Raw genomic sequence first — 82,112 nt, 5'->3', positions numbered from 1 at the left:
TGGCACCAGAGGAAAACAAGCAAGAGGAAGTACAAACTAAACCTCACTCGGGTAGCATCCAACGGGAAATGGCACCAGAGGAAAACAAGCAAGAGGAAGTACAAACTAAACCTCACTCGGGTAGCATCCAACGGGAAATGGCACCAGAGGAAAACAAGCAAGAGGAAGTACAAACTAAACCTCACTCGGGTAGCATTCAACGGGAAATGGCACCAGAGGAAAACAAACAAGAGGAAGTGCAGGCTAAATCTCTTCCAGGTAGCATTCAACGAGAAACTGCCCCAGAGGAAAACAAGGAAGAGGAAGTACAAACTAAACTGCACTCGGGTAGCATTCAACGAGAAACTGCCCCAGAGGAAAACAAACAAGAGGAAGTGCAAGCTAAATCTGTTCCAGGTATCATTCAAAGGGAAACTGCCCCAGACGAAAACAAGGAAGAGGAAGTACAAACTAAACCATCACCAGAGGGGAAGTCCCAGACAAGCAGCAATGTAGAGAGCCAACTGAGTGCCAGTAAGGGAGGTGGTAGCGCTTTATCGGATGAAGTGCGAGCCTTCATGGAACCCCGGTTTGGTGCTGATTTTAGCGGTGTGCGGGTGCATACCGACGGCGCTGCCGTGCAGATGAATAGGGAATTGGGCGCACAGGCGTTTGCTCATGGTAACGATATTTACTTTGGGGCAGGCAAGTCTCCGGGTAAGGATGAGTTGACGGCGCATGAGTTAACTCATGTGGTGCAGCAGACGGGTCAGAGCCGATTGAATGCAAAGCAAAATAACAAAGTCAATCGCAAATCCCAACAAATATTAAAAGGCAGAACTACAAGCGAATTACTACAAGCCGAAACCCGAATACAACGAGACACTAAAGTCTCAGGTACTAAGGCTGTTACTCCAGATGTTGCTGTTAAGGTTCTAGAAAATATGTCCAGAGGGGAGCCTCCCTTCAGACCGGATTTAAGCCTTGGGGGCTGCGAGTGGATGGTTTCAGAAGGTAATCCTTACGTTGGGGTTGGCTCTGAAAAAAGCGTCAATCTTCCCGTAGAGGCGATGAGACCTGCAAACCCGCTGATCTTTCAAGAAGCTGACCTGGTGGAAATATTTAACCAGAAACTAAATCAAATCACTGACGCAGTGGCAGAGGCGGAATATCGCAGAGCGGCTAACATCCCTGATGAGCAACAGCTGACTAGCAAACAGCGCCGAACCGTTCGCGGGAAGTTTAAAGAGCGGATGGCGGAAAAAGCTATGTGGGAAGAGGTGGGAAGGCGGGTGCGTTCCTCACAGGGGAAAGTCGGCGAGGTAATCCTGCAAAACAGCAGATTCTCCAAACAAGGAAATGGTAAGTTCCTAGTCGTAGCAGATAGAACAAAGATTAATGTTAAGGGCGGTATGTCCGCAGTTGTTGAAGCGCTGGAGAAAAGCGGTGCTTCTGCGGAACCCACTGTAGCAGAGGCAGCTAGGAGACTGATTAGCCAAAGAAATTTGGGTCGGGTAAAAGCAGTTTTTAGATACGGTGGGCGTATCCTGATTGTGGTTGCTGTTGCGGCAGAAGCCTACAAAATATATCATGCCCAAGATAAAGTTAAAGCAGTTGTGGAAAGTGCTGGTGGGTGGGCAGGTGCTTCAGCAGCCGCAGCTGCATTTGCCACTTGGTTTGCGCCAGCCGACGCAGCAGGTCCGTGGGCATGGGCGGCTCATGGCGTGGGGACTCTGATAGCTGGTGGTATTGGTTATTGGATTGGCTCAGAAACTACCCGCACGATCTACGAATTGGTACTGGAGGAATAACCGATGGACATGACGGTGCTTCGAGGCCAACTCCAGAAGTGGACGTTTCCTTTAGGACCAGAAGGCTCTATCGAAGAAGTGTATCGCGAGATGGAGAAGGAAGCTCACAACCTCGGCTCATCAGCTGCAACTGAATTGGTAGAAGCTTTGATTGCACTAGACGCTGAAGGCGACTCCTTACTAGAAGATTTGGGAGAGTTTCTGGAAATGTATTCTAGGTATTACCCCGATGCTCTTGCTGAAGCTCTACTTCAAAAGTTACGTCCTACGGGTCCGCCTTTAGTGGTTAGTCTCTTGGGTTGTACGGGCAATCCGAAGGCAGTCACGCAACTCAAGGAAGTTTTAGATTTGAACAATGCCAGCAATGACTTACTCGAAGCTTTAGCTGGTACTCTTGGAGACCTTGGAGGATCTGAAGCTCTGGAAATTTTGCACTTTTTGCAGAAAAAAGAAAATTTATCACAACAGGTGCAGGAGGAAATTAACATCGCGCTTTCTCAGATTGCCTCAAGGACAAAGTAAGCGGCAAAAGCATTTTTGGATAAAAGTTAAGTGAGGTGCGATCGCTCGGTTAGTGTTTTTTACGGGTGCGAGTGCGATCGCTCTATCTTGGCGAGATGCGATCGCTTGGTAATTTTTGCGATCGCACCCAAAGCTGAAGTAAAAATCCCTATATAACACTTTATCTGTCAAGTCAAGTAAAGATTTATTTTTTGTTGGGTGTGACTGGAAATGACTATGCCAAACTAAGGGAAAATACTGAAATTTAGGTGTAGGGGAAGCGGCATATGAGCAGGCAATGGGCGCAGAAAAAATCTGGATCGAATTCTTCAATGCCGGTGCAAAAAAGTTCATCAAAGCAGCGCCCATCCAGCGATCCAATTTACGATGCCCCAGCACCAAAGCAGACGCCTTCAGTACAGGGAAAACGCGCTTTTGACTGGAGTAGGGTAACAGTAGAAGCACCCAGTCGAGCAGGAGTACAGGCAAAGCTTTCATTTGGTGCTACTGGGGATAAGTACGAACCTGTTGCAGACGCGATCGCAACTAAAGTGATGACGATGCCTGCACCGGAAAATCAGGAGCCAGAAGGGCTGCAAACTGCACCAGAGGAAAAGAAAGAAGATCAAGTGCAAGCTGAACAAGAGGCAGATGCGATCGCGCCACTGGTGCAGAGGGATGTAACACCAGAGGAAGAGCAGCAAGAAGTACAAGCAAAATCGCTCGAAACAGCTAGCATTCAACGCGATGTCGCACCAGGGGAAGAGCAGGAAGATCAATTGCCAGTACAAGCAAAAGTTTCAGCAGCAGAAAGTTCTCAGACTAGCGACAATTTAGAGAATCAGTTGAATGCCAGTAAAGGGGGTGGAAGTCCATTAGCAGACGAAGTGCGTGCTTTCGCCGAACCCCGCTTTGGTGCCGATTTTAGCCATGTGCGAGTGCATACAGACGCAGCATCAGTGCAGATGAACAAGGAATTAGGCGCTCAAGCTTTCGCCCACGGTAGCGATATTTACTATGGTGCGGGCAAGTCGCCTGGTAAGGATGAATTGACGGCGCATGAGTTGACTCATGTGGTGCAGCAAACTGGTGCTGCCATCAAGCGCTACCAGTCCACGGCTATATCTACAGATCAAAATTCTGGCAAACTGCGCCGCTTTGGTGCTGGCAAGCATGGACACGGCGGCATTGAGGCGGAAGCGGCAAGTGGACAACCCGAACTCGCAGCTGGAGATCCTAAAAAACAAGGTGTCGCTGAGATATACAGCGGTAACTTCATGCGAGATATGAATCAGCTCAACGTTCCCAAGGTAATCGAGGCTCTCGAAGGCTTGCCGAAGGACGTGACGAGTCCGAAAGGAGCCAAGATTGGGGCTAAAGGAAGCCACGACATCACTACGGCAGTAATCCAGGCATTGGCTATTCTTGAATTTGGTCCCCAGGTAGCTGATACCTTGGTGACTGGTGGCGAGATAAATCCCAAGAGTGGCAAGAAAACTGCCGATAATATTGGAGCTTACCGTCCGGAAGAACACATCGACAACCCAATGGGGACTGGTGCTGCCGATATAGTTGTGGCAAATACCAATCCTAATGCCAAAGACAAAGAAGGAACCAAAATTGAAATCGGCGCACCGAGAGTGGCATTACCCGTAGTGGGACCAACAGACTGTCCGGTGGATAAAGACCGAGACCAGCAGTTACAAGGGTCAGCGATCAAAGGGTTACAGGTAGAAAATCCGGATCTTTATAAAGTCTCCGGCAGTGGACTGACCAACCATATTTATAATAGTGTCGAAGCAACCAAAAAACGCTGGCTCAAAGCGGCTGCCTTGGGTGCAACACCCCAGGGTCGTAGCGAATTTGGTGCTGGTTCCCATGCGGTCGAGGATTATTTTTCCCACTCAAATTTTGTTGAAGTTGCCCTCAATAGCTACATTACCAATGCACTTCAGCATAAAGGCAAGCAAGACGAGAACAGAACTGCTACTCAATTTGCCGAAAAAGTCATAGCTCAAAACAATAAACAAGGTGGCACAGACGGTAAAACGGCGCAAGGCTACTACGTTGACACTCTCTACGATGAGAAAAAAGCCGACCCCAAAAATAAAGGCAAACAACGTCAAGCAGTGACTACAGGAACTTTTGGCGGTGACGATACGATGGTATCGATTGCCCACATCCTGATGCCCCAGTTGCCCAAGCTGCAAGGTGCCCTTCTTTCTTGTGTTGATATGATGTTTGGAATTGCTCGCGAAGGAGGGGAGGGAGGCTGGTCAGCCATCAAAGCAGCATTATCGAGTGAGCCTGCGGGAGCTGCTGGAGCAAAAATTTTGGAAGGATTTTCTAATGCTGGGATGGTGGCACCTGTTCCAGATATTGAGTTGGAATGGAAAAGCATACCGATTAGTCCTGGATTAATCGGCAAACCCTGGACGGTCGAATTGCCTACCGGACTCAAGCATCTGACCAGTTCAGTACCCATTACGGATGCTGTCAGTACCTACGCTGGAATTTATAAAAAAGCCAACCAAATGATTGCTCTGGTTCAGAAGTATGCCGCTTACGCCAAGAAGTTGCTGCTCCCAATTGACTGGCTGATCGAAGCGATCAATGCCGAAGTGAAGAAAATTGAACAGGAGATCAAAAAAGCAATTAAAGCACAAGTGGTGGCTGGGTTGGTATCGATTATTGATAGTTTGTCAGGTCGTTCTCAAGCTGAAAAAGAAAAAGCGAAAAAAGAAGGCAAACCTCTCGATCCTAAAGATCCTAATGCGGAGTTTAACAAAGATTTGGGGGATGCCCTGCATTACTTCCACGAAAAAGTCGAAGAGATTGAAGAAAAAACTTCGATTGAGTCCCGCTTAAAAAATGGCGATCTTTCCAAGATGCCAAAAGCCCAGGTGGAATCTCTTGTTGGTTCAGTTGAAGAAGTTAAAGAAGAAGTGATAAATGCAAACGGCAAGCCGGGTGTTCGCAAGTATTATAAATCCCTGAAGCCACTGCCACCTTCACATTCTGAAATCAGCAAAGATCACGAACCCCACAGCGAACACGACAAAAAAGGGGGAGATGGAGATCTGAACCGCCATCATGACGAGGGAGAGGAACCCGGTCACGAAAAAGGATCGCCTTTCTTTGGCCTAGCCCGTTCACTGGCAGTAGAAGCGGTTAAACATAGCGAGGCTCAACTACAAGTGGTTTGGGCTAACCACCCTGGTGAGGGTGATAAGTCACTTTTTGGCGATGGTCAAATGTATCAGTACAAGAACAAAAGCGCTCCAGATCAAAGCAAGAAAATTCACGATCAATTACTGAGTGAGGCAGACAAACGCGCTAAAGAAGAAAAAGAACGCTCCGCTAAAGAAGGCACCTATTTGACCCAGCGCGATGCCCAGGGTCAGGAAGCTGAGACGATGAAGAGGCCAGGTGTTGGGCAGTTAATGAACATCGTTGATCTGTTTATCTCTCATCCCGATGATACGCAATGGTGGAAGCCTATTTTTGATGCTTATATCGCTACCGATGCGGAATCCGTCTACGAAAGTATTCTGCGGCGTAACAAGACCAGATCTAGCCGCAATCTCAAGTAGAAACGGAAGTTGCCCCCCAGGGGGCAACTTCCGTTGGCTGAAACCCTTTCCCCGTTTTACATATAGCCATTTGACCTGAAAATTGTGTAGTCATGTAAGGCTGGCGATCGCATAGCAAGTTGTTTGAAGAGATCAACATTTGGCTAAAGATTATAGTCTCATATGATGTCCGGCAAATCACCCCTAATAAAAATGCCTGAAACCATTGATTTTATAAGATTGCAATTATGGGCGATCGCTCGGACATGATATCAGTCAAACTAACAATGCGATCGCTTGGTAATTTTTGCGATATGCCTCCGGCACGCTGCGCGATCGCCACTCTGAAGTCAAAACCTAGATATAACACTTTCTCTGTCAAGTCAAGTAAAGATTTATTTTTTGTTGGGTGTGACTGGAAATGACTATGCCAAACTAAGGGAAAATACTGAGATATAGGCGTAGAGCTGAGGCGGCATATGAGCAGGCAATGGGCGCAGAAAAAATCTGGCTCGAATTCTTCGATGCCGGTGCAAAAAAGTTCATCAAAGCAGCGACCTTTCAGCGACCCAATTTACGATGCGCCAGCGCCAAAGCAGACGCCTTCAGTGCAGGCAAAACGCCCTTTTGACTGGAGTCGGGTAACGGTAGAAGCACCCAGTCGAGCGGGTGTACAGGCAAAGCTTTCAGTCGGCGCACCTGGAGATAAGTATGAGCCTGTTGCGGATGCGATCGCAAATAAAGTCATGACGATGCCTGCGCCGGAAAATGAGGAGCCAATTCAGCGGGAAGCAGCACCAGAGGAAAAGAAGGAAGACGAAGTACAAACAAAGCCTTTGGCAGCTGCGATCGCTCCACTGGTGCAACGAGAAACTACACCAGAGGAAAAGAAAGAAGAGGAAGTACAAACTAAACCTCACTCGGGTAGCATCCAACGGGAAATGGCATCAGAGGAAAAGAAAGAAGAGGAAGTACAAACTAAACCTCACTCGGGTAGCATCCAACGGGAAATGGCATCAGAGGAAAAGAAAGAAGAGGAAGTACAAACCAAACCTCACTCGGGTAGCATCCAAAGGGAAATGGCACCAGAGGAAAACTTTGAAGAGGAAGTGCAAGCTAAGTCTCACTCGGGTAGCATCCAAAGGGAAATGGCACCAGAGGAAAACTTTGAAGAGGAAGTGCAAACCAAACCTCACTCGGGTAGCATCCAAAGGGAAATGGCACCAGAGGAAAACTTTGAAGAGGAAGTGCAAGCTAAAGCTGCACCAGAGGGGAAGTCCCAGGCAAGCGGCAATGTAGAAAGCCAACTGAGTGCCAGTAAGGGGAGAGGTAGCCCTTTATCCGATGAAGTGCGAGGCTTCATGGAACCACGGTTTGGTGCTGATTTTAGCTCGGTGCGGGTGCATACGGACGGTGCTGCCGTTCAAATGAATAAGGAATTAGGCGCTCAAGCTTTCGCGCACGGTAGCGATATTTACTTTGGGTCGGGGAAGTCACCTGGTAAGGATGAGTTGACAGCACATGAGTTGACTCATGTGGTGCAGCAGACAGGTGGGGTTCAGACCTTCTCTAGGCCCAACTCTCGCCTTCAGAGCAAGCTGAAGCCTTCTTTAGTTAAGGCTGGTGGGTTTGAGCCGCAGCTAAAAACAGTAAGTTCTCCTACTATCCAGCGTTTTGAGTCGAACGAACACAAGGCTATGGGAGACAAGGCCACTCAAGAGATGGTGGAACTTGCTCCCGGCTTGAAGGTAACTTTTGGAGACCTAACTGCGATCGCCGATTTCTTCGGCTCCGTAGACCAAATCAAACAACTCGCATCCTCACCTCAAGGACTCGAAGAGATCAAGTACGTCATCTACGTCAAGATTCGGGGACAAAAGAACCGCGAGAGCGAATTTAGTGAGGATACGATCAAAAAAGTCACGGGAAGGTATTACAAGCTGGCTGGCAGTAACTACACCCACTTTACTAATCCGCAAGAGGGAGACCAAAATCGGGACTTTAAAGACAAGGTTAAGGATGAAGCCGTGGAAAAAGATGCACAGGGCAACCCCGTAATTGGCCCTGATGGCAAGCCGAAAAAAGTTCCTGTCAATAATGCGGGAAGCTACCGAAAAAATCACGAATTGGCTCTCAAGGCAGCTTTCGAGGCTGGAAAGAAAGGGCAACCGAAAGATGAAGCGATGCTCTACGAAGGATTTGCCAGCCACTTCCTGACTGATGCTTACGCAGCTGGACATATGCGTCCTGAGAGAATCTCCATCAAAGAACACTGGGACAAGAAAGTGCCGATGTTCTGGGTAAATCTGAAGTGGTGGATGGCTGAGTGTATTGCCAATCACCTGAACAATCAATCCGGTGTGGCTCAAATTTTTACAGAACAAGTCCTCTGGGAACAAGCGCGAAAAACTTTCAATGAGGTAGTCAGTGCAAAAGGAATTCCCGATCTCACCTTCGGTGACGCCATATCCGGTGCTGTTCACGACAACGACAACGAGGAAGGAGTTAATGCTCAGGTCGGTAACGAGGTCGTAAAGTTGGTTGGCGATGGTCAGGTACTCGACGAGAAAAATCGCGCGTTAGCCGCTGGCTCTGACACTATGGCTAAGGCAGTTGCAGGAGTCAAGGCTAGCCTACAAGAGGTTGAGGCAGCTTACAAAGGTCAAGAGCCAAGTTCGCTTCAAATAAATGGGATTTACCGCGCTGAACAGCTTTGGCCCAAGGCTTTGGATGACAGCGATCCTAAGCAAGAGAACAAGCGATTGAAGTGGAAGGTGGATTCAGTCGAAGAACTCATGGCAGATCCGAAAATGAAGGAAGCGATCGCGAAATTCGCCAACGAAAAGGCAGAGATCTTAGGGGCAGAAATCCAAATGGAAAAGCCACTCAGAGCGGAAAAAGAACTTGCCATGAGAGAAGGCGCTCTGGCTAGACTCAAGGGTAGTGCCGATAGCGTCGCCAATACATTTGTTCAAATCCTCAACTATACTCCTGGTTCGATTGCTTGGCTGGGCGGTGTGGGTGGTTATGATACCGACGACAACGCCGTTGAATACTATCAAGAGGCGATCAAGACGAAGGGTGGGATTGAGTCGCTTACGCACAAGCAAAGGGAAAAACTGATTCAGGACGTTCTCAAAGGTGCGACAATGGGCGATGAGCAAGCAATGGTTGTGGAGCTACTCAAAACAGCGACATCTGAGCAGGCTACCCAACTGATTGGCAAGATTGGTTGGCATAAACTGTGGAAGGAAATCGACGGTGATACTTGCCGAAAACTGATCCAAAGCGTCGGTCCTACCTACTGGGCAGCACAGAGTTACGAACATAAGCGGGCTGAAGTGGAGTTCCTGGCTAATGGTCGAACTAACGACTTAGCCCAGGAAACCATTATCATCATCCTGCGTACCTGCACACCAGAGGAAGTAAAACTGATGGACGATGAGGTGGGTGGGGTTATGGGACTCAGTTTTGATCTAGATGGGAAGTGGAATAAGGAGTTCAAGACTATGAAAGGCAAGTAGTGCGATCGCTCCCCCGTAGTGCGATCGCTCCCCCGTAGCCCGTAGGTTGGGTTGAAGCATGAAACCCAACATCGAGTGCGATCGCTCTCACCGTAGGTTGGGTTGAGGTAACGAAACCCAACACCTGCATGGGTAACGCTGGCGCTAACCCATCCTACAGTGCTACAGTGCGATCGCTGCCATTATCGAGAGTGGCGATTGGAATTGAACAGGAAAAGTGCGATCGCTACCAACTAATTACGGTTAACGAGGTTACCAAGAATAGCGGGACGATGAAAGCCCTGTCTCTTTAGAGCAGGGATGAAATCGGACGCGAGCAACTAAAGGTGCAGTCTTTCGTAACGTTTTATTTTGGGTAGTTGATAGATGACTAACCCAAAGTAAAATAATTATAGGTCGAAAAAAAACGCCATGATTGTCTACGAATTCAAAATCAAAGGAAGAATTGAACAATACCGTTCAATTGACGAAGCGATCCGAATATTTCAATTTATTCGCAACAAAACAATTAGATTTTGGATGGATAATCGTGGCGTTAAACTGTCTGAGTTTAGCAAGCAAAGCGCCATCTTAGCCAAAGAATTCGATTTCGCAGATAAACTTAATTCCCAAGCAAGGCAAGCAGCAACTGAGCGAGCATCGTTTTCGGTGCAGCGATTTTATGATAACTGTAAGTCTGGCAAGCCGGGGAAGAAAGGTTATCCCAAGTTTCAGAAACGCAACCGCTCTGTGGAATACAAAACCAGCGGATGGAAGCTATCAGACGACCGTAAGTACGTCAACTTTACCGATAAATGCGGTATTGGTAGGTTAAAACTGATAGGAACGCGAGATCTCCACTATTACCAGATCGAGCAGATTAAACGGGTAAGAATAGTGCGGCGTAGCGATGGCTATTACGCTCAGTTTGTCATTCAAGTCTTACGCAACATCAATAGCAAGCCTAGTGGTAAAGCCATAGGATTGGATGTTGGATTAGCTGCCTTTTATACTGATTCCGAAGGAAACAAGGTAGAGAATCCCCGCCACCTGCTAAAGAGTGAGAAGGCTTTAAAAAGGTTACAACGTCGCGTTTCTAAGAAGAAGAAAGGCTCTAATAATCGCCGAAAGGCAATTAAAAAGTTGGGGCGCAAGCATCTAAAAGTTTCCCGCCAGCGTAAAGACTTTGCCGTTAAGACGGCATTGTGCGCGGTGAAATCTAACGATTTCGTGGCGTTTGAGAAACTGCAAGTGAGGAACATGGTGAGAAATCACCATTTAGCCAAGTCGATTAGCGATGCTGCATGGGCGCAGTTCACCGAATGGTTGGAGTATTTGGGCAAGGTATATGGAAAAGTGGTGGTGGGAGTACCACCTCAATATACCAGCCAAAATTGTTCCGGCTGCGGTGAAACAGTGAAAAAGTCGCTGTCTATTCGCACCCATATTTGTCAATGCGGATGCGTTTTAGACCGCGACCATAATGCTGCAATAAATATCTTGGAAAAAGCGCTAAAGCAGACTGGCTATCAGTTAACAAGTACCGTGGGACACAGGTCAACTTCTAACGCTTGGGGAGAGATGATTCTCTACCCGGATTTGGCAACAAGTCTGGGCAAAATCGCTCGGTGAACCAAGAATCCCCCGCTCTTCAGACGGGGGAGTGTCAATTTTGCAAACTCTTGATCGGCAATCACCAAACTAGCTGAATTCTGCATTGCGATCGCCGCAATTACTGCATCGGGTAATTTCAATCGATATTGTTGACGGATTTCAATGATTTTTTCAATCAATGCTGTATCTTTTGCCGCTATACCAATAATTTCTATACGCTGAAGAAACTCCCGAAAAAGCTGGCGATCGGCTTCAGTCAGCCCAGAAAACACCAGAAATTCGCTCTGGCTAATCACCGAAATTCCAATCCAATCGGCATTTTGAAGCAGGTGAACGAGTTGAGTGTTTCCTTGCAATAGCGCCACAACTGCATTGGTGTCCAGCATGTAGCGATTACCACTCATCTCGTAACGCCCTTTGGACGGCGACTGCATCTCCTCGCCCGGTCAAACGCCCTGCTAGGTCAGAAAAATTATAGTTGAGTTTCTGAAATTCAGATGCCATTACGGGATTGAGAACCAACACAACGTTTACCTGTCCTGGTGGAAGTTGTGTAGGGATATCAAGACGTAAATGTCCCGATTCATCTACAGCCGTTGTAAGTTGAAGAACTTCCATTAGAATGCCATCTATTCAACGCTGACTTTATTCTAATGCGATCGCCCTTGCCGTAGGTTGGGTTGAGGCAATGAAACCCAACACCTGCATGGTTACACTGCCACCAACCCATCCTACAAATCAATCACCGATCTTGTAATGCGATCGCGGTTGAAGAGGAGGGTTCCACAACGGTTCTTAATTCTAGCGAATCAGGCTCAAAATCTTATAAGTAGGTGCAGGTAAATAAAGTGAAAATAGTTATGTAAGCATAGGGCGGGATCCAATGCCCACCCCACAAGAATTTCAGCTCTCTTGTGGGGTGGGCGGGACGCCCGCTTTGTGTTCAGTTTATGTATACTCACCTACTTAGTCGAATTAAAAAGATTAGAGTCTCAGTCAAACTAACAATGCGATCGCTTGGCAATTTTTGCGGGCGTGGGTGCTTTCGCGAGTGCGGAAGGGAGGCATATCGCTGCTTTGGTTAGGGGAGATAGTTGGGGATTTTGAACAAAGGACAACGAATGGAATCGTCCCAGGAATCAACAATAAGTTAAAATTATTAAAACCCTGCGGGTTTGGATTTAGAAACTTTCATAACTTTCAGGTTCGCGCCCTACTTTTTTTTGGCATTTTCCTAAAATTTTAGCACAGTAAGTACGGAAGAACCAAACTCTCCGCCAATTATTTCCAGTTTCCCTTTTGAACAGCTAGAACTTCGAGCTTCTATCCAATCAATGCTATCTCAACTCGAAGCCGAACTTCCTCAAAGGAAGGCGGCTGCATCTGAATTGATGGAATTTGGGTTAAAGCAATTAATATGATGTCCGCCTAATTACCCTTAATAAAAATCTCAGAGCGTCACCGTGTCACCGTTCTCCCAAGTCATTCCTAACTATGGGTGAAGAACCGGACATTATATAACTGGCATTGAATCATGTCAATGTCGCAAAGCTCGTATCCGGGGTTGTCGAGCCGGATTTGGTATCAAAGGAACGTTTCAGCCGATACTTAGGGCTGGGAGCCTTTGCCATGTGTACATTTCGGGTCTATGACCTTCCATTTTGACAGGAACGAATCGCACATGGCATTCTAGGGGAGCAACCCTGGTGATATATCATCAACGAAATGAAGGGTAGGCTCAAGCTTAACTCATTGCACTACTTGACTAGCGTTGAGAGCAGCTACTTGCCATGCCTTCGGCTTCTGAGCAAGGATGAAATTTATGGTAACAACATCGGAAAATTCTAGCAACTTTGACTATGTTATTGAATGCGGAACCGTTAATAGTACCGCTGCCAAACCTATTGGTGGCATTCTATTGATTGGCGGCGCAGAAGGGGAAAAATCTGGAGAAGATTCAGCCACTCGATGGTTCCTCAAACGAGCAAATCGGGGAGATTATTTAGTTCTTCGCTGCGGTGAGATTGGCTCTCAGGCTGCTTGGGTTTGCGATAATTATAGAGATTTTGTCAGTTCAGCCGCTGAACTTTCTATCGACAGCCGAGAAGCAGCCAACCATCCCAAAGTTATCCAATACATCCGCGATGCTGACGCCCTATTTATCGCTGGAGGGAATCAGAATCAGTATGAAGACTATTGGGAAGGCTCAGCCGTAGAAGACGCGATTAATTACTTAATTAATCACAAAAAAGTTCCGATTGCTGGAACCAGTGCTGGCATGGCTATTCTGGGAGACTATTATTATGCACCAGCCCATCAAGGTGTGCTGAGTTCAGAAATATTGAATAATCCCTTTCACCACAATACCAAAGATATTTATCGCAGCGACTTTATTCAAGTCCCCATTCTCAAAAATGTAATCACTGACACCCATTTAGACCGGATTGATGAGGAACATCCGGAAACAAGATATGGGAGACTTTTTGGTTTTCTGGCTAGAATCTTGCATGACAAAAACAATCAACTTCCGGTTTTTGGCATTGGGTTAGAAGAAGGTGCCTTTGTTGCGATTGATGAGAAAGGAATCGCTCAGGTGTTTGGCAATGGAACCACTCAAGGACAAGATGCCTATTTTCTGCAAACCAATGGTGCAGTCCCCGAACAAATTAAACAGGATTTGCCCTTAATTTGGCATCATAACGGACAAGCTGTTAAAGTCTATAAAATTTCAGGCACTCCAGCAGGAAGCGGACGCTTTGACCTCAATAATTGGTCAACTGCTTCTGGCGGCAGCTGGGAATACTGGTTTACCACTGGCGGAGAGTCCGGCTTTAAACGAAAACCAATCTCGTCTTAATCGGTGGTACAGTCAATTGAGAGCCTCTTCCTGGGTGGGTAATGCTTCTATCGCAGCAGTTGTCATATCAAATCCGGTTGCATCGGAATGATCGGCGTTTCTGGGTAATTGCTAATTGCTAATTGCTAATTGCAAGAAAAGCCCCTACAGGTCGTAATTCCGATGCCTAAGGAAACGATATCAGTCCTCTGCGCCCACCCTCTGCTAAATTCGGCAATCTTATTCCTGTATCGTAAAAGGTTTCCCCATATAAGTAGGTGAGTATAAATAAACTGAACACAGGGCAGGCGGGACGCCCACCCCACAAGAGATCTGAAATTCTTGTGGGGTGGGCATTCTGCCTGCCCTATGCTTAGATAACTATTTTCTCTTTATTTACCTGCACCTACTTACTGAGAATCCCATCTGCTTGCCAGCATGTTCTGCACAGGACTGACGCAGGTCGAGAAAAGAAACAAAGGTGAGACCTTGAGAAACCGGGTTTCTTTGCGTAAGTCCTGACCCATTAGAGTTTGTAACCAATCTTGCGTAAAAATTCCTGGCGTGCCTTCACATCATCAGCACTTTCCACACCTTTGGGCGAAAACCCATCTACAACTCCCAAAATGCCGCGTCCCTGTTCAGTTTCCGCCACAATTACCTGCACGGGATTGGCTGTCGCGCAATGAATTGTGCAAACTTCCGGACACTGCTTAATGCCATTCAAAAAGTTAATTGGGAATGCCTCTTTTAACAGAATCACAAAACTATGTCCGGCGGCAAGTGCTTGTGCATTTTTAGTCGCCACTGCTTGCAAAGTTTCATCATTTCCCACCACTCGAATCAAGCATGGCCCAGATGCTTCGCAAAAGGCAATGCCAAATTTTACCTGTGGCGAAGTCCCCACCATAATCTCGTACAAATCTTCAACTGTTTTAATAAAGTGGCTGTGACCAATAATAATGTTACTGCCTTCAGTAATTTCCATTGCCACTGACTTGAGTTCCATCTTGACCTCCAACTTAAACTTGCACGCCTAGTTATACTACCGACCAATTAGCAATTAGCAATTAGCAATTAGCCAATAACTAATTCACAATTTCGTCGCGAGATGTTTTAATTTTACTCTCGGATAATGGAGTTAACTCAGCAGGCGATGACGACACCCCTCCCCACTGTTGCACAAAACTTTTTAACAGCACCTCTTGTTCGGCGCGGAATCTCTCTAAGTCTCCGCCAGAATTGAGAATCGCAAACCAAACAATTCCTTGCTGCTGAGTTGGTAATGCTCCCGCTAAAGCACTCACCCGATTTAAACTCCCCGATTTAACCACCGATAGGGGCGGAATTTGACGCTGTTCTAAGATACCTTGATCTTGTCCTACAACGGCAAAAACATCGGCAATTGTCATGTTTTTAGTTGACAAATATTGCTGAATTGCTAAAAACATTGCTATGACGGCGCGGGGAGAAATTTTATTTTCTTCTCCCAATCCGGAACCATTAATTAGTTGAATTTCCTTTTGCGGGACTCCCGCTGCTTTGGCTGCTTTTTCTGCTACCACTTTTGCACCCCCGACCGAATCGGCTATCATCTGCGCCATCTTGTTGTTGCTGTACCGATTCATTTTTTTCAGCAGTTCGGTTAGCGGGTATGAATAATGACGCACTAGGGGCTTTACCTGACTGGGAGTGATGGGAGAAAGCTGCACCGAGCCATCAATTTTTACTTGGGGACGCGGTGTTCCGGGAGGTAAAGTTTGATACTGGGTTGCCACGGGTGCAGTCCAAAGACGAGAATTCAATGCTTGTTTGAGCAGATTACCCGATTTGAGGGCGCTTTGCTCGTAGTTCATGTAAAACTTGCCGACGATAACTAAGTTACCTGTAACCCGCTTGATTCCCCGCTGATTTAAAGTGTTACCTAGAGCGATCGCTTCCTCCCAAACAAAAAACGGATCTTCCGCCCCCTGAATCACCAAATCTCCCTGCAAGACGCCGTTTTGAATCGGCCCAGTTGCCCCAATTTCCGTGATAAATTGGCGATCGGCATCATAGGTAGAAAGCGCTGCTAGGCTGGTTGCCACCTTGGTCAGGGAAGCCGCAGGTAGGGGTACTGTGCCTTGGTGATTCGCTAAAAGCGTATTCCCCGATTGAATCCATATCCCTTGACCTTTCGCCGTAAATCCTTTAGCAGCTAGTTGTTTAACGTATTGTTGCGTTTTCTGTTGCATTGCTGGATCTGGATTGCTTGGCGGTTCGGTTACCAGTTTACTTGCTTGGGCTGCGGGTGATTCTGATTTCACTTCTTGTGTTTCTTTTTTTACTGGGCTAGCTTCAGGGGCCGAAGTGTTTTTTTCCGAATTTCCCGTACATCCAGCACCCATAGCAAGTAACATTACGGATAAGCTAGCAATTAAAGGTTTTATTTTTAGCATTAGGTTAATCGGGGAAGTTTTGCAGGAAAATCTCTTTTGATTTACAACAGTGGGGGCAACATAGTCAATAGCTTTGATTTGGGCATTAGAAACCCGGTTTTTTAGAAAAACCGGGTTTCTGGGGTTTTACGAGACGGTTTGCGATCGCTTATATCATCTCCGGTTCGCGCGGGGGGCGGGTTTAACTTGCATATTTCGTGATTCCACAGATTGGTTGGTAAAACCCGCCCCTACAACGGCATTAACCATACCAGTAGAGACGTTACATGTAACGTCTCTACTCGATATTAGGTGCGATCGCCAGCCTGTGCTGGACACAATTGCTCTGTCTGCATATCGAACACAACCTTCATCTGCACATTGGGCATGTTTCGCCGCAGAAACTGAAAGTGACCCTCTGCATCTGACCGACTGCGAAACCGAGCAATTATCATCCATTGCTGATTCGGCAATAGACGAGCAATAGCCCAACAATTCAAGCGTTCTCGATCAGTCATAATGGAATTTGTCTCCAAATTAATAACGGAGCCAGAGCCAGCCCCCACTTTCCACAGTTTCGGGCTGGCTTTTGACTTTTTATAGGTGTAATAATAACACACTATGACGTAAAATGACTTAAAAAAGCATGTTATGTAACATTTATAACTGTATCGACTCGCAGCAGCGTAAGATGGACTATGTTAAGAGATTTGGCTGTAAGAAGAATGGCTGCACGCGGGCGCGTAACTGCATACCTGCCAGAGGAAATTCAGAAAGCTTTGGAGGAATGGGCAGAGGAAGAAAGCAGATCGATCAGCAGTTTGGCAACTTATTTGCTAACCAAGGCTGTTAAAGAGCGCCAAGCGCAGAAAGCAAAGGATTCTGGGCGCGATAATTGAGTTGTTGAAATCAAACAATGGTTACAAATGCCACCACGCCTGCGAGTTACAGTTACCCTGACAGAAGATGTGTATCAAGTCTTGTCAGAGTGGGCAGAAAAAGAAGACCGCTCACTGGCAAACTTGCTCGCTCACTTGGCAGCAAAAGCTGTGAGGGAGCGTGTTGAAGAGAAAAAGAAACAAACTGGAAGCGATCGCGCTTAAACCATCGGCGCAGCGTAAGATAAACTGTGTTGATATATTTCGCTGTCAGACTAATGGCTGCAAAGGGGCGCGTTACTGCATACCTGCCAGAGGAGATTCAGAAAGCTTTGGAGGAATGGGCAGAAGAAGAAAGCAGATCGATCAGTAGTTTGGCAACTTATTTGTTAACCAAAGCTGTAAAAGAGCGCCAAGCGCAGAAAGCAAAGGATTCTGGGCGCGATAATTGATATCATGTCAGGCTTTTCACCCTTAATTAAAATTCTCCGCGTCTCCCCATCTGGTGTGTCCCCGCGTCAGTCCTAACTATGGGTATTCAACCGGACATGATATGATATCGTTTCCGGTTGCATCTAAATGATTAAATTGGTTGTAGGGGCACGGCGGCAAAAACCTTCTCGTTAGCGGCAAAGTTTATTGATGCCGTGCCCCTACAATAACCGCGTCGCTATGCGGCTGCGACTAAACTAGCGATATCCACCGAGTTTTCTACCTGAACAATAGCGGTTAAGCGATCGCGCGGGTCATTTTCCAGGCGCGTAATCGATACTTGTTGTCCCGGATACAGTTTCTCTGCTGCTGCTGCTAAATCGGGTTGGATGGCAGCAAACGCTTCCTCGGTATTGGGTGCATTCAAGCGATCGTTCGCCATGTAATAAAATTTACTGCCTTCCAAACTCAATTTTCCGGCAACGCGGTTATCCCCTTCCAGCAATGCCCCAAAAGTTGCAGTTGCCCTAGCCAAATCTAAAATGCGGTCTTGATGGGTTTCGCCTTCCCCTAACTTGCGTTGAGCTTGCAAACCAAACTCTCCATTGGCACGATCCATTGCATAGTTGATTTCATGGGTAATCAGCATGATGCCAGGGCCATTAGGCACGTGACTATAATCCGCTACATCAATCAACGTCCCCTGCAGTTTGCCTAAGCGAATCCATTCGTGAAAAACATCGATAAAAGTAGTTTCATCGATATTTGTTTCCGGACGAGCCAAGAATTTAATGCAAAAACGATCGAGATTCATCTGTGTTTGTTCCTTCAAATTATTTGCTGGCTAATTGCTAATTGCTAATTGCTAATTGCTAATTGCTAATTGCTAATTGCTAATTGCTAATTGCTAATTGCTAATTGCTAATTGCTAATTGCTAATTGCTAATTGCTAATTGCTAATTGCTAATTGCTAATAGCTAATTGCTAATAGGAAAAGGCCATTAACCATTAGCCATTAACCATTAGCCATTAACCATTAGCCATTAACCATTAGCCATTAGCCATTAGCCATTAGCCATTAGCCATTAGCCATTAACCATTAACCATTAACCATTAGCCAACTGCATTTCCCGTTCCATCAGCCACTTTTTGAAGCTACCAGGATTGGTAATACCAGCTTGCACCATGCGGGTATTGCATTCATGAGCGGCTTCGATAAACAGACGCGCTTCTTCAATTAATTGCTTGGCGCGGTCTAAATTGGTGTCATCGTTGCGGTGTTCGTAAGCATTGAACAGGTAGCTGGCAAACTTTCCTCTGGCGAACGGGTCAAAGAATAACTCCGTATCGTAGAAATATTTGCGGAACTCCTTAACGATCGCTTCCGGATTGTTGGGAATATCCACGTTTTGCACTTTCACCAGCGCTTGCGCGGCATTCAACATCGCTTCGAGTGCTTTGTCTGCTGCTTGCTTGACGTTCCCATTAGTTGAGTTCCCTTCCAGCAGTAAGGTGGCATCAAAGTAGATACTTTCCGCCGCTGCTACGCCGAAATCGGTGAGGGAAACAACTTCTCCCGCACATTCTCCAATCCCGATATCGCCGATGGTGTATTCCCGCGCATCACCCCAATCGACGTAGAAGGATTTGTCAACGGCGTAGAGTGGAACTTCAGTAAATGGTTGTATCCGATCTTTGATTTCTTTTTTGCCGATACGGTTGACAAATTGGGAAAATTTCTCTCCATTTTGCCGTTCTCGCAGGTACAAATCAACGAGGAATTCCACTACATCTGGCACGCGCTTGGAGGGAATTACACCGAGGGACTGTCCGTATTGAATCGCGTTGTTATCCCATTCGCCGCCCAAAACCAGATGGAAGTGGGGCACCCGGTGGCGATCGATGAGGCGATTTGCTCCATAGAAGCCAATTTCGGCTACCATGTGCTGACCGCAGGAGTTGAAACAACCGCTGATTTTGATGCGAATATCCTTGAGCGAGGTATCGTATTGCCAACCTTTTACGGCTAAGCGATCGCGTAATTCACCCGCCAATCCCCGCGAACTAGAAATACCCAACTTGCAAGTATCCGTACCGGGACAAGCGGTAATATCGACGATCGAATGTGCGCCGGCAGCGTGGAGATTGATGGCTTTCAGCGCTAAATAAAGCGCAGGCAAATCGGCTTCGTGAATCCAGCGCAGTAGGATATTTTGCTCGACCGTTGTGCGAATCGTATCGCGGGTAAAGCGGCGAGTGATGTCGGCTAAACCGCGCATTTGCTGGGAAGTCAGGTCACCTAAAGGGAGAGCGATCGCAACGCAAACAAAACCTGGTTGTCGCTGCTGATAAAGATTAGTAGACTTCCATTCCTCCAACGCTTCTGCGTCTGCACCTAAATCGATCGATTGTCCGGCAGAAACTGGCTGGGGCAATCCCGATTCTGCAAATTTAGACAAAGTTTGGAGAAATTCTGTCCATTTGGGGTCATGATCCAAAGCGGCGCGTTCTTCTTTCACCAAGCGACGGAATTCTTCAATTCCCAACTTGGAAACGAGAAACTTAATCCGCGCTTTGTTGCGGTTTTTCTTCTCACCCAATCGAGCATATACCCTGGCGACGGCTTGGGACAAAGGCAGGAGTTCTTCAGTTGGCACAAATTCATCCAACAGTTTAGCGAGATGAGGCACAGCGCCCAAACCGCCACCCACATACATTTCAAAACCTTGTTTCTCGACGCCATCGATAACCTTTGTCGTCGCAATCAACCCCATGTCGTGCATATAAGTCAAACCGCAGGGGTGCTGCGAACAACCGGAGAAGGCAATCTTAAACTTGCGACCAAAGTCCTGCACATCCCGGTGTCCCAAGAAATAACGAGTCATGCCATCGGCATATCCCGACACATCGAAAGCTTCATCGTGGCACACGCCAGCTAGGGGACAAGCAGTAACATTTCGCACCGAGTTGCCGCAGGCTTCGCGAGTAGTAATACCTACCGCAGCCAAACGGCGATGCATGTCGGGGGTATCCTCGATGGAAATAAAATGCAGCTGAAAATCCTGGCGCGTCGTGACGTGGAGAATCGAATCCGAATATTCCTCCGCCACATCAGCCAGCACTTCCATTTGTTCGGCAGTCATGCCCCCGTAGGGAATTTTAATCCGCTGCATACCAGGGGCTTCCCATTTAGTTTCCGGACCTTTGGTCAATGCTTTATGGGGGAAAGCAATTTCCTGGGTTTTTTCGCCATCGTAGCGGAAACCATTGTCATACCGTTGACCGTAGGCACCCCGCCGCAGGCGCAATTCCGCAAAAACTTTTTCGTCCAGCTTCCCCTGACAGCGTAAGGTCATTTGATTTTCAAACGTATCAATTTCCTCTGCCATCTGAGGAGGTATTTTGTCTGCTAAAGCGGCTTTCCAAGTTAAGTTTTGTTGATTGGTCATCGTCAGAGTCCAAAAGAAATTTAGTAGCTGCGGCTCGGTGGGCCAACAATGCGATCTACCATCTTCCTACAAAATTCTAAAATGTCTAGCGGAGTTTATATTTTGTCAAACTTTCACCGTTACTTAAGATCGGGCGCTTTGTGCGATCGCTTCCCCGTCTCTTAACAAAGGTGGCAATGCACAATAGACTTCTGCAAAAACTCCCCTCTTTGGCGGGCAAAATGCCCACCCCACAAGGAATATGGTCTAGGTTTAATGGATTGCGATATGCCAAGGGCTAGCTAGGCGAGCATCCTTGTGCAGGGGAAACACAGCAGAGGGGTTGGGTGTTGGGTTAGATGTGGCGGCAAATTTCCATATAGTTGAGTAAGCTATGTAGGGAAGGAGAGTAAGCTTATGGAGCTAATATCCAGTCAGACCAGTAATTCCAGCCTGAATAACAGCCAAAAAACTTGCTATTTTTGAGGTATATTTGAGTTTAAGGTAACTTAGTAATGCGATCGCTTACCAGAGAGACGATCGCATAGTTTTTTCAAGGCTGATGGCAAATTTTTATACTTGTCTGGTAGATTCTGATTTTTTAAAATTTCATATATTGTTTCTAAATCTGTCTTGAGACTATTTAAATAAGCTTTGTTTAACGAAAATTCCTGTAGCTCCAACAGCGCTTCTATGTTGCTCAAAATCATTGTGTTTGTAGGATTTGATTGCCCGTGTTCAAAAACATTAATGACATATCTGTAGATGCCACGAGATAATGCTTCATCATCATTCTCATACTTTTCTACGATGTCCAACGCTCTTATTAAAGTATATTGTGCTTCTTCATTTTCATACCAATCTACAATTTCCACACTTTTTACGCTTTCATTAATTATATCATGCTGATGATTGTTTTCCAAGATTTTAAGTGCTTTTTTCCACCAACTAATGACATCATTAATTATTTCATCTTTCTTTTCATATTCTGTTTCTTGGACTAAGTATCCCAATTGAATTAACCCAAAATTCCAGTAAAATATAGCCACATTACCATCAATATCAATGGCTTTATGCATTTCCTCTCTGGCATTCTCAAGCAATTTTATTTCCTGATTTTGGAATTTATAGTATTTATAAAAATAAGCCAAACCTAATCCACTATGAGGATGAGAAATTTTGTTCTTCCAGTTCCCAAAAATACGATCCATCTGGTAATCTTTTTTTAAAATAAAGCGAGCAATTTTAACCCATTTAAACCAACTAATTAAATGCGCTATTTTTAGCTTCATCGTACAATTGCTAATTCTTTGATGGCTGTCACACTCAATGGCTTTTCTAAATTCTTCAGCAGCTTTGTCATAGTATTTTGGATCGCTATTTAAGCAGTATAAGTAGGAAAGACCAAGATTGTTATATGGCTTCCATAATCTAAAATCTTGTTGAGAAGCTTTTCGGTAATTCTCTTCTAAGACATCTGGAGACTTTTCTAGTTCCGAATAGACGTTGCCAAGGCCATTATAAGGATTGACATTCTTAGGATATATTTTGATAAGACGCTCGCAACAATTCGCAAACTCTTCGTTTAACCGAATAGCATGGTGATATTGCTCAAGAGCATAATCAAATTTTCTTTGAGCATAATACACATTCCCTAGCCCATGATGAAAATTAGCCGTTTTAGAGCTTCTAGGATTGATTTGAATAGAGAACAGCAAAGCTTGCTCCGCCTTGTCACATTTTTTCTGTTCTAAATAGGCAATCCCAACTAGATATAATAAATCCGCAACGCTTTCATAGTGTTTTTCAGCTTTCATTGCTGCTTGACAATGGTTGTAAGCGCTGTCAAGATGTCCGAGTTTTCCATTTTGCCTATATTGACAGTACTCGTCAGTTGCCTCTGTCAACCACTTGAATGCTTCCCAGGTTTTAGCGGAAATACTATTGGTTGTTTGCAAAGACCAAGCAATTTTGAAGGCTAGCTCTCTTATCATCTCAGGTATTGATACGCTTGGCTGGTTTCGGTGAGTCACTTCTAAAGCACTAACTTTGGTGCTAGAACTTAATTTCGCGACTAAACGATTGTCAGAATTATAGGTTTGTAAGCTACCTGTGATGATTGTATTGATGCCTCCAAAAGGCCATACATGCCTGAGATATAAAAGGATAGGATCGAGGGTGAATCTGGTTCCACTAACTTCAACTGTACCGATCCCTTGGAGTTGCTCTAATGGATTTTCTTGAATCCGAGGCGGATCAAAATAAACTTTTCGGTCAAGACGAGGTGCTAGCTTGATGTCTTGGGTGTCTACATCCTTGAATAAGGCATGGATTTGGCGAATTCTCTCTAATTCCTCAATTAATGAATCAGTAATGGCTTTACCAATGTTCTCTGGGTATTGTCCTTTAGTGTCGTTCTCAAAGGGTCGAATTATGATACATTCTTTCTGGCTAGAAAGAGAATGTAGTATTAAAGCAAGAACTCCTAACACCAGGAGAATTCCAATCATCTGTAATAAACTAAAACTATGGGTTAAAAGTTCTGAAATATCGGATTTCGTTAAATTTTCTCTTGGAAAGATGGCGTCAATAAAGTTAGCGTAAAAAAAGATTAAGCTCGCTCTAATTACTAACGCAAAAATCATTAAAATAAGTAAAAATTGCAGTAATTTTCCAAAAATTTCAACGACAAAATTCCAATTTTTTACAAATACCACAATTAAAAAAATAAAGCCAACTATTATTATAATTAATAGGAATGAAGCCTGCGGCTGGGAGAAAAAATTTTTAATATTTTCTATCCATCCAACATGCTCAGTAATATGTTTCTTGTTTCTATATAAATCAATATTATTTTTGATTTTTAGCAGGTAGATATCTGCTAATTTTTCCTTGTTGTCAGGCATAACTTTTGCTGCGGTGATATCATCTTCTGTTAAGGTTACAATGACTCCTAGCGGCGAGACTATATTGGTTATTTTTACCTTCCAATTATCTACTCTAATAGAGTCGGTTTTGATTGAGGAATTATCAGCAATTTCTTTAATTCTTTGGGCTATTATTTTGACTCGTTCCTGTTGCTCGTAGCCTCTAACTTCATTTCGATTTTTATTTCTAATTTCGCTTCCAACTGCCTTTTTATTATGAATGAAGAAGAGGAAGTGATCGTCCAAACATACAGCATTAAATTTCTCTTTATTCTGACAATATTTTGTATCATTCTCAGTTTGATTAGGTAAAACTTGTGGCTGAGAATAAACTAATGGCATAGCTGTCACAAACAAAAATGCTGCCAAAGCCAAGGCGAACAATATCTGCCAACGTCTTTTCATAGTCTGACTGGATGCTCAATAATATTTAATATCAGTTACCAGTTGGTTGTCAGAAGAAAACCATAAAGGATGACAGGTGACTTGCTAACGGGTCACTGAAAAATTTGGTGTAGTAATTGTTGCTGTCAGGATATCGACACTTTCCTAATTTCAAATGTACAGCTAAATCGGTGTAATGAGACACTAATTTAATTTAACTTTACTTTTTGCCTATCTAACGCCCTTGCCTTCTCCGTATCATCCAAGAGCGCTGACAGATATCAAAGCAAGAGTTAGTTTTCAATACTATTTTTGATATTGACATTTCGCGATTGAGGGATGCAGTAGCATAGGCAACGACTCCATCTATAGCGGGTTGCAGTCGTATGAGGTACACCTTCGTTTGTGTAGCGGCACCCTTAAGGGTGCCGCTACACAAACGAAGCGATTTCGCTGTACCTCACTCACTTGCAATCCGCTGTATAGTTTTTTTTGGCATCAGGATTCCACCCACTATCCCCAAATATTAAGTAGCATTTTATACATTAATTTTACTATCAATATCTGTTGCCAATCCCCCGTACCAATTGCGACAATAAAGATCAGCGTAGATTACCGAAGTTGCTAGTTACATCGATGGTCACTGGCAACAGGTAATCGTTTATGGGTACATCTCCTTTAAATCCAATTAGCAATTAGCAATTAGCAATTTTGCAAATAAGGAGAATACAAATGTGCTTTTCTGCAACAGCTAGTTTTGCGGCTAGTGCTTTATTAGTTCCCAGTGGAATCTATTGTATCAAAACAGCACTTGCTAAAGATCCAGAGTATTTACCATTAGCATTTACCCCCTTAGCCTTTGGAATTCAGCAAGCATTAGAAGGTGTAGTGTGGTTAGGTATTAATTCAAACAATTTCCATGACATTGATATTGGTTCTCTGGGGTTTTTATTCTTCTCCCATTGGTTTTGGCTTTTTTGGATGCCATTTCTAGTTTGGGCAAGCGAGCGCAACCAAAAAATCAAACATGTTTGCCTGATGTTTGCCATTCTAGGATTTGTCTATGGAGCCTTACTCTATCTTCCTTTGATCGCCAATTCTAACTGGTTGGAAATCGACGCGAGTAGTTGCTCGATTGCCTACAGAACAAAATTAATATTTGATTTTCCGATGTATAGGGAGGTTGCCAGCATAATTTATGCGTTAATCGTTGCAGTTCCTTTATTGATTGCTTCCAACCAAAACATCAATACTTTTGGCGCATTTATTTTATTGTCAATGCTATTTTCTCAAGTAATTTTTTACTATGCTTTTATTTCGGTGTGGTGCTTTTTTGCGGCGCTTTTATCGATCTACATCGTCTATATCCTGGAACGGGAGGTCAAACCAGTGTCAGGGAATATGTTGGGGATGGAACAAGAGCAATAGTCTCTTTCTCCTCCCGATTTGATATGCATCTTGACAGTCTCCTGCGTCATACCAAATCCGGAGCGAAAACCCCTATAATCTTCTTCCTCTTCTTCTTGGCGTTCTACCCAACGGGTGCGCCTCTGAAAGCGTCTATGGCTTCTTGGCGGTTCGTTTAAAAAATGACTTTAGAATAGTTATCCTAAAGTCAAATCAATTCTAGAGCAGCGAATCGCCATGTCCCAGCCTAAAGTATTTATTACTCGCCGCCTTCCCATCGAATTAGAGCAACTGCAACAAATCGCTACAGTAGAAGTATGGGGAGAACGTCAGCCTCCCCCTGACGATGTTTTACTGGAAAAAGTCAAAGCAATTGATGGTTTGTTGTGCCTGCTAACTGACAAAATCGATCGCCAATTAATCGCAGCGGGAACCTCTCTTAAAGTTATCAGCCAGATGGCAGTAGGCTATGACAACATCGACATTGCTGCTGCTACGGCAAGGGGAATTCCAGTCGGTCACACTCCAGGCGTTTTGACCGATGCGACAGCGGATTTTACCTGGGCCTTACTAATGGCAGCAGCAAGGCGAGTGGTAGAGGCAGATCGATTTACTCGTGCGGGTGAGTGGCGCACTTGGGAACCCGATTTATTATTGGGAGCGGACATGGCGGGTGCTACTCTGGGGATTGTTGGCTTTGGGCGCATTGGTCAAGCCGTGGCGCGTCGCGCTAAAGGGTTTGATATGCGAATTTTGTATGCCAGCAGACAGCGATGCGATCGCACATCAGAGCAATCTTTAGGTGTGGAGTTTGCCGAATTTGAGCAATTGTTGCAACAATCGGACTTTGTGACCATTCATACGCCTTTAAGTGAAAATACTTATCATCTGGTGAGCGATCGCCAATTGGCATTGATGAAGCCAACAGCCATCCTAATTAATACCGCCAGAGGAGGTATTGTCGATCCAGATGCTTTGTATCGTGCCTTGAGTAGCCGTCAGATTGCCGTTGCGGCAATAGATGTGACCGAACCAGAACCGATTCCGATAAATAGCCCGTTACTCAGCTTGGATAACTTGATTGTTGCACCGCACATTGGCAGCGCTAGCCACAAGACGCGCTCAAAAATGGCAGCGATGGCGATCGCAAACTTAATCGCCGGATTGAAGCGCGAAGTCTTACCCAATTGCGTCAATCCCGAAGTCTATCCTTAAAATTAGCTGTAGCACTTGTCCTCCGTACAAACAAAGCCGATTGGATGGTGGGTGAAATGCAACACCGACAGAAATCTTCCACCGTGTTGCCTTGCTTTTTCTTTAGTAATCCATTCTCCCCGCAAGTTGAGTATGGCACCATCATTCAATCCTTCGATCGGTTCCAGAATTCCCATGCGATCGCCGAAACGAATCGCCACAAATACATCCTCCCGATCGGTCAAGTTACGTTTGAGATCCCCATCCACATCTGGATCGCTTTTGACGATCTTCGTTAAGGTGACCAATAGACGATAGTGTTTGCCTCCGTCTATATCATTGTCATCCGGTTCGCGATCGCGAATCGTCGCATCCACTTCCACAACATCCCGCAGTTTACGCTTCCTCTCACGGCGTTCAGCCATGCTCAAACCGCGTTCCAGTTCTTGTTCCTCTTTTTGCCTCGCCGCTTCATAGCTTTCGATAAACTTGGCAAAGGATGGGTACTGTCCAAAAGTCTTAGACATTTTTTACTCCTCGATTATTTGTTAGTTTCAAGACATTTGCATTCGACCGTAAACTTCCGAATAATAGCTTGCACCCTTATTACATTTCACAATTATACTCAAGCTTCAATCCCAAATCCGCCAAAAAACAAATAACTAAACAATTGCCGATCCAGAATCGTGAAATCATCTGCTAATTCATTCAAGGATACTAATATTTTACTCCCGCACCTTGGCAATTACTGCTGGAGAAATTAGCAACATAAATGAACAGGGTTCGCCCTCTTTGCCTGTGCTAAAATCAACCCCATCAGTTGATAGGCTACTACTGTGGAGGCAAGCGATGAGTGAGGATTGGTTCCTTCCAGAGCGCGGTGTTTTAAGTTGGGCAAGTCATCGTAGTATCCTGAGCATCGGCAGTGCTGGAAGTATTTTAAGTATCGGCAGTGCTGGGAGTATCCTGAGCATCGGTAGTGCCGGGAGTATTTTGAGTGTCTTGAGTGCGGGGAGTATTTTGAGTGTCTTGAGTGCGGGAAGTATTCTGTCTGTTCTGAGCGTAAATAGTATCCTGAGCGTACTGAAATTTAATGTGGGATTTTATGGGAAGTAAAAGCTCTTCAAAGGTATCCCCCTGGATAGCACAGCATATCGCCTGTTTCTGTGAATTCAAAACGATCGCTCATTCTCCATGGCTGCTTTCATGAATACAAGGAGTAACATAGGAGTACATCATCACCGTTTCCGATTTACCTTATGCCATCACCATTTCCGGGAATGGATCCCTATCTGGAAAATTCAGAGCTTTGGTCGGCAGTCCATAACCGACTAATTGTGGCGATCGCTGACGATCTGGTAGACCACCTTAGCGAAAAGTATCGGGTTGAGATTGAAAAGCGAACCTATTTTAGTAGCGATGATGAAAGCCTATTGGTTGGGATTCCTGATGTCGCAGTGGTGACTGGCAAACTAACAGAATCAGCCTCTGGTACTGCTACGATGGCGCTACCCGTACAACCGCAGAAGGTGACGGTGCCGATTGCACAGGAGGTGAATGAGCGGTATCTGGAAATTCGGGAAGTTGCAACTGGAACTGTCGTTACCGCGATTGAAGTTTTGTCTCCTAAAAACAAGCGAACGGGGGAAGGAAGGTTAGCTTACGAACGGAAGCGTAATCAAGTATTAGTCAGTGCGACTCATCTGATCGAGATTGATTTGTTACGGGGTGGTAAGCCGTTTCCGATCGTGGGTGAATATTTGGGAGACTACCGCATTTTGGTTTGTCGGGGCGATCGGCGACCCGTTGCAGATTTGTATGCATTCAGCTTGAAGCAGCCCATTCCATCCGTACCCATTCCATTACTTCCTGGCGAAGAGGAGCCTATTTTAGAATTACAGAAGCTACTGAATTATGTTTATGAACGGGGGCGGTATCATTTGGCGATCGACTACACTCAACCGCCTCAGCCTCCGTTGTCTGAGGAAAATGCTCAATGGGCGAAAACACTTCTAGCCTAGCGTTGATTGAAGCGATCGCTTAACGCAACGGATCGCCCATATCCATCGACAATCCAGCTTCTCTAAACGTGACAAAATTGATAGAGAGAAACTCAAGCCATCCACGTTTTGTCAAGATACCGAGGAAAACAAGGGCATATCCATCAAGATTGTAGTCAATCAGAAAGTTCATAGGGTTTTTGAGGGGCGTTTGGCTTTTTGCTCCTCTAGCTTCGCCCAAAGAGCTTCTTGTCCAGGTTTGTGTGGTATTGTGGCAATACGGGCAAAGTGTTCGCGGTTGCGATCTTCCCAATACTGGCGAATTTCTTCTCTGGTTTGCAGAACTTCTTGATACTCAACTTCTACCTGATTGCGATTCGCTTCAAGATAAGACAAAGCAGCATTAATTTGCTCGTCCGTGAGGTTAAATTTATTGCGGATCAATTTAGGAGGATACTGAGCCTTCAAAAAATCAATTACATCATAGAGGGTGATGCGCGTTCCTGCGATCGCGAGTCCCCGCTCTGTACGGATAATCGCTGCTTGTCCATTGTCTACGCTCGTCATACCTATAATCTCCCAGAAGTTGTCTCCATCGTACTTCATGAAAGCGATCGCCGATTGCTCCCAATCATCTTACGAGTGCGATCGCCACTTACCACTTATTTGTGAGAAGTTAATTTCTCATCTTGCGGTTGGCAAAGTTAGGCGATCGCAAATCCTGTCAGTTTCCTTCGTTCTGGACGATAGAAGGCAAGCACAATATCTTCTTGGGGAACACCTGCATTGATGAGCTGTTGTGCAATTTCTTGATCGGTGCCGTCCCACTCTAACCAGATTTTGTCGTTTTTGATGCGGAGATGGATGGGTACAGAATGAACTCGACCTGCACTGCTCCAACCGACATCCATGACCATGTAGGTATCATTAACAGGATCGCAGACAGAAATCGATTCTACCTGGTCGTTGCTGCTGGGAATACTCGCGTAGTGGTGAATGATTTTCTGGATGATTTGGCGATAGCGATCTAGCTTGTCCATTGGATAATCTCCTCTGTATCTGGGTTAAAAACAATGATTTTCAGGTCATAGTCTTCGATAATGACTTGGATCGAGGGACGTTGGAAGAAATCTTGGTAGATGTCAATCCCGATTGCTAGATAGAGTTTTCGCTCCGGGTTTGTGCGTTTGAGGTATGAGCGGTAGATGGAATATTGTCCAAGGGTTTTTTGTAACTCAGTGATGAGGGAAGGACTGTTAAAAACTTTGATTTCGACAACAATTTTCCGTTCACATTTTTCGGCTGCAAATATTTTTTCTGCTCCTAAGTCAGCATAGAGTTTTATATCTTCATATTCAATTTTGAAGGGGTCATCAGTAATTGTCCAGCCATCTTTAATCAGGGCGTTTCTAACGTTGAAGTGATAAAAGTCATATTGTGGCATGGATATCACAATCCCTGGGTTGAGAAAGTGAGAAGACAAGGGTTTTCCCGATTGCTTCTAGAAGGCGTTGTTTGACGAATAACATGGACAGTACAGGCGTTTCCTTCCATTCTATCGTCAAAGGTGAATTGTCCAAAGCCTTCTTGCAGGGCTTCCAACCCAAAGCGCGATCGCTCAACGACAGATCTACACCAAAAGCTTCACGGAATAAACAGCCTACCAACCCCCATATAGTTCTCAATGTCCAGCACAATCTCAATCAGGCGTTCAACGCATTGCTCAAGGGTAGTCAAATTCGTCAAGGCGATTGAGATCTCCAATTGTGACCACAGGAAATGAAGCTGCTGTGTTTTCTTCGCGGATGACTTGCTCTAAAGAATCATCACCTTTCATGTTCCGGTTCGCTGTCAGGATCATCATCTGGTTCTCTTGAGCATAATCCCAGACAGCACGGTCGCTGATGTCCATCGACAAACCAGCTTCTCTAAACGTGACAAAATTGATAGAGAGAAACTCAAGCCATCCACGTTTTGTCAAGATCCCGAGGAAAACAAGGGCATATCCATCAAGATTGTAGTCAATCAGAAAGTTCATAGCGTTTTTGAGGCGCGTTTGGCTTTTTGCTCCTCTAGCTTCGCCCAAAGAGCTTCTTGTCCAGGTTTGTGTGGCATTGTGGCAATTCGAGCAAAGCGATCGCGGTTGCGATCTTCCCAATACTGGCGAATTTCTTCTCTAGTTTGCAGAACTGCTTGATACTCAGCTTCTACCTGAGTGCGATTCGCTTCCAGATAAGACAAAGCAGCATTAATTTGCTCGTCCGTGAGGTTAAATTTATTGCGGATCAATTTAGGAGGATACTGAGCCTTTAAAAAATCAATTACATCATAGAGAGTGATGCGCGTTCCTGCGATCGCGAGTCCCCGCTCTGTACGGATAATACCTGATTGTCCATTGGATACCGTCGTCATACCCATAATCTCCCAGATGTTGTCTACATAGTACTTCATGAAAGCGATCGCCGATTGCTCCCAATCATGTCGGGAGAGTTAGATTGCTATCATTATATGTGTAGCGGTGAGGATAGCGAAATGACAATTGCGGAGATTCGCGAGCTGGTGCAATATGTCACCAACGCTCATGGTGAAACAACAGGCGTATTAGTTCCTCTGAAAGTATGGGAATTATTGAAGAAGTAATGCAAGAAACCTACATTCCTAATAATCAAGACGCCATATTCGACAAGCTGCCTTAGCCATTTTCCTCTGTCTTTCCTCAATCTGCTTCGGCCCCCAAACTGGATATTCTAAAACCTCTTGTGTAATTTTTAGCTCTGATTGAGCGAAAGCTGCGGTACACTTTTGCTTAAATGAAGCATTACCTACTTTGCGGTTAATTGGTGAAGATAGTAAAGTCATGTTGCCGAGTTTATCAACATATTGATCGTACTCTTTCTTGGGAAACTCTACCAGCCACTCATCCTTTGGGGTTTGGGGGAGAATATGCTCTAAATTGACCTGCGTCGCATTCGGGTTTGCAACTAATTCTTTATTACTGCCTCTGTAGTAACTTTCAATTTCGCTCAAGATATATCGTGCCAGCTTTGCATTCCTCGTGGGTATCGTTTTCTCTGCAAAAGCTCTCTCAAAGTCTATATCGCTGGGATAAATCTCTGGTAACCTAGTAGCTTCAAATATCGATTTTGCAGATCTTGGCTTTTCCGACCGAATATATTTAGCTACTTCGCTATAAATAGTTAGAGGCTTATTAGGATTCAGTTCACAAATAACGTTATAACGGAATGACACAATTACCATTATCCTCAAAATTTTTGGGAATAGTTCGTCTGCTAAATTTTCCTTTGCAGCCATTAAAACAGAATAACATTGACTTACTTGGAAAAGATCGAGCCGCTCGATATCGGCTCTGACCTCTTGACTATAGTCATTCCAAACGGGACTTCGAGAATCTTCAAGTGCGTTATAAAGTTCAGCAGCCTCACTCAGTTCTTTAACAAAGCCAAATACCTCAGATGAGCTTTTGAATTTTTCTGAGATTTTACGATATAATTCCTTTTCAGGCACAACTTCATATTTCGACATCCAGTAGTGTCGGATAAAAGTTTTTAATTCAAATTTATTGGCTAAACGATTGATATCGTCCCACTTCCTTTGTACCTCTTTCAACTTTTCAGATGCTCTGGAAAACAAATAGTTTTTTAGTAAATCGGCAACAGATAAATCCAATCCTCTATCATTTAATGTCTCGAAAATAAGATAAGAATTAGCTTCATCTGCCACTGAGATCAAAATTGATATCAGCTGATTTTTGACACACTCTTCTAGCTCAAGGATAACCTCTTCAAACTGTCCTACTTTCTCGCTCCGCTCCTGTACCCATTTATGTAATAGTAGATAGGCATCAACTATGAGCTTATTTGATTTATTATCTGCATCTTTTTTTTTAGATAAGCCTCTAGATAGCTGGCGGAGGAAAGCTAAGTTTTTTGATTCAATAATATTGTCTTGAAAGAACTGATTGTTTTTTTCACTGAGGACTAGCTTTGATTCTATCTTGCGGGTTCTCAGATTTAACGAACCCAAATACTTTTGGGAGATGGTATCGGCTAATTGGGAATCTCCGTTTTCTTTAGCGATGTCCCTGAGTACGCACATCAATATCGAAATTGTCGCTACTCGTTGTTGCCCATCTATCAACATCAGCTTGGGCTTTTCGGAACTGTTAACGACGATTGCACCAATAAAGTGTTCGCTGCGTTTCTCGTCCAAGGTTTCAGTAATATCTTGCCAAAGCTGCTCAACTTGTTCATCTGTCCAAGAATAATCTCTTTGGAAGAGCGGCACAGAGTAGGAGTTGTTACCCCCAAGCAATTCGCCGAAGCTCATTAATCGACTATCAATAGTGCTAGCAGGCATTTGAAAAATTCTGTAACTTTATCAACTAAATATCAAACCGTCGTAGAATTTGCACCATATTCTAGTGTAACCTTCACCCATAAATCGCGATCTCTGCCATTAGACTTAATCGCGATGCGCTCAGTGGATGACACCGATAACCTCACGGAATAAACAGCCGACCAACCCCCATATAGTTCTCAATGTCCAGCACAATCTCTATCAGGCGTTCAACGCATCGCTCAAGGGTAGTCAAATTCGTCAAGGCGATCGAGATCCCCAATTGTGACAACAGGAAATCAGGTCGATCCTCTTGTCATCGGTACGAACATGACCGGAATAGTTTTCTCCAGAATTGCACCATCTGGTGTCTTCTGGACGATTGTCATATACTGCATCCAAGTCCCTACTGGAATCACCATTCTGCCGTTCAATGCCAGCTGGTTGAGCAAAGGTTCTGGAATACTATCGGGGGCAGCGGTGACGAGAATCGCATCATAAGGGGCATGTTCCTGCCAACCCTGGTAGCCATCACCCGCTTTCACATGGACGTTTTGATAGCCGAGTTCGCTAAGGGTTTGGCGTGCTTGTGCAGCCAATTCAGGAATAATTTCGACGGTGTAAACTGCTTTGGCTAATTCACCCAGTACCGCTGCCTGATAGCCGGAACCCGTACCAATTTCCAGTACGGTTTTATCGGGGGAAATCTCGGCAGCTTCGGTCATGTAGGCAACGATATACGGTTGAGAAATAGTTTGGCGATGACCAATGGGCAAGGGAGAATCCTTGTAGGCTAGATCGACAAGAGAGGGGTCAACAAACCGATGGCGGGGAATCTTGGACATGGCGGCAAGGACTGCCGGATTTTGGATGCCGCGATCGCGAATTTGTGCTTCTACCATTTGCCGCCGTTGATTGGCGAATTCATCGGCAGAATGGTCGAAATTTTGACCCCGCATCCCAATCAAATTAAACAATGGCATGACTCAGGAGTTTGATAGGTAAAGCAGCACCAACCACAGCAACAAGAAAAAGATGGGTTGCAGCATAACTGTTTACTAGCTTTGAAAGTAGCGATCGCTCTGGTGTTGTTGGTATTGCATGAGAGCGATCGCTTCTCTGAGGGTTCGTGATGCGAGTTATCGCATTGCTGGCCTCGGAGGCATCCTCATTTCTGGGGCAACTACTGGAGGCGTCACTTTAAAGGTATCCAACTGAGCCTTTAGCAACTCCTGCTGGCGATCGCTCAACCCCGGTATCTCTAAAACATCCTCGACCTTTTGGTAGGGGGCATTCTTGACAATCAATTGCGCCAGATTCGGATAAAATCCACGGCAATTTTTAAAGGCGATAATATTGGCGTTATTCAAGTCAATTTTCTCGCCCAATGCCGGACATAATGGTTCATATCCGACACGAGTTAATTCAGGTTGCGCTACCAGGATCGTCACGGGCTGGATGTCGATATTCTTAGCAGCTACAGGTTGAGTCCAGCCGAAAAATCCAAAGCAACTCATGAGTACTAGGCTGACCATGCTTAACCAGCGGATTAATCGTTTCATAAACTTATCCCTCCGGATATTCAATGATGCAAAATTCCTAGTATGATTGTGCTGCACAAACATCGAACATGATAGATGTAGCTGTTATTTTACATTACACAAACAATGTGAGGAAATTGTGAGTAATTACATAATTAATATAAAAAAAAATTAAGAATATTGAAGTTATTTGACCAAGATTGATAGTTGGCGATCGCATCGTGCCCTGAAATCATCTATCCTGCTGGTTAGCCTTTGATGATGGATGCGATCGCCAGTTGGCGCAGCAGTTATTGTTCAAGGCGATTCTCTGGCAGACGGATAGTCCGAAGCACGGAATCGGAGATAAATAACTGTAGGCTCATTGCTGTTTCACCCAATGACCATTTTTGCTCAGTGTCTGTTAGCGATCGCCGATTGCTCCCCATCATCTTATCTTTGCGATATGCCTCCCTTACGCTGGCGCGATCGCATTCCCAAGGAATGGTAACGTTCGAGGGTGGAGTTGGCTCTCGTTGGTGAGAGTTGATGAAGTTTGAATTGGGCGATCGCTAGAAACCGACAACATCAGCACCATGCGATCAGGGTTTGAGATAGCGATTACCTTTTTGCTTTGTGGGTGCGATCGCTACCTTAGATTTTTGTGGAGGCATCACTTACTACAGCAGCATATGACTCATGAATATTAAACTGACTTTTACTCTCTGTTCCATTGCTCAGTTTATCTAGTGGTTCTGGTGACTGGATAGGTGCTGCATTAGCTGATTCACCTAGTGATAGAAAACGTCTATTCACTCGCTCAGAAATTCTATTCCAGATATCCCGTTTATTTACCTTACCAAGTCCAGGATATTCAATGACATATGTTGAGTTCTCGTGTTCCCCTTGCCCCATCCCTACGATGTAGAGGAAGGTCAATGCTGAGAGCACAGAAACTGCATCTGCATCGGGTAATTCATCCCTGACCCACTTCTTTGCTGAATTATAGTTCTCCAGCTTACTGCCGACTTGAATAATAGCACTAATGACAGGAAGACTTTCAGCAATGAACATCATGTCACACTGATACCTCTGGTTACCGTCATTCTCTGCTTTTTTCGCACGGAGATCGCACTGCTCCAGCTTATGGTAGATTAGGTCGATGTGCTCAAAGATATAGTCCTCTACGTCGAGTTTTTCTTCAACGGCTTCTATAGCTTTCTCAAGCCCTTCTGGATGTTTTATTATCCTTTTTGAATGATTTGACATATTCCTCAAACTCCAACTGGTGTAACTTTTTTCACAGATTTTACATCCTGACCTTCTTCATAAATTGCGGCTCTTAGTGGTCTGTAGATATATTCATCCCAGTTATTGTTTATCCGTGAATCGAATCCATCTGACGAGCTACACATGAATAGGTGCAGACATTCTGCTGAATCGCAGGGTGATAACTGCCACAAAAAACCGTGTTCCCCATACTTAAGAGATTCATGGGGTACATTGCTTGCAAATCCATAGCCTGGACGTGGATCTATAGGGGAACCTACCGCAGACCAATTGGACATAGAGTATTGATAAATTTGTTCGTCATGCCTCAAATTGATATGGGCATAGTAGCGAGGCACAAAGTATGGGTTAATTACAGTTCCTTCATCTGAAATTCCCTCAATGAATAGCTTCTCTATTAGGTAGTCTGCTTCGGTGTATAAACTGATTGCACGGTACAGTTTGCAAGTCAGGTGAATGTAACGGTTTGTAGTAGGATCTGGATAGTTACAACCAAAGGGAATTGAAGCGATTGTAACAGTTGTCCGGACTGGACCGATAGAGTGGGAAACGAACTGGTATGGTTGATCAAACAGATGGATTGGCTCACCAAGAATTTTTTCAGAAGCAGGATCGTACAGTTGAATCTGATCTACCTGCATACAACGCTTTTCTGGATCGTGTCCTATCCAAGTCAGCTCAGCCAGGAACGGATCTAACATCTCCTTACCATCACGCTGCACGCTGGTGGATGCCCCAGCATAGAAACTTCGATCTTTACTTTCTGGTGCAGGAATCAAATTAAGCCACACTATTAATCGGCTGTTCATTAATCTGATACCACTTACCCTATTGCGCGGACTCCACATGACCTCCAAGCAGGGTTCACTCTCATCGCAAATAATTGGCTTACCCCGATCCACAGCTACAAAAATAGAAGAATCCTGACCAGGCGGAATTTCTTGGTTAAGCGAAAACAACAGCGTGTCTCTAGATGGATCGGTTCGATTATCAAGGTCAACCTGTCTGGGCAGTTGGATATCTGGTGGATCGCGCAGGTCGTGTAATACAATTTCCTCTAGCGAGAGTCCGTGTTGCTTGATTTTTTCATAGATTGGTTTCCAATCCGCAGCGACATGACCTGTGCGCGGATAGTTTGAGGTATTGGAAATCAATAGTTGAAATAACATTTTCATTGCCTCCTTTGATGTTTCTACCCTTCGGCTTTAGGATTTTGTATTAATTTGCTAACTTGAACGAGCTGTAATAACGCTGATCATCACCTATTTTAAACTGTCTATACTTAGGGTTTAAGTATTTGCTTTTGCAACAATTCTAAAACTTCTTTTGGCTTGGCTGTCTCCAAGATTACCACCCGTAGTTTTTCTTGGAAATCTGGGTCGAAGGACACCAAATACCAGAAACTTTCCCTTAGCATCTTACGACCATTCTCAGTAGACACATCGATTTTTTCCAAATCTCTATTTATTTGTTCTCCAGTTACAAATCCTTGGCTTTGAATAAAACTCTTCGTTGTTGGCTCTATCAAACTTTTTTTCAATCTTTCATCAAAATGAGACTGACAATCTTTAATTTGACCAGTGACGTCACAAACGGTAGTAAACTGACCGAGATTTTTAATAAATCCTATAAAGAGCTGATCTCTGATTAGGATGTCTAAAAGTTTTTGACGAAACTCATCGCTCTTCAGAGCAGTTGTGATTTCTTGATCTAAATTTCCTCTGGCGAGTTTTGTATCTAGGCTTCTTTGGAGTTCCTGCTGCTTGTTACTAGATTTCCGGTCGGTATAAATGGCGGTGATAATACCAGCAATACCAGTTAGAATACCAGGAAGATTGCTCACTAAAAGCTCAGGAAAATTTTTTGAAGTTTCGGGCTTTTGTTTTTCTGAAGATGATGAAGATCCCTCAGCATTGAGAGAGCTTGGTACTAATACTGCCAATATCGATAGTGCTAGAAGTAATGGAAGCCAACACCGTTTCATACCTATATCTCCTGTAATAGAACGCCGTTAGGCTTAGAGGTAAACTCACGCCAGGAGCCTGCCTGTATTTAACTGATAAGTTTTGAAAGGAGCTTGTTTAAGATTTTGGTAACTTTCTGTTTTTGTGAGAATTTGAGTAGAGAAATGTACAGCAAAACGTCATATGAGAATCGCTGCTAAGCCTATAATACTTTTTATCTTAAAATAAAACAAAAATGTGAAGATTTTGTGAGGAAGTAGAAAACTTTGTAAAAATTTACGCTTGCCACACCGACAACTCACTCTGCGCCAGCCGTGCCGTGAAATCACCCATCGTTGTCAGTTCGCATTCGACGATCCCAGCGATCGCACTCAAAACACCCCACCTTCACCCATGAATAAAAAACGCTGCAATTAAACTTAATCCCAACGCACTCAACAAAATCGTTGCACACCATCGAGCTAACTGCCATCCACCGATAAAGGTTGCCAGCAACGCTTTGACTACTGTATTAACCATTGCTGCAATTAAAATTCCAGTTGCTCCCACTGATAGGGGCAAGTTTGTGCGCGTTGCCTGAGCGAGGGAGAGACTCACCGCGTCTACATCAGTAATTCCCGAAATAGCTGAGAGTATATAGATACCTGCATTGCCGAACCAGCTTTCAAATGCACGCACAAGGATAAACAAAAGGCTCAGAACTGCACCAAATCCCAAAGCCGATCCTAATTCGACGGGATTTTTTAGCGGCACTTCGGCGGATGATTTAGAAGCAGGGGTGCGAGTGGCGATCGCAACCGCCGCCACCAATGGCACCATTGCCAATATCGCCACTGGCGCAACCAACCAGGGAAGCAAAGAGAAGTTGACAATCGCCACTTCTACGAGGATGCGGACTGCCATCGTCCCCGCCGCCAGGGAAATACCCGCCCCCAGCAAGGCAAAATTTCTTTGCTCCCGGCGTGCCATCCGACCATAGGAAAGCGTCACCGCTGTAGAGGAAACCAATCCCCCCAGCACCGCCGTCGCCAACAAACCGACGCGCGTCCCAAATATTCGCATGGCAAAGTATCCGATATAGGATATCCCTGCGATTAACAGCACCAGCCATCCAATTGTCCTGGGGTTCAATGCCTCCCAAGGGCCAAGGTCGCGGTCGGGGAGGAGGGGAAGCGCCACGGCTGCAACGATCAGCAGTTGTAACGTTGCAATCAGTTCCCGCCGATCCAATTGCTCTAAGGTATGGTGCAATTCCTGCTTCAATCCCAGCAGCACTGTCATAACTACCGCAGATGCAAGAGCTTCCGCCTCAAATCCGCCCCCTGCCAAGGCTCCCAGCACAAAGGTAATTAGTAAAGATAGCTCTGTGGTGATGCCAAAGTCCTGAGTTTCTCTGCTAGTGATTGCGTAAGACGCCACCACCATCAAAGCCAGACCTAAAAATGCCACCGCCAGCACATTAGCGCCAAACTTCCCCGCCAAAAGTGCCGACACGCCACCAAACAGTCCCGCGAAGCCAAAACTTCTGAACCCCGCAATGCGAAGACCTGTGGGACTTTCTCTACTCTGCCACCCTCGTTCCATGCCCACAATCAGACCCAAGGCAAGAGCGATCGCTAACCTGAATGCAATTGCCAGATCCATTGCTTGCCTCTCCCGCATCAGAGTCATAATTCAGCACTGATTCAACCATAGGCGACCCAGGGTGCGATCGCGCTGATTGACTCGCCCAAACAGCCCTATTTGATTAAAATAACCTTAAAATTGTGGCTCGTTCGGGACATTCATACACTTTAACTGCCTTGATGCGAATCTCAGGGTCGGGGAACTTAATTTTGGCAAAGTATAGGCAGAGTTGCTCTGTTGTTCCGTCTGGACAGTCTGGCGAATCGTTGACCGCTGGTGGCAGATCGGCAATGGCTAGTTTGAGGAGGTTTTCTGCTTCCACCATGTCCACACCGTAAAGATCGGTGGCATAGCAAGGTGATTCCAGGTGTAAAGTCACCTTAAAGTCATGGGGATGAAGATCCAGCCAAAGCGGTGGATTGTAATGGAGTCGAGTAAACTCTGCACTAATTTCGTATTCAAAAAGTATAACTGGGGCAGATTTAGGAGATTGTGTATTGGCGGGCTTAACCTGGCGGTAGGGAGCAGGTTGATTTATGGCAGCGTTAGCGGGATAATGCGATCGTGCTTGTTTCACTCTGGAGCGAAATAAATCCGACATAGTTTTTGATTGAGGTTACTGCTCAAAGCGAGCCGCACATCTAAGTGTACATTTAGTCATAATGACCCTGAAGTATAGAGTTTATTCTAGGCTGAAGCCTCAGTGGTTATTCTGAAAATTATGTTCAAATAACTTCAGTGTTTTTTCTGAAAAAATCTGTTAAGCCAACTGCATATTCAGCATTTTTACGGAGAATGGGTTTCGGTGAAAGCCGATGTTGAGAGCCTGGTATCCGCAATTACGTATTTTACATAAATTATTTATTTTTCCATAGGGTATATCACCCTCCACCCCCTCATATCGTGTCCGGTTGCATCGGTTGCGTTTGGAGAGCAAAGGGGATGGGGGAGCAAAGGGGATGGGGGAGAAAAAACGCTTTTTCGCACAATCAACTATACACAACTGATCTCTCGCGGACATGATATCACCCTATACCCGCTTTCATCTACCAATAGTTATGCTTAAGAATCCCAGTTTCTCAAACAAACCTTGATTGTCTCAGATTTTGCACGAGTCTCATTACCCGCCAGGAAATAAATTCCAAGGGCTTTTAGCGAAAGTTCTCGCTCAGAGGACTAAATAGTTATAGGTTGAGGCTAGGGTTTTACAAATGCGAATATACTGCGTTCCGGGTTAGCAACGCCAAATTAAGGAGGACTAAGACCTAATGGAAGAATTAATAACTCTCAAGGAATTACTATACCAAGGCAAGATTCCAGAAGCGATAGAACTGCTGGAAGAACTCGCAGAGATGAGTAAGTCAGAGCAACTCAACAAAATCTTCAGTTAGGCAATTATTTTGTTGCATCTGATTCAAAAATATGCTGAAAATCGCACAACTTCTTGGGAAACTTCGATTCGGAATGCTATGCTAGCTAATTCAACGTACCAATCAGCGACACAAGACAAAAGGAACTTATCTGACTGAGGAAGAACTAGAGGAAACTTTACAGGATGCCTATGAATCGGCTTTGAGAAATGCAGCAGAAGCGTTTGAAGGTATCTACGAAGCGGAACAGCTTGGCTCAATGGTGAACCGAGAAGAGATTATTAAAACAGCAATGGATTTGATTTTAGAGCGAGAAGTTGGTGATGAATTGCCCTAATAATAGCGGCACTGAAGTGCCTACTACGAACGGTGCGGCACTGAAGTGCCTACTACGAACGGTGCGGCACTGAAGTGCCTACTACGAACAGTCTTACTCCAACTGCGCCGCCTGACCCACTTGACGATATAACTCCACATCTAACCGACCTCTACCAGTCTGGAATAACCATCTTTCTAAACGGCGTTCTTTGTCGGGAAATTGCCTTAATTGACTGTCGCTTCGAGCCACCACCACGCCATTAGATATTACTATTTGGTCATAACCGGCAATCGTTTGATCGGGGTCTGTTACAATCAATCCCCGGTAACCTAGTCCTTCTTTTACCGAACCTTGTGCTTGGGTTTGGGGTAACGCTTGCAATAAGCTAATAAATTCGTTTGCTTCTTGGGGAGTTAAGTTCCAATACGGGTTCGGTCTGCCGCTAAATACATCCAATTCTACTTGCATTGGCACATCTCCTATTGCTGTTGTAGAACATCCCCAGATTGCCACAACCAGTAGCAATGTCAAACCTATAATCTTTTTAGGAATTGCTTTGAATCCGCTGAGCCATTTCATTTTTTCCTCCACAAATTTTTCTGGAGTAGGGGCGGGTTTTAGATCAACCCGCCCCGCCGCCTTTTATAGGATAGCGATATCCCTGGACATGATATCAGTCGTTAATTGACTTTCATGCTTTTTGCGGTGTAGAAGTAGCCGCAGAAGTTGGTATAGCTAGGCCATCCAGAAGTGCGATCGCATGTTTCGGGGTTGGTAATTATTTTACCGCTGTTATCGACGTTCTTGGCAGGAGTACCGCCCGGTTTATGACCCCAGAAACCTTCTTTTTGCTTGCGATACCAGTGATAATCTACCCCCGGAGCAACCACCATTGCAACTAGATAGCGGGGTTTCTCTGAATCCGGCACGCAATCAAAGCGTTTGTGCGCCCCATCCGATAATGCCGCTGCGGTGACAGCAGCACAATTCATCGGGTATGGATATTTTCCAGTTGCCCTGCCTGGTTGGGCAAAGGTATCGGTGCGTCGGTTCGTAGCATAGTTATAGCAGTTGTTTTTGCCCACGTGAGCCGGAGCGTTCCAAAAACCAGGATTAAATGCGCCCAGTTCAATATTACAAGTCACGGCTGCTTCGGCTTCCATTATGGCAGCACCGGAACCATCTACTTCACTCTGTTGCTCGATTCTGGGCAAACTACCCAAATGATCTAACAGTTGTCGCTGTAAATCTTCCTCCAAAATTTGGGGAGTTTCCATGAAACTGCTTACCGCTGTAGACCTCGACATGCCGGTAATCAATCGTTCGGCAATTTCTTTGCCCTTTGATTCATAAAGTGATGCCCCATTAGCAATCTTAAAAACTGTGGGAAGGCTATATTGTTCTACGGTTTCATCGGTCACTAATTCAACCAAAATTCCCCGGTATCCCAGACCTTGATACCCAGATTCGGTACTGGCAACTACGGCGCGATTGTTGGCAATTTCTTTGAGAACTTCTTTGGCTTCGTTCTCATCTAATAGCCAGGAAGGGTTTGGACGCCCTGAAAACATGTCGATGGTAACTCGTAACATTGTCTATCTCCTGAATTTTATCTCGCAAATCCTTCGAAGATTCTTTTTTTTACAGGACTTACGCAGTGGAGATGGTGCGTTACACTGCGTTAACGCACCCTACATCTAGAGATGTTGCGTCAGTCCTGTTTGAATTATTCGACTGAATAGGAACTCCACCACTCCCGAGGGCAAATCCGGTTTTTATTTCACTTTTTTTTGACTAATTTTCCTAGAGCGCCAACGATGATATTTTGGTCAATTAGCCAATTCAAATTGACCTATTAACCCTGGCTAGGCTAACAGGTTGATTAAACCGGATTTGCTATGAAACGGTTAGGTAGATGTCTTCAATAAAGCTGAGGAACTTTCTGGATTTCTTTATAAAACTTTGCCTTATGTCAAATTCAGTTGAAGTCGTAATGACTATCGTTTGGAGTCCCTCTTTGATCGCTTCTTGCGGTGGGATAACTATCAAAAACGGGTAATTTTATAGTTGAGTCTGTTTGATTGCTTGCGGTAAAACTGCTCTGAATTGACCAATCTAGAGCTTGTGTCCTAACTTTGGGTATTTAACCGACCCTGAGAAGAATTTTATCTGGCGTTTGTTGTAGGGGCACATGAGTAATTTTGTTAAACTACCCGATATATCTAGGTTGCCGTGCCCCTACAGCTATAAATTAAATCAGGCGATGACCGCAGCTGGAACAAAAGCGATCGCTCGATTCCACTTTGCTACCGCATTGCGGACAAAAGCGCCTCTCCCCTGGGGTAGATTCTGAAACAGATCTTGAGGAACCCATCCGCATTTCCATGTTGCCCATCCGCATTTCCATTGGTTTCATCGGTTCGATTGGTTTCATCGGTTGCATTGGTTGCATCGGCGGCATGGATGATGCGCTTGTGCTATCTACTTGCTGTATTTGTAGCTGCTGGGAACTGGTGAAGGAAGGTGCAAAAGCAGTCGTGCTGATGCTATTGCCTTGAATTTGGATGAAGCGAGAGCCTGCTTCTGTTTCCACCTTGACCGTAACGCCGTTGGGAATCTGGAATATTTCAGGCGGTGCAGTCCAACTTCCGGTGGTAAAACTGCTACTCGATTGTTGTTGCTGTCCCGGACTGCTACTAGCAGTTGTCACAATTGTCTGGGTTCCCTGATTATCGAGGTAGACTCTTTGGCCTCTGCCTAATTCGCATACGTAAGGCATAACAGCCTCTGTGAAAAAACTCGCCTATATATCATTATGAGGTTAAAATCATCTTTTTTTTGTCGCTATTTCCCAGGGTTTTTGCATTTCAGCTTAAATTTATTGAATAAATTTTACAATAATTCCCAAATGTTTTTTAATTTTTAATTTTTCATAGCTTTGCCCCGTCGGGCTGAAAGCCCTCCTAAAGGGAGAGTTTAACAGACCATCAGGGGATGCTCTGTTTAGTCATTTTCCCAGTCTTCGCGACCCAAAAGGTCGATAATGCGGTCTCTCAGTAAAAAGTCGTTTCTCTCTAACTCGCATTCGATATAAGGCCATTCGCGGGCGGGAATATATTGACAAAGGGTATAAATTGGTTGCTGACGGCAAACCAGTCGGCGCTTGACCAGTTGACGCGCTTCCTGCTTGATCAGATCGATGGAGTATTGAGTAGAGGTAATCATAACTATCCCCTCACTGCGATCGCGGGTTTTATATCCAACCCAGATTTAGCAAAACAATGTGAGGAAATTGTGAAGATTTAAATTCACAATCCAACAGGACTTACGCAAAGAAACAAAGGGCGATACGAAAAATCGTTGGTTTGGTTGCGAGAGATATGCCTGCGGCACGCTGAGCGCTGGCGCGCCGCTGCGCGAACGCGAACGACTCTGAAACCGGGTTTCTGGCAACGCCCTTGCGTCAGTCCTGTCCAAAATATCTTCAGCAGTAATGATATCGTGTCCGGGTGGATCGCGATCCCCTCTGGGGGGCGGGTTTATTTCACAGCACTTACGCCAAGAAACCGGGTTTCTCTGAAAAATTATTGGTAAAACCCGCCGGTTACGAAACCAAATTAACTGAGTAGGCACGGCATTATCAATATCGCGCACCAGGCGCGTTGATGTTATTCCTGCCGTGCCCCTACTCGATCAATATCGCGGACCAGGCAGGTTGATGTTATTCCTGCCGTGCCCCTACTCGCTCAATATCGCGGACCAGGCAGGTTGATGTTATTCCTGCCGTGCCCCTACTCGCTCAATATCGCGGACCAGGCAGGTTGATGTTATTCCTGCCGTGCCCCTACTCGCTCAATATCGCGCACCAGGCAGGTTGATGTTATTCCTGCCGTGCCCCTACTCGCTCCATATCGCGCACCAGGCAGGTTGATGTTATTCCTGCCGTGCCCCTACTCGCTCCATATCGCGGACCTGGCGCGTTGATGTTATTCCTGCCGTGCCCCTACTCGCTCAATATCGCGGACCTGGCGCGTTGATGTTATTCCTGCCGTGCCCCTACTCGCTCAATATCGCGGACCTGGCAGGTTGATGTTATTCCTGCCGTGCCCCTACTCGCTCAATATGGCGGACCTGGCAGGTTGATGTTATTCCTGCCGTGCCCCTACTCGCTCAATATGGCGGACCAGGCGCGTTGATGTTATTCCTGCCGTGCCCCTACTCGCTCAATATGGCGGACCAGGCGCGTTGATGTTATTCCTGCCGTGCCCCTACTCGCTCAATATGGCGGACCCGGCAGGTTGATGTTATTCCTGCCGTGCCCCTACTTTTGCAACTTCCTCTTAGGTGACAATCAGTAATTCCCCAGAATCCAAATCGTAACGACCGCCCACAATTTTTAATTTGCCTTCCCGCATCAGGTTAGACAAAATTGTCGAGGTTTCCTTCAACCTTTCCACCTGATATTGAATGTTGGCTATCACTGCATTGTCAACGGCATCGCCTGCTTTGCCTCTTACCCGTCGCACGGCGGGTTTGATTTCTTCCACAAAAACGCCGATTCTTCCAGGTAGGGGGTTGCCTTCTACTGCTGCTGCGACTGCACCGCATCGTTCGTGACCGATGACCAAGATTATTTGAGTCCCCAATACTGCGGTAGAAAATTCCAAGCTGCCAATTGCTGTCTGACTGGCGACGTTACCCGCCACGCGCACGACAAATAAATCCCCCAGTCCCTGATCTAGGACAATTTCTGCCGGAAACCGCGAATCAGCACACCCCAGGATGGAAGCAAACGGATACTGAGCTGCGGCTGTTTCTTGCAAGCGCAATTTTGCTTGCAGGTTTTGACGTTTTTCCTCTACAAACCGTTTATTTCCTTCCAGGAGTCTTTTCAGCGCTGTATCGGCATCGATTGCTGGCGGTCTTCCTTGCGCTTGGGCTGATTGGGGAGCCACCGCTTCCTGTGCGCCCCAGAGAAACCCTCCGGCGCTAGTCGCTGCTAAACCCAGTCCCGATGCACCTGCTAACTTTAGCAGATTCCTCCGACCAATAAAACCATTAATTCGACTCATAATCTCTCTCTCACACACCCTACTTTTTCATTCTTGGGATGCGTGTTTATTTTATCAAGTTATGTATTTTACATTACGTTTATTATTTACTTTATTAAAATAAATTAAAATCTTATAAGAAAGTTTACGGATTGGCGGAAAAAGTCTGAATTATGCCATATATCGCAGATATTTTGATTTACCCGATTAAGTCACTGGATGGAGTGGGGGTAAATCGGGCCAGGATTTTAGCGGGTGGGGCATTGGAGAGGGATCGCGAGTTTGCTATTTTAGATGCCCAGGGTCGATTTGTAAATGGCAAGCGCAATGCTAAAGTGCATTTGTTGCGGTCATTCTGGGACGAGACAGGAAAAACCGTCACCCTACAAATCGAGGGTAAACAAGAAAAACGAGTCTTTGATTTGGCAGAAAACCGCACCGAATTGGCAGCTTGGTTTAGCGACTATTTCGGTTTTTCTGTCCAACTGGCTAGAAACTCGCTGACTGGCTTTCCAGATGATACCATTGCGTCGGGGCCAACGATTATCAGTACCGCTACGTTAGAAGAAGTTGCTTCCTGGTTTCCCGGAATTACTGTAGCAGAAATGCGGCAACGCTTACGCGCCAATATCGAAATTAGCGGCGTCCCTCCTTTTTGGGAAGATCGGTTATTTGCAGATGACGGTGAGATTGTCCAATTTAAAATCGGTGAAGTACTGTTTGAAGGAATTAATCCCTGTCAGCGGTGCATTGTTCCTACGCGCAACTCTCGAACGGGAGAAAGTTCTCCTAACTTTCAAAAACTGTTTTCACAAAAGCGCGAAGAAACTTTACCATCTTGGGTTAATCTATCGCGCTTCAATCATTTTTATCGGTTAAGTGTCAATACAAAAATACCCACATCCGAAGCGGGAAAAATGGTGCAGGTAGGAGATGAAATAGCTCGCTTGTAATTTGATTCTAATTAATCCAGAATGCCGCGCTTAACTGTTTGATAAATCCTCACAGGTCGTTCAATTCCTTTGAAACGGCGTTCCCCTATATCATCTAACAGCAATCGTTGGCAAGGTCGCAGCAAATTATAAGTATTTTCGCTAAGAGCGCATCGACCGGGTAAACAAACTGATTGGATGCGCGAGGCCAAATTGATCGTCGTTCCTAACACGGTATAATCGACCCGTTGACTGCTGCCTACATCTCCAACTACCGCTTTACCGCTGTTAATTGCTATTCGCAATTGCAGCGGTTCGCTTAAAACTTGATCGTTGTTGAGATTTTCCAGCCGTTCCAGCATTGCTTTGGCAACATTTAAAGCTCGTTCTGCATGGTCTTCTTGCGGTTCTGGCGCGCCAAAAAAAGCCATGATGCAATCTCCAATAAATTTATCGAGGGTGCCATTTGCGGCAAAAATTTCCTGCAACATTTCCTCGAAAAAGCTATTGAGTAATTCGGCAATTTCAGCCGGACTCAAGCGTTCTGAAAGCGCAGTAAATCCAACGATATCGGCAAATAAAATGCTGATTTCGCTTTCTTGAGGCGCTAAGCGACCATTTTCTAAAGTTCCTGCCATCATCGTCTGTTGTACGACCGCAGGAGAGAGATAGCGCTCTAGTCTTTGCCGACTAATTTCTTCGGTTCTGAGTTTGCGCGTCAACAACCAACGTTGCACGCTAGCAGCGACTAGGTTAGCTAAGGTCGAGAAAAAGCTGAGATCTTCTTCGCTTGCATCAATTGAATCGTTAAACTTATTATAGCTATCGGCATAAAGAACGCCTACAACGTTATTTTCATCCCATAGAGGAACCGCCATAACTTTATGAATCCCTTTGTCTATAATGCTTTGTTCGTTTTTAAATCTTTCGTCTCGCTGGGCATCTGCGGTTTGCAGGGCAATTTTTTCCGTAAAAACTTTGTAACAGATAGTGCGGCTAATCCAAGAGCGATTATCTTTTAAAGATTGACGAGCGGCAATGTCTCTGCCAGCTGCATTCAACAAGGAAAGTTTACCCGCACCGCTGACATCAATTAATAACGCTAAGCGCTCAATACTTTGAATGTAACGGAAAACAACCGCTTGTGCCGCTTGAAAAATGGCTTCTATAGATGCAGCAGAATTGAGTTTTTTGGCGATTTCTAACAAGTCTTTTAACCGCACAATGGCTAGTTCTTGACTAATCGTCGCTTGACCTTGGCGTTCCGAAGGTATCCACTGTTGTTGTAGGTATTGGACATTGCGAATGATTGTGATTTCTTCGGATTGAATATCTGTATTTTTTTGAGTAACTGTCTGACAATTTAATAAGAATACTCGCAGGCAAATAGTTCCCATTCCAATCATGTCATCGTTATTCAGTCTGTGAGTATCTGTGAGGAATTCTCCGTTTAAGAGAGTACCATTTTTGCTTCCCATATCCTGAATAAACCATTGGCAGTCAGCGGTTTTAAAAATGCGAGCTTGCTGTCGGGAAATTCCAATGTAAGGCAAGTATAAATCGCAGTCGGGTAACCGCCCCAGGATAAATTCATCTTGGTTGACGGTGACGGTTTTTTCGATATTGTCTTCTATGTATAGGCACAGTTTAAGCTCGGTCATACTCTTTGTTTTGTTTCATCTGGTTTTGTTTGCGTAAACACCTTGATGAGCCATAATAGGTTAAGCTTTGCGTTCCCACGCAACTATTGCTACGACCCCAGTCTAACCAACCTTGAGGTCGATACCCCAACGAGCATCCATAGGTCAAAACAAGGCTCTAATCTAGTTTTCCCCATGTTCTTTGCAAAAATATAACGTTTTTGACCAAAAAGCCAGCTGGGGGACAGGGAGTTCAACCAGGTGGCAATTCCAAACCAATTTTCCCTAACAAACCCGTGCGAAAATCATTCAATAACTGCCTTGCGGCGCGTTCCACATCTCCCTGATATTTTAATTTTGCCAACGCGACTAGGTAATCTTCCCCTGTAATATCTACGGCATCTAATTCATACCGCGACTTTAAGGGAGATTCAGGTAAAAAATTACTAGCGACAGCCTCCAAATATTTGAGTAATTCTACTAACTCGACAGCGACTCGTTGATTGTCGTAAGATGCTTCGCCAATATCGTCGCAGATGGCTAATTTAACCGCTGTTTCTTGGTCGTCCAATTTGGCGGGAATCACTCCGGGTGCATCTAATAATTCAATCGTGTCGGAAATTCTGATCCAGCGCAGTTGTTTGGTGACGCCAGCGCGACGGGCGCTTTCGACGACTCTTTTACCTAATAATCGATTAATGAGCGCGGATTTGCCGACATTGGGAAACCCTATGACAACCGCGCGCACCGGACGGGGTAACATACCGCGAGCGCGTCTTTTTTGATTCACTTCCACCCCCGCAGCAGACGCCGCTTTCGTCACCGCCGCAACGCCCTTACCATGCTGAGCATCGGTAAAATATGGCACTTCTCCTTGCGAGAGAAACCATTTTGTCCACAATTGCTGCATCTGGGGCGATATCATATCGACGCGATTGAGAACTAAAACCCGACTCTTGCTACCCACCCAGTCTTGGATTTTGGGATGGTGCGTGGTCAGGGGAATGCGCGCGTCGCGTACTTCCAGCACGACATCGACGCGCTTGAGCTGTTCCTTCAGGTCTTTTTCAGCTTTGGCGATGTGACCTGGATACCATTGGATCGTGCTTTGTCGTTTAATATTCATTGCTGAAGCCACCCCATTTCTAAAGACGAGGGCGTTCTAATTCGCTTTCAACCTCTCTGGAGGATCTCCCTATTTTTAGAACATCCAGAGTCTCAGTATCAGCAACTAGAACTTTTGTGGCGACTCGCTCTGACTCTGGAAAACGTCCAAAGCAAGAAGGAACAATTCCCATCACGAGCAAGTTAATTGTTTCGGTCGCCTGTCTCCTTGCCGCCAGCAGGAGCGCTGGGGCACCCGACCATGCGATATTTGCCAGGTCTACTTGGAGTCGGTTATTTTCTACAAATCTTGCCAAAAATGCCGAATAAGTAGAGACGTTACATGTAACGTCTCTACTCTGACATAGAACAACACACTCACATTTGTGGACTCTAGTCGAGAGGCTTTTCTTCTTTGTGGTGACCCATTGATGGCAACTTTGAGATAACTTAGTTGTTTGAGTGTAAAATTCGATTGCGTGAACGCCAGCACTTTGGGTCAAACGTTTCAGGCGAGATACAAATTCTCTATGGAAGCGCTTACCTACAGCTCTTCCAAATAGTTTTTGGCAAGCGTAGTCAAGTTTTTCTAGTTTGATTGTGTTTCCTAGTTTCAGAATTTCATGAACCTGTTTCCCTTCTAATGACTTGCGATGCGCCGCCAACTTTCTTTCCAAGTTAGCCTTGGTGCTTCTTGTTGAGCGATACCAACTAGAATCTTTCCACTCTTTGCAGCTTTTTTTGACATTTCCCTTTTTCTTTTTACCTTTGCTGTCGATAAAATCCTGGTTGTAATTGTCCGGATTATTTGCTTGTGCTGCGTTTGAGTCTATATGAAAGCCTATCCAATATCCCCTGAAGTTAGTGGCGAAGGCATGTAGGCTGTATTCTTTATATCCGTAGGCAGTGTTGGCGGCGGCAATTGCCTTCTTTCTCTCCTTTTTGTTGAATTTAATCTTTCTGGCTGATTGGTACGGTTTTGATTGTTTAACCAGCTTTAAACGCCGCATTGCGAAGCAATAGCAATCATTTTCAAGCTGCCAAATATCCTCAAACCTAGACAACAAAAGCCTTTCGTCTGCTCCCGATACTACGAGTGGTATTTCGGTTACGAACGAAAGGGTTTTTGTCTTGTTTGAAACTGTTTTGGCTACCATATAAATTGTTGATTTTCTAATATAATAGTATATCATACTGACTGCGATTAAAATCGCAACTCGCTCTGACTCCCCATGTCTAAAGCCCGGAGGCAGACCTGCGCGTTTTCGGTGATTTCAGGAAGTCGGCTCTGTACCCGATAGGGTCAGAGTCGGGAGTTGTCACATAACAAGGAGAACTATGCTAAAAGCAGCAGACATTATGACCACCGATGTGGTTACGATTCGCGGATCTGCGACGGTAGCTGACGCAGTTAAGCTGATGAAAGAAAAAAGCTTGCGTGCCTTAATTGTAGAACGCCGCCACGACCAAGACGCCTACGGCATCGTTACCGAGACTGATATTGTCTACAATGTAGCTGCTTTTGGGAAAGATCCCAAAAAAGTGCGAGTCTATGAAATTATGACCAAACCCTGCATCGCGATCAATCCCGATTTGGGCATAGAATACGTGGCGCGGTTGTTCGCCAATACCGGCATCCGTCGCGCCCCTGTAATTAAGGATAAGTTGCTGGGCATTATCTCGGTTACCGATATTCTCACCAAGAGCGACTTCGTCGAGAAGCCGAAAGAAACCACTCTAGCGGGAGAAATTCAAAAAGCGATCGCTGCTGCAAGAGCGATCTGTTCTGAAAAAGGCCCAACTTCCAGAGAATGTGCCGCAGCGTGGGATATCGTCGAAGAACTGCAAGCCGAAGCAGCGCACCAACGCGCTAAGACGCTAGAAAAAACAGCCTTCGAGGAGTACTGCGAGGAGTTTCCAGAAGCAATGGAAGCGCGGATGTACGATGTTTAAGGCTAATGGTTAATGGCTAATGGTTAATGGCTAATGGCTAATGGTTAATGGCTGATGGCTCATGGCTAGGGGCTAATGGCTAGGGGCTAATGGCTAGGGGCTAATGGCTAATGGCTGATTGTCAGAGGACTTAAGCAAAGACTCGCCCATGTAGGGTGCGTTATCAGCGGTGTAAGGCACCGCCACCACCATGTATGGAGTTGCTGCGTAAGTCCTATGTCAGAAAAGTTACACTTGACCAATTAGCAATTAGCCATTAGCAATTAGCAATTAGCCATTAGCCCTATGGGACAATCAACACGGGACAGGGAGACAGGTTAATCACCCGGTAGGTGACGCTGTCGGCGAGTCCTTCCTCGGTTAGCCCCATGCCGCGACAGCCCATGATAATTAAATCTGCCGCAAGTTCGTCGGCGACATCGCAAATCGTGAAAGCCGGTTTGCCTTGGCGTTCGACGGCTTCGGCTTGGATTCCCCGTTCTCGGAATAATGCTTGAGCTTTTTGCAGGAGTTGAGCGATTGCTTCCGGCGATGCCATGATATCCGGTATCGTCGCATCTTCCTCTGTTGCCAGTTGCTCTTCTACAACCGACAGCAGAATCAAGCGACTGCCGTATGTTTGCACGATATTAATCACCGCATCAGTCGCTTCGCGGGCTTCTGCACTACCATCTATGGGAAATAAAACTGTCTTGAACATTACAGCACCTGATCGATCCCCGTTTCTCGGTAAAATGTGGACGGCGTAAAAATAACGGACAACCAATGACCCGTTGATTCGTTGAAAAAAAGCATTTAGGAGGCTGTTACGTGTCCAAAAAAACTGTAGCAAATTTGTCGTCGTCAGATTTATCTGGAAAACGGGTATTGGTACGGGCAGATTTTAACGTACCCCTAGATGACGCGGGTAACATTACCGACGATACCCGCATTCGGGCAGCGCTGCCAACGATTCAGGATTTAACCTCGAAGGGTGCTAAGGTCATCCTGTCCTCCCACTTCGGGCGTCCCAAGGGCGTGGATGAGAAATATCGCCTCACCCCCGTCGCCAAGCGGCTTTCGGAATTATTGGGGCAAGAAGTGGAAAAACCCAGCGACTGTATCGGTGATGAAGTTGCTGCTAAAGTGGCGGCAATGCAAAACGGTCAAGTGCTGTTGCTGGAAAACGTCCGCTTCCACAAAGAAGAAGAGCAAAACGACCCCGAATTCGCCAAGCAGTTAGCTGCGAATGCAGATTTATACGTCAATGATGCCTTTGGCACGGCACACCGCGCCCACGCTTCCACCGAAGGGGTAACCAAGTATCTCAGCCCTTCTGTAGCAGGATACCTGATCGAGAAGGAACTGCAATACCTGCAAAACGCGATTGAAAATCCCAAGCGTCCTTTAGCAGCGATTATCGGCGGTTCCAAGGTTTCCAGCAAGATTGGCGTGATCGAAACTTTGTTGGAAAAATGCGATAAGCTGCTTCTCGGTGGCGGCATGATCTTTACCTTCTACAAAGCACGCGGTTTGAGCGTGGGTAAGTCTTTGGTGGAAGAAGATAAGCTGGAATTGGCGAAGTCTTTGGACGCGAAGGCAAAAGAACGGGGCGTAGAATTGTTGTTGCCTAGCGATGTGGTAGTTGCAGATAAATTTGCTGCCGATGCTAACTCGCAAGTTGTCAGCATTGAAGCTATCCCCGATGGTTGGATGGGGTTGGATATCGGCCCCGAATCGGTGAAAATGTTCCAAGCAGCGCTGGCTGATTGCAAGTCGGTGTTGTGGAATGGCCCGATGGGGGTATTCGAGTTTGATAAATTTGCCGTAGGTACGGAAGCGATCGCGCGCACTTTAGCCGATCTTACCAAAACCGGCACCGACACCATCATCGGCGGTGGCGACTCGGTTGCAGCAGTCGAAAAAGTCGGCGTGGCAGATCAAATGAGCCACATTTCTACCGGCGGCGGCGCTAGCCTCGAATTACTCGAAGGTAAGGTATTACCTGGTATTGCGGCACTCGATGAAGCTTAGTAGCTAGCCACAATTTAATCTGATTTTTTGGGGGTGAACAAGCAACTGTTCATCCCCAACTTTTTGATAAAAACTTACCCCTGTGGAGGGATAGGTATTTCGTGTTTGTCTTTACATTTTTTATCCCGTTCCTCTGGGTTAAGGCTATCGTAAGTTTTGCTGTCAGGAAATTTTTCATCTATCTCAATGATATTCTTGAACTCACTGGTGGCAAACTTGCGCTTGCCATAAATTTTTAGACACAGAGGGGTTCCGTTCTTCTTTGCTCTCCTGAGAATAGCTTCATATTGCCCAGAGTTTCTTTTTTTTACCCCGATTTCTGATATTTCTTGATCGACATTTCTGAGAACAGAAATATCTTTTTTCTCTGTTCTATCTGGAAACTTATCAGTTACAACTAAAGTTGTTTCAGGTTCATAATTCTGCAATTTTTTAATGTAAACATCTTCGATTTTTGTCCCTATCCATTGCGGCGGATCGAGTTTCTCTGGCGGACACAAAGGCGCAGAAAGATCGGTACGACATACAGATTCACGGAACTGAACTATATTGTTGACAGATTCCACTATTTTTAAACTTGCTGCGATTATAACCAAACCTATTGCTACTGGTTGGAGTTTTTGAATTCTTTCAATTATTGTTCTCAATTGAATTCTTGTTGGCTGACCTTGAGGTGGTTTTGTCATATATTTTTTCCCAAGTTACAAATAGGGTAATTATTGGAGTTACCAACGGTTTGATTGGTAATTGCAAAAACCCTGATAAAATCTGCTGCTTTCCATAGCAAAGATTGCCCCCTTAACCAAGTTCAAAACCATGCTTCAAGTCCATCAAGACTTTCGATTGGTTTTGGGAGCTTTGAGCGAACCAAAATTAACACTGGTGCTGATACTTACAAGTATTAAAACCTAGTATCCGGATAAATTAACTAGCTGAATATAAATAAACTGGACACCGGGCGGGCGAGACGCCCACCCCACGGTAAAAGCTTCCCTCTTGTTGCGCCTATAAAATACATATTTTTATTGTTTTGTCAAGTAATTCGACAAGATCTCGCATCTAGTTTCGTTGATGTCGGTGCGTTACGTTGAAAATCGGGTTTGGAACGTAGGGACACGGCATCCGAAATATTCTGTACAAGCGAAAATTTTATTATTGCCGTGTCCCTACAAGATTGCCGATGATTGATTGTTGATCTTGGTGCGTTACGTTGTCACTAACGCACCCTACAACTTGCGTAATATCATGTCCGGTTGATTACCCATAATCGGAAGCCGGGACACGGCACGATTGATGTTATCTGTTTGTCCGAGATATCTCTGATGCCGTGTCCCTACGCAACAATGGGATGAGGTTTTTTATTATCGGCAATTCAACGGGTTGAGCCAAGGGTAACCCAACCTTTTGTGGGCTAATAAGTTGGGTTTCGGACCACGGGCCCAACCTAGAACTATCAGGAAAGTTCAAAAAGTTTCAGTCCCTATTGGTTCTTGATCCGAAACGGGGTAAACAAAATCGATGTTATATTTTGTGCTAATCTTTTTTCGTAGCGGTGGGGAGAGTTGTCTCGATACCAAGCGATGAATTCGTCAAAAGTGACTGACTTGGGTATAGTTTGAATCATAGTGCTTTGTCAATAAAATACCGCTCAAGATCCCAGAAACCGGGTTTCTGCGTAGATTTGTAGTTTCAAAGCGACGATTTTTCATAGAAGCCCGGTTTCTTTGCGTAAGTAGTAAACAATTGGGCGCTTAAAGATTGGCACTAAAGTGCCTACTACGAACATTTATTGATATTTTGATTGTGACACTTGCGTCAGTCCTGTTTCAAAAAGTTTCATCCCCAGTTGGTTCTTGGTAAACATAGCCTCGTTTCTGATGACGATAGGAGGCGACAACGGGGTAAACAAAACTGCGTAACCGATTCAGCGCACCAACCGGACGATGGACGGCTAAACCGTTCCAGGGAGAAAACCGCAGGTTTTCTATGAAATCGAACTGTTTGTCAAAATTAATTATCTGATGCTTGACGGTGAGACGACCGACTGTGAAGAAGGGTGATTCGCTTTCCTGCCAGACAATCGTAGCATCGTCGATGGACATGGTGGGGTTGGTTTGGAACTGGATGCCAAAATCCCAACAGTAGCAAGCATCTGGTTTTGCTAAAGCTGCGATTAGCTCGTCCCGGTAATAATTATCTGGTTGAGTGCCACTTTTTGCGATCGCTTTGGCGCGCATGCGATCGCTTTCTGGTCTAGACTCAATAGCAAGTGGCGAGTGGGGTGCAATACTTGCAACTGGAGTAAACGCATATTTAACCACAGCCGGATATGCAACCGGAACCACACCGGGTTGCGATGCATCAAAATTAGGATTGAGTCCCAATGCAGATGCTGAACCACTCCAATATCGTTCTGCGAGCAAACTCTTGGGATTTCGGCTGGTAATTGCTTTCAGGGCTGAGAACTGCTTGGGATGTACCAGCAGCCACAAAAGTGCTGAGGGTTCCCAGTTTGCGATCGCGCTAAAAAAGCCGTAGTAGTTTTTAATGGTTTTGATAAAAAAGATTTCAGCATTTTGCACAATGAAGTCTTGGGTGTTCGACTCATGGCTTTGCGTCAGTCTTTCCCCTTCCACTCCCATCACTTTTACCGCCATTGAGCGCGTATCTGAAACATAATCGTTTTCCACCTTGGTGCGCCCGTTGGCAAATCGCAGCCAAACCGGATATTGTTTGGGTTTGGCGAGCAAACCTTGTTTAATAGAAATGCCATTGAGCTGGGAAGCCGTCAGTGAGGTGCTTTTGCTCAATTCTTGTTTAATCCCATCCTCATCGATGTCAAAGATTTCCAGATTTGCTTTAACGCCAGCATGGGTTTTGGTGTGGGTATCTCGCAGCGCCCGATCCGAGTCCTTGTAAAGATTATCCATGCGCTTCTTGACTTGCTCGATCAGGAGATCGTAATATTTGCGTTCATCCTGTTCGGGATATTCTGTAAATAACTGCTTGTCCATAAAAAACACCTACGTGACAATTCAGTTTAATTCATTTTATTATTTTATTGCTAACTTTTATAATTTTTGTAAACGACTACCCGCCCGTTGCAGAGGTTAATCCGATTGCGCTCAAGTCTTTGCTTGTGGGTAGCACCACCGCCTTTAGCGTTGCTCGTACAAATTTAATTTGTTCATGGCTTAAGTTTATTGCTTGGCGTGAGAGAAAGCATTTCCTCAATATTGTTTTCCTCCTTTGGCCGCAAAGAAACCCGGTGTCTGGGAAAAATCCGGAAGAAAGTGACGATATATCTACTCAAAAACCGGGTTTATCGAGCCAAAAAAACTAGAGACGCACATTTGCGCGCCCCTACTTTTTAATTTACTTTTCCCCTAATTTAGAAGGGAATATCATCCACATCGGGTTCGCTTACAGGCATTGGTTGACTGGGGAATTGGGGAGTTGTCACAGGTGGAATTGGTTCGTCATCGTGGACTTGTGGAACAGTAGCAACCTTGGGGGGAGAAGCTGTTGCAGTTGCGCTGGGAGAAGAATAATCTGGACCCGAGTAAGCGGGAGTTGTTTTAGCAGGAGTCGATGCAGGTTCAGCCGGGATAAAATTACGATCTGCTTCCAGGTAGTGAACCTTTTGGAATGTTAATTCGGCGCGTTTTTCTTTAAAGCCTTCTGGTTTGCGTTCTATGGTATTCATGCTCAAACGACCTTCCAGCAAATTAGCGCTGGTTAAGTAATACCTATTTCCCTTGATAATGCTACACATCAACATGTACGGATTGTAGGGGCGGGTTTTACCAATAAGCTTTGGGAAAAAAAAACATTTGAAGTAAACCCGCGCAGCCCCAAGTGTTTCCCATTCATGGGAAAACGGTCTAATGTTCATCTTACGCAGGTATAAAATAAATCAAGCGCCGCACCTTGTTCAACTATGAGAAAAAGTAACATATCGCACAAAAATACCCTGAACATATCCCAGGGGTGTTGATTATGTAAAGTTTTATAAAGGTTGCCAACTTGGCAACAAAGCTAAGTGGAATTAGCTTTTCATGGCTTTATGAAACTCTGTTGATTGTCGAACTACTGAGCATCAGAAACAGGAATGTAAAACCTGATGCAAAAGGCAGAGCGGCAAAGTCATCTGCAGTCAATTTCAAGGAGCAAAAACGTGAACGCACTTGGTTCTAACAGCAACATAGATTCAAATTTCTCTACCATTTGGCCAGAGCTGAAAAATATTTCTTCTCGCATGTTGGCGCGAATGGGCAGAATTAGTTTGCTCAATAACAGCACGATGGAAAATAATATTTTCAACGGCGGTGCTGGAGACGATTTGTTTAAGTCTGGTGCTAGCAATGATACTCTTAATGGCGGTGCTGGCAACGATATCTTGATCGGCGGTACAGGTAACGACTACATAGTTGGTGGTGTGGGCAACGACTTATTAATAGGAATTAACACTAATAGTGTCGCTGTCAGTAACACTAATGGCTTCGTTGTCGCTCAAATTAGTACCTCCGGTAATCCCGGACAAGGAGAGATTGATACTTTGATTGGGGGTGACGGGGCAGATAAATTCATTCTGTCTGATAGCAACAATGTTTACTATAACGATGGCAATGCAGCGAGTTCTGGTACTCAGGATTATGCTCTAATTATGGACTTCAACCTCAAGGAGGATAAAATTCATTTAAGAGGAGCGGCAACTAACTATGGTTTACAGACATCTGGCGGAGATACTAATATCTATCTCGATAATGATGCGATTGCCGGATTAAGTGCAAATGATGAATTAATTGGGATTGTCAAAGGGGTTGTGAATCTCAGTCTGAGCGGTAGCTACTTCCACTATGTCTAGATTGCCCAAACTTACCTTTCATATCCTCACATCTTACGCAAAGAAACCCGATTTCTTGGATCGTTGCGTGTAATATGTAGGACTGTGGTAGGAGTACGGCATCAATAAGTAAAACCCTTAACTCGAAGGTTTTTTGCTGTTTGCTACAAGCAATTTCAGGACTTACCCACGCACTCAAATGCCTATCCCCCCTAGCCCCCAATGCCTTGGGATCCCCCTTCCCCAAGACATTGGGGGTTGGGGGGATCTATGGGTAATATCGTTTCCTTAGGCATCGGAATTACGACCTGTAGGGGCTTTTCTTGCAATTAGCAATTAGCAATTAGCAATTACCCAGAAAGGCCAATCATTCCGATGCAACCGGATTTGATATAAGTCCTGAATTTAATAATTTAGCTTTAACCGGAAACGATATAAGTTCTGGTTTTATGTGGGAGAATCGCTCAAAAAAAAGTAGGGGCAACCCCCATCTTTGCCCCTACTTTTTAATTTACTTTTCCCCTAATTTAGAAGGGAATTTCATCAACATCTGGTTCGCTTACAGGCATTGGTTGACTGGGGAATTGGGGAGTTGTCACAGGTGGAATTGGTTCGTCATCGTGGACTTGTGGAACAGTAGCAACCTTGGGGGGAGAAGCTGTTGCAGTTGCGCTGCGAGAAGAATAATCTGGACTGGAGTAAGCGGGAGTTGTTTTAGCAGGAGTCGATGCAGGTTCAGCCGGGATAAAATTACGATCTGCTTCCAGGTAGTGAACCTTTTGGACTGTTAATTCGGCGCGTTTTTCTTTAAAGCCTTCTGGTTTGCGTTCGATGGTATTCATGCTCAAACGACCTTCCAGCACCACGCGATCGCCTGGATGACAGCGTTCTTTAATTTCCTGAGCCAAATTTCCCCATCCTACCACCTTTAAAGTCGATGGCGGCTCTTCCGAGCGCAGTCCGGGAAACTCCACCACCATTTCCGCTACGGGTACTTGGTTATCAGGAGTGTAACGCAGTTGCGGTTCGTCAACGATCTCCGCCATTAAAATGCAGCTGTTCATACCGTGTAATTGGTAATTGGTAATTGGTAATTGGTAATTGGTAATTGGTAATTGGTAATTGGTTTTTACCCATTACCCATTACCGATTACCCCTTACCTATTTTATTTCTTCCAAGCCCTGTTCGGCATCAATAAACCCTTGAACTCGCGTGCGATATTCCCGCAAAGTTTCATCCACCCATTGCCGGTCATTACTGTTAGCGAAAATATGCACCAACGGTTCGCCTGCATCGGGTAAAACTAACACCCAGTTGTCATGGTGAGGATAGTTACAAATTTTAACGCCATCTACGAGTTCCAAATTATCTGCCGGGTGCGTTTCTACCAGGTGACGCATTAAAGCTCCTTTAACGGTCCAAGGGCAGCGAACCGTGCCAGTTTTGTGGTAAACCCGGGGAAGTTCGGTGCGAATTTGACTGAAGCGCCGCTCTTGAATTGTCAGCATTTCAATCAATTTAGCAATGCAGAACATGGCATCGAAACCGGGGTGCAGTTGGGGGAAAATAAAGCCCATTTCTCCCGAACCGCCCAATACTACATTGGGATAGGTTTGGGAAGCTTCCATCAAAGCCGTCGGGTTAGCTTTGGTGCGAATCACTTTACCATCGTGGCGGCGGGCAATTTGTTCCACCGCCGAGGAAGCATGGATCGGGACGACAACGGTGCCGCGCGGGTGACTGGTTAACATCGTCTCGACCATCAACGCGGTGAGCATTTCTCCCCGAATCGACATTCCCGTGTCATCGACTAAAATCATCTGTTCCCCGTTGGCGGATACTTGCACCCCAAAAGATGCCTTCAGCGCTTCCACCACGTGACCCAATTGCACGAGCAAGGTTTCCCGATCTGGTCCGGCGAGGGCGGTTTGATTCAAACTCGCATTCAGAACCACCGCATCGCAGCCAAATTTTGCCAGCAGTTGGGGCAGGATGGCGCCGGAAACCGCGTAAACGTAGTCGATCACCACTTTAGAATTGCTGTGGCGAATTGCCTCCACGTTGAGGTGCTGCTCAAACTTGGTGCTGTAAGTATCCATGACTTGGGAAGGATAAGCCATGTTACCGATTTCGTGAATTTGCGCTCGCCGCAAATCTTCTTTGAAATAAGCGCTTTCAATCTTTTTCTCTTGGCTTTTGGAAATATTGATGCCCTTCGAGTCCACAAATTCAATCAAAATATGGTCGGCGCGGTCTGGATGCAAGCGCAGGTGAATGCCACCGGCTACGTTTAACGTGGGAATAACCGCGCGGGTAATCGGGATGGCTGTTGCTTCTAGGTTTTGGATGTGGACGCCGACGGACATTAACCCGGCAATTAAAGAGCGACTGACCATGCGGGAAATGCCGCGCTGGTCGCGGGAAATCGCCACCGTGGCACCGGGTTTGAGGGTCGATCCGTAAGCCGCGCCCAGTTTAACGGCGAATTCCGGCGTAATATCGATATTGGCTAACCCAGATACACCCCGCTGACCGAACAAGTTGCGTTGAGCCGTTTGACCCCAAATCAGGTTAATATTTAACGTTGCCCCGGATTCAATTTGCTTGCTGGGCCAGACGCGCACGTTGGGGGCGACGTTGGCTTCTTCTCCTACGCTGGAAAGCGAACCGACAACTGCGCCTTCCAAAACGTTGGCGCGCCGGTCTACCCGCGCCCCGCGACCGATGGTGCAAGCGCGCAGGTGGGCTTCTTCGCCGATAATCGCGCCGTTCCAGACAATCGGGCGCTTCAGGTTGGCATCGGCGCCGATGGTGACGTTATCGCCGATCACCGTACCCGCTTCCACGATCGCTCTCGGCCCGATGCGGCAGTTATCGCCGATAATTACAGGTGCTTCGATGTGAGCGTTGGGGTCGATATAGGTGTTTTGACCGATCCAGATCCCAGGCGATCGCTCAAGGTAGGCAAAATCGAGTTTTACTTTGCGGTGCAGCGCATCGTACTGCGCTTCCCGGTAAGCTTCCAGGTGTCCGACATCGCACCAGTAACCGCTGGCGATATATCCGTACATCGGTTCCCCTTTGTCCAGCAGCAAGGGGAACAGATCTTTAGAAAAGTCGCATTCGGTCATGGCGGGGAGATAGTCCAGCACTTCCGGTTCTAGGATGTAAGTCCCCGTGTTGACCGTATCTGAAAAAATTTCGCTAGTTGAAGGCTTTTCTAAAAAGCGGCGAATCCGCCCTTGGGTATCCGTAATCACAACGCCAAATTCAATCGGATTTGGCACGCGGGTTAGTATTAGCGTAGCTTTTGATTGCTTTTTCTGATGAAATTCAATCGCTGCGTTTAAGTCAAAGTCGGTAATGCTGTCGCCGCTGATCACCAGGAAGGTAGAATCGAGCAGGTCGGCAATATTTTTGACGCAACCTGCCGTCCCTAACGGTTGGTCTTCTTCCACCGCATAGGTCATTTGCACGCCAAAGTCGCTACCGTCAGAAAAGTAGTCGCGCATGACGTCTGGTAGGTAATGCAAAGTGGCAATTACTTCGGTGATGCGATGCCGTTTGAGCAGATTGATAATATGTTCTGCAATCGGTCTATTTAGGATCGGTACCATTGGTTTGGGAAGATCGCAAGTCAGCGGTCTCAGCCTCGTTCCCGAACCGCCAGCCATCAGCACTGCTCGCATAAGTCCTCCTTCGGGGTTTATACTCAACGCTCGTTGCGAATATTTTGCGTTCGGTGCAGCACAAAACTTACTCAAATCAAGCATTTCGCTTAAATTGACGGAAAGCTTCCTGCTTCAACCAAGGATGACGGCATCTTCTTGTCCACAGGCGTAAATTCCGCACTTGCCGCACCTACTCTACTTTTAGTCTCCTACGTTCCTGAAATTTAATAAACGGCGCGGGAACTGTTCATCCCCTAGAGGTAGGGGATGCTTTTGCCCCGCGCCCACTATAGGAAACCCCGTCATTGTTTAGAAAAATTTCTATGTTTGAACCATAATACAATCTTCAGGACTTACCCACGACGAGGCCATCACCAAAGTTTCTTCGCAGATAGAAACCTGGAATATGCGCGTAAGTCCTGTCTTGGTATCCGAGATCGCACCGCAAGCTGGCGCAGCGCTTTGTTCGCTAACCTAGATATAGGCTGCCATAAATTGGGCGACCGTAACTGGAAACCCCTCTGGCAGTGGTGTAAGAATCAATAGATACTTTAATCTAAATCGGGTCAATTCCTCGGAGTTGTTCAATGGGTAAGCTAATTATCTTCGTTTTATTAATCGTTTACGCGGGTGGCGTGTGGAAGTTTTGGAAAGGGTTCCAACGCACTAATTTTAGCCGCAGTTTACCGAATCGGCTGGTTTTGTCCCTGTTGTGGCCCGTTCTACTCGTCGCCAATAAATCCTATCGCCAGAACTTTACCAAAGCGCTGAAGGGTTAGGTATCTGAGCGATCGCATCTGGCTCATCGGTGGTACGACAGAAAGCGTTCAACTCGCAGATGCAATCGCATCTGCGGCTTTACCCTGCACGATTACTGTCACGACAGAAGCCGCCCGCGCCCTCTATCCAAACTCCCCCCTGCTGCGAGTCTGGGTAGGGCGTCTTTCACTTTCCGATTTGAAAATGTTCTTCCAAGAACATAATATCGTCGCAGTTTTGGATGCCTCCCACCCCTATGCGGTGGAAGTGTCGCGATGTGCGATCGCCGCCTGCACCCAGTTTAATATCCCCTATTTGCGCTACGAACGTCCTTGTTTGGAGAGGGAGACGCGGGGAAGCTCTGACGCGGCGACGCGGGGAGAAGAAATACTTGATCCCCAATTACCAATTACCCATTACCAATTACCAATTACCATTCAATTAGATAGCTGCGAGACGCTTGTTACTGGCAATTATTTAGAAAAACAGCGAGTGTTATTAACTGTCGGTTATAAATACTTACCCCTGTTTCGTTCTTGGCAAGAAAAAGCGACTTTATTTGCGCGTATTTTACCATCTTTGGTGTCAATAGAAGCAGCATTAGCAGCCGGATTTACACCCGATCGGATAATTGCCTTGCGCCCGCCTATTTCTGCGGATTTAGAAACAGCTTTATGGCGTCAGTGGGAAATTTCGATGGTGGTAACGAAAGCTTCGGGTGCGCCAGGAGGCGAGGATGTGAAGCGAAAGGTGGCGGCTGAATTAGGCGTGCCATTGATAATAATTGACCGTCCATTTATCGACTATCCGCAACAAACGGGTGACTTATCAACGGCGATAGCATTTTGCCAACAATATTTATTTAAGTAGGTGCAAATAAATAAAGTGAAAATAGTTATGTAAGCTGTGATGCGGGCTCCAATGCCCACCCCACAAGAAAGTATTTCAGATCTCTTGTGGGGTGGGCGTCCCGCCTGCCCCATGTTCAGTTTATTTATGGTTGCCTAATTACTGGTTAAAAAAACAGGTAATTCAAGAACGTGAAAGTAAATCAGCGCCAAGATAAGAAGAGTATAAGCAGTCGAAGTACCCAATTTCAGATCTTGCACCAGGGTCATCACCTTTGTTTCTTGCCAATAGCTAAACCTGAAAGCCTAGATTTTTCGTTAAGAAACCCGGTTTCTCAGGTCTTGTTGAGAATGGTGCAAGATGTGAGCAATCCAATCAGTAAATCCTTTTTGATATTATTTTTTTGCCGATCGAAGAACATCTAAAAGCATAGGTAATATCAAATCCGGTTGCATCGGAATGCTCGGCCTTTCTTGGTAATTGCTAATTGCGAGCTTGCTAATTGCTAATTGCCCCTACAGGTCGTAATTCCTTAGCAACGGTCAACGATATAATTCCTCTGGTGATGTTTGTTCTTTTAATATTATCGTTAGCGTCTTTTGTTAACTAGAGGCAGAGCCTCTATATTGCGTTCCAAGGCAGGAGTCTTGGAACGAGAGAAATCTAGAAACCAGGGTTTTAGAATCGTCGTGGGTCAGTCCTGTCTCAGTCTATTTCACCATTCCCGGTACAGCTTTTCGGCATGAAACATGATTTCCTCGTTCGGTAATCGAATCTTGGCTGGCTGACGGGGGTAAGAAGTTTCGATGGCTCGTGTATCCTGTTCCACCACCGTTGCAACGGCGCTCAACATCGAGCGCTGCAACAGGGGCTTAAATACAGGGCGATTGAATTTAGCATAGACCAGCACAAATGTTTTTGTTGCCGTTTCGGTTTCTGGGTAAAGCACATGCACTTGCAAGATTTCTCCCAGTGGAAAGCGGGTCTTAAATGTGGTCAGAGTCGGAAAGGCATATTCTAAAGTTCCGGTATAGGTCTTGGGTGAGAGTAGGACAGCCCGATTGCGGCGAATGTCATCGAAGGTGGCATCATCGCGTTCGAGTTCCTGTACCACCTTTGCCCAGTACCCTTCCTGCTCAAACAAGGGAATGCGATTGGCTTTGATGCCAAATAGCTGCCGATGGGTGCCGTTCTGATGGTTGTAGTCGTAGTTGATCGGCAAATTATCCAAAAACGTTCCTTGGATGCTCTTTTCTCCAGCAACGCCCAAAAAACTCATGCCATGACTCACCTTCTCCATCAGGTCAGGCACTGGAATTTTAGCGGTCAGGCTGCCATAGGTCCAAATGCAGTCGCCTTTGACAATCAACTCTAGGGGAATTGCCAGCGGCTGCACCCCAACCTTGCCAGATTGATACAGCCGTCCCCGTCCATCAAACTCTAGGGCATGAAACGGGCAAGCAATGGTGTTACGTTCGTTGCAGATCCAACCCTCTGACAGAGGAGCCTGCATGTGCGGGCAAACGTTATCGAGGGCAAACACCTCTCCTTGCCCATCTTGCCAAAGCACATAATCCTGTCCATGGAGCGAAAGTTTATGAGGCTTGTTGATACCCAGCATGGAACGGTGGGCAATTAACCAGGGTGCGCCGGGAAGGATGGTTTCCATACACTCTCCAAACAATATATTTTAGGGGGATTGAGAACCTGTGCAGCGCGAAGCCGTTTCCTGGTAAGGAATCGCACAAAGCCGAGGGATAGACTTTGTCAAGCCGTCGCGTCAAATTGTGACATAATTTTCATGTTCCCTCGGAAAAATACGACAGATTATTCATATTTGTCCAGGATGTCTGATAGTCGATCGATGGCAGAAACACAGCCTGGTTCTACTCCTATGCGGCGGCAACCCAAGCAGAAGCGCAGCCAACAACGGGTTGAAAAGATTTTGCTCGCGGCAGCAGAGGTATTTGCAGAAGTGGGATACGAAGCCGCAACCACGCACCTGATTGCCGCAAGAGCAGGAACGGCGATTGGTTCGCTCTATCAGTTCTTTCCCGATAAACTGGCGCTGTTTCACGCCCTGGAAGCCCGCCACATGGAACGGGTGACGGCTATCTGCACTCAACTATTGCCGTCCGCCGATCGGCAACGACCGTTTGCAGAGTTTATCGACCGCATGGTGGAAACTTACGCGGTTTATTTTCAAGACCCGATTCCCCGTGTGGTGTACATACAGTACTTTGTAGCGCCAGAGCTATTTAAACTGTTTGATGAAAGCTTCAATGACCAGTTAATACAACAATATGCGGCTTTTTTGCGGCAATGGAACCCTCTGTTGCAGGTCGAGAAAAGCGAACGCCTCGCCGAAACTGCTCATCAGTGTTACAACGCTCTACTGCTCAAAGCCTTAAGGGGAGAGGAGAGCAAACGGCGCGCGCGCTACGAGGAGATTAAAGCCTTGCTGGTTGCGTACTTGCTGCCCCATTTAGAGCCACAGCAACTGCACCAAAAAGTAATGAAAGTAATGATATGTCCCCATTGTCATTCTTCTCACCTGTCAAAGAATGGGCATCGTTATGGTAAGCAACGCTATCTGTGCAAGGACTGTGGCAAGCAGTTTCTGGAACATCGAGCCTCACAGGTTCACGTGTAATATCGTTTCGGGTGGCATCGAAATTGCAGGCGTAGGGGCACGGCAACCGAGGAACTTGGCGCTGGCGACAAAGCTTACTGATGCCGTGCCCCTACCAACGATTCCGATGCCACCGGATTTGATATAAGAAAAGCGATCGCACAAGGGGGGGATCCCCCCAAGCCCCCCTTGGTAAGGGGGGTTTGGGGGGATCGCGCTTGGGCCCCACTTGGCAAGGGGGGTTTGGGGGGCTCGGTTTTATAACTAGCAACATGGGTTACTACCATGCTAGCGCCATCCCATCGGCACGGGGTTCTGATGCTGCGATGAAAACTTCCCCTTGTTTGAAGATAATTTGACCTTTTCCAAATAGCCAGGGATTTGTACTGATGCTAATTTCATGTCCTCTATCTTTAAGCTTCTGTGCTATTTCTTCAGATACCGCCGGTTCTAAAATCACCCGATTTCCAGCGATAAATTGCCATCTAGGAGCGTCTAGAGCCGCTTGGGGATTCATGCCATAATCCCGCTTATTCACCACAACTTGCAAGTGTCCTTGGGGCTGCATATGCCCTCCCATGACACCAAATGGCCCTAATGGTCGATCGTTTTGGGTAAGAAAACCGGGGATAATTGTATGGAAAGGACGCTTCGCTGCACCGACTTGATTCGGATGTCCCGATTCTAAAGTAAAACATGCGCCGCGATCGTGGAGTGCAATGCCTGTTTCGGGAACAAGAATTCCGCTACCAAATCCTTCGTAATTCGATTGAATAAAAGAAACCATTAATTCCCCATCGGCGGCGGCTAGATAGACGGTTCCACCTTTGGGAATTCCCGGATCTGCGAGGGGAATGGCTCGCTCGCCAATCAAACTTCGGCGCGACTTTGCATAAATTTTATCCAACAAAGAAGCGACCGAAACATCCATAAAACGAGTATCGGCAACATAACGGTGAATATCTGCAAAAGCCAGTTTCATCGCTTCGATTTGCAGGTGATAACTTGCAACCGATTCGCGGGGATATTTGGCAATATCAAACCCTTCTAAAATATTTAAAGCGATTAAAGTAGCGATTCCTTGGGTGTTGGGGGGAAGTTCCCAGACAGTTAGTCCGCGATAATCCGTTGCAATTGGTTCTACCCAATCTGCTTGATGGGTTTCCAAATCTGAAACTGTGAGGAAACCGCCGGTTTCTGCGGCAAAATTAGCGATTTTTTGGGCAAGTTCGCCTTTGTAGAAACTTTCGCCGCCAGAGGATGCGATCGCTCTCAAGGTTTCCCCATGTAACTTGCTTCCCCACACTTCCCCCGCTTCTGGTGCGCGGTTTTGGGGAAAAAATACGGCTTTAAACGGCTCAAATTCCTTTCCAGTCAAGGGTAAGAAAACTCTTTCCGCGCGTTTCCAAGCTTGTGCGGTGACTGGAGAAACGGGAAACCCTGACTCAGCATATCGAATCGCGGGTGCAAATAACTGTTCAAACGGTAACTTTCCCCAACGTTGCCATAAAGTGCGCCAAGCAGATACCGCACCCGGTACGGTGACGGGTAACCAACCTGTTTCGGGTACTGTTTCCAGTCCGGCGAATAATTCTAAAGTAAGAGATTGGGGACTTTTTCCGGAAGCATTTAAACCGTGGAGTTTCCCATCCCAGACTAACGCAAAGGCGTCCGCACCGATACCATTGGAGGTGGGTTCAACTACAGTGAGTGCGATCGCGATCGCAATAGCTGCATCGACTGCATTTCCCCCAGCTAACAGCATTTCCATCCCTGCTAAAGTCGCCAGGGGTTGACTTGTCGCCACAGCACCCCGCTTTCCCAGGATGACTCGTCGGAAGGAAGGGTAGGGGTAGTCGGTTAGGTTTCCTAGTTGCATCACGCCACTCGTTTTTGGAAATTAAACAAGCACCCGTTTTGGAAAATATAGGATGTGCTTCACAGAAACTTACCACAAGAGGGTACCGACAGTATCGCTAGGAAATTTCTATCATTGAATTACAGATAATTCAGGAAAAAGCCAAGACTTACCTAAAGTCTTCAAGGTTAGGGTGCATCAATACTGCCAGATATCAGACTGGCTTAACTCAGGCACGCCTGGGCAAAGTTTCGCTGAATTTTACAGCTGATTGCAGGCGCATGAGGTACACCTTCGAATGCAATAGCGGCAGCATTAATGCTGCCGCTATACAAACTCAGCCTTAAGGCTTTACTTCACACGAAAAGCAATCCGCTATATCTCTCAAAACAACGTGACCTTGGGGTAGTTTTTATCCAAACTAGAATGATTTTTTCCAAACTTCAAGAACTGGCGTTTGCCCCCTTAATTTGTGTTGCATTCGTAGGATGTTCGGCTCCTGTTGTGCAGGAATTAAGCCCACAATTGACTGAGGCGAAGCCCAGCGTTAGCAGTCAGCTACCCGCTGATAATTTGACTACAAGAAAGCGACAACAGTGGAATTCAGGACCGATCTTAGAGAACAGCCAACCTGTTTCAGTCGAGCTACCCGCTAGTAACGAGTCGCAAATTGAAAATCCCGTACCCCTTGAGGGAAGCCAACTCCACGGCGCAAATTCACAGGAGTTAGTTCAGCAAGGTAGCTACATGACTCTAACGCCGATGGGAAGAACTAACGCCCAAGGCAACCCGCTTTATCAAATGAATCTCTATGTTAACAGGCAGCTAATCCGTACTTATGCTGTCGTAAGCGGACGAGCATATAGCCAAAATCGCAATCGTCACCAAGCAGGTACGCAAGCGCCTTTACCAGATGGTTTGTACGCAGTCGCCAGATCGCCTGTGGGTGGAACCAGTCCAGAGGTTGGCGGACGTTTCTTGACCATCCAGCCTTTATTTCGTACTGGTCGTTCAGCATTGGGGATTCATTATGACCCGTCGTTTGAAAAAAACAATGGCGAAGACGGGACAGAAGGGTGCATTGCTCTAACCAATAAATCGGACTTGGACGATTTGTTGAACAAAGTTCGCATCTATCGACCCAAATATCTCCAAGTCAATATTCAGTAGTTGATCGGTTCGCTCACTTTACTCACACACAAGGATAAAACCATGCTTCAAACAACAGTGCTAAAAACTTTAATAACTAGCACGCTAATGCTATCTGTAGCGTTACCTATTAAAGCACAGGTAGGACCAGGACTTGGACCGACAGATACCGCAAGCAGCTCAGATGTGCAAAGCTACGCCACTGTCTGTACCAATGACCCAAGAAATGGTCGCCTGTCCCTGCGGACTGGTCCAGGAGAGCAATATCGCAAGATTAAAGAGATTCGCCATGGTCAAACTATTGGCTTGATTCGCGGACAGTATGCGCCTGATGGTTTTTATTGGTGGAATGTTTTCCACAATGGCAGCCAAGGTTGGGCAAGATCCGATTATATCTGTGGCGACCCTCAATAGCAACATTAACCAGCACGATCGAGGCTATAGCTTAACCTAACTACCCTGGCTTTTCACAGGATATTTTTGGCTGTGGCGATCGCAATTAGACACTGATTGCGATCGCCAGACCCGATTAATCTAATTGTTCTTCACCGTTGAAAGCACGTCGGAATGACTAACTGATATCGTTGACCGTTGCTAAGGAATTACGACCTGTAGGGGCTTTTCTTGCAATTAGCAATTAGCAATTAGCAATTACCAAGAAAGGCCGATCATTCCGATGCAACCGGATTTGATATGAAGCTAACCTGCACCATCACTCCTCGATCATTTGTCTCAGTTCATTCATATTGGAGGAAAACTTTAATTCACCGTTTTGTTCCTGTTCGCGACGTTCTTCCCGCAGGTACTGCTTCAACAGCAATTGAATTTCTTGCTTTTCTGCGGTAGAAAGACTCTTGATTGCCTCGACTACATCACTGAAGCTCATAACCACCAGAAACGGCTTTGCTAATGGCTAATGGCTAATTGCTAATATAGGATTTTTACCAATCTCGCCATTGCCTCGTTCCCCAGGCGGTCGCCTGGGAACGCCATTAGCCGCTGTGAGAGAGATAACTAGCAACTTGAGTTAGTACTTACCCGACCAATCTAACATGAATGATGCGTTATCTGTCATGGGCCCAAAGTTGTGCAAAACGTTCAGCAGACCATCCAACCAAATCCGACACTTGCCCGTCACCAATTTCGACAATTCTCTTGACTCCATCTTCACGATCGATCGCATCCACAGAGAAGAACTTGCTTTGAATTCTCAGGGCGCATTCCTCAACAATGTTAGGAATTTCTTCGTCTAAAGAAGCTGCAAACGCTTTGCCACGGATAACGAAGTAACGCTTCTCGGATTCAGCGACAAACTCTTCAAATCGTCGTACACAAATACCACCTTCAATCGTTCCTCGAAACTTTTGCATTTGGGCAATAACTGTTCCAATCTGGGAGGGCCGATCGATAATTGCTCCGACTGAGGTTTTAAGGGACTTAACGTAATCTTTGATGAAGAAACGTTCCCAACCTAATGCTCCCAACTCAGTTTCTAAGTCATCATCAATCGAATAGAACTTTGTTTCTGGCGTTAGATCGGCAACTAAGGGATACCAGGAAGGCAGGTAATGCGTGCTTAAGTATTCAGCTAGAGAAGTAAAAGCACAAGCTCCCATGCTCTCTATGGCACTAACCAACAACTCATAATTTGAGGGTGAGAGCATCCACCCCCTGTAAACCACTTCTGCGCTTTGGGAAAGGGTTGGGCTAATCTTTGGTGAACTATTCCCCAAGGATTCCAAAGAGATAGCAGCGGTGTCGAATCCCGCATCGGAAAGCGATGCAACCTGGTCGAGGTACATCCGATCAACCTGCTTAGGATTGAAGTAATCGCTGGGGAAAAGGAATATCAGATTACTTGCCATAAATCTTTGAATCTGTCCGACAATCAGTTCATTGATATTAGTTAATCTGAAATTTGTAGCACCATCCCTGGCGGTGCGTCAGGCGCTGACCTTTAATCCATTGGTATAAACTGACGAATTCTATGCGCCTGACGCACCCTACAGTTGTTCAAAACCAGTATTGCTTCAATTTTTTTATAGTTGCTAAATCAATTGTATATCCTGACTGCGAACCAAGCAGGCTATCGATACCGCATTTGGGACAAAGTACGGTCGTACCGTCATCGCAGTAATCAGATATTTCTTCAGGTGAAAAGATACTAAGGCAGTAGTAACATCCTGCTTTTTCACTTGCTTCTACTTGTTTTCTGTTGTAGATAGAATACTGTGATGCTAATCTTATGTCCATGATTGTTTTACAGCGGCTGGAAGCCGCGTTAGGTAAAGCGTTTTCGCTTTGTTTGTCAAGCGCGCAGCATTAATGCTGCGCGCTTGACAAACAAAGGTGTACCTGACTCATTTGCAATCTGCTGTAATATTTGGCGTTGCAGGGGCGGGTTTATTTAAGTATAAGCCGCCCCTACAAATGTTACGCTATTAATCCAACTGTTCTTCACCGATATCAGACAATGCAGGCGGCGCGTGTTCTGGTGTCCGCAATTCTTCTACCAGTGCTTGCACTTCTGGGGGAGGTGGCGGCGTCAAGCGAGAAACAACTAAGGTAACGATAAAGTTCAGCACCATGCCAACAGTACCAAAACCTTCGGCGGAAATCCCAAACCAAGGTTGCATTCCGCCAAACTTAACAGAAAAGATGTAAAAGCTGGTGATAACTAAACCCAGAATCATACCAGCGATCGCACCTTCTTTATTAGTACGCTTATCAAACACCCCCAGCACAATCGCTGGGAAAAAGCTAGCCGCCGCCAAACCAAAGGCGAGAGAAACCACCTCGGCGACAAATCCGGGGGGATTGATGCCAAAATAACCGGCAATTGCGATCGCAATCCCCACCATTACGCGCCCGACAAATAGTCGTTTCGACTCGGAAGCATGAGGATCGATCATGCGATAATAAACATCGTGGGCTATAGAACTGGAAATCACCAATAACAACCCCGATGCAGTTGATAAAGCAGCTGCCAATCCTCCTGCTGCAACTAACGCAATCACCCAAGGAGCGAGTTTTGCCACTTCAGGGGTGGAAAGCACGACAATGTCTCGGTCGATCGTAATTTCGCTCGTTTTTTTATTAGGGGTGAGTTGCAAACGTCCATCCCCATTTTTATCATCAAACGCCAACAATCCGGTATTTTTCCACTTATTTGCCCAGTCGAGTTGTTGCACTTCCTCAACTGTTTTGTTATGCAAACTATCAATCAAGTTATAGCGAGCAAAAGAGGCCAGGGCGGGAGCGGTAGTATAGAGAATGGCAATAAATAACAACGCCCATCCAGCCGACCATCGCGCCGCTTTGACATCTGGAACCGTGTAGAATCGAACAATAATATGAGGTAAACCAGCCGTCCCTACCATCAGTGTAATGGTAGAGAACAGCACGTCAATCATCGGCTTGTTCGCAAAGGCTTGAGTGTAGGCTGGAAAACCCAGATCAACTTGGATAGTATTCAGCCGTTCGATAATATCGCTGAAGGTGAAACTGAGTTGGGGAATTGGATTTCCTGTCAGCAGCATCGAGATCGCGATCGCTGGAATTAGATACGCCACAATTAACACGATATATTGTGCTACCTGTGTCCAGGTAATGCCTTTCATTCCCCCCAAAATAGCAAAAAAGGCCACAATTACCATGCCAATAATTACCCCAGTGTTGATGTCTACCTGGAGAAAACGACTGAAGACAATGCCAACTCCCCGCATCTGTCCGGCGACATAAGTCATCGACACAAAAATTGCCGCAACTACTGCTACGGAACGAGCCACATTTGAGTAGTAGCGATCGCCCACAAAATCAGGCACGGTATACTTACCAAACTTGCGGAGATAGGGTGCTAGCAAAAGTGCCAGCAACACATAACCCCCCGTCCATCCCATCAGAAAAATCGAACCATCATAGCCCAAAAATGAAATAATCCCCGCCATTGAAATAAACGAAGCCGCAGACATCCAATCCGCAGCCGTAGCAGCCCCATTTGCCAGCGAGGGTATGCCTTGATCCGCGACGAAGAAGCCTTTGGTATCTTTTACGCGGGATTGCCATCCGATATAGATGTAGACAATGAATGAAATAATGACTAATACAATTGTCCAAACTTCTGCTGACATTATTAAACCTCAAAACACGAACTTTGTCTTCAACTTTTGTTTCCAGGATGCGGCTGGCTAATGGCTAATGGCTAATGGCTAATGGCTAATGGAAATAACAGAGGCTAGACACCCGGTTTTTTTGCGTCAGTCCTGGCTATATTACTGCGCTTGCCAATTAGCGATTAGCAATTAGCTATTAGCCAGCAACTTGCGTTAATTATCCTTATTTTTCAGATATTTACGGTCAATTTTGTCCATCTTGTAAGCATAGATAAAAATTAGCGCCACAAACAAGTAAATTGACCCTTGTTGTGCTATCCAAAAACCCAGAGGAAGGCTACCAAACTTCAAGTTATTCAGAGGTTCAACCAGTAAAATACTGCATCCAAATGAAACCACAGCCCAGATCAGCAGTAGGTTGCGAATCAACGCTATATTGGCTCGCCAATAAGCTTGTTTGTTGTTTTGATTCATGGTTTTTTTAGTTAGGGGATATTGAACGATCGGGACTGACGCCAAGAAACCGGGTTTTTGGGAAAAATCGTCGATTTAGCACCAGATATCTGGGCAAAAACCAGGTTTCTAAATTCGTCGTTGGTAAATCCTGGGGAGAAAACTTGTAACTTTAGCAAAAATTAGTTTACCTTGGAAAGGTAATGGGAGGTTGATTATTTTAACTTTTTTAATATCACGTCCTATGTACTTGCTATCCCACGGGACGGGCGGGTTTATTAGACCTCTTCAACAAAGAATCTCTTTGGCAGGCAGGATGCCTACCCCACAAGAAATATGTCCTAAAGGTATCTGTTGCTGGTAAAAGTTGTTGATAAAACTCGCCTCTACTTCATAAAAATCCATGACGGCAGAAATTTCCCTGCCGTCTAGTTTTAAAGTGAAATTTGTTTATTTGTTGCTGTTACTTGCCGCCATAAAAGAAGGCAATTTCTTTGTCTTTCAGCGGCGCAAAGCCAGCATCTATTAGCTTTTGATTGAGTTGATCTTGGGGAATGTGCTTGGCACCGATGCGAACAATGCGCGATCGCATCGTATTACTCACCCCACTGCGCTGGCGTCCTGCTTCTAGCGCCATCACCTGATTGTAGAGGTCTAGTTTTTCTGCTGGAATCGGAGAACCGTCGAAGTCGATGCCGTTGGCGATCGCAACATCAATCGCATCTGCACCTGTAGTCGTTTGAAGATCTGGAGTAGTTTCAGAAGGCATGGCAACCAAGGAAAGAATTACTGGGGATATTTTACTAGGGATTGGTAATGGGTAATCGGTAATTGGTAATTGGTATGCTTAATGCCCTCTTGCTCAAATCTATATTTCGACTGATGTTTGTCTCGGTTTGGCTTAACACAATGTAACAAGTGGGAAAATACTTAAAGAACAGGAGGTAAACCGTGGCAGACGAATTCAAAAAAGGTGACCAAGTAGAGTGGAACACCGCACAAGGCACTACAACCGGCACGGTGAAGAAAAAGCTAACATCCCCCACAGATATCAAAGGACACCATGTCGCCGCCAGTGAAGATAATCCAGAATACCTCGTCGTTAGCGACAAAACAGGCAAAGAAGCCGCTCATAAACCAGAATCGCTCAAAAAAGTCGAAAACGAGTAATATCAGTTTTTTATCGCCAAAGAAACCGGGTTTATCTGAAATCTACACAGAAACCCGGTTTCTAGGATCGTTGTGCCTAAGTCCTACGAGTAATATCGTTGACCGTTGCATCGGAATTACGACCTGTAGGGGGAATTAGCAATTAGCAATTAGCAATTAGCAATTAGCAAGAAAGCTAATTATTCCGATGCAACCGGATTTGATATAATATCAGTTTTTTATCCCAAGACGCCCAGCAATGAACACAATCGCGATCGCTTCCAAGTCCCCGGTTAGTACAGTACCAAAATTAGGGTTAGTCTGCATTACGGCGTCGGATCAAGTCCGTTATAAAGCACTAACCCGCAAGCGACTGTTGAGCTTAGAACCACCAGAACAACAGCGGGTACTGCGAGAATTGTATGCAGAAAACCTGAAACGGCTCAACAATGCGATCGCATTTTGCCACACCCACAACATTCGCTTATATCGCATCACCTCTGCCTTATTCCCCTTTGCCGACGATCCTTTAGGCGAGGATATTTTAAGTGAATTTACGCAACAATTGCCACAAACAGGCGATCGTGCCAAAGATCTAAGTATCCGGATCGTGGTTCACCCGGATCAATTTGTGGTGCTAAGTTCGGATAAACCCGATGTGATCGAGAACAGCATCAAGATTTTAGGGCTACATGCCCGTATATTTGACATGTTGGGATTAGAGCGATCGCCCTGGGCAGTTATGGAAATACACGGAGGCAAGTCAGATCGGGCAGAACGACTGATCGGCGTTATCCGCAATTTACCGGAGAACATCCGCTCCCGTCTAGCCCTAGAAAACGACGAATACGCCTACAGCGCCGCAGAAATTCTGGAAATTTGCCGCGCCGCAGGCGTACCGATGGTATTTGACGCCCACCACCACGTTATTCACGAACATTTAGACACTTACGAACATCCCAGCATAGCCGAAATGCTAGCAGCAGCAAGCACAACTTGGCCCAATCCACAATGGCAATTAGTACACATCTCTAACGGGATGGAATCATTCAACGATCAGCGCCACAGCGACTTAATAACAGTGATGCCCAGCGCTTACCGCAACGCCCCCTGGATCGAAGTAGAAGCCAAACTTAAAGAACAAGCAATTGACAAATTGCGGGCAGAATGGCTAATTGCTAATGGCTAATTGCTAATAACGCAAGTTGCTAGTTACATCAAGCGGTACTGGTAATGGGTAATAGGTAGTTGTCAAGGCGGCAAAAGCCTGTTAACCCAATTAGCAATTAGCAATTAGCAATTAGCAATTAGCAATTAGCAATTACCCATTACCAATTACCCATTACCAATTGCTAAATTGCTTGAATCCACTCGCGGATTTCGTATTCTGTCCAAATGCCGTTTTGCCAATAAGGGTCATTTTCGACCAGCTGGCGCACGGTGTCTTCGCTATCGGCTTCATAAATACCAAAGACTTTAGTAACATCTTTGGTAGGGCCAATCGTAATTAAAACACCGGATTCTTTCTGGGCGGCAAGTCCATCTAAATGATCTTGTCGGTAAGGCGCCCTTTTTTCCAGGACATCCTCGCAATAACTTCCCCACATCACGTATTTAGGCATAGGTAATAGGTCATGGCTAATGGCTAATGGTTAATGGCTAATGGCTAATGGCTAATGGCTAATGGCTAATGGGTAAAATTTTTAGCAATTAGCAATTAGCAATTAGCCATTAGCAATTAGCTTCTAAGATTGACATTGAACTTATCAACCAACGCTTCCCGTACTTTTTGATGGACGGGTTCGATATCGGCGTCGGTGAGAGTGCGATCGCTGGCGCGATATACAATCCGAAATGCCAAACTCCGCTGTCCAGTTGGAACGTTTTCGCCGCGATATTCATCGAACACTTCTACCGACTCTAGTAAAGTGCCAGCAGCTTTAGATATCGCCCGTTCAAATTCCGCCACCGACACCTGGGTCGGTGCAAAGAAGGCAATATCCCGATCCGATGCTGGGAAAGTGGAATAAGCACGGAATGCAGGCGTCAGATTTTCCTCTCCATCCAGCGAGTCCAGCAATACATCCAGATCGAGTTCAAACGCATAAACCGCATCTGGTAAACCTCGTTCTTGACGTAACTGGGGATGCAGTTGTCCAAACGTTCCCAATCGGTTACCTTGCACCCACAGCGACGCAGTACGTCCGGGATGTAAGCGCGGATCGCGGCGATCCGGTTGATATTCTACTGCTAAATTTAGTCGGCGAAATACGCTTTCAAGAACGCCCTTCGCTTCAAACCAAGACATGGGTTGTTCCCGTCCGCCCCGCGGAAAGCGACCGACTGTGCGATCGCCTCCCAAAATCCCTGCGATCGCGTCGGCTTCCATTAAACCATCTTCATCGCAAAAGAAAATCCGACCAATTTCAAACCCGTTCAACGCCCCATTGCCTTGTTCCAAATTATACTGAAACGCATCGATCAATCCGGAGATCAAATCGGTTCGCAAGGCCGAGTATTCGGCAAACAAAGGATTTGCCAGGGCAATTTGTTTATCCCCACCCGGTTTAACCAGGGAGTATTGCACTAATTCCGTTAGTCCGGCGGCGCGGAAAGCTTCTCGCAATTTCCGCGTCAGTTCCTGGTCAATGGAAAGATAGCCTGCTTCTGTTTCTTGCGGCAAATCATCGCAGAAATTATCGTAACCGTAAAGACGGGCGATTTCTTCAATTAAATCGATTTCCCGCTCCAAGTCGCGATAGCGATAAGGGGGAACCGTTACCTGCCAAACTTTTTCATCTGTGCTGTTATCAATTTTACATCCCAAAGCCGTAATAATGCGGTTGAGATCTGGCGGTTGCAGTTCGCCGACATCATCGCCTAGGACAATTGGCCCTAAAATCTGGTTAACCCGGTCGAGGCGCAATTCGATCGAGCGACTCCAGGCAGATTGGTTAGGACGGGCGTCGGCAATTTTTTGCTCAAAGGGCACCCCGCCTGCCAACTCGACGAGCATCCCCAGGGCGCGACGACAAGCGACTTCCAATTCTGCGAAGTTGACGCCGCGTTCGTAGCGGGAAGATGCCTCAGTCCGCAATCCGACGCTGCGTGCAGAGCGACGAATTGCCACTGGTTCAAATAATGCGGCTTCTAGAACCAAGTTTTGGGTATCGGCGTGGACTTCAGTTTCCTCGCCGCCCATGACGCCTGCAAGGGCTACAGGCTGGTTGTTGGCTGTAATTAGCAGAGTTTGTGGTTGCAGGGTGCGAGATTGACCGTCAAGGGTTTTGAGGGTTTCTCCAGAGGCAGCAAAGCGGACGCCGATAGTCAGGGGTTTAGATGATTTATCTTCAGTACCTGCTATACCTAATAAGCGATCGCGGTCAAAAGCGTGCAGCGGCTGTCCCCACTCCAACAGCACATAGTTAGTCACATCGACTACATTGTTAATCGGTCGCACCCCAGCAGCAGTCAGCCGCTGTTGCAACCAAGCGGGAGAAGGAGCAATTTTAACTTGTTCGATCACCGTCCCAATGTAAGCTGGACAAGCTTGAGACTCCTCAATTTTCAGCACCAAACCAGAAGCAGTCTTCTCTTGAGCCCCCCTGCTCTTGAGCTCCCCTGCCATAATTTCTGGGGCTTCTGGTAGCTTGAGGGTGGCACCAGTCAAAGCTGCTACCTCCCGCGCGATTCCCACCATGCTCAAGGCATCGGCGCGGTTGGCAGTCGCAGTAATGTCTAAAATTACATCATCCAGACCCAGGAGCGGGCGAACGTCGCTGCCCAGTTTTAAATCCGGCTCAAAAATATGAATGCCAGAGGATTCTTTTTCCAGCCCCAACTCGGCGAGGGAGCAGATCATCCCCTCAGAGGGTACGCCCCGCAGCTTCGCAGGCCGAATCGTAAGATTGACATTGGGTAGGTGAGTCCCTACCGTAGCGATTGGCACGTAAATATCCGTCCTGGCATTGGGGGCACCGCAGACGATATTTAAAGGCGTTTTTTGCCCGATATCTACTTGACAAACCCGCAGTTTATCTGCATTGGGGTGGGGCTGACAGTCCAACACCTTGCCGACAACCACCCCTTGCGCCCAAGTGCGACGATCTTCAATATCTTCCACTTCAAACCCAGCCATAGTCAGCGTTGCAGCCAACTCTTGGGGCGTTGCGGTGAAATCGACCAGTTCCTTTAGCCAGTTGAGAGAGATACGCATTAACTTGCTTGCATTTTCCAATACAAACCTGATTATATTAGTTGCGCGAGCGGGGAGAGAGGTGAGCTGCTTGTGCGGGCGTAGGGAGCAGGGGAGATGGGGAAGGTGATGGAGGGGGGGATGAAGATAGGGATGAAGAAATTACTTCTACTTCAAGAGTCTTCTTCATCTCCCCATCTCCCCATCTCCCTGATTTCCCCATCTCCCCATCACCATAGCCCCTCTGCTCCTGTAGCATTTAACTGACCTGAACTGTTAGATTGGCGGTAGGACTTTTAAATTACACCCAAGGCGTGGTATGACAAGTTAATTGCTCTGCCATGAGCTTGCTGTTAATTATTCCATCCTTTTGGGCATTCTATATGCGATCAGGAAACCTATTCAGTAATTTCACTGTGGGTAATTACTCGGTGATTTAGAAAACAGTTAAATCCCTATTAGTGCTACTTCATCAACTCTTTAAAGAATTGATTGTACGAATAGCACTGTATTTATTGATGCTTGCCCAGATAATGGAAACAGGGCACTTCATTGACTGCTGAACCGATACTTGAAGCGAGTGATGCTGAATGAGCTATTGCTTAAATCCAGCCTGTTCCCATCCCGAAAACCCGAACCATGTCGATCGGTGTCTGGCATGTGGCTCCAACCTGCTGCTGCGCGATCGCTACCGGGTGAGAAAACCCTTGGGACAAGGTGGCTTCGGAGCCACATTTTTAGCCATAGACGAGAGTCTACCGGGTGAACCGTCTCGCGTCATCAAGCAACTGCGCCCCTCGGCGACGACGCCACAGGTATTTAAAATGGCGCGGGAGTTGTTCAAGCGCGAAGCCGAGACCCTGGGAAGGATTGGCAGTCATACGCAAATCCCGCAACTGCTGGATTACTTTGAAGATGAAACCCATCAACAATTTTATCTAGTCCAGGAGTACATACTAGGCGAGACGCTCCAGCGGGAAGTTAAACTCAACGGATCGTTTAGCGAGGAGGGGGTCAAACAATTCCTCAGCGAGATGCTGCCTGTGCTGGAATACATCCACAGCCAGCAGGTGATTCACCGGGACATCAAACCAGCTAACTTGATTCGTCGCCATCAAGACCGCAAGCTGGTTCTAATTGACTTTGGGGCAGTGAAAAACCAAGTCAACACGGCAGCTTCGCTATCAGATCAAACCGCTCTAACCGCTTACGCCATCGGCACTCCGGGATTTGCGCCCCCAGAACAGATGGCAATGCGTCCGGTATACGCCAGCGATATCTACGCCTTGGGAGTGACTTGCGTTTACCTGCTTTGCGCCAAATCTCCCAAAGACCTAGAATACAATCCGGCAACGGGAGAAATGCTCTGGCAAAAATACGTCCAAGTCAGCAAGCATATGGAGGACGTATTGAGCAAAATGCTGGAAGTATCGGTTCGCCATCGCTACCAGTCGGCAAATGATGTCCTCAGAGCGCTAGATTTGGAGCCTTATCTAGATAGCCTCGCTCAGGGAATGGCAACTCAACCTTCTACTATTTACCAGCCCTATGCCAATAAATCCAACATGCTGTCTGGGGGATTGGGTCGCATCTCCGGGGGTTCCCAATCCACACCTTCTGTGGTCAAGGCGGCAATGGCGATTCGGGCAAGGCGCACCCGCTTAGAAGGAACCGATTTTCAATCTGGAATTACCGGACATCGAGCTAACCGCCCCAAAGCCGCGACAGGAAGCGCAATTGCCAGCGGCGGTTCCCCCGGAAAACAAACCAGAATACCGCGCAAATTAGATGCCCAAGAAGTGCAAACAGGCTATTCCAAAGGTAGAAGAGACTTTGCCGAACAAAATCTCAGTCTATTAAACCTGCAAAAGGCCACTTTATCAGGAGCAATTTTCCACCAAGCTAAATTAAACAGAACAAATCTGACTGGATCAAATTTATACGAGGCCGATTTTGGGCGGGCAAGTTTAAATTATGCGATTCTGCGAGAAGCCAACTTGGCTAGGGCTTACTTGAGTTATGCCGATTTGGAAGGGGCAGACTTGAGAGGAGCAGACCTCAGTTATGCTTATCTCAGCAATGCGAATCTCCGAGGTGCAAACCTGTGTGGAGCGAATCTCACCGGCGCCAGACTCACAGAAGAGCAGTTGGCTTTAGCGAAAACAAATTGGATGACGGTACGACCCAGCGGTAAAAGAGGCTTGTGGTAATGCCCGCTTGCCGAGCGCGATCTGCCTCCTTTCCCAGCAAGCGCCAACGCATCCTGATTCTCTGTTGAGTTCTGGGGATAATGTGAAGTACCCCACCGCATAGGCGGATGGGGCTTCGCGTCTCATTCGCCGTTGCTCTGTTGGGTGTATCTATTGCTAGATACCCGGAACTAAATCCGGTCTGAGTCTTACACAGCGTCTGGAGGT

General features: G+C 45.9%; 77 protein-coding genes and 5 pseudogenes. 29 read left to right on the top strand and 53 right to left on the bottom strand.

Going from position 1 to position 82,112, the window contains the following annotated elements; all coding sequences use genetic code 11:
• Together MiSe_RS06800 and MiSe_RS06795 are read left to right on the top strand one after the other, a co-directional pair.
• Positions 1 to 1,790, top strand: a 1,790-nt coding sequence (locus MiSe_RS06800; RefSeq protein WP_226576418.1) for an eCIS core domain-containing protein, incomplete at its 5' end; no start/stop codon positions are given.
• 3 nt (positions 1,791 to 1,793) lie between these two features.
• Positions 1,794 to 2,312: a hypothetical protein gene (locus MiSe_RS06795; protein ID WP_226576417.1), complete on the top strand. Its 519-nt coding sequence runs from the start codon at positions 1,794 to 1,796 to the stop codon at positions 2,310 to 2,312.
• On the opposite strand, the gene MiSe_RS06790 is transcribed toward MiSe_RS06795, so the two are convergent.
• Entirely contained in the window at positions 2,298 to 2,483 is a 186-nt protein-coding gene (locus MiSe_RS06790) for a hypothetical protein (protein WP_226576415.1), read from the bottom strand. The genes MiSe_RS06795 and MiSe_RS06790 overlap by 15 nt on opposite strands.
• Positions 2,484 to 2,578: 95 nt before the next feature.
• Between MiSe_RS06790 and MiSe_RS06785 the strand changes: the two genes are divergently transcribed.
• A complete protein-coding gene (locus MiSe_RS06785) occupies positions 2,579 to 5,884 on the top strand; it encodes an eCIS core domain-containing protein (protein ID WP_226576413.1) in 3,306 nt (1,101 codons plus the stop codon).
• Positions 5,885 to 6,095: 211 nt separating this feature from the next.
• Here MiSe_RS06785 and MiSe_RS06780 read toward each other — a convergent pair whose 3' ends face one another.
• Complete coding sequence (locus MiSe_RS06780) at positions 6,096 to 6,245, bottom strand: hypothetical protein (protein WP_226576411.1); 150 nt, start codon at positions 6,243 to 6,245, stop codon at positions 6,096 to 6,098.
• Between the two features lie 97 nt (positions 6,246 to 6,342).
• On the opposite strand from MiSe_RS06780, the gene MiSe_RS06775 reads away from it, so the two are divergent.
• Complete coding sequence (locus MiSe_RS06775) at positions 6,343 to 9,387, top strand: eCIS core domain-containing protein (protein WP_226576409.1); 3,045 nt, start codon at positions 6,343 to 6,345, stop codon at positions 9,385 to 9,387.
• On the opposite strand, the gene MiSe_RS06770 is transcribed toward MiSe_RS06775, so the two are convergent.
• The gene (locus tag MiSe_RS06770; RefSeq protein WP_226576402.1) at positions 9,371 to 9,517 is read right to left on the bottom strand and encodes a hypothetical protein; all 147 of its coding nucleotides are present in this window, start codon (positions 9,515 to 9,517) and stop codon (positions 9,371 to 9,373) included. The two genes, MiSe_RS06775 and MiSe_RS06770, sit on opposite strands and share 17 nt — an antisense overlap.
• Between MiSe_RS06770 and MiSe_RS06765 the strand changes: the two genes are divergently transcribed.
• Positions 9,516 to 9,680, top strand: coding sequence for a hypothetical protein (locus MiSe_RS06765; RefSeq protein ID WP_226576400.1), 165 nt, complete (start codon positions 9,516 to 9,518; stop codon positions 9,678 to 9,680). The genes MiSe_RS06770 and MiSe_RS06765 overlap by 2 nt on opposite strands.
• A 118-nt stretch (positions 9,681 to 9,798) precedes the next feature.
• Positions 9,799 to 10,998 carry an RNA-guided endonuclease InsQ/TnpB family protein gene (locus tag MiSe_RS06760; protein ID WP_226576398.1) on the top strand — a complete coding sequence of 400 codons (1,200 nt, stop codon included), beginning with the start codon at positions 9,799 to 9,801 and terminating at the stop codon, positions 10,996 to 10,998.
• Here MiSe_RS06760 and MiSe_RS06755 read toward each other — a convergent pair.
• Together MiSe_RS06755 and MiSe_RS06750 are read right to left on the bottom strand one after the other, a co-directional pair.
• Positions 10,956 to 11,384, bottom strand: a complete 429-nt coding sequence (locus MiSe_RS06755) for a type II toxin-antitoxin system VapC family toxin (RefSeq protein ID WP_226576397.1) — start codon at positions 11,382 to 11,384, stop codon at positions 10,956 to 10,958. The two genes, MiSe_RS06760 and MiSe_RS06755, sit on opposite strands and share 43 nt — an antisense overlap.
• Positions 11,374 to 11,598 (bottom strand): hypothetical protein, encoded by a 225-nt coding sequence (locus MiSe_RS06750; protein WP_226576395.1) that lies wholly within the window; start codon positions 11,596 to 11,598, stop codon positions 11,374 to 11,376. The genes MiSe_RS06755 and MiSe_RS06750 overlap by 11 nt, the downstream gene beginning before the upstream one ends.
• A 460-nt stretch (positions 11,599 to 12,058) precedes the next feature.
• On the opposite strand from MiSe_RS06750, the pseudogene MiSe_RS06745 reads away from it, so the two are divergent.
• A pseudogene (locus MiSe_RS06745) lies at positions 12,059 to 12,234 on the top strand (transposase); the annotation flags it as partial.
• 568 nt (positions 12,235 to 12,802) lie between these two features.
• Positions 12,803 to 13,837 carry a cyanophycinase gene (locus tag MiSe_RS06740; protein ID WP_226576393.1) on the top strand — a complete coding sequence of 345 codons (1,035 nt, stop codon included), beginning with the start codon at positions 12,803 to 12,805 and terminating at the stop codon, positions 13,835 to 13,837.
• Positions 13,838 to 14,342: 505 nt separating this feature from the next.
• On the opposite strand, the gene MiSe_RS06735 is transcribed toward MiSe_RS06740, so the two are convergent.
• From MiSe_RS06735 to MiSe_RS06725, 3 genes are all read right to left on the bottom strand, one after another.
• Positions 14,343 to 14,825, bottom strand: a complete 483-nt coding sequence (locus MiSe_RS06735; protein ID WP_226576392.1) for an adenosine-specific kinase — start codon at positions 14,823 to 14,825, stop codon at positions 14,343 to 14,345.
• Positions 14,826 to 14,904: 79 nt separating this feature from the next.
• A complete protein-coding gene (locus MiSe_RS06730) occupies positions 14,905 to 16,254 on the bottom strand; it encodes a D-alanyl-D-alanine carboxypeptidase (protein WP_226576390.1) in 1,350 nt (449 codons plus the stop codon).
• 287 nt (positions 16,255 to 16,541) lie between these two features.
• Positions 16,542 to 16,751 (bottom strand): hypothetical protein, encoded by a 210-nt coding sequence (locus tag MiSe_RS06725; RefSeq protein WP_226576388.1) that lies wholly within the window; start codon positions 16,749 to 16,751, stop codon positions 16,542 to 16,544.
• 180 nt (positions 16,752 to 16,931) lie between these two features.
• Between MiSe_RS06725 and MiSe_RS06720 the strand changes: the two genes are divergently transcribed.
• From MiSe_RS06720 to MiSe_RS06710, 3 genes are read left to right on the top strand one after another with little or no spacing between them, the layout of a single operon-like run.
• The gene (locus MiSe_RS06720) at positions 16,932 to 17,132 is read left to right on the top strand and encodes a ribbon-helix-helix domain-containing protein (RefSeq protein ID WP_307731205.1); all 201 of its coding nucleotides are present in this window, start codon (positions 16,932 to 16,934) and stop codon (positions 17,130 to 17,132) included.
• Positions 17,133 to 17,159: 27 nt separating this feature from the next.
• Positions 17,160 to 17,336 carry a ribbon-helix-helix domain-containing protein gene (locus MiSe_RS06715; protein WP_226576383.1) on the top strand — a complete coding sequence of 59 codons (177 nt, stop codon included), beginning with the start codon at positions 17,160 to 17,162 and terminating at the stop codon, positions 17,334 to 17,336.
• A 53-nt stretch (positions 17,337 to 17,389) separates the two neighbouring features.
• Positions 17,390 to 17,563 (top strand): ribbon-helix-helix domain-containing protein, encoded by a 174-nt coding sequence (locus MiSe_RS06710; RefSeq protein WP_226576381.1) that lies wholly within the window; start codon positions 17,390 to 17,392, stop codon positions 17,561 to 17,563.
• A 218-nt stretch (positions 17,564 to 17,781) separates the two neighbouring features.
• On the opposite strand, the gene MiSe_RS06705 is transcribed toward MiSe_RS06710, so the two are convergent.
• The 3 genes from MiSe_RS06705 to MiSe_RS06695 all read right to left on the bottom strand — a co-directional run bounded on the left by MiSe_RS06705 (position 17,782) and on the right by MiSe_RS06695 (position 24,303).
• Positions 17,782 to 18,375 carry a hypothetical protein gene (locus MiSe_RS06705; protein WP_226576379.1) on the bottom strand — a complete coding sequence of 198 codons (594 nt, stop codon included), beginning with the start codon at positions 18,373 to 18,375 and terminating at the stop codon, positions 17,782 to 17,784.
• Positions 18,376 to 18,649: 274 nt separating this feature from the next.
• A complete protein-coding gene (locus tag MiSe_RS06700; protein WP_226576377.1) occupies positions 18,650 to 20,992 on the bottom strand; it encodes a nitrite/sulfite reductase in 2,343 nt (780 codons plus the stop codon).
• Between the two features lie 488 nt (positions 20,993 to 21,480).
• A complete protein-coding gene (locus MiSe_RS06695) occupies positions 21,481 to 24,303 on the bottom strand; it encodes a DUF8459 domain-containing protein (RefSeq protein ID WP_226576375.1) in 2,823 nt (940 codons plus the stop codon).
• Positions 24,304 to 25,014: 711 nt separating this feature from the next.
• Here MiSe_RS06695 and MiSe_RS06690 point away from each other — a divergent pair.
• Together MiSe_RS06690 and MiSe_RS06685 are read left to right on the top strand one after the other, a co-directional pair.
• Positions 25,015 to 25,710: a DUF6629 family protein gene (locus tag MiSe_RS06690; protein WP_226576374.1), complete on the top strand. Its 696-nt coding sequence runs from the start codon at positions 25,015 to 25,017 to the stop codon at positions 25,708 to 25,710.
• 216 nt (positions 25,711 to 25,926) lie between these two features.
• A complete protein-coding gene (locus MiSe_RS06685) occupies positions 25,927 to 26,904 on the top strand; it encodes a 2-hydroxyacid dehydrogenase (RefSeq protein ID WP_226576372.1) in 978 nt (325 codons plus the stop codon).
• Between the two features lie 2 nt (positions 26,905 to 26,906).
• Here MiSe_RS06685 and MiSe_RS06680 read toward each other — a convergent pair whose 3' ends face one another.
• Positions 26,907 to 27,410: a hypothetical protein gene (locus tag MiSe_RS06680; protein WP_226576371.1), complete on the bottom strand. Its 504-nt coding sequence runs from the start codon at positions 27,408 to 27,410 to the stop codon at positions 26,907 to 26,909.
• 322 nt (positions 27,411 to 27,732) lie between these two features.
• On the opposite strand from MiSe_RS06680, the gene MiSe_RS06675 reads away from it, so the two are divergent.
• Positions 27,733 to 27,999 (top strand): hypothetical protein, encoded by a 267-nt coding sequence (locus MiSe_RS06675; protein WP_226576369.1) that lies wholly within the window; start codon positions 27,733 to 27,735, stop codon positions 27,997 to 27,999.
• 143 nt (positions 28,000 to 28,142) lie between these two features.
• The gene (locus MiSe_RS06670) at positions 28,143 to 28,904 is read left to right on the top strand and encodes a DUF4058 family protein (RefSeq protein WP_226576367.1); all 762 of its coding nucleotides are present in this window, start codon (positions 28,143 to 28,145) and stop codon (positions 28,902 to 28,904) included.
• Between the two features lie 25 nt (positions 28,905 to 28,929).
• Here the strand turns inward: MiSe_RS06670 and MiSe_RS06665 are convergent.
• From MiSe_RS06665 to MiSe_RS06635, 6 genes and pseudogenes are all read right to left on the bottom strand, one after another.
• Positions 28,930 to 29,076 (bottom strand): annotated as a pseudogene (locus MiSe_RS06665) (ACP S-malonyltransferase); the annotation flags it as partial.
• The gene (locus MiSe_RS06660) at positions 29,073 to 29,450 is read right to left on the bottom strand and encodes a DUF433 domain-containing protein (protein WP_226576363.1); all 378 of its coding nucleotides are present in this window, start codon (positions 29,448 to 29,450) and stop codon (positions 29,073 to 29,075) included. The pseudogene MiSe_RS06665 and the gene MiSe_RS06660, both read right to left, overlap by 4 nt.
• 137 nt (positions 29,451 to 29,587) lie before the next feature.
• On the bottom strand, positions 29,588 to 29,923 hold the full coding sequence (locus MiSe_RS06655; protein WP_226576361.1) for a XisI protein: 336 nt from the start codon (positions 29,921 to 29,923) through the stop codon (positions 29,588 to 29,590).
• Complete coding sequence (locus MiSe_RS06650) at positions 29,911 to 30,366, bottom strand: element excision factor XisH family protein (RefSeq protein WP_307731203.1); 456 nt, start codon at positions 30,364 to 30,366, stop codon at positions 29,911 to 29,913. Before MiSe_RS06650 ends, MiSe_RS06655 begins: the two co-directional genes overlap by 13 nt.
• A 161-nt stretch (positions 30,367 to 30,527) precedes the next feature.
• Positions 30,528 to 30,921, bottom strand: a pseudogene (locus MiSe_RS06640) (DUF5615 family PIN-like protein).
• Positions 30,918 to 31,295 (bottom strand): DUF433 domain-containing protein, encoded by a 378-nt coding sequence (locus tag MiSe_RS06635; protein WP_226576355.1) that lies wholly within the window; start codon positions 31,293 to 31,295, stop codon positions 30,918 to 30,920. Before MiSe_RS06635 ends, MiSe_RS06640 begins: the two are co-directional and overlap by 4 nt.
• On the opposite strand from MiSe_RS06635, the gene MiSe_RS06630 reads away from it, so the two are divergent.
• Positions 31,272 to 31,523 carry a hypothetical protein gene (locus MiSe_RS06630; RefSeq protein ID WP_226576353.1) on the top strand — a complete coding sequence of 84 codons (252 nt, stop codon included), beginning with the start codon at positions 31,272 to 31,274 and terminating at the stop codon, positions 31,521 to 31,523. The genes MiSe_RS06635 and MiSe_RS06630 overlap by 24 nt on opposite strands.
• 18 nt (positions 31,524 to 31,541) lie before the next feature.
• Here the strand turns inward: MiSe_RS06630 and MiSe_RS06625 are convergent, their stop codons facing one another.
• The 9 genes and pseudogenes from MiSe_RS06625 to MiSe_RS06590 form a co-directional block, all read right to left on the bottom strand.
• Complete coding sequence (locus MiSe_RS06625) at positions 31,542 to 33,230, bottom strand: DUF262 domain-containing protein (RefSeq protein WP_226576422.1); 1,689 nt, start codon at positions 33,228 to 33,230, stop codon at positions 31,542 to 31,544.
• 172 nt (positions 33,231 to 33,402) lie between these two features.
• A pseudogene (locus MiSe_RS53685) lies at positions 33,403 to 33,538 on the bottom strand (ACP S-malonyltransferase); the annotation flags it as partial.
• Entirely contained in the window at positions 33,539 to 34,222 is a 684-nt protein-coding gene (locus tag MiSe_RS06620; RefSeq protein WP_226576352.1) for a protein-L-isoaspartate(D-aspartate) O-methyltransferase, read from the bottom strand. It abuts the pseudogene before it with no gap.
• A 156-nt stretch (positions 34,223 to 34,378) separates the two neighbouring features.
• Entirely contained in the window at positions 34,379 to 34,801 is a 423-nt protein-coding gene (gene psbU / locus MiSe_RS06615; RefSeq protein WP_226576350.1) for a photosystem II complex extrinsic protein PsbU, read from the bottom strand.
• A gap of 612 nt (positions 34,802 to 35,413) precedes the next feature.
• The gene (locus tag MiSe_RS06610; RefSeq protein WP_226576348.1) at positions 35,414 to 36,028 is read right to left on the bottom strand and encodes a hypothetical protein; all 615 of its coding nucleotides are present in this window, start codon (positions 36,026 to 36,028) and stop codon (positions 35,414 to 35,416) included.
• Positions 36,029 to 36,033: 5 nt separating this feature from the next.
• Positions 36,034 to 37,218, bottom strand: coding sequence for a hypothetical protein (locus MiSe_RS06605; RefSeq protein WP_226576345.1), 1,185 nt, complete (start codon positions 37,216 to 37,218; stop codon positions 36,034 to 36,036).
• 113 nt (positions 37,219 to 37,331) lie between these two features.
• Positions 37,332 to 37,991, bottom strand: coding sequence for a hypothetical protein (locus tag MiSe_RS06600; protein WP_226576344.1), 660 nt, complete (start codon positions 37,989 to 37,991; stop codon positions 37,332 to 37,334).
• Positions 37,992 to 38,400: 409 nt separating this feature from the next.
• The gene (locus MiSe_RS06595) at positions 38,401 to 39,657 is read right to left on the bottom strand and encodes an MgtC/SapB family protein (RefSeq protein ID WP_226576342.1); all 1,257 of its coding nucleotides are present in this window, start codon (positions 39,655 to 39,657) and stop codon (positions 38,401 to 38,403) included.
• 103 nt (positions 39,658 to 39,760) lie between these two features.
• Entirely contained in the window at positions 39,761 to 40,240 is a 480-nt protein-coding gene (locus tag MiSe_RS06590; protein WP_226576340.1) for a hypothetical protein, read from the bottom strand.
• Positions 40,241 to 40,907: 667 nt separating this feature from the next.
• Here MiSe_RS06590 and MiSe_RS53680 point away from each other — a divergent pair.
• A pseudogene (locus MiSe_RS53680) lies at positions 40,908 to 41,346 on the top strand (DUF29 family protein).
• Between the two features lie 93 nt (positions 41,347 to 41,439).
• On the opposite strand, the gene MiSe_RS06580 reads toward MiSe_RS53680, so the two are convergent.
• The 6 genes from MiSe_RS06580 to MiSe_RS06555 form a co-directional block, all read right to left on the bottom strand.
• Complete coding sequence (locus tag MiSe_RS06580; RefSeq protein WP_226576338.1) at positions 41,440 to 41,907, bottom strand: hypothetical protein; 468 nt, start codon at positions 41,905 to 41,907, stop codon at positions 41,440 to 41,442.
• Positions 41,908 to 42,008: 101 nt separating this feature from the next.
• Positions 42,009 to 42,920 (bottom strand): hypothetical protein, encoded by a 912-nt coding sequence (locus MiSe_RS06575; protein ID WP_226576336.1) that lies wholly within the window; start codon positions 42,918 to 42,920, stop codon positions 42,009 to 42,011.
• A 659-nt stretch (positions 42,921 to 43,579) separates the two neighbouring features.
• A complete protein-coding gene (locus MiSe_RS06570) occupies positions 43,580 to 44,107 on the bottom strand; it encodes a zinc ribbon domain-containing protein (RefSeq protein WP_226576334.1) in 528 nt (175 codons plus the stop codon).
• A gap of 224 nt (positions 44,108 to 44,331) precedes the next feature.
• Entirely contained in the window at positions 44,332 to 44,553 is a 222-nt protein-coding gene (locus MiSe_RS06565; RefSeq protein ID WP_226576333.1) for a DUF4327 family protein, read from the bottom strand.
• A 45-nt stretch (positions 44,554 to 44,598) separates the two neighbouring features.
• A complete protein-coding gene (locus tag MiSe_RS06560; RefSeq protein ID WP_226576325.1) occupies positions 44,599 to 44,961 on the bottom strand; it encodes a hypothetical protein in 363 nt (120 codons plus the stop codon).
• A gap of 707 nt (positions 44,962 to 45,668) precedes the next feature.
• The gene (locus MiSe_RS06555; RefSeq protein ID WP_226576323.1) at positions 45,669 to 46,400 is read right to left on the bottom strand and encodes a carbonic anhydrase; all 732 of its coding nucleotides are present in this window, start codon (positions 46,398 to 46,400) and stop codon (positions 45,669 to 45,671) included.
• A 152-nt stretch (positions 46,401 to 46,552) separates the two neighbouring features.
• Here MiSe_RS06555 and MiSe_RS06550 point away from each other — a divergent pair, with 152 nt between their 5' ends.
• Positions 46,553 to 47,332 carry an MOSC domain-containing protein gene (locus tag MiSe_RS06550; protein WP_226576321.1) on the top strand — a complete coding sequence of 260 codons (780 nt, stop codon included), beginning with the start codon at positions 46,553 to 46,555 and terminating at the stop codon, positions 47,330 to 47,332.
• Between the two features lie 11 nt (positions 47,333 to 47,343).
• Here the strand turns inward: MiSe_RS06550 and MiSe_RS06545 are convergent, their stop codons facing one another.
• The 3 genes from MiSe_RS06545 to MiSe_RS06535 form a co-directional block, all read right to left on the bottom strand.
• Positions 47,344 to 48,972 (bottom strand): adenylate/guanylate cyclase domain-containing protein, encoded by a 1,629-nt coding sequence (locus MiSe_RS06545; RefSeq protein WP_226576319.1) that lies wholly within the window; start codon positions 48,970 to 48,972, stop codon positions 47,344 to 47,346.
• Between the two features lie 232 nt (positions 48,973 to 49,204).
• The gene (gene ylqF / locus MiSe_RS06540; RefSeq protein ID WP_226576300.1) at positions 49,205 to 50,077 is read right to left on the bottom strand and encodes a ribosome biogenesis GTPase YlqF; all 873 of its coding nucleotides are present in this window, start codon (positions 50,075 to 50,077) and stop codon (positions 49,205 to 49,207) included.
• 19 nt (positions 50,078 to 50,096) lie between these two features.
• Positions 50,097 to 51,212 (bottom strand): hypothetical protein, encoded by a 1,116-nt coding sequence (locus MiSe_RS06535; RefSeq protein WP_226576298.1) that lies wholly within the window; start codon positions 51,210 to 51,212, stop codon positions 50,097 to 50,099.
• A 181-nt stretch (positions 51,213 to 51,393) separates the two neighbouring features.
• Here MiSe_RS06535 and MiSe_RS06530 point away from each other — a divergent pair, with 181 nt between their 5' ends.
• Positions 51,394 to 52,008 carry a CP12 domain-containing protein gene (locus MiSe_RS06530; RefSeq protein ID WP_226576296.1) on the top strand — a complete coding sequence of 205 codons (615 nt, stop codon included), beginning with the start codon at positions 51,394 to 51,396 and terminating at the stop codon, positions 52,006 to 52,008.
• 283 nt (positions 52,009 to 52,291) lie between these two features.
• Here the strand turns inward: MiSe_RS06530 and MiSe_RS06525 are convergent, their stop codons facing one another.
• Positions 52,292 to 52,708: a universal stress protein gene (locus MiSe_RS06525; RefSeq protein ID WP_226576283.1), complete on the bottom strand. Its 417-nt coding sequence runs from the start codon at positions 52,706 to 52,708 to the stop codon at positions 52,292 to 52,294.
• A 110-nt stretch (positions 52,709 to 52,818) separates the two neighbouring features.
• On the opposite strand from MiSe_RS06525, the gene MiSe_RS06520 reads away from it, so the two are divergent.
• The gene (locus MiSe_RS06520; protein ID WP_226576281.1) at positions 52,819 to 54,021 is read left to right on the top strand and encodes a phosphoglycerate kinase; all 1,203 of its coding nucleotides are present in this window, start codon (positions 52,819 to 52,821) and stop codon (positions 54,019 to 54,021) included.
• Positions 54,022 to 54,095: 74 nt separating this feature from the next.
• Here MiSe_RS06520 and MiSe_RS06515 read toward each other — a convergent pair whose 3' ends face one another.
• The 4 genes from MiSe_RS06515 to MiSe_RS06500 form a co-directional block, all read right to left on the bottom strand.
• On the bottom strand, positions 54,096 to 54,707 hold the full coding sequence (locus MiSe_RS06515; protein ID WP_226576279.1) for a hypothetical protein: 612 nt from the start codon (positions 54,705 to 54,707) through the stop codon (positions 54,096 to 54,098).
• A gap of 794 nt (positions 54,708 to 55,501) precedes the next feature.
• Positions 55,502 to 55,645 (bottom strand): hypothetical protein, encoded by a 144-nt coding sequence (locus MiSe_RS06510; protein WP_226576277.1) that lies wholly within the window; start codon positions 55,643 to 55,645, stop codon positions 55,502 to 55,504.
• A 202-nt stretch (positions 55,646 to 55,847) separates the two neighbouring features.
• Positions 55,848 to 57,035, bottom strand: coding sequence for a catalase family protein (locus MiSe_RS06505; protein ID WP_226576275.1), 1,188 nt, complete (start codon positions 57,033 to 57,035; stop codon positions 55,848 to 55,850).
• A gap of 377 nt (positions 57,036 to 57,412) precedes the next feature.
• On the bottom strand, positions 57,413 to 57,727 hold the full coding sequence (locus MiSe_RS06500) for a hypothetical protein (protein ID WP_226576273.1): 315 nt from the start codon (positions 57,725 to 57,727) through the stop codon (positions 57,413 to 57,415).
• Positions 57,728 to 58,198: 471 nt separating this feature from the next.
• On the opposite strand from MiSe_RS06500, the gene MiSe_RS51945 reads away from it, so the two are divergent.
• The gene (locus tag MiSe_RS51945) at positions 58,199 to 58,888 is read left to right on the top strand and encodes a calcium-binding protein (protein WP_307731199.1); all 690 of its coding nucleotides are present in this window, start codon (positions 58,199 to 58,201) and stop codon (positions 58,886 to 58,888) included.
• 506 nt (positions 58,889 to 59,394) lie between these two features.
• Here MiSe_RS51945 and MiSe_RS06490 read toward each other — a convergent pair.
• Both MiSe_RS06490 and MiSe_RS06485 read right to left on the bottom strand, forming a co-directional pair.
• Positions 59,395 to 59,931 carry a single-stranded DNA-binding protein gene (locus tag MiSe_RS06490; RefSeq protein ID WP_226576272.1) on the bottom strand — a complete coding sequence of 179 codons (537 nt, stop codon included), beginning with the start codon at positions 59,929 to 59,931 and terminating at the stop codon, positions 59,395 to 59,397.
• A gap of 97 nt (positions 59,932 to 60,028) precedes the next feature.
• Positions 60,029 to 62,557: a mannose-1-phosphate guanyltransferase gene (locus MiSe_RS06485; protein ID WP_226576264.1), complete on the bottom strand. Its 2,529-nt coding sequence runs from the start codon at positions 62,555 to 62,557 to the stop codon at positions 60,029 to 60,031.
• A 569-nt stretch (positions 62,558 to 63,126) separates the two neighbouring features.
• Here MiSe_RS06485 and MiSe_RS06480 point away from each other — a divergent pair.
• On the top strand, positions 63,127 to 63,318 hold the full coding sequence (locus MiSe_RS06480; RefSeq protein WP_226576262.1) for a hypothetical protein: 192 nt from the start codon (positions 63,127 to 63,129) through the stop codon (positions 63,316 to 63,318).
• 4 nt (positions 63,319 to 63,322) lie between these two features.
• Complete coding sequence (cobK, locus tag MiSe_RS06475) at positions 63,323 to 64,168, top strand: precorrin-6A reductase (RefSeq protein WP_226576420.1); 846 nt, start codon at positions 63,323 to 63,325, stop codon at positions 64,166 to 64,168.
• Positions 64,169 to 64,862: 694 nt separating this feature from the next.
• On the opposite strand, the gene MiSe_RS06470 is transcribed toward cobK, so the two are convergent.
• On the bottom strand, positions 64,863 to 65,816 hold the full coding sequence (locus tag MiSe_RS06470; protein ID WP_226576260.1) for a Rieske 2Fe-2S domain-containing protein: 954 nt from the start codon (positions 65,814 to 65,816) through the stop codon (positions 64,863 to 64,865).
• A gap of 195 nt (positions 65,817 to 66,011) precedes the next feature.
• Between MiSe_RS06470 and MiSe_RS06465 the strand changes: the two genes are divergently transcribed.
• Positions 66,012 to 66,800: a TetR/AcrR family transcriptional regulator gene (locus MiSe_RS06465; RefSeq protein WP_373872762.1), complete on the top strand. Its 789-nt coding sequence runs from the start codon at positions 66,012 to 66,014 to the stop codon at positions 66,798 to 66,800.
• Between the two features lie 259 nt (positions 66,801 to 67,059).
• Here the strand turns inward: MiSe_RS06465 and MiSe_RS06455 are convergent, their stop codons facing one another.
• The gene (locus MiSe_RS06455) at positions 67,060 to 68,658 is read right to left on the bottom strand and encodes a gamma-glutamyltransferase family protein (protein WP_226576242.1); all 1,599 of its coding nucleotides are present in this window, start codon (positions 68,656 to 68,658) and stop codon (positions 67,060 to 67,062) included.
• Between the two features lie 405 nt (positions 68,659 to 69,063).
• Here MiSe_RS06455 and MiSe_RS06450 point away from each other — a divergent pair, with 405 nt between their 5' ends.
• Positions 69,064 to 69,807 (top strand): L,D-transpeptidase, encoded by a 744-nt coding sequence (locus MiSe_RS06450; protein WP_226576240.1) that lies wholly within the window; start codon positions 69,064 to 69,066, stop codon positions 69,805 to 69,807.
• Between the two features lie 42 nt (positions 69,808 to 69,849).
• Positions 69,850 to 70,200, top strand: coding sequence for an SH3 domain-containing protein (locus MiSe_RS06445; protein WP_226576238.1), 351 nt, complete (start codon positions 69,850 to 69,852; stop codon positions 70,198 to 70,200).
• 298 nt (positions 70,201 to 70,498) lie between these two features.
• On the opposite strand, the gene MiSe_RS06440 is transcribed toward MiSe_RS06445, so the two are convergent.
• The 5 genes from MiSe_RS06440 to MiSe_RS06420 all read right to left on the bottom strand — a co-directional run bounded on the left by MiSe_RS06440 (position 70,499) and on the right by MiSe_RS06420 (position 75,120).
• Positions 70,499 to 70,672, bottom strand: coding sequence for a hypothetical protein (locus tag MiSe_RS06440; protein ID WP_226576236.1), 174 nt, complete (start codon positions 70,670 to 70,672; stop codon positions 70,499 to 70,501).
• A gap of 178 nt (positions 70,673 to 70,850) precedes the next feature.
• On the bottom strand, positions 70,851 to 71,651 hold the full coding sequence (locus tag MiSe_RS06435; RefSeq protein ID WP_226576234.1) for an ATP-grasp domain-containing protein: 801 nt from the start codon (positions 71,649 to 71,651) through the stop codon (positions 70,851 to 70,853).
• Positions 71,652 to 72,227: 576 nt separating this feature from the next.
• Positions 72,228 to 73,916 carry a sodium:solute symporter family protein gene (locus tag MiSe_RS06430; protein ID WP_226576226.1) on the bottom strand — a complete coding sequence of 563 codons (1,689 nt, stop codon included), beginning with the start codon at positions 73,914 to 73,916 and terminating at the stop codon, positions 72,228 to 72,230.
• A gap of 195 nt (positions 73,917 to 74,111) precedes the next feature.
• Positions 74,112 to 74,372, bottom strand: a complete 261-nt coding sequence (locus tag MiSe_RS06425) for a DUF4212 domain-containing protein (RefSeq protein WP_226576224.1) — start codon at positions 74,370 to 74,372, stop codon at positions 74,112 to 74,114.
• A gap of 442 nt (positions 74,373 to 74,814) precedes the next feature.
• Complete coding sequence (locus MiSe_RS06420; RefSeq protein WP_226576222.1) at positions 74,815 to 75,120, bottom strand: small RNA NsiR4-regulated ssr1528 family protein; 306 nt, start codon at positions 75,118 to 75,120, stop codon at positions 74,815 to 74,817.
• A 182-nt stretch (positions 75,121 to 75,302) separates the two neighbouring features.
• Between MiSe_RS06420 and MiSe_RS06415 the strand changes: the two genes are divergently transcribed.
• Both MiSe_RS06415 and uvsE read left to right on the top strand, forming a co-directional pair.
• Complete coding sequence (locus tag MiSe_RS06415; protein WP_226576220.1) at positions 75,303 to 75,521, top strand: hypervirulence associated TUDOR domain-containing protein; 219 nt, start codon at positions 75,303 to 75,305, stop codon at positions 75,519 to 75,521.
• A 238-nt stretch (positions 75,522 to 75,759) separates the two neighbouring features.
• On the top strand, positions 75,760 to 76,689 hold the full coding sequence (gene uvsE, locus MiSe_RS06410; protein WP_226576218.1) for a UV DNA damage repair endonuclease UvsE: 930 nt from the start codon (positions 75,760 to 75,762) through the stop codon (positions 76,687 to 76,689).
• A 163-nt stretch (positions 76,690 to 76,852) separates the two neighbouring features.
• On the opposite strand, the gene MiSe_RS06405 is transcribed toward uvsE, so the two are convergent.
• The 3 genes from MiSe_RS06405 to MiSe_RS50800 all read right to left on the bottom strand — a co-directional run bounded on the left by MiSe_RS06405 (position 76,853) and on the right by MiSe_RS50800 (position 79,885).
• A complete protein-coding gene (locus MiSe_RS06405; RefSeq protein WP_226576216.1) occupies positions 76,853 to 77,122 on the bottom strand; it encodes a YciI family protein in 270 nt (89 codons plus the stop codon).
• A 116-nt stretch (positions 77,123 to 77,238) separates the two neighbouring features.
• Positions 77,239 to 79,716: a phenylalanine--tRNA ligase subunit beta gene (pheT, locus tag MiSe_RS06400; protein WP_226576214.1), complete on the bottom strand. Its 2,478-nt coding sequence runs from the start codon at positions 79,714 to 79,716 to the stop codon at positions 77,239 to 77,241.
• 37 nt (positions 79,717 to 79,753) lie between these two features.
• On the bottom strand, positions 79,754 to 79,885 hold the full coding sequence (locus MiSe_RS50800; RefSeq protein ID WP_264196375.1) for a hypothetical protein: 132 nt from the start codon (positions 79,883 to 79,885) through the stop codon (positions 79,754 to 79,756).
• Between the two features lie 400 nt (positions 79,886 to 80,285).
• Here MiSe_RS50800 and MiSe_RS06395 point away from each other — a divergent pair, with 400 nt between their 5' ends.
• On the top strand, positions 80,286 to 81,905 hold the full coding sequence (locus MiSe_RS06395) for a serine/threonine-protein kinase (protein ID WP_226576212.1): 1,620 nt from the start codon (positions 80,286 to 80,288) through the stop codon (positions 81,903 to 81,905).
• The last annotated feature ends 207 nt before the right edge of the window (positions 81,906 to 82,112 follow it).

Source organism: Microseira wollei NIES-4236, from assembly GCF_020521235.1.
Lineage (GTDB): Bacteria > Cyanobacteriota > Cyanobacteriia > Cyanobacteriales > Aerosakkonemataceae > Microseira > Microseira wollei.
The sequence above is the reverse complement of the archived record's forward strand: the minus strand, read 5'-3'. Positions and strand labels throughout refer to the sequence as shown.

Coding starts and splice junctions, on each gene's coding strand:
- MiSe_RS06795 (WP_226576417.1), top strand. CDS start 1,794: ATGGACATGACGGTGCTTCGAGGCCAACTCCAGAAGTGGACGTTTCCT.
- MiSe_RS06785 (WP_226576413.1), top strand. CDS start 2,579: ATGAGCAGGCAATGGGCGCAGAAAAAATCTGGATCGAATTCTTCAATG.
- MiSe_RS06775 (WP_226576409.1), top strand. CDS start 6,343: ATGAGCAGGCAATGGGCGCAGAAAAAATCTGGCTCGAATTCTTCGATG.
- MiSe_RS06765 (WP_226576400.1), top strand. CDS start 9,516: ATGGGTAACGCTGGCGCTAACCCATCCTACAGTGCTACAGTGCGATCG.
- MiSe_RS06770 (WP_226576402.1), bottom strand. CDS start 9,517: ATGCAGGTGTTGGGTTTCGTTACCTCAACCCAACCTACGGTGAGAGCG.
- MiSe_RS06760 (WP_226576398.1), top strand. CDS start 9,799: ATGATTGTCTACGAATTCAAAATCAAAGGAAGAATTGAACAATACCGT.
- MiSe_RS06755 (WP_226576397.1), bottom strand. CDS start 11,384: ATGAGTGGTAATCGCTACATGCTGGACACCAATGCAGTTGTGGCGCTA.
- MiSe_RS06750 (WP_226576395.1), bottom strand. CDS start 11,598: ATGGAAGTTCTTCAACTTACAACGGCTGTAGATGAATCGGGACATTTA.
- MiSe_RS06740 (WP_226576393.1), top strand. CDS start 12,803: ATGGTAACAACATCGGAAAATTCTAGCAACTTTGACTATGTTATTGAA.
- MiSe_RS06735 (WP_226576392.1), bottom strand. CDS start 14,825: ATGGAACTCAAGTCAGTGGCAATGGAAATTACTGAAGGCAGTAACATT.
- MiSe_RS06730 (WP_226576390.1), bottom strand. CDS start 16,254: ATGCTAAAAATAAAACCTTTAATTGCTAGCTTATCCGTAATGTTACTT.
- MiSe_RS06725 (WP_226576388.1), bottom strand. CDS start 16,751: ATGACTGATCGAGAACGCTTGAATTGTTGGGCTATTGCTCGTCTATTG.
- MiSe_RS06720 (WP_307731205.1), top strand. CDS start 16,932: ATGTTAAGAGATTTGGCTGTAAGAAGAATGGCTGCACGCGGGCGCGTA.
- MiSe_RS06715 (WP_226576383.1), top strand. CDS start 17,160: ATGCCACCACGCCTGCGAGTTACAGTTACCCTGACAGAAGATGTGTAT.
- MiSe_RS06710 (WP_226576381.1), top strand. CDS start 17,390: ATGGCTGCAAAGGGGCGCGTTACTGCATACCTGCCAGAGGAGATTCAG.
- MiSe_RS06700 (WP_226576377.1), bottom strand. CDS start 20,992: ATGACCAATCAACAAAACTTAACTTGGAAAGCCGCTTTAGCAGACAAA.
- MiSe_RS06695 (WP_226576375.1), bottom strand. CDS start 24,303: ATGAAAAGACGTTGGCAGATATTGTTCGCCTTGGCTTTGGCAGCATTT.
- MiSe_RS06690 (WP_226576374.1), top strand. CDS start 25,015: ATGTGCTTTTCTGCAACAGCTAGTTTTGCGGCTAGTGCTTTATTAGTT.
- MiSe_RS06685 (WP_226576372.1), top strand. CDS start 25,927: ATGTCCCAGCCTAAAGTATTTATTACTCGCCGCCTTCCCATCGAATTA.
- MiSe_RS06680 (WP_226576371.1), bottom strand. CDS start 27,410: ATGTCTAAGACTTTTGGACAGTACCCATCCTTTGCCAAGTTTATCGAA.
- MiSe_RS06675 (WP_226576369.1), top strand. CDS start 27,733: ATGAGTGAGGATTGGTTCCTTCCAGAGCGCGGTGTTTTAAGTTGGGCA.
- MiSe_RS06670 (WP_226576367.1), top strand. CDS start 28,143: ATGCCATCACCATTTCCGGGAATGGATCCCTATCTGGAAAATTCAGAG.
- MiSe_RS06660 (WP_226576363.1), bottom strand. CDS start 29,450: ATGACGAGCGTAGACAATGGACAAGCAGCGATTATCCGTACAGAGCGG.
- MiSe_RS06655 (WP_226576361.1), bottom strand. CDS start 29,923: ATGGACAAGCTAGATCGCTATCGCCAAATCATCCAGAAAATCATTCAC.
- MiSe_RS06635 (WP_226576355.1), bottom strand. CDS start 31,295: ATGACGACGGTATCCAATGGACAATCAGGTATTATCCGTACAGAGCGG.
- MiSe_RS06625 (WP_226576422.1), bottom strand. CDS start 33,230: ATGAGCTTCGGCGAATTGCTTGGGGGTAACAACTCCTACTCTGTGCCG.
- MiSe_RS06620 (WP_226576352.1), bottom strand. CDS start 34,222: ATGCCATTGTTTAATTTGATTGGGATGCGGGGTCAAAATTTCGACCAT.
- psbU (WP_226576350.1), bottom strand. CDS start 34,801: ATGAAACGATTAATCCGCTGGTTAAGCATGGTCAGCCTAGTACTCATG.
- MiSe_RS06610 (WP_226576348.1), bottom strand. CDS start 36,028: ATGTCAAATCATTCAAAAAGGATAATAAAACATCCAGAAGGGCTTGAG.
- MiSe_RS06605 (WP_226576345.1), bottom strand. CDS start 37,218: ATGTTATTTCAACTATTGATTTCCAATACCTCAAACTATCCGCGCACA.
- MiSe_RS06595 (WP_226576342.1), bottom strand. CDS start 39,657: ATGGATCTGGCAATTGCATTCAGGTTAGCGATCGCTCTTGCCTTGGGT.
- MiSe_RS06590 (WP_226576340.1), bottom strand. CDS start 40,240: ATGTCGGATTTATTTCGCTCCAGAGTGAAACAAGCACGATCGCATTAT.
- MiSe_RS06580 (WP_226576338.1), bottom strand. CDS start 41,907: ATGAAATGGCTCAGCGGATTCAAAGCAATTCCTAAAAAGATTATAGGT.
- MiSe_RS06575 (WP_226576336.1), bottom strand. CDS start 42,920: ATGTTACGAGTTACCATCGACATGTTTTCAGGGCGTCCAAACCCTTCC.
- MiSe_RS06570 (WP_226576334.1), bottom strand. CDS start 44,107: ATGCCTTACGTATGCGAATTAGGCAGAGGCCAAAGAGTCTACCTCGAT.
- MiSe_RS06565 (WP_226576333.1), bottom strand. CDS start 44,553: ATGATTACCTCTACTCAATACTCCATCGATCTGATCAAGCAGGAAGCG.
- MiSe_RS06555 (WP_226576323.1), bottom strand. CDS start 46,400: ATGAGTCGAATTAATGGTTTTATTGGTCGGAGGAATCTGCTAAAGTTA.
- MiSe_RS06550 (WP_226576321.1), top strand. CDS start 46,553: ATGCCATATATCGCAGATATTTTGATTTACCCGATTAAGTCACTGGAT.
- MiSe_RS06545 (WP_226576319.1), bottom strand. CDS start 48,972: ATGACCGAGCTTAAACTGTGCCTATACATAGAAGACAATATCGAAAAA.
- ylqF (WP_226576300.1), bottom strand. CDS start 50,077: ATGAATATTAAACGACAAAGCACGATCCAATGGTATCCAGGTCACATC.
- MiSe_RS06535 (WP_226576298.1), bottom strand. CDS start 51,212: ATGGTAGCCAAAACAGTTTCAAACAAGACAAAAACCCTTTCGTTCGTA.
- MiSe_RS06530 (WP_226576296.1), top strand. CDS start 51,394: ATGCTAAAAGCAGCAGACATTATGACCACCGATGTGGTTACGATTCGC.
- MiSe_RS06525 (WP_226576283.1), bottom strand. CDS start 52,708: ATGTTCAAGACAGTTTTATTTCCCATAGATGGTAGTGCAGAAGCCCGC.
- MiSe_RS06515 (WP_226576279.1), bottom strand. CDS start 54,707: ATGACAAAACCACCTCAAGGTCAGCCAACAAGAATTCAATTGAGAACA.
- MiSe_RS06510 (WP_226576277.1), bottom strand. CDS start 55,645: ATGATTCAAACTATACCCAAGTCAGTCACTTTTGACGAATTCATCGCT.
- MiSe_RS06505 (WP_226576275.1), bottom strand. CDS start 57,035: ATGGACAAGCAGTTATTTACAGAATATCCCGAACAGGATGAACGCAAA.
- MiSe_RS06500 (WP_226576273.1), bottom strand. CDS start 57,727: ATGAATACCATAGAACGCAAACCAGAAGGCTTTAAAGAAAAACGCGCC.
- MiSe_RS06490 (WP_226576272.1), bottom strand. CDS start 59,931: ATGAACAGCTGCATTTTAATGGCGGAGATCGTTGACGAACCGCAACTG.
- MiSe_RS06485 (WP_226576264.1), bottom strand. CDS start 62,557: ATGCGAGCAGTGCTGATGGCTGGCGGTTCGGGAACGAGGCTGAGACCG.
- MiSe_RS06480 (WP_226576262.1), top strand. CDS start 63,127: ATGGGTAAGCTAATTATCTTCGTTTTATTAATCGTTTACGCGGGTGGC.
- MiSe_RS06470 (WP_226576260.1), bottom strand. CDS start 65,816: ATGGAAACCATCCTTCCCGGCGCACCCTGGTTAATTGCCCACCGTTCC.
- MiSe_RS06465 (WP_373872762.1), top strand. CDS start 66,012: ATGGCAGAAACACAGCCTGGTTCTACTCCTATGCGGCGGCAACCCAAG.
- MiSe_RS06455 (WP_226576242.1), bottom strand. CDS start 68,658: ATGCAACTAGGAAACCTAACCGACTACCCCTACCCTTCCTTCCGACGA.
- MiSe_RS06450 (WP_226576240.1), top strand. CDS start 69,064: ATGATTTTTTCCAAACTTCAAGAACTGGCGTTTGCCCCCTTAATTTGT.
- MiSe_RS06445 (WP_226576238.1), top strand. CDS start 69,850: ATGCTTCAAACAACAGTGCTAAAAACTTTAATAACTAGCACGCTAATG.
- MiSe_RS06440 (WP_226576236.1), bottom strand. CDS start 70,672: ATGAGCTTCAGTGATGTAGTCGAGGCAATCAAGAGTCTTTCTACCGCA.
- MiSe_RS06435 (WP_226576234.1), bottom strand. CDS start 71,651: ATGGCAAGTAATCTGATATTCCTTTTCCCCAGCGATTACTTCAATCCT.
- MiSe_RS06430 (WP_226576226.1), bottom strand. CDS start 73,916: ATGTCAGCAGAAGTTTGGACAATTGTATTAGTCATTATTTCATTCATT.
- MiSe_RS06425 (WP_226576224.1), bottom strand. CDS start 74,372: ATGAATCAAAACAACAAACAAGCTTATTGGCGAGCCAATATAGCGTTG.
- MiSe_RS06420 (WP_226576222.1), bottom strand. CDS start 75,120: ATGCCTTCTGAAACTACTCCAGATCTTCAAACGACTACAGGTGCAGAT.
- uvsE (WP_226576218.1), top strand. CDS start 75,760: ATGAACACAATCGCGATCGCTTCCAAGTCCCCGGTTAGTACAGTACCA.
- MiSe_RS06405 (WP_226576216.1), bottom strand. CDS start 77,122: ATGCCTAAATACGTGATGTGGGGAAGTTATTGCGAGGATGTCCTGGAA.
- pheT (WP_226576214.1), bottom strand. CDS start 79,716: ATGCGTATCTCTCTCAACTGGCTAAAGGAACTGGTCGATTTCACCGCA.
- MiSe_RS50800 (WP_264196375.1), bottom strand. CDS start 79,885: ATGAAGAAGACTCTTGAAGTAGAAGTAATTTCTTCATCCCTATCTTCA.
- MiSe_RS06395 (WP_226576212.1), top strand. CDS start 80,286: ATGAGCTATTGCTTAAATCCAGCCTGTTCCCATCCCGAAAACCCGAAC.